The sequence below is a fragment of the Mangrovimonas sp. YM274 genome (assembly GCF_030908385.1).
In the GTDB taxonomy this organism is placed as follows: Bacteria; Bacteroidota; Bacteroidia; order Flavobacteriales; family Flavobacteriaceae; genus Mangrovimonas_A.
On record NZ_CP133091.1, the window covers coordinates 2,014,559 to 2,129,901 of the forward strand.

The window sequence follows — 115,343 nt, forward strand, 5'->3', positions numbered from 1 at the left end:
ATATGCGAATTCTAAAAATATTCTGGATTCCTATGAAAAGGACATCAAACAGCTAAAGGAAAAATTAGAAAAGGACAAAACGGAAATTGAAGCTTTGCATGATGAAAATTTGGAGTTGATGTACTTCGATATTGAAAACGATGAGGATGCACTTTCCTATTTCGAAAACAAGGGTTACGATGTAGAAGAGTTGATTCCTTTTATTAAGGATGAAATTTATAAATTGAATGTTTATGAAGGAGACGACCATCCTTTAGTACCTTATGCCTCAATGACGGATGGAAAGATGATGATCAATAAAATCAAGCTATTGAACCATAAATGGATCATTGCCGATTTTAGTGACGGGAAATATTGGGGACAAATTTTCTTGACCTATGAAATATCAGAGTCAGAGGAGCTTAAATTTAAAGTGGTGGAGTACTTTATGTATCCACCATCTTCAATCTAAATACGTCCAGATAACCATTTTCTGAATTCGTAGAAGTTCTGTGGGGCAACACCGTGCCCTACAGGAAATTCAGAATAGGCGTGTTTGATATTGTGGGCGCTTAAGAATTTTGGAATTCTGCGAGCCCACTCCACAGGGATTACTTGATCTACACTTCCATGTGATGCATAAATATCCAATGAGCTAAAATCCTTTGCCTCTAAGTTTTCGGGTAAGATTTCTTCATTGATATAACCGCTCAAAGCAATCACATTCTTTACTTTTTCAGGGTAGGTCATCGCCACAGCATAACTCAAAATACTTCCTTGGCTAAACCCTAAAAGCGTGACGTTATCTTTGTTTACAGGATAAGTATCGCAGGCTTGATCGATAAAGGTTGCAATTAAATCACGGGATTGAGCAGCCTGTACATTGTCATTCCATTTGTTCATTTCTGCATCAAAATTAATGGCGTACCAAGCATTGCCGTAAGGCTGCATAGGGTAGGGCGCTCTTACAGAAATAATGAACAGTTCCTCTGGTAATTCTGAAGCAAATGAATACAAGTCGTTTTCGTCACTGCCATAACCATGAAACATAATCAATAACGGTGCATTTTCTTTTAAAGAAGAAGGTCTGGTAATGTGGTATAAAGCTAAATTTGTCATTTTCCTATCGAAGCAAATAATTTTTGAAAGAAGGGGCCTAATACGGGAACAGAATACAATTTACCTGTAACTGCCCCCAAAATTCCGTAAAAAAATAAAATCATGAAAAAGGCCCAAAAAGATAAGGTAATCATCCAGCTGTCAAACCCACCAATGAAATAGCCGATAAGCATTTCAAGAAGCCATAACCCTAGCGCCTGTCTGATGTGAAAGGATGTAAACGGATTTTTTTTGTCATTATTAATGATAAACGCGATAAGCGTTCCAATAAGTGTTAGGTAACTCACTATAGCAAGTCCCTTTCCTTCTTTAATTGTTTGTTCTGTCATTATTTTATAACCAATTGATCATTTGCAAAAATTCCGTAAGCCTTTCCTTTTAGTTTATGGTCTAGGAAGCAGCTGTTCTTGGAAGTAGCTAAAATGTCTTCAGATGAAAATGTATAGGTTTCATCAGGATTAAATAGAGTTAGGCAAGCTGTTTCACCAATATGTATTGGATGATTTTTTATGCCAAAACGTTCTTTTCCGTTGGTAAGTAGTTCTACGGTTTTTTTGGTGGTTAAAGTTGAGTTTAAGGCGCCAAATGCACTTTCTAAACCAGTGGTTCCGTAGAGGGCGTGGTCAAACTCCACTTTTTTATGTTCTATATCCAAGGGATTGTGATCGCTGGTAACCATATCAATTGTACCGTCTTTTAAGCCTTCAATAAGGGCCGCAATATCTTCTTGCGTTCTCAAAGGTGGTAATACTTTAAAATTGGTGTCAAAACCTACGAGGTTTTCATCGGTAAACACGAGATTGTGTGCCGCAACACTACAAGTCACATTTAAGTTCTTTGCTTTCGCTTTTCTAATCAAGTCTACAGATTTGGCTGTAGAGATGGTGGGTATGTGTAATTTACCTTCTGTATATTCCAAAATGAAAAGATCACGAGCTATTTGTAATTCTTCCGCTAGGGCAGGATTTCCTTTTAAACCAAGAGAAGTACTAGTTATATGCTCATTCATTACCCCAAGACCTGTTATTTTTGATTCCTGAGGAAACGATAATACCAAACCGCCAAAGTTGCCAGCATATTGCAGCGCAATTTTAACAAGGTTAGGGTTGGAGATAGGCTTTTGGTAATCATAGAACGCAACGGCACCGGCATTTTGCATATCGTATAATTCTGCCAAATCAACACCATCACTGTTTCTTGTTAAAGCTCCTACTGGATGAAGGTTTACCGCATTTCCAAAAGATTTGGCTTTTAGGAATGAAATGTCCGTATTACAGTCTACAACAGGGTGGGTGTTGGAATTTACCGCAACGTCTGTAAAGCCTGAGAGGGCAGCGGTTTTTAATCCGTTTGCAATCGTTTCACGTTCTTCATAACCTGGCTCTCCAAAACTTACACTGCTATCAAACCATCCTTGGGAAACATGAAGGTTCTCCAGGGTTAATTCTTCGTAGTTTTTGGAGTTTGGAATGGTTTCTGAAATTTGGGATATTTTCCCCTCTTCAATGAGAATATCAACAGTTTGATTGTGAAAATCGCTTTTGGAATCAACTATTGTTGCAGATTTTATAAGTAAGGTCATTTTAGGAATTTTAAGATAAGCATTTCAATGATTAAAAAAGCTACTGCAAAAATAACAAACCATTTCCATAGCTCATTAACATTAGAGGCACTTTTTATGTCGTTAATCATAGAGGAAACGCTATTGCTGCTCGTAATTCCATCAACAGAGGATAGGTTGTAGTATGTTAATTGGCTTTCGCTTCTGTCGTAGTTGAAGCTTAACTTTTTGAGTGTCTTATCGTTATTGACAACCGAGATAATTCCAGCAGTTTCAGGAAATTCATTAGTTTTCATTTCCACCTTGTTCATGAAAGTTTGCTGCAAAGGAATTATAGACTGTTCGTCACTTTTCAAAGAAAGGATATCGTCTTGTTGGAGTCGGGTGTTGATGTCGATTGTATTTTCTTTCCCTAAGGTGTAATACAATTGCGGTAATTTCAAACTTTGCTTTCCTATGTTATATATGACCGGAACAATCAATGGTGAATTTTTAAAATTGGAATTATCATCATTCAATGGAGCAGAAAAAACGAACACATGACCATATTGCGATAAGAATGGTGAACCATCTTCAAATTTCAAAATAGCAGAAGTAGTATTCGCCGATTGTAATGTAAAGTAAGAATTGGTTTTTGGGTATTGAAAATTGCTTACTTTTTTGTCGAATACGTTTGTGAAAAGGGGGTGGTCGAAATTGATGTTTGTAATGTTCTTTTCACTTTCAATAAAGTCGCTAAATGAATCTATCTTTAGATTTGTAAATAATTGATTTAAAGTATTTAAGTTCGTTTTACCTGAAGGAATTATTAAAATATTTCCACCGTTGTCATTGTAAGCCTTTAATGCAGTAGTGAGTGACATTGGAATATCTTTCAGTTCATTAATTACAATTAAATTTTGATCCTCAATAATGTTGTAATCCAAGGACTTGAAGAGGGAAGAGGTATACTCATATTCGTCATCGGTAAATATTTTTCCTAAAAAAGCATCGTCCTCTTCGTTTATAGATAGGACTTTGATCTTATCCTGTTGGTTTAAATTGAAATAAAGTGTGTTGTCATAAAGTAGGTTAGGATCATCAATTACCAATTTAGCATCTATTTCTTGGTTAATAGGAAGTGTGAAAATAGCTGTATTACCTTCTTCAAAAGCGACAGAATTTTTAGCTAGTAAATTATCGTTGTTAAATAATGAAACTGATTGATTTGAAATGTTTTGATTGTGATTATTTAAAGCAATGGTTAATTCTATGTTTTCAACATCTCTTTTGGAAATGTAGGCGCTATCAATACTCACGTTTCTAGTATTTACCGGTTCCAATTGTACTGTATTTAGATGAAACGTGCTGTCTGCCTTTAAGTTGAAAGGAGTTCCTTTTTCTTGAAAGTCAGATATCATTACCAAATTTTTTGTGGAGCTTTTGTCGTTGGAAAAAGCTTTTTTGCCTTTTAAAACAGCTGCTTCGTAGGTGAGTTGATTGGAAGATGTTTTTAATCGAATCAATTCATTTCTTAAGGCTTTTATAGTTGTGTTAGGGTGGTAGGAGTTATTAGTAAAGAAGGTAATCGGGTCATTTTCAGGAACCGTTTCTAAAAGGTCTTGTACAGCCGTATTCAATAAGGTTCCGTTTTTCCCCTTAGCGTCCATACTAAAGGAATTATCTAAGTAAATAACGGTTTCCGTACTGCTATTAAAGTTGTTGGATTTTGTAATGAAAGGCTGTGCAAATGCAATGATAATAGCAGTTAGTAACAACAATCTAGTTATGAGTATAAGCCATTTTTTAATTTGTGAACTTTTACGGGTTTGTAGTGTTACATTCTTTAAAAACTGTACATTGGTGAAAGGCACTTTTTCAAAGCGTCTTAATTGAAACAAATGAACAATTATAGGAATGATAAGTAGGAATAGCGCGTAAAGGAGTTCCGGGTATTTAAATTGCATCCGATGTGTTTAATTGTACAAGTATCAAATATAGAAAATGATAGACGATTATACTCTTTAGCTTTTAAGAATTTTAACAAAAGAAATAGTAGTCTACCATGAGTTTCATACCTAAAGATTGTAAGTGTTGGGTGATTTTGGCTTGTTCATCTGGATTGGCCACGGTTATAATACATTGTGGTTGATTTAAGGTTCTTAGCTTTTCAAAATTGTGAAGTTCCTGACCGTAAATATGTTTTCCGATTTTCCTTTCATTATTGCAAAGCCATACAAAGGAAATTTCTTTTGCTATTAGTTTTCGGGCAACCATTTTTCCTTTATTGCCAGCTCCCCAAAGTGCTAAAGGCCTAGTGCTTCTATAATCCAATTTAAGAAAATACCGAATTTTTAAGGGAATAAAGTGGTTTTTGGAGTAATGTTCATCTGTTCTGGATGCTCTATTGGGGTAGTCCCGCCAATGATGCAACACGTTGTTGCTAGGGATGCATTTCAATTGCCCTTTATAAAAACGAAAGGCCAAATCGTAATCTTCAGGGTAACGATTAGGCTCGAAGGCTTTACAGATGGTCAAGTCAGTCCTGTAAACCATCCAGCATGGGGAGGGGATGACACATTCTTTGTAGATTTCCTTAAAATTTTTACCTGTTCCGGTAAGATTGTTGAGCCAGGTTTCGTAACGTTGAAATCCATTGCCCAAATCACCCATATCAGAAAAATAATTCACAAGCCCCAAAGCAATATGTCCTTTTCCGTGTATTTTAAGGTCAGTTGCCATAGTTTGTAATTTGTTGGGCGCCATGATATCGTCACTATCCATACGCGTAATGAATTCGCCTTGACTATTTTCAAAAGCTAAACGAAGTGCTGAGATAATTCCCGCCCCACTGTTTTTAAATAATTTAATCCGAGGGTCTTTAACGGCGTAAGAATTTACAATATCGTAACTGTTATCTGATGAGTTGTCATCCACAATTATTAGTTCCCAAAATGTATATGTTTGGCTTTGAATGGACTTGATACAGGAGGGTAAAAAATCGGCTGTATTTTTAAACGGTGTTAACACACTTATGAGGTCTTGTTGCATGGTACTAAGGTACATACAAAAATATTTTAACAAAACCTTTACTGAAAAAATGCATCCGATTGCGTAGATTTGCACCTCGTTTTAAAAAAATGAGTATATGAAGAAAGTGATAGCCCTAATAGGGTTTGGAATGATGATGATATCCTGTGGTTCCTCCCCAAGAACTTCAAATGAATTAGCAATTGCAAACCCAATTGAATCCTCCATGGACTTAACCGCTGTTGTGAATGATAAGGTACCTGTAACTATTAATCCGGGACGTTTTATCCAAGATACCGTAACCTATAGATTGCCTCGCGTAGTTCAAGGAACTTACGATATCAGTGATTTTGGTGCTTTTGTAGATGATTTTAAAGCCTTAGATTATGATGGTAAGGTGCTTCCAGTTGAAAAAGTTGACAAAAACACTTGGGTAATTCCTAACGCTACTCAATTGGATAAGTTGACGTATTGGGTAAATGATTCTTTCGATGTTGAAAGTAATCCCAATTATCCAAATTTGTTTTCTCCCGGTGGTACAAACATTGAACCTAATAACTATGTTCTAAATCTTCATGGATTTATTGGGTATTTTGACAATCTTAAAAATAGCCAGTATGCGCTAGATGTGGTATCTCCAACCAATTTTGAAAGAACTTCGGCTTTGCAAAAAGTTGCAGAAAGCGCCAGTTCTGATGGGGAAAAAATCACAACAAGTTATTTTGCACCACGTTATTTCGATATTACCGATAATCCAATGATGTATGGAAAATTGGATGTGGAGGAATTTATGGTAGGAGACATCAAGATAGTGTTGAGTGTGTATTCTCCTAATAAGAAGCATACAGCCGAAAGCCTAAAAGAAACCATGTATCAAATGATGGAAGCCCAGAAAAACTATTTGGGATCCATTAACAGTACGCCTAGATATGATATTTATTTGTATTTGTCTGATGGGAGTGCTAAAGCACCCAAGGGTTTTGGAGCTTTGGAACACCATACGTCTACGGTAGTAGTTTTAAGGGAATGGGATACAAAGGAATCGCTAGCCCAATCTATGGTGGATGTGGTCTCTCATGAGTTTTTTCATATTGTAACACCGCTTACAGTGCATTCTGAAGACATCCATTACTTCGATTACAACAATCCAACGTTCTCTAAGCATTTATGGATGTACGAAGGAGTTACGGAATATTTTGCACAACATTTTCAAGTGTATGAAGGTTTGGTGACGTCGGCGGATTTCTTCGCAACGATGGATGGTAAAATAAAACGCTCTGGATATTTTAATGACGCCTTGAGTTTTACTGAAATGAGTGAAAACATTACCGAAGAGCCATATGCCTACAATTATGTAAACGTATATCAAAAGGGAGCTTTAATAGGAATGTGTTTGGATATTTTAATGAGAGAGGAAAGTGATGGCGAAAGAAGCATGTTGTCCTTAATCAAAGAATTATCTGCAAAATATGGCAAAAACAAACCTTTTGAAGATGATAGCATTATTGATGAAATTTCAAAAATGACCTATCCTTCAGTTGCAGCCTTCTTGCAAAATCACGTCGTAGGAAGTGAGCCGATCAATTATGATGAATTTTTTGAAAAGGTAGGGTTGCATTACGAAGACACCAAAGTAGCGACTAATTATGTTCAAGCAGCCAACGGCTTGGTTATGGATAGAAATAAGGAAACACAAGAAATGTTTTTTACAGATAACGTTGAAGATAATTCCTTTTGGAGAGAGCAGGGAGTGCTGTCGGGCGATAAATTGGTTGGCATCAATGGCTTTAATATTTCTGACATGAATATAAAATTTGTAGTAAGCCAGATTTTTGCTTGGGAAACTGGTAAGCAAGTAGATGTTACACTTGAAAGGGATGGAGAGACAATCGAAATTAAAACCACTTTAACGCCTACATTTACCACTAATAGAGTGTTGGTTGAAAACCCTAATGCTACTAAAAAGCAAATTACCTTACGAAATACTTGGTTAAACCAAAGAGAGAACATGTAAGCAAATAGTTCACGATAAAAAAAGAGCCCGAAATTTAATCGGGCTCTTTTTGTTTTGAATAAAACACTTTCTAATATTTTGCAGCTTTCCCGTTAGACAGGGAGTTTTTTATGAAGATCCTAAGGTCTTCATTGGCGGTTTTTAAGTCTTCCTGTCTTAAGTACATCATATGTCCACTTCTGTAGCCTTTAAAGCTAAAGCGGTCTTTCATTTTACCACTCGGATCAATTTGCCACATGGTGTACTTGGCGTTGAAATAGGTGGTGGCGCCATCATAATATCCAGATTGAAAAAACACTTTTAAATAAGGATTTTGGGCCATGGCCATTCTTAAGCCTTCGCGAGTGTTGTCGTTTTGGCGATCCCAAGGATGTACATTGGCCAACATGTGATAAGGCACATCGGTTTCGAATTTCAATTCATTTTTAATGTACATGTTTATGGGCGGGGTGAAGGAATGTAACCAAGAGTCTAATTCTGGATTATAGCTTGGGCTATCGGCTGCATCGTCATAATCAATTCCTAAATAGCGCGAATCAAGTCTTCCTATAATCATTCCCTTATCTCTCAATAATTCTTTCCAAAAGAAGCTTGATGGCACTCTTAAATTATTTTTAAGGATGATATCTTCGCTAAGTCCTGAATAGTTTGACAATTGTTTAGCTATGGCCACTTTTTCTTCGGAAGAAATAAAGCCTCCTCTAGAAATTGCAGGTAGATAGGTGTTGATAGCAAACTTTTCGGCTTCTGGAAGAATGTCTTCAAGGTCCTTGTTCTGTAAGTGTGAAGGAAGCATTTTATGATACCATGCAGTTGCCGTGTAATACGGTACGTGAACCGCATCCGATATTGGATTCCCAGAGGTCAATACCTTATAATCTGCAGGAGATACCATGATCACACCATTTAAGTACATGCTTTGGGCATTTTGAAGCTCATAAGATAGTCCCATAACACGGGTACCTCCATAGCTTTCGCCAACAATATATTTAGGTGATTGCCATCGGTTATGTCTAGTCACAAAAGTATTCATCCAAGAAGCTAGGTACTTGATGTCTGCATTGATTCCAAAGAACAGTTTATTATCAGGTAATTTTCCTTCTTTATTGGCAATGCTTCTTGAATACCCCGTGTTTACAGGGTCTACAAATACAATGTCTGCTACATCAATGATGGAATGCGGGTTGTCTTTAACGCCGTAAGGTTGCAGCGGGTAGCCTTCCTCGTCAATATTCAACATTTTTGGCCCGGTATAAGCAATGTGCATCCAAACGGAAGCAGACCCAGGGCCACCGTTAAAAGAGAAAATTATCGGACGATTATTGTCCTTGATATTGTTGCGTTTGTAATACGTAAAGGATAAGGACGCAACCAATTCACCTTTGTCGTCCCAAACGGGCTGCATTCCAAAGGTAGCGTCATAATCAATTTTTTGCCCTTTAACTTCTACGGAATGTGTAGTTGTAATCAAGGTGTCTGCAGGAATTGTTCTGTTTTGTGCAAAACCACTAATAACTGAGAGTAAGAATAGTGTTAGTAATTTGAGTTTCATTATGAATTGTTTAATAAATGAGCTTAAAGATAGGTCTTCTTTTTAAAATTTTTCAAAAACACCCAATCCAAACAGGGCGTAGTCATATTTAACCGGATCTGTTGGATCCATTGAGCGCAAGGCATTATCCAATTCTGTTAAGGCCTTGGCGTCATTTTGTTTTCTTTTGAGTAAACCTAGTTTTCTAGCAACATTACCCGAATGTACATCCAAAGGACAGGAAAGTTGTGCGGGGGATAATGATTTCCATATGCCAAAATCTACTCCGGCATTGTCATTTCTTATCATCCAACGCAAATACATGTTAATTCGTTTCGCAGCTGAGTTTTTAAGAGGGTCACTAATGTGTTTTTGTGTGCGAGGTAGGTGGTCTATTTCGAAAAACGTGCTTTTAAATTCATGGATTGCCTTTTGCATGCTCAAAGGTGATGCGTGTTCTTGAAATAAGCGCTCTAGCCCCCCATGGGTTTTATAAATGTGTTGCAGCGCTTTGATAAACGTTATTAAATCTGTTCCGTTAAAAGTCCTGTGTACAAAAGTGTTTAATGGCTCTAAATCCTGTTCTTGATGATGCATTACAAAATCATATGGAGTGTTTCCCAGGAGCTCTATTATTTTCTTCGCATTATTGATAATACTTTTTCTGTTTCCCCAAGCTATGGTAGCGGTTAAAAAACCTGATATTTCAATGTCTTCCTTTTGAGAAAAACTGTGCGGAATTTGAATAGGATCGCTATCAATAAAATTGGGTTTGTTATATTGCAAGGTCTTTTCGTTGAGAAATTCCGTAAGTTCTTCAAAAGTAAGATGCTGCATATTGTTTGAATTTTTTGAATTTTTTTGTTGAATTTTAGGCTAAATTGCAAATACAATTATAATACATTTGTCTGTGTTTTGATAGCTAATTAAAAAAACTATCTTTATACTATCATTACTTGTATGGATACACTTTTACCTTTTACATTAACGGTTTTTACTGGCTTTTTTGCTATAATGAATCCTATAGCAAATGTTCCAATATTCTCTTCTTTGGTACAGGATGCTGATGAGGCTACCAAAAAGAAAATAAGTAAAAATGCCACCATTATAGCCTTTCTTATTGTTGTCGTCTTTGTGGTATTGGGAAAGTTTATTTTTGAACTCTTCGGGATTACCATTCCAGCTTTTAAAATTACAGGAGGTATCTTGATCTTTTTTGTGGGTTTTGAAATGCTGCAATCCAAAAAATCGAGTGTAAAGCATTTAAAGGAAAATGCAGTAATTGATGAGAATATTGCTGTTTCGCCTTTAGCTATCCCAATACTATCAGGCCCTGGTACTATCGTAACCGCAATGAACTTTGTTGCCAAAGGGGATTTTACCGAAATAGGTATTGTAATTTTAGTGTTTGGAGTTATTTGCTACATGACTTATTTAGCCTTTAACATAAGTGATTTCATTGTGAGAAAATTGGGAAATAATGTCATTACCGTTATTAGCAAACTGATGGGTTTAATCATCGCTATTATTGGAACCAGTATGATTATTCAAGGAGTAAAGGTAGCTTTTGATATCTAATAGTTAACTCACAATTTTTCCATCCACCATTGTTAACTTTCTATCGGCCATATTGGCTAATTCTTCATTATGGGTGACAATAACAAAAGTCTGCCCAAACTCGTCCCGCAGTTTAAAGAATAGTTTGTGTAAATTTTCGGCAGATTCACTATCTAGGTTTCCAGAGGGTTCATCGGCAAAGATGAGTTCGGGGTTGTTAACCAAAGCTCTTGCTACGGCCACACGTTGTTGTTCTCCACCCGAAAGTTCACTGGGTTTGTGGTCGTAACGCTTGCTAAGCCCTAGAAAATCCAACAGTTCCTTGGCGCGTTTCTCAGCTTCAGGTTTTGGTGTGTTTTTTATGAATGCAGGAAGGCATACATTTTCCAAAGCAGTAAATTCTGGAAGCAATTGGTGAAACTGAAAAATAAAACCAATATGTTCATTTCTGAATTTGGCCAGGGCCTTATCGTTTAATTTTAAAATATCAGTTCCATTGATAAGTAGGCTATTCGCATCCTTTTGAGAAGCCTTGTCCAAAGTGCCTAAAATTTGAAGCAGCGTCGTTTTTCCTGCGCCAGAAGCCCCTACAATAGACACTATTTCACTTTTTGAGATTGAAAGGTCTACACCTTTCAGTACATGTAAATCGTTATAATATTTATGGATGTTTGTAGCTTCTATCATGCTGTTGTAAAATATAGCGTGAAAATACTATTTTAAGGTGTGATGCACAATTGGAATTGGGAATAAATACATCTATTTAAGGGAAGTGAAATTAGATGAAGCAAAAGCTTTGTGTGGGAGTCGAGTAAACTCGCTTATTTTGTTTATTTTTAAGGGAGTAACTATATTTATTAGATATGCCTTACGAAAAGTTTGAGGAATTCAACATAAAAATCACCGATGATATAAAAGCTCGTTACAATGGAATTATTGAAGAGTTAGGGGAGGATGTTGCTAGGGATGGCTTGTTAAAAACACCCGAGCGCGCAGCAAAAGCCATGTTGTATCTTACTCAAGGGTATAAGCAGGACGCTTCGGAAATTTTGAAAAGTGCCATGTTTAAGGAATCCTATAATGAAATGGTTATTGTAAAGGATATTGAACTTTACTCCTTGTGTGAACATCATATTTTACCATTTTTTGGAAAGGCACATGTGGCTTATATTCCAAATGGTTATATTGTTGGTTTGAGCAAAATTCCTAGGATTGTAGATGTGTTTTCGAGGCGACTTCAAGTTCAAGAACGCCTTACTGAACAGATATTGGATTGTATAAATGACACCTTAAAACCACAGGGAGTGGCAGTGGTTATAGAGGCATCCCATATGTGTATGATGATGCGGGGTGTGCAAAAGCAAAATTCAGTAACGACCACCTCAGGTTTTAGAGGGCAATTTGAAAAAATTGAAACAAGAAATGAATTTTTGAAGCTAATAAGTGAAAAACTGTCATAATTTTGTTTTGGTATGTTTCTTGTTTATAGTTAATTAAAGTAGTAAAGCATGAAAATGAAAAACAATAGGCCTTATGGTAAATTAATTTTAAGTGTACTGTTAGATGCCATGGGGTACACTAGTTTTATTATTCCAGGAATTGGAGAGTTTTCAGATGTTGTTTGGGCGCCAATTTCGGCTTGGGTAATGACAAAAATGTATAAAGGACAACAAGGAAAGATAGCTGCAGGCATTTCCTTTGTGGAAGAAGCCTTACCTGGGCTGGACGTTATTCCAACCTTTACAATTATGTGGTTTTACACCTATGTTTTTAGCAAAAAGAAAGAAACTATCATTGAAGTAAAATAAAAAGAGCGGCTTTTTAAGCCGCTCTTTTTTGTATCGCCAACTTGTTTTATATCCTATAGCTTAATCCAAAGCTAAAATTCCTTCCCATATTATATATACCGTCACTCTTCAATCTAGACAAATGATTGATGTAGGTTGTGTTGGTTAAATTGGTTCCAGAGATACTGAAGTCAATTTCATTATTATTTCTTAGTGTCAATGTAGCGCCAAAACCTACACTTAATAAATTGTAGCCATCCGTAGCGGTTTCAAAATCACTGATGTTATTTTGCTTAAAAGTAGATTGAAGCTTTATGAATGCATAATTATTTTTTATATGAAAGCTCGGTGAATTGTTTTGTTGAGTGGTATTTGCAAATTCTATTCTTACTGTATTGTTCAATGAATTTGCAGGGATTAAAGGAAGATAGTCGCCATTGTCCTGTTTTCCTGTAACCGTTTCAAAACTACTCTCAAAATGTAACCAATCGAGCGGGTGTGGGTGTAAGTGAAATCCAAATTCACCCCCATAAAGATTGGCGTTTTCCTGAACATAATGATAAACGGGAGTATCTTCAATTACAGTGCCGTCCGGCGCTAAGTATATATAATCACTAATGGCATTATAGAAGCCGTTGGCAAAAATTTCGATATGTTCATTTTTGAACTCCAAAGCCAAATCGGTTTGAAAGTTTTGTTCATTATTTAGATTTGCATTTCCTATTTCGTATCTATTCGAGCCATGGTGTACGCCATCGGAAGTAAGTTCGGCTAAGTTTGGTGCTCTAAATCCAGATGCAAAGTTTAAACGGGCAGTGACCCTTTTAAATAGATTGGTTTTGAAGCCTAAAGCACCATTAAAACTATTAAAATCTTTGCTGAACTGATTGTTGACATCAATATTTCTGTTGTCGTATCTGGCTCCCAATTGAATATCTAAAGCTTTTAAATGTATGTGGGAAGTGGCTAGTATACCAATATCGTTGGTTGTGGCATCTGGTATTAACTCTTCTTCTCCGTAATTGGAATTTGTTTGGTGCATCCCTTGCAACCCAACAATGGTTTCGAATTTACCTAATTTTGGCAAGTGGTATTTAGCATCATAGTTAAATGTTTTTAGTTTCATATGCAATGAAGGCGCTTCCATTTCGTGTTCATCATGTTCTTCTTCATGAGGGTCTTCATCTTCATGGTCATCGTCGTGATCATCATGATGGTGTTCTTCTTCAAATTCTTTACGGTCGTTGTATATCAATCCTAGATTAAGGTCCAGTCTAGAATTTTCAAAATAAACGGTAGATTTAGAGCTTAAAATATGATTGGTTAAATCTTGGTAGGGAAGCATCGGGGCTTTATTGGTAGATTGAATACCAATTTCTTCTGGCAACCCTAATTTAGAATGATTGACATTGTAACGCAATTCAGTTTTTAGCTGGGTAGACTGGTAGCCTATACCTGCTTTAAAATCCTGCTCCCTGAATCTGGAATTGGTAACACGATACTCGTCTGTATTATAGTCGGCGTGTTCGGTTAAACTTCCTCTGAACAAAAATTTAAAATGTTCTCCTGAAGATTTGTAGCCTGCATTGGTACTGTAGCCTTGAGTGTTACTAAAATAGTTTCCGTTAAAATCTGCTGCGACCGTATTAGGTTGTGCAAATTTTTCGGGGTTCAAATACAAAACCCCTCCAATGGCATCACTTCCATATAACAAAGAGGCTGGGCCTTTTATGACTTCAACACTTTCTACACCAGCGTCGTTTAATCCAAGCCCATGTTCACCTCCAAATTGTTGATTTTCCAATCTTACACCTTGTGTATATACCAAAACACGATTGGAGCTTAGCCCGCGTATTACGGGTTTTCCAATACCTAAACCAGTGGTTACGCTGGCAACACCAGGAATGTCCTTTATTCCATCGGCCAAGGTAATTGCCCCATTTGTTTTTAATTCGGTGACTTTCTTTTGCTCCACTTTCATTACATTTTCACTTTGTAATTTGTGGAATGGCGTAGAGATGATGACTTCTTCCATTTCAATAGCCGTAGGACGTAATGCAATACTCAAATTGTTTTGGTTTGGAACTTCAACAGGTATTGAGAAAGTTTCGTACCCTACATAGGATACTACCAATTTATGGGTTCCGGCAGGAATGGCACTGAACGAAAATTTTCCGTTTTCATCCGTTGCTGTTCCTTTTTCTAAATCGGCTAGGTAAATAGTAGCATAAATAATGGGCTCTTGGGTTTGGTTGTCAATAACAATGCCAGATAAAGTGTTTTGACAAAAAGTATATGTCGTTGCCAATAATAGCAAGACATTTATAATTATTTTCATGAATTATATCTTATAGTTAATAATATGTTTAGTGAAGGTATACTTCACATTTTATAATGACTAACTATATGTAGGAGGGCCTCGGAGAGAAAAATGTAAGCGTTGGTACTCACTAACAAACTTGTATTGAGATGATAATATTTTATAATTATCTGTAGGTGAGAACAATTCAAAATGATAAAGTTCAAATGTGAAATTATGGTTGATTTTGAATTGGTAAAAACTACAATCTTGATCAAGACTATGAAGGTGGGTTTGAGTTTCGCCGTTGCAAACCTCATGATGGTGATGGGTAAAAACGTGCGTGAATTTTGTAAGGTAAGGAAGCGACAAAGCGAGTACCAAAAAAAGGGCACTGAACTTAAAAATGATATGGTGCTTCCATGAATACATATTCTAATCCACTAGTTTTCTTAATCCAAACCTGCGTAGCATTTTCTTTTCAAATTCCCAGAAAAACTGGAATTGTCCTAAGAGCCAACCAAAGCTAACTAACAGGATTTGGTAAAAAATGAGCCCAATAATAATGAATAATACCCAATACAGCACAGGGTTTAAGTTTTCTTTAGTAATTCCCATTAAGGCAATAAGGGGTCTTCCTACAAAAACGGAAGAGGATCCGGTTATGGCGAATACAATAAAAATGCGAATCATTTCCCATTTGTACGAGACCACCCATTTATGTTCCAATCGTTTAAAGATCCATAGAGTTAATTGGAGTAGCCCATAAAACACTATTAAAGTAATAGGGATGACATAAAGTAAATTAGGAGTTTCAAAAAATAGGTTTGCTAATTTATAACTACTGTAGAGTAGGGCAATAAGCCCGAAAAGAGGAAATATCAATTGCCAATTGCGCTGTATTTCCCATCTTGCTTTGAACTTTTTCATAGACAACATAATCTGGGCAAATATACTTTAAATTCTAGGAATATAGCCAGTTAATTGTTGGCGGTAGGTAAGTTGGAAATAGATAAAATAATTGTATAGTTTATAGTTTACCTCATAGCCATAATCAATATTGGATTCGTAATTTATTTGCATGGCGTAAAGATTGGGGTTATAAACTTGTGGCTGCAGAACTCTTTGATTCCAGGCAATTACATATTGGTAATTTCTGTTTTCCAAAAAATCAAGGGAGTAATAACCTTCGGGACGTGCTGTGCTACGCAGCCAAGTACTGAATCCAGGGTCAAAAATGATAATTTCATACTCCAGATCGTCATTGGCAATTCTTACCGTATCATTTTCTGTTAATTTAGTTTCTGTAGTGGAGGTTGTCATTTTTTGACTACTATGGCAACTGTAAAATAGAAATGCAATTAATATGGCAGATACAAAGGTTTTCATGGTATTGTATTTCTATTAAAGATACGAAAAATGCCTGTAACAACCTTGTTAATGGATTTGCAATAAAAAAGCCAAGAGGGTTGTCTTGGCTTTAATTAATTTAAACAAGGTGGTTAGGTGTTTCCTTTCAGAATGTCCCCAAGCATTCCACCTAAGCCTCCCTTTGTTTTGTTGTTTCCTAAAACCATTCCCGCTATATCGTCAATAGCACTGCCATCTCCATCGGCATCTAGAATTGAAGTAAGAAAATCTTGTTCTCTATGGGCGGAACTTCCTCCAAGCAGTCCACCAAGCATATCTGTAAGGTCTGAAGAACCAGAAACATTTCTTTGTCGAGATTGTTTTGCTAAATATCCCATGAGGATAGGGGCTGCCACTTTTAATATGTTAGCAATAGTACCAGCATCTATACCAGATTTTTGACCAAGAACATTTGTGACATTTTGTTGTTTACTGCCTAATACATGATCTAATATTTTTTCGCCGTCCGTCATGACATTTTGATCTACACCGCCTTTAAACAGACCTTCCAAATCGTCTAAAACACCATTGTTATGGTGATTGTTCAGGGCATTTAGCAAGCCTTCGGCACCTTGGGGGGATTGGGCGTTGTTTTTCATGGCCTGTGTCATTAATGGTAGTGCCATGGTTAGGATATCCTGTGTTTTATCAGTAGGTTGATTGGTTTGTTGGGATACTCCGTTAATGATGGATTTCCCTAATTCCGTATTAAATAAATCTAAAATTCCGTCCATTTTGAATTGCTTTTGATTGAGACCTTAATGTACGAAAAAAAGCCTGTAAAAAATTGATTTACAGGCTTTTGTTAGTAAGTTTTAAATATATAAAACCTTATCCTCTAAGCAGTTGAATGATTTGAGCTGCTAATTCAGTTCCAATTCTGTCTTGAGCTTCATTGGTGGCTGCACCAGTGTGAGGCGTAAGCGATAGAGAAGGGTTCATTAGTAATTGGATTTCTGGTTTTGGTTCACTTTCATATACATCTAAAGCTGCTCTAGCTACTTTACCGCTCTTGATGGCTTCTACTAGTGCAACTTCGTCAATAACACCACCACGCGCAGCATTAACCAAAATTACACCGTCTTTCATTTCATCAAATTCCTTTTTGCCGATAACGTACTCTTTTTGAGCTGGAACATGCAGAGTGATGAAATCTGATTGCTTTAGAACATCATCTTTTGAAATGGTATTGATTTCAAAGTTCAATTTTTGACCATCAAAAAAGTCCAATTCCAAGTTTACAGTTTCCATATAAGGGTCGAAAGCAACAACTTTCATACCTAAACCAAGTGCAACTTTAGCTGTGGCTTGTCCAATTCTCCCAAACCCAAGAATACCTATGGTTTTACCTTTTAATTCAATTCCTTTGGAATAACTTTTCTTTAAATCTTTGAAACGGGTATCCCCATCAAGTGGCATGTCACGATTAGAATTATGTAAATAGCGAGCCAACCCTAATAAATGGGCAAAAACCAATTCAGCAACAGAGTGCGAAGAAGCAGCTGGCGTATTGATGACATGAATATCTTTACTGCGGGCATAGTCCACATCAATATTATCCATACCAACGCCACCGCGACCTATGATTTTTATACTTGGACAGGCATCTATTAATTCCTGTCTTACTTTTGTAGCACTTCTAACCAATAAAACATCTACTTCATTTTCATTGATGTAATTGATTAATTGTTCCTGTGCGACAGTAGTGGTGTTTACTTCAAAACCTGCCTTTTCCAAGGCCTCGATACCACTTTTAGAAATTCCGTCGTTAGCTAATACTTTCATGTTCTTAATTTAAAATATTAAAGCTTATGTTTTATACATGCAACCAGTTATTGGTTGTCTTGTGTTTTTAATTTTTGTTAATAATTTAAGCCTTGCGCTCAAGTTCGCTCATTACTTCAACAAGCGTTGCCACGCTCTCCAACGAAAGTGCGTTGTACATAGAAGCTCTGTAGCCACCTACACTACGATGCCCATTAAGGCCGTTAATTCCGGCGTCTTTAACCATGGTATCGAAAGTTTCCTTTAAATCTTCATTTGTAAGGTTAAAGGTAGCATTCATGAAAGAGCGGTCGCTTTTAGTTGCAAAACCTTTAAATAGAGGATTTAAATCTATTTCAGAATAAATAAGTTGTGCTTTTTTCTCGTTTACCTTTTCAATTTCAGCAATACCCCCAAGGTTTTTAAGCCATTCTAAAGTGAGCATAGATGTGTATACAGCAAATACAGGAGGTGTGTTAAACATACTACTTTTGTCAATGTGCTGTTTATAGTCCATCATAGAAGGGATTTTACGGGACACTTTCCCTAAAATATCTTCTTTTACAACCACTAAGGTAGTTCCTGCAGGCCCCATATTCTTTTGAGCACCGGCATAAATTAAATCGAATTTACTGTAATCAAGAGTACGAGAAAAAATATCACTACTCATATCGCATACCATAGGGATTGGACAGTCTGGGAATTCCTTTATTTGGGTTCCGAAGATTGTATTGTTTGATGTACAGTGGAAATAATCATAATCTGTGGGGATATCGTATCCTTTTGGTATATAATTATAATTGGCATCTTTGGAGGAAGCTACTTCATAGATATCGTCATAAATCTTAGCTTCCTTGATGGCTTTATCAGCCCAAGTTCCCGTGTTAAGGTAGCCTGCTCGCTTTTCAAGTAGATTTAATGCAACCATTAAAAATTGAGTGCTGGCACCACCTTGCAAAAACAATGCTTTATAACCTTTTCCTTCAAGACCTAGGAGTTCCAGAGCTAAGGCTCTGGCATTTTCCATAATATCTACAAAGGCTTTGCTTCGGTGTGATATTTCAATAAGTGACAAGCCGTTATCAAAATCCAATAGCGCTTCTGATGCCTTTTGGATCACTTCACGAGGCAATACACATGGACCTGCACTAAAATTGTGTCTTTTCATTTGTTGAATAATATTAAAATTGTGTTGTTAGAATGTATGATCTATGGTGTAGTTTAATAAGTTGTTTGATAGAATTTTATATAAAAAACTCTATTAGTTATAATTTTGATTGTGTTGAAGGCAAAGTTGATAAATTATATTAAAAAAGGCGTTAAAAAATTAATAATTTATCAGCTAAATTTGTAACAAAAATTCAATAGTATCTACATTATCGGCATATTCCCAAAGTTGAGGGTTTTGTGTCTGTCCGAAAGGGATTTCATTGTCCATAACATTGTTTGAAACAATGCATTGAATATTTTCTGCATCCTTCACCAATTTGACTTTTAAGTCTTCCATGGCATCGTAATATTCGTAAAAAACGGTAGCGATGGGAGAGGCGTAGTTAGCATCTTCTTTAATCATTAAAAAACCATTTTCCAAAATATCAAATTCACTCATTAAATAGACCGCTTTGTTGTAATCGTAGTTATTGGCATATTTTGTTTCATTGATAATGGGATTCCAGTCGTACATAGCTTTGAAAAAAGCATCAAAATCGTAGTTTTTAGGCAAGAATAATTTAGATACATTGCGGCAGCCTAATCCATAATATCTAAAGATATCGTTGGACAATTCTTTAAGTTCATCTGCAGTTTCGTTTCCGGTAAGAACCGCTACCGAATTGCGGTTTTTTCTAATTACGGAAGGTTTGTCTTTGAAATAGTATTCAAAATAACGAGCTGTATTATCACTCCCCGTTGCAATAACGCCATCAAAATTCTCTAATTTTTCTTCAGTAAAACGTATTTTTCCTTTGAAACCAGGCTCGACAAATTCTAAATATTTCGTCAAATAGGGAAGGAGATGTTTGTCGTTACTGGATTGTTTTACAATAACATTATGACCGGCCAAGAGTACTGAAATAAAATCATGAAAACCTACCAAAGGAATGTTTCCAGCCATGATAACTGCCACATTTTTTGAAGCTGAATCATTAAAGTTATACTTTGATAGCCATTTGTTAATGTTGCTTTCTGTTAGCGAATTAGACCACCCGTTTAATGCGTATACAATATTCTCTTTAGTGAACCAGCCATTGTGTTCGTTAGCTAGACTTATTTGATGTTTGAAGCCGTCGAAGAAAAGATCATTGTGCGGGATATTTTCTTTTTTTATGAAATCATTTTGTGTAAACTGACTTAAAAAATCACCTAATTTTACGAATGCATCAATTCTTTCTGGTAAATTCATTCTGTGTTTGGTTATGAATGGTTTTGGCTTTATTTTTGTACAAAGTTAGAAAATTTAAACGCTGAAATAGAAAAAATGCTATGGCAATAATTATAACAGATGAATGCATAAATTGTGGGGCTTGCGAACCGGAATGCCCTAACACCGCTATATATGAAGGTGCTGACGACTGGAGGTACAATGATGGAACCAGTTTAAATGGAGATGTAATCTTACCAAGCGGCAAGTCTGTAAATGCAGAGGAAGCCCAAGAGCCTCTTAGCGATGAGATATATTATATAGTTCCAGATAAATGTACAGAGTGTAAAGGTTTCCATGAGGAGCCTCAGTGTGCTGCTGTGTGCCCAGTGGACTGCTGTGTACCAGATGATGATCATGTAGAATCAGATGAAGAATTATTAGGAAAACAACGCTTTATGCACCCTGAAGATTAACAGGGATACAGAATTCTATAACGCAACAAAAAATCCTGAGAACAACTCAGGATTTTTTTTGTTTCAAACATCGTATAATTGGTTAACTTTGCGCCGCATTTCCATGGTGATGCGAAGTAACTTAATGAACTAAAACTATAATATGAAAGCAGGAATTGTAGGATTGCCTAATGTAGGAAAATCAACATTATTCAATTGTTTGTCCAATGCCAAGGCACAGAGTGCAAATTTTCCATTTTGCACCATAGAGCCTAATGTGGGAGTGGTAAACGTGCCGGATCCTAGGTTGGAAAAATTAGAGGAATTGGTGAGTCCTGAGCGTGTAATACCAGCAACAGTGGAGATTGTTGACATTGCAGGTTTAGTAAAAGGAGCCAGTAAAGGTGAAGGATTAGGGAATCAATTCTTAGCAAATATCCGTGAAACAGATGCTATTCTACATGTTTTGCGTTGTTTTGAAAATGACAATATTGTTCACGTAGACGGCAGTGTAAATCCTATCAGAGATAAGGAAACTATCGATATGGAGTTGCAATTAAAGGACTTGGAGACAGTTGATAAAAAACTGGACAAAGTAAAACGCGCTGCAAAAACCGGAAATAAGGAAGCTCAAAAAGAAGAAGCCGTGTTGTTGGCAATCAAAAAAGGATTGGAATCAGGGGTTTCGGTAAGGGCTTTGGAGTTTGGAGAAGATGATTACAACGATTATGTAAAGCCTTCTCAATTCATTACAGATAAGCCGGTAATGTATGTGTGTAATGTAGACGAAGGTTCAGCGGTTTCAGGAAATGCTTATGTTGAACAAGTGCGTGAGGCTGTAAAGGATGAAAATGCTGAAGTATTAGTTTTAGCGGTCGGTACCGAGGCAGACATTAATGAACTGGATGATTACGAAGAGCGTCAGATGTTTTTGCAAGATGTAGGGTTGGATGAGCCTGGATCTTCCAAGTTAATCCGTTCGGCTTATAAATTACTGAATCTGCAAACGTATTTTACGGCAGGAGTGAAGGAAGTAAGAGCTTGGACTGTCGATATAGGAGCAACGGCTCCTCAGGCGGCTGGAGTTATTCATACTGATTTTGAAAAAGGATTTATTAGAGCGGAAGTAATTGGGTATGAAGATTACGTAAGCTTTGGTAGTGAAGCCAAAGTAAAAGAAGCAGGGAAAATGCGTGTAGAAGGGAAAAATTATATCGTGAAAGATGGTGACGTTATGCACTTCTTGTTTAACGTTTAAAACTATTTTTCTTACAAATCTAAAAGCCAATATTCTATAAAATATTGGCTTTTTTGTGTGTAATTTGTATCTGTTTATTTCGGATTTTTGCGCCGAAATATTATATTAGCATCTAACTCAAAAAATAATTGCATAGGCTTGTTATATGATTGAACAAACCAATTACACGGAAGACAATATTCGCTCACTCGATTGGAAAGAACATATCAGGATGCGTCCTGGGATGTATATCGGGAAGCTGGGGGATGGTTCTTCTCCAGATGATGGTATCTATATTCTCTTAAAGGAAGTTCTGGACAACTCCATTGATGAGTATGTCATGGGGGCAGGAAAAACCATTGAGATTTCCATTCAGGGGAATAAAGTGATTGTGCGTGACTATGGTCGCGGTATTCCTTTAGGTAAAGTGGTGGATGTGGTTTCGAAAATGAACACTGGAGGAAAGTATGATTCGCGAGCCTTTAAAAAGTCCGTTGGATTAAATGGGGTTGGTACCAAGGCAGTAAATGCCCTGTCTACGTATTTTCGTGTAGAATCCACTCGAGATGGAAAGTCGGCTTCGGCAGAGTTTCATCAAGGGAACCTGACCAACGAAGAAATGCTGGAGGATACTTCCAGACGCAAAGGAACTAAAGTGTCCTTCGTTCCGGATGATGCAATTTTCAAGAATTACAAGTTCCGAAGCGAGTACGTAGAAAAAATGCTTCGCAATTACGTCTACCTTAACCCTGGGTTGACCATAGTTTTTAATGGCGAAAAATTCTACAGTGAAAATGGACTTAAGGATTTGTTGGGCGATAACACAAATGAATCTGATTTGGCTTACCCAATCATTCATTTGAGGGGAGATGATATAGAAGTCGCACTTACCCATAGCAAAACTCAATATAGCGAAGAGTATCACTCGTTTGTTAATGGACAAAACACAACCCAAGGAGGAACACACTTAGCAGCCTTTAGAGAGGCTTTGGTAAAAACCCTTCGTGAGTTTTTCGGAAAAAACTATGATGCGTCTGATGTGCGTAAATCAGTTGTTTCCGCCATTTCCATTAAAGTTATGGAGCCGGTTTTTGAGAGTCAAACAAAAACTAAACTAGGATCTACCGATATGGGAGGCGATTTGCCTACGGTAAGAACCTACGTAAACGACTTCCTAAAAACGCATTTAGATAATTATCTGCATAAAAATCCTGAAACGGCAGATAGAATTCAAAGAAAGATCCTTCAGGCCGAACGGGAACGTAAGGAGCTCTCTGGAATTCGTAAGTTAGCCAAAGACAGGGCAAAAAAAGCCAATCTTCACAATAAGAAGTTGCGCGATTGTAGAGTTCATTTTGGAGATACAAAAAATGAACGCAATCTTGAGACTACCCTGTTTATTACAGAGGGGGATTCGGCATCTGGAAGTATCACAAAATCTCGGGATGTAAACACTCAGGCGGTATTCAGTTTAAAGGGGAAACCTTTGAATTGTTATGGTTTGACCAAAAAGATTGTTTACGAAAATGAAGAGTTCAACTTATTGCAAGCAGCTTTAAATATTGAAGAATCCTTGGAAGATTTGCGTTACAACAATATTGTAATTGCTACCGATGCCGATGTGGATGGAATGCATATTAGACTGTTGTTGATCACGTTCTTTTTGCAATTTTTTCCAGAAGTGATAAAGGAAGGCCATTTGTATATTTTACAGACGCCTTTATTTAGGGTTCGTAATAAAAAGGAAACTATTTATTGTTATTCAGAGGAAGAGCGCCTTTACGCTATTGATAAACTGAAGCCAAAACCGGAAATCACCCGATTTAAGGGGTTGGGTGAAATTTCTCCTGATGAGTTCAGGCATTTTATTGGAGAGGACATTCGTTTGGATCCTGTGATGTTGGATAAAGACAAGTCCATAGAAGAACTATTGTCATTCTACATGGGGAAAAACACACCTTCCAGACAGGAATTTATCATCAACAACCTGAAAGTAGAGTTAGACGTAGTGGAAGAAAAGTAGGGGATCTATGAGGACCAATAACGCTAAAGTAAAGAATGTTATCATTTCGGTGTATTTTATACTGATTGTTCTTGCCATACTTTTGGCTACGGTTTTTAGCGCGTTCACAGAGGTAAGTGATAATCCTTTTATGACTTTTACTATTGTTGCTACAGGATTTGTAGTGCTGTTTTTTATTGTCTATTATATTTCAAAATATTTTGAATACGATAGCGATGGAGTAAAAGTGGTTGTGATAAACCGGGGATTGCTGTTGGCAGACTATTTCAATTATAGGGAAAATAAAGTTGAATTTACCAAAGACCAATTAGTACGCTATAGAATTAACAATTTTATAGTTTATAAGTCTTTAGTGCTTTATATCAAGGATAAAAGAGGGCATGTCAATAAAGACAGGTTTAATATTACGCTGGTCTCTAGAAGAAAGCGAAAATATATTAAGCAATCCTTGAGTAAAATGATAAAACTAAATAGAAAATCTAAATAATTAATGACAGAAGATAACGACGATTTGCTCAATAATGAACGAGACGATCAACAAGAAACCATTACCCGGGTTACGGGAATGTACAAAGATTGGTTTCTGGATTATGCCTCGTATGTAATTCTTGAACGGGCTGTACCTGCCATAGAAGACGGTTTTAAACCTGTGCAGCGAAGAATCATGCACTCCATGAAAGATTTGGATGATGGTCGTTATAATAAAGTTGCCAATATTGTTGGGCATACCATGCAGTATCACCCACATGGGGATGCTAGTATTGGTGACGCTATGGTGCAAATTGGCCAAAAGGATTTGTTAATAGATACCCAAGGAAACTGGGGGAACATATTAACGGGAGATGGAGCTGCAGCGTCTCGTTATATAGAAGCGAGATTATCCAAATTTGCATTGGATGTTGTTTATAATCCAAAAATTACAGAATGGCAAGCCTCTTATGACGGAAGACGTAAAGAGCCCATAAATTTGCCGGTAATGTTTCCGTTGTTGTTGGCACAGGGAGCCGAAGGTATTGCTGTAGGATTGTCTACTAAAGTATTGCCTCATAACTTTATAGAGCTTATCGATGCATCGGTAAAGCATTTGAAAGGGAAACGTTTTACCATTCTGCCCGATTTTCCGACTGCAGGAATTGCAGATTTCACTAATTATAATGATGGTAACCGCGGTGGTCGTGTTAGGGTAAGAGCTAAGATTTCCCAATACGACAAAAATACACTGGTTATTACAGAGATACCCTTTGGCACCAATACCTCTACTTTAATTGATTCTATCTTAAAAGCAAACGATAAAGGCAAGATAAAAATCAAAAAGATCGAGGATAACACGGCTGCAGAAGTTGAAATTCTAGTGCATTTACCGTCTGGTATTTCACCTGATAAAACCATAGATGCATTATATGCTTTTACCAATTGTGAGATGTCCATTTCTCCTTTAGGATGTGTTATTGAGGATAACAAACCGCTCTTTATTGGAGTGTCTGAAATGTTGAGGCGTTCAACTGATAATACTGTTGAGTTACTGAGACAGGACCTGCAAATTAAACTTAACGAATTTGAGGAGCAATGGCACTTTGCATCTTTGGAGCGCATATTTATTGAAAACAGAATTTATCGTGATATTGAGGAAGAGGAAACCTGGGAAGGCGTTATTCAAGCAATCGATAAAGGACTTCAACCACATATAAAGCATTTAAAAAGAGCAGTAACCGAAGAGGATATTGTACGTTTAACTGAAATCAGAATCAAGCGTATTTCCAAATTCGATATTGATAAAGCACTTCAAAAAATAGAAGCTCTTGAAGGTCAAATAGCAGAAGTAAAGCATCATTTGGCCAATATTATAGACTATGCGATTGCATATTTTGAAAGGCTGAAAAAAGAATACGGACCTGGAAAAGAGCGTAAAACAGAAATTCGAGTATTTGATGATGTGGATGCTACAAAAGTAGTCATCAGAAACACCAAATTATATGTAAATAGAGAAGAAGGGTTCATAGGAACCTCGCTTAGGAAGGATGAATATGTTTGTGATTGCAGTGATATAGATGATATTATTGTTTTTACTGGGGATGGTAAAATGATGGTCACCAAAGTAGATACCAAAACCTTTATAGGCAAGGACATTATTCATGTTGCGGTGTTTAAGAAAAAAGACAAGCGTACCATTTATAATATGATTTATCGTGATGGCAAAGGTGGACCAACCTATGTAAAGCGTTTTGCTGTAACCTCTATTACTCGTGATAGGGAGTACGATCTTACTAATGGTGCTAAAGGATCTACTATGTTATATTTTTCAGCAAATCCAAATGGTGAGGCTGAAGTTGTAACCGTGTTATTACGTCAGGTAGGTAGTATAAAGAAACTAAAATGGGATTTAGATTTTGCGGAAATCCTAATAAAAGGAAGAGCGTCAAAAGGAAATCTGGTGACCAAATATTCCGTGAAGCGCATAGAGCTAAAAGAGAAAGGTGTTTCGACCTTAAAACCGAGGAAAATTTGGTTTGACGAGGCAGTTCAGCGTTTAAATGTTGATGGAAGAGGGGAATTGCTTGGAGAATTTAGAGGTGAAGATCGTATTTTGATCATTAATCAATCGGGGGTAGTTAAAACAATTATTCCAGAATTAATGGCCCACTTTGACAATGATATGATCATTATGGAGAAATGGGTTCCTAAAAAACCTATTTCGGCCATTTACTATAATGGAGAGAAAGAACTTTATTATGTGAAGCGCTTTTTTATAGAGAATGAAGGAAGAGAGGAAAGCTTTATTCCTGATCACCCGGATTCTCAATTGGAAATAGTTTCTACAGATTGGAAACCTATGGCTGAAGTTGAGTTTACAAAAGAAAGAGGAAAGGATAGAAAGGAAAATCTTTTGGTAAATCTGGAGGAATTTATCAGTGTTAAAGGAATTTCTGCTCTCGGAAACCAACTGACCAAGTTTAAAGTGAACCAGATAAGTTTGTTGGATCCGTTACCTTATGAAGCTCCTGAAGAAGTGCATGCCGATGATTTGGAAGTTGTGGATGAAACCAATGTCTCAGATAAAAAAGAGGAGTCTAACGAAGAAGATGTTTCGGACCAAAAAGATAATGTAGGAAGCGATAACGACGATCAAGGCCAAACGGCTTTGTTCTAATTTTTACAAAATTTATTTTTATAAAAAGGCTAAATCTAATTTTGATGATTTGGCCTTTTTTTTGGTTGGTATAAAACAAGGATTTTATTCATCTCCATATCTTGCGTATTCCTGGCTTGGGTAAGAAAAAAAACAAATACGCGAATTATGAGCAAGTAGGAGAATTTGGCTTTGTTGTTTTTGTGATTTTTACCTGAAAGAAATTTTTTAGTTTTTCTATAGTTTATCTTTTTCTGGAAGTTTTAAAATTTAACAATTCCACAAAAAGTGAAAATGCAATTGCAAAATATAAATACCCCTTTGGAATAGCTCCTATGGTTTGATCAAAAATAGAGGTGTGTGATAAATGAGCTGCTTCCGTAATAAGCATAAATCCAATAAGAATCAAGAATGCTAATCCTAAAACCTGCATACTAGGATGGTTGTCAATAAATTTTCTCACCGGATTAGCAAACAAAATCATTATTCCTATAGAAATTACTACAGCAATAACCATTAACATTAGTGAGTAATTATGGTTTGGATGCAGGCCATTTGTCATCCCCACAGCGGTAAGGATGGAATCTATGGAAAAAATAAAATCAATAATCAATATTTGAAACAAGGCTTGAGACAGTGATTTTATTTTTTTAGACTTAACCGATTGTTCGTCATGGGTTGGATTCTCCACCTTTTCTCGAATTTCTGAAGTGCTTTTGTAAATCAAAAATAAACCTCCAGTGAATAAAATCAAGGCTTGCCAACTAATGCTAATGTGAAGCCAATTGGTGTCTAGAACATAAAAAGGTTGATTCAGACCAATTAAAAAAGACACAAAAAACAAAAGTACAATACGCTGAACCATTGCTAATAAAAGTCCAATAGTAGTCGCTTTTGAACGTTGGTTGTCAGGCAATTTATTTGCGGCAATAGAAATGAATACTATATTGTCAATACCCAGGATTACCTCGAGAAAAGTGAGGGTAAACAGTGCCATGATAGCTTCCCCGGTTAACAAAAATTCCAACATTTACTCTATTTTTTTGGCAATGCCCTTAACAACTCGGTCGGGGCGATTACCTTCCTTTACAGCGTATTTATATTCAAAGGTGTAACTATTCTTTGAAGTGCTAATAATTTTCATGTGGATGGATCTTTTTTCTTGATTAGACTTCGGGTGCAAGTTGGTTAGGATAAACTCGCAATCGTTGATCCATCTAACGGAGGAAGAGTCTATTTTACCTTCGAAATAATCAATACTGTAAGCCTCAGTCCTTACAAATTTACCTGTTTTTTCAACCCCGTCCTCCATATAGTTGAATTGAAAGGTCCCAGTTTTATAATCGTTACAATTGCGTTCAATATTAAAACAGCTAGTAAAAATCAAACAGCTAAAAAGAGTGTAAATTATCTTCATCATTAAGGTTTGGACAAAATTACTAAAGAATTTTATTCTTTATGATATTCTTTAAAAGTTCCATCCGTGTAAAAAATAACAATACGTTCAATATCCTTGCTATTTGATTTTTCGTTGAAGGGAAGAGGTGGTTTAGGGGTTTCTTTAGGGTGGTTTTCTCGTTCAATTATGGGTAGAGAGGTTTGCCCAGAAATAGGAGCGGATTCATTAGGAAATACACCTTTGCCATTTAGGAGCCAATACAACTCTACTTCGGGGTAGGACTGTAGTATTTTTAGGACGAAGTCCAAACTAGGTTTGTTTCTTCCTGATAAAATATGGGAAATACTTGAGCGTTGTACACCTACTTTTTCGGCGAAGGAGGAGGCGCTTTCTCCATAATATTCTATTACTTTTTGCAAGCGTTTAACAAAATCATCGTTGTTTATCATTGTAAACAATTTGTTTGAGGTCTGTTTTTACAAATGTAAATAAATATTGCTTACAAAGGTAAAAAAAGTGGTTTTTAAGTGTTTTTTATTTAATTTTTAACTTTATGTGATAGCATTTAAATTACTGAAAAACAATGTTTTGGTTTTATTGTTTAGTTTTAGATGCAGTATTCGCAATCACTACTAATAAACAGCTTTTATGGTATAGTAAGAGCGTTACAATAGTATACATCTAGCAGTTGAATTATTGTTTACATTTGTAAATACCACTTTGTTTACCTTTGTAACCTAAAATTTAATGATGACTATAAATAGCCTATCGCAACAATATGATCTGATTTGCGAAAAATCACTTTACCATAGATATATTCATAATGCCTCTATTGAACCCTTATTAAAAAACCTGCCTTCTTTTTTTGAAGTAGATGTCATAGGTACATCAGTTAAAGGACAAAACATATATTCTGTAACTTTTGGTAAGGGACCAAAGAAGCTTCTGTTATGGTCTCAGATGCATGGAAATGAAAGTACAACTACTAAGGCTCTCTTTGACGTGTTTAATTTCTTTAAGCAGCCTTCGGAAATTGGCACACAATTATTAAAGAGCTGCACCTTTAAGGTGATAACCATTTTAAGTCCTGATGGAGCAAAGGCTTACACGCGTGTTAATGCTAATGAAGTAGACCTTAATAGAGATGCGCAAAACCTAACACAGCCAGAAAGCATGGTGCTTAAAAACTGTTTTGAATCTTTTAAACCTGATTATTGTTATAATTTACATGGGCAGCGTACCATATTTAGTGCAGGAGCTAATGATAATTCTGCAGTATTATCGTTTTTAGCGCCGTCTCAGGACGAAGCACGATCCTTAACACCTAATAGAAAGGTGGCTATGGAAATTATCGCAGAAATGAACAAGCATTTGCAGGCTGTAATTCCAAATCAAGTTGGGATTTATGATGATAGTTTTAATTTAAATTGTGTAGGGGATACGTTTCAGCATTTGGGAGTGCCTACAATATTATTTGAAGCAGGACATTACCCTGGGGATTATGCAAGGGAAGAAACTAGGAAGCTTATTTTTTATGCTTTAATGGTGTCGTTTCATTACATCGGTACTCAAAATTTAGACGGTTCCAATTTTGAAAATTATTTTAATATTCCAGAAAATCAAAAATTGTTCCATGATATTATTATTAGGGACGCTTTGGTGGACGGAAAAATTTGTGATGTTTGCATTCAGTACGAAGAAAGGCTGGAAGAAATAAGTGTTAAATTTACACCTAAAGTAGCGCGTCTTTCCAAGAGAGGGGAATACTATGCTCATAAAGCTTATAACGCCAATAAACAGAGGGTGTTAAGTGCTAAAAACATGGAGCTGGAAGAGGGTAGCGAAATCGATTTCGTTTTCATTGAAAATCATAAAATATCATTAATAATGTAAAAAAAATGTGATATACTGTATTATCTTCAAAGAAAATCTACTATTTTTGTTTTAAATTTAACAGAACTTAAATATGGCTAAATTCAAATTAGACGAAATCGATCACCAAATTTTGGATATGTTGATCGATAATACTAGGATTCCCTTTACAGACATCGCAAAAAAATTGGTTATTTCCGCAGGGACTGTTCACGTGAGAGTGAAAAAAATGGAGGAAGCAGGGATTATCCAAGGGTCTTCATTAACATTGGATTACAAAAAACTGGGATACTCTTTTATTGCCTACGTAGGGGTGTTTCTTCAAAATACGTCTCAAACTAAATTTGTTTTGGAACGTATAAACCAAATTCCATATGTAACTGTAGCGCATATTACCACCGGAAAATTCAATATTTTCTGTAAAATTAGAGCAAGAAATACGGACCATGCCAAAGATGTAATTTTTATGCTGGATGATATTGATGGTGTTTACAGAACAGAAACCATGATTTCTTTGGAAGAAAGTATTAATGATAAAAAACGTTTAATGCATACAATTTTTAATGAATTGTAATAAGTAATTAACGTTACGTTTTTTTCGGAAAGAGCTATTGTTAAATATTAACGGTAGCTCTTTTTTTAAATCAAAAAAAATGAAAAAGGAAGCTTTATTGCCGGGTGAATACCATGAGTATTATCAATCTTATATAGATAATTCTGGGGAACTTGAACTGTTAATAGGTTTGGAGAATAATGGGGCTAAGGTTGTAGAGTTCTTGGAACAAATTGATTTGAACAGACACTTATACCGATATTCCGAAGGAAAATGGACTATTAAAGAGATTGTCCAGCATATTATTGATACCGAACGTGTGTTTGCCTATAGAGCTCTTTGTATTTCAAGAAAGGATGCGACACCACTTCCCGGTTTTGAGCAGGATGATTATGTGGTAAACAGTAATGCTAATACCAAATCTATGGCCGATTTGATTGATGAGTACAAAAAAGTAAGAGCATCTACGTTATCTTTATTTAAAAGTTTTACGGAGGAGATGTTTTCGTTTGCGGGAAATGCTAATAACTCTAGTATTTCAGTTAGGGCAATTGGTTTTATTATTCTGGGACATGAAAATCATCATTGTAAAATAATAAGTGATCATTACTTATAGCAGGATTTATAAAATTCGAAGGCTTTTAAAATCAACTCATTATCAACCAAACAATCTATTTTAGGCTTCCCTATAGATTCAAGTAATACAAAGTTAATATTACCATGCTCGTTTTTTTTGTCGTATTTTAAAAGCTCTATAATGTCATTGTAGTCACTTTTATTAATGTGCACATATGCATATAGCTTGGTAATCGCTTCTTGGATTTCATGCAAATCACTTTTAGGTAAACCTGTTAACTCTGAAGAGATATAGCATTCTAGAATCATTCCTATGGCAACAGCTTCGCCGTGGAGAAGTTCTGACTTCTCAGGAGAGTTTAAAAAATAAGACTCAATAGCATGTCCTAAGGTATGACCAAAATTCAGGGTTTTACGAAGGTTGTTCTCATACGGGTCCTTTTCAACAATATCATTTTTAATAAGAACGGATTCGTGAATTAAAACATCTAAATCAGCGAGGGTTAAATGTTCGAGGTCACTCATTTTGTTCCAGTAGGATCTATCGTAAATTAGTCCGTGCTTGAGCATTTCTGCCAATCCTGATTTTAATTGATTTTGAGGAAGTGTATTGATAAACGAAGTGTCTACTAGCACCATTTCACCTGAGCTAATAACTCCAATTTGATTTTTTAACGCCGCTAGATCTACACCGGTTTTACCTCCAACCGAAGCATCTACCATGGCTAAAAGAGTAGTGGGAATATTAATGTATTTTATGCCTCTTTTGAAAGTACAGGCTACAAACCCTCCCAAATCTGTTATAACCCCACCACCAAGGTTTAACAGCAAACTTTTTCTATCAGCCTCAAGTTCTGATAAGGCACTCCAAACACCGGTACAGGTTTCAATGTTTTTATGCTCTTCGCCAGGTTCAATTTCTATAATTTCAATTTCAACATCCGTCTCAACTTTTGGTAAAAATTGGGACAAGCAAAGGCCATGTGTGTTAGAGTCCACCAAGACAAAAATCTTGGAGAACTTATTGCTTGATAAATAGCTGTTTAAAGCAAGGTAACCCTCTTCGTTAAAGTGTACTTTGGATGATGCAGATACTATAGAATTCATTACCGGAAAATAGTTAATAATATGCTGTGAAAATAAGTAGTTTTTGGGATAAAATTAGGGAATGAATAAATATATTTGCATTATTTTTTTCAAATGACAACAAAACAATTATTTGACAATACAAAAGTTGCTTTTGAGCTAAAAAGCGACTCTGAGCTTGAACGTGCTTATTTTTTGTTTAAAATGATTTCTCATGAACCTTTGGTGAGAATTGGGACAGCTGCTACGAACTTTGCCTTGAAGGCACATTTACCAGTGGAAGGCTTGATAAGGGCAACTGTTTTTGATCATTTTTGTGGAGGCGTCAATGAAGAAGATTGTTTGAGTGTTATAGATAATATGTATAGCAAAGGGGTTTGTTCTGTTTTGGATTTTTCTGTAGAAGGAAAAGAAACAGAAGCACATTTTGACGGTGCCATGGAAACTACTTTGAAAATCATCCGTTTTGCAGATGAACGAAAAGCCATGCCCATTGCTGTTTTCAAACCAACAGGATTTGGAAGGTTTCATTTATACCAAAAGTTAGGCCAAGGCAAATCGCTTACCGATTCTGAACAAAAGGAATGGGACCGAGTAGTGGAACGCTATGATACGGTATGCAAATTGGCAAAGGAACGAGATGTGGAAATTTTAATTGATGCCGAAGAAAGTTGGATGCAGGATGCCGCAGATGCCCTAGTTGAAGAAATGATGCGTCGTTATAATACTGAAAAACCTATTGTATATAATACCTTGCAAACCTACCGTTGGGACCGTTTAGACTACTTGAGGTCTTTGCATGAACGAGCAAAAAAAGATGGTTTTAAAATTGGGATTAAAATTGTTAGAGGCGCGTATATGGAGAAGGAGCGTGAGAGAGCTGAAGAAAAGGGATACCCGTCTCCAATTTGCGAAACAAAGGAATTGACGGATAATACATTCAACGACACCATGTCTTATTCTTTGGAGCATTTAAATGATATTGCCGTGTTTGTTGGAACTCATAACGAATACAGTTGTTATTTGGCCATGGAATTGATGGAGCAATACAAAATTGAAAAGAATGACAATAGGGTTTGGTTCGGGCAGTTATATGGGATGAGCGACCATATTAGCTTCAATCTTGCTAAAGAGGGCTATAATGTTGCGAAGTACGTGCCTTTTGGGCCTGTAAAAGACGTAATGCCTTATTTAATAAGAAGAGCTGAAGAAAACACTTCTGTTGCAGGTCAAACTACAAGAGAGTTGAACTTGCTAAAAAAGGAACGCTCCAGAAGAAAATTGGAATAAGTTTAGGAGAGCTTTTTTAAAAAGTTGTACCATTTCTTTTTGTTTGGATTTTTTCCGTAGCCATATCCATAACTGTAGCCGTAGCCATTTTTGGATAGGGTGCCATTTAGTATAACGGCCATATTAGGAAGTCTCCCCTCTTTATATAGGGTTTGAGCTATGTGCAATTGTCGTTTGTCTACATTGTTTACACTTACAACATATAGAAACATGTCCGCATATTGACTAATCAAATGAGTATCTGTTACTAGGCCAACTGCAGCAGTGTCTACAATAATGTAATCGTATATTTTTTTAACTTCATTAAATAGGTTTCCTACGCGTTCACTCATAAGTAGCTCTGCTGGGTTAGGAGGGATCGTTCCAGAGGGAATAACGAATAAATTATCATTCCCTTTCATGGCTACTGTTATATCATTGATTTTTAATTCAGGATCACTTATAAAATCTGTAAGACCTTTATGTGTTTTAATGTTAAGATAGTCATCTACTTTCGGCACCCTAATATCGGTTTCTACAATTAAGCACTTTTGTCCAGAAAAGGATATGGATGAAGCTAGATTTACACAGGTATGTGATTTGCCTTCTTGACTGGTTGTAGAGGTCACAAAAATTGTTTTACCCTTTTCTTTCTTAGTTTTAAGTAAAAAATTAATGTTTGTCCTTAATATTCTAAAAGCTTCGGCTTTTGGAGAATAGTCAATCTTTTTAATCAATTTATTTTTGGAACGAATGGACTTTGGAATATGCCCAATATACGGTGCGCTAAGTATTCGTTGTACGTCATCTTTGTCATGCACTTTATTGTCCAAGAGGTCTTTTACGTATATGAAGCCAATAGGAACAGCTAAACCTAGCAGAAATGCTGCCAGATAAATAATTTTTTTCTTTGGAGAAACAGGAGTTGATTGGGAGTAGGCCTGATCTATCACTTTAGCATTTGGCGCAGACATTCCTAATGTTATTGCAGTTTCCTCTCTTTTTTGAAGTAAGTATAGGTAGAGAGACTCCTTAATATCTTGCTGTCTTTTAATATCACGGAATTGGCGTTCTTTGGTTGGGGCAGAATATATTTGAGCATTTATTCTTGCCTCTTCGTTATTAAGGTTGTTAAGGGTGATTTTATTGGTGTTTTCTATATTTTGTAGACTCTGTTTTAAATTTTCTTTGAGCGCCGATATTTGATTGTTTAAATTGATAACAGTAGGGTTCTTTTCACTAGAATTTTTGAGAATTCTATTTCTTTGAAGTACCAATTCATTGTGGCTTTTAGTGATTTGCCCCACAGAATTATCTGAAATACCAATATCGGCTGGAAGTAGATCCGAATTGCTACTATGATCATCCAAATGGTCTTGCATATAATCGATAAGCTCTAATTGATTTGAGGTTTCGATTATTCTTGACTCTGTCTCTTTTTCACTTTGCAAATAGATGTTGGCCTGAGAGGTAAGAGCAGTTAGCTTGTTGGATTTTTGTAAGCTTTCAGCAGTAAAATCAACCTCTTCCAATTCCCTTGAAACCATATCCAATCTATTGGTAATAAAAGCAGAGGTTGCTTCTATAATTTGTTCTTTATCATTGATGACATCTTGATTGTATTTTTCAATAAGCTTATTTAAGACGACGACCGATTTTTCAGGGATTTCTTCGGTAACCGATACCTTAATGACATTGGATTCTTTGCTGCTTTCTATTTTTATTTTACCAAGATATCCTTCGATTACATTATCTAAAGGAGTAATTCTTATTTCAACGTAGGAATCTACTGCTGTTCCATAAACTCCAATATTTGGTGTAAGGATGAATTCTCCGTAATCCCAAGACACTTTGTCTCCAAAATTGTGGATTTCAGAAGGATCGTCCCCTAATTTAAATAGCTTATAGTTATCTGTATAGGAAAGCTCAAACTGCTGAGGGGAAAGGACTTTTATGAATAAAGATTTGCCAACCTTGTCTATGATGCTATCGCTTTCAAGAAAATTAATAGTAAACGGGGGTGCTGTGTAAGCTTCTCCATCCAAAATTTTACCACTCACATATTGTTTGATATTCAGTTTAAGGTCTTTTACAACTGCAGCAATAATTGTACGGGATTTAATTATCTCTATCTCATCATTTACATTGGAAAAGTTATTTGAAAACATCCCGTAATTTTGCAAAGTAGAGATTTCGGCAAGTTTGTTTGAATTTTTATCTTCTTTAATTTTTAAACTTGCAGTAGCCTGATACATAGGGGCGGTATACCTCACTTTTAAAAATGCTATAATAAATGCCACAATCAAACAAGCCACAATTAGTTTCCATCGGGACAAATAGGTCCCAACAACACTATTGACTAATTCTTTGGTATTAACATTTTGGTTTTCCATAGTTGGTTATTTTACTACAAAAATGGCTGTAATTGTAGCGAGGGTAGAAATAGCAGAAATGATTACCGCGGTGTTGGGATTATATGTAGAAGCATTTCTTCGGGCTCTATTGGGTTCAACAACTAGCACATCATTTTGCGCCATGTAATACAGTTGAGAATTGACTAAGTTGACAGAGGTGAGATCCAATCTTGCAAATCGTTTTTCTCCTCCAGATTCTCTTATTAAAAACACATTGGTTCGCTTACCATTGTTGGTTAAATCACCTGCAAGCCCCAACGCCTCACTTACAGATATTCTTTCATCTTGAATGGTGTAGGTTCCGGGCCTATTGACTTCACCTAGAACGGTAATGGTAAAATTAGCAAGTCGAATGTTGACAATTGGATCCTTGATGTATTCGGAAAGGCGCTCTTTAAGATAAGCGGTAGCTTCTGTTCGCGTTAATCCCCCTAGTTTGATGGTTCCCAACACTGGAAATTCAATGTTTCCATTAATATCGATTAGGTAGGTTTGCATTTTTAATTGTCCCTGAGCCCCAATAACTGTAGGGGAGTAGGATACTACTGGAAGATTAAATGGTCTTGAAGCTTCAGGGTCCAATGAGGACACATCAATTGTTAATAGGTCGTCGGTTCCGTAAACCAATTCCGTATTTACAAGGCTAATGTCTTCTTTTTTAACGGGCTCATCCTGGAAATAAACAAAGTCTTTTCTGCTGGCACATGAAACGGTAACCAAAGCAAGAAGAATAAGGAGTTTTACGGCGTTTTTGTGCGCATAAAATTTTCTAAACATTATGAAGTTCATAAAAACGGGACTTTTAAGGTTAGTTTTTTATATCTAAAACTTCAAACTTTGAATTATTCGACAGATATTCGGGAATGATCTCCTTGATCTGAGATACAATTTCTAAATTTTGAACTTTAGAATAAATATTACATAAGTTAATAATTTTATAGCTAATATCCTCTGTGTCTATGGGTTTTATTAAGGCAATCATTATTTTTTCATGGTAGGTGGGCTTTGTTTTTTCACCATCAGCCAGTAGCTCCTCATATATCTTTTCTCCAGGCCTTAATCCGGTTATTTTTATAGCAATGTCTTCGGGGTATCTCAAACCGGAAAGCGCAATCATATTCTTGGCTAAATCAAATATTTTAACCGAAGAGCCCATGTCGAAAACAAATATTTCCCCTCCTTGACCCATAGTTGCCGCTTCAAGCACTAATTGACAGGCTTCTGAAATAGTCATGAAAAACCTAGTAATTTCTTTGTGGGTTACTGTTAATGGACCTCCTTCTTCAATTTGCTTTTTGAACAGAGGGATTACGGACCCATTGGATCCTAAAACGTTACCAAAGCGAGTAGTTATAAATTTGGTGTGCCCTGGTCCATTTTGAAGGCAGTTTATGTAAAGTTCTGCAATCCGTTTTGTTGCTCCCATCACATTTGTTGGGTTAACAGCCTTATCGGTAGAAATGAGAATGAATTTATCTACAGAATACTTAACGGAAAGATTTGCTATGTTTTTGGTGCCGGCAATATTAACACCTACTGCTTCGTAAGGATTGTTTTCCATTAAAGGGACATGTTTGTAAGCAGCAGCATGAAATATGATTTTAGGTTTCGTCCTGTTGAAAATTTCATCCATTCTGTATTCATCCCTAACATCGGCCACTATAGCTGTAAACCGTTGGATGCCTTTCCTGATAAACTCTTGTTGAATATCATATAAAGCAGATTCGGCAATGTCTACAAGAATTAATTTTTTATATTCATATTGGGTGATTTTGCGAGCTATTTCACTGCCTATGGAGCCTGCTGCACCCGTAATCAAAATAATTTCGTCGTTATATTGTTCTTCTAATTCAGGGTTTACGATAGTAATAGGTTCTCTCCCTAATAAATCTTCAATTTTGACATCTTTAATTTGCCCTATGCTCAAATCTCCATCAATCCACTGTTGCACAGGAGGGACAATTTTGACTTTTAATTTTAACTCCAACAAATACCCTGTAATATTCATAAGTCGAGTAGGGTCTATGCTTTGTATGGAGATAATAACTTCGTCAACCTTATTTTTGGTAACGAATTCTTGATTTATCTTAATGAGACTGTATACGTAAAGGAGGTCTATTTTCTTTCCTACTTTTCTTTCGTTATCATCAATAAATCCAACAACATTATGATTGGTTTTTGGGTCATTTGTAATGGCGTCATATGTAATCATGCCAGAACTTCCTGCTCCATATATCAAGACATTGGTAATAGGTTTTAAATCTTGAATTAAACTATTGTAGATGGATTTGATAAAAAGTTTTGAACCTATCAAAAAAAGGATATTCAGCATTAAATGAATGTAGATTACTGAGCCAGAGATGTTGAATATGCTTTCGTAGTTATATTTTCTGCTAAAAAAAGTAGTAATTATTAAAATGGTGGCTAATAAATTAACACCAATGATAATGTTGATAATGTCTTTATAACCAGTATATCTAACAACTCCTTTATGTGACCCCACTGCTAAAAAACTTAGGGTTGCCGCCAAAATAACAAAAGGCAATTGTTTTAGTACCAGCAAAATTTCAAAATCAAACTTAAAATTAAACCGGATTAAATAAGCTAGGAGGAAAGTAAAAACAACCACACATAAATCAAAGATAAGCACCAACCATTTGGAGGCGTATCTTTGGGTTAGTTTATTTACAAATTCCAAATTCATACTCTAAAATACATTTTTATTGCCAATATCACTCTATTTAATTCATTTTCAGTTAAATTGGATCCGCTTGGTATACAGAGACCTCGCTTAAAAAGATCTTCGGACACTCCATTAATATATGCAGGGCATTTTTGATACACAGGTTGTAAGTGCATAGGTTTCCAAAGTGGACGTGATTCAATGTTTTGTTCTGCCAAATACATTCTTAAGCCTTCCCTTGTTGCTTCAGAATCTGTTAAAAAGCAGGTCAACCAACGATTGCTTAGGTAGCTTGTGGGTTCCTCTAGAAAACTTAACTGGTTTATACCCTTTAATGCACTGTGGTACAAATGATAATTACTTCTTCTTAGTGCGATTCGCTCTTCCAATACTTCCATTTGTCCTCTGCCAATTCCTGCAAGTACGTTAGACATTCTATAGTTGTAGCCGATTGAAGTATGGTGATATTCTGGAGTATTATCCCTAGCTTGAGTGGCTAAAAATAATGCCTTTTCATTCAAGGATGGTGTTTTGCTAATAAGTGCGCCACCGCCAGATGTTGTAATAATTTTATTGCCATTAAAAGACAGAATTGAAATGGTTCCAAAGGTACCGCACTTTTGATTTTGGTATGAACTTCCTAATGCTTCAGCACTATCTTCAATGATTGGGATCTCATAACGAGAGGCTATCCCATGAATTTCATTAACCATATAAGGCATGCCATAAAGATGCACGGTAACGATTGCCTTTGGGCGTTTTCCTTTTGCAATACGATCTTTAATGGCTTCTTCCAGAAGTTCAGGAGAGAGGTTCCATGTTTCCGTTTCACTATCCACAAAAATGGGAGATGCACCAAGATATGTGATGGGATTGGCAGAAGCTGCAAAAGTTTTACTTTGGCAAATCACTTCGTCTTCTGGGCCAACATTCAGCAACATAAGTCCTAAGTGAAGGGCAGCTGTCCCTGAACTAACCGCAGTAGCATGGCTGTTTTGTCCTAAATAGGATTCAATATCAGCTTCAAAACCAGTTACATTTGGACCTAAGGGTGCAATCCAATTAGATTTAAAAGCCTCATCAATATACCGTTGCTCATTTCCGCCCATATGAGGCGAGGAAAGCCATATTTTAGGGTTCATCCGGTTGCTTTGTTGGTTAATACAGTGTCATCTCGTTTCTTCAAATCGATTATCAAATTTACGGACTAAATGAGGGTTGAAAAACAAATACTTCGTGTTTTTTTAGTTTTCAACCTTAAATATCAATCAATCGGGTGACTCATTTGAAATAAAACCGATAAATGGATTGTTTTTTACGATTTTAATGTTAAGTAATTGTTTGTCAATGCAATGTTGTTTAAAATTTGTTATTTTAGAATAGAATTATTGATAAGCCTTTAATTTTATTGCATCATGAAAAGCCCATTTACCTCGAGTACTTTCGTCCATTTATGGTCTAAATATTTCAATCATAATAAAAAATCGGAAAACTTTGACTTTCTAACGAATGTGAGTTTTTTTAAAAGATCTTGGGAGCCGTTCTACACCAACGTTGGAAAAAATTTAACCAAAGGAATTTATTACGAGCTTAATTATAAAGCTACCGACTTTAAAAACAAGGTGTTTTTGATATATGATATTCCGGAATTTTTTAACGTACCCAATTTAGATCCATCAAAGACCGATTTGCGTTGTAAGTCAATTTATCAATACGATGGGTTTCTGTTGGATTTTGAAAATTATAAAACCTCTCAGGATTACATAAAGAGTAGGATTAGCTCAAAAAATATCCGCGGCTATAAATCTAGAAAGAGACGATTGGAAGACTGTTTTAATATTTCATACAAATTTCATTCTAACGATTTAGACCGGTCATCATTTGAAATTCTCTTTAAGCAGTTTCATGGTTTGTTAACTAAACGGTTTGCAGACAAGCAGTTTAACTATCACCATTTAAGATCTGATAAATGGGCATTCTACCGGGAGTACGTCTTTGAGATGCTTCAGAAAAAGCAGGCCACCTTATTTGTGATTTACAACGATGACATCCCCATAGCTATAACTTTAAACATTAACTCGGATACTGTGGTGTTTGTGTCTATAACAGTTTTTGATACGGATTACTATAAATTCAATATTGGGAAAATTTCAATAATAAAGATTATAGAATGGTGTTATGAAAATAATATGAAAATAGCTGATTTTTCGAAGGGCTATTTTGATTTTAAAGAAGAGTGGGGAAACGTGCAATATCATTTTGACTATCACATTCTATATGATTCAAAGTCCTTATTTGCAAAAACCATAGCATGGAAATTAGGAATGTTTTTCAAATTCAAACGCTATTTGAGAGAAAAGAACGTGAACATACTATATAGACGTTTACTTTTTCAATTAAAATCGAGGAGGGATCGTTTGTATAATTCTAAGATAAAAATTGAAACTATTGACAATTTTCAATTAGATCAAAGCTTCACTAAGATAGATTTAAACGATTATAAATCTGATTTTTATAGAAAATTCGTTTATTCATTTCTATTTGCCAACCCAGAGCCTATTGAGAATATTAAGGTTTATAAAAAAATTAATGGGGATACTCTTATTATCAATGGTGCAGAAAAATCTCAAAGGATTATTCTTAATTGATACGTAATAATCTGTCGCATTTAGAGCACATTACATCGGGTTTGTAATTTATAAATTGAGAGACATTTTTATGTCCTTGAAGCCATTCTATATACATAGCAGAAGTGTTAACTCCTGCTTCATGTGAAAAAGGGTAACCACCACCAAATCTGGGGTTTAATTCTAGCACGAAAAGTTTGTCTTTCACTTGAAAAACATCGCAATCTAAATTGCCGATATGTCCCAGTTTCTCAGAAATTTGTTTTCCACACTCCTCAAACATTGGGGCAATTATGGAGACGGCTTTATCTGTTTCGCCAGATCTCATATTCATTTTTTTTCTAACAAAAGTTCCTACATAATTGCCTTCAAAATCATTAACAATGTCCATTCCATACTCCTGTCCCGGAATTTTTTCCTGAATGATTAATTCATTAAAGGTAGATGGAATTTTAGCTTCTTTTAGGAGGTTGTTTATTTTTAGAGTTTGGAGCTTTAATATTAGCTCAAGTTCTTCCATGTTGTTGGCAAATTCTAAACCTAAAGATGCGCTTCCCCAACGAGGCTTAATGACCAATGGGAAATTTAACTCTTCGCTGTTTAAGGCATTTTTTACTGTTTCTAGAGAAGTGTAAGTGGCTGGAGAATTTAAACCTATGGATTCTATAAAATTGTGCGTTTTCATTTTGTCGTACGACAAGTCAATGACTCTTTCGCTGGAAATAATGACTTTTGTCCCCGTAGTTTCTAGCTCCAATTTGTGTTTGGCTAAAAGCGGTAGCTCTAAATCATTTAAGGATATTACTGCATATATATTGTACTTAACAATAGCCGATTTCAGTTTGGGTATATAATTGGAATCATAAATACTAGGGAAAACTATAGCTCTATCAGCCTCAACTAGGGCAGGAGCTGTAGGGCTTAAATCCCCAGCAAATACGAGGCCTTTTCCGTTTAAGGCTTCCTTAAAGTAATTTATTAGGTAGGTGCGCCTACCTGCACAAGTGAATAATATATTGAGCATAGTTTAATAGCTGTTTTCTTTTTGTAATGTGCCTGTGAAATCTGGTACGATATCATTTTCAGGAGAATAAATTCCTTCCTTTTTAAATATTTTTAAAAAGGTACCAATTAGTATTTTTAGATCTAACCAGAGTGAAATGTTACGAACATACCAAACGTCATAATTGAATTTTTCTTCCCAAGAAATGGAATTGCGTCCATTTATTTGAGCCCAACCTGTAATGCCGGGTTTTACGTCATGTCTGTGCTTTTGAAAATCATTATACAACGGTAAATATCTTACATGAAGGGGCCTTGGTCCTATAAGACTCATATCTCCCTTGATAACATTTATAAGTTGTGGGATTTCGTCTAAAGAATATTTACGAAGGAACATGCCTGTTTTTGTCAATCTTTCTATGGGAGGGAGCAGTTGGCCTTGTGCATCTGTTTTATCATTCATGGTTTTGAATTTGATGATTTTAAAAATGCGTTCATTCTTGCCCGGACGATCCTGGTAAAAGAACACCTTACCTTTGTTGCTAAACCAAAGAAGGATTAGAATAACAAAAAAGATAGGAGATAGCATTAAGACGCCAAATACAGCCAAAACCAAGTCAATTATGGTTTTGATAAACTTACTGTATAGCAATTGCGTTTTTACCATGTTAATGCACTATCTATATACACATCGTTTTACTGACTCATTGTTTTTACGATATACGGGAAAATATTGAGTTGTAATTTTTTCTTTATCAGAAACTTCAACATTATAAATGTTGCATAAATTATCATAAATCTGTTTATTCACAATTTTTCTCCCGGTATAATAGATAACATCTGTGTCATGAGGAAAAAATGATTTTTTGTATCTATACAAATTGTCATAATCTTTTCTGCCTCCGCCTAATATGTAGTATTCCATATCATTTTTTCTTGCCCAGTTAAGTACTTCTATCTTCAAAAAATCATTCGGTCTTAAACTAAAATAATCCGACAATGTGCCTCCTAAATACGAATATAGTGATGTGCCTGAAATCAATATTAATTCGGCGGAAATGGCGATGTCTTCAAAATACACAAAAGCAATTAAGCATTTACGTCGACTCAATTTAATGATGTTTTTTAGGCAATTTGTAGAGTAGAAATATTCGACTTCAGCATGTATTCTTGCCATTGTTCTAATGTAAATGGAATGAAATAATTGAATTGTCGAGTCATCGATATCTTCAAAAGCAATTTCAATTTTTAAATTGTTGTTGATTCCTCTTCTGTAATTGTTTCTGACCTTCTGTTTAAAGTTGCTCCATTGAACATGGGAATCAATTATAGCGCCCTTTACGTTAATGAGTGTAGGGATTAAGGTTCCTGAGTAAAAGTCATAATTATTGCACAGGTTGAATCTAACAAACTCCGAAACAACATTGTTGTTTCTATACCACTCATCTACCAGCTCCCAAAATAAAATGAGGTATCCTCTTGATAAATTTTGATTAAATAGAGGGCCGCTATAACCATAAGGAGAAATGACATCATAATATTGGTCCTTTTGATTAATGTATTCTATTTTTCTCAATAAAAAAGGCATTACAATGAGGTTATCCTCATCTTGGTTTTGCATGATAAAATACCTCAGGTTTCCATCTTTTAACTCATTGAGGTTTGCGTCAATAATTCTATAAAATGGATTGTTGACCTTGAAAGATTCTACAATTTTTAGATAGTTGTTGAAATCAAGTTCACTTTGTATTTTTTCTACCAATAATTTCATTTAGTATTAATTATAGTTTCTTATCTCACCTTTAACTTTATGTGTAATCTTAAACACTCAATTCGTATACTTCCTTCTTATCTGTTGTTTTGAAATCATTATTTCCTCCTTTTGCCAATAAAAAATTTCCTATTACCAAATAATCTAGTCCTGTTGAGAAAAAGCATCTAATTGCATCTTGAGGAGATTCTACAATAGGTTCTCCCTGAATGTTGAAACTTGTGTTTAGTACAACAGGTACACCTGTGCGGTCACCTAATTTTTTGATTAAATCATAATATCTTGGGTGCAACTCTTTTTGAACGGTTTGAAGCCTAGCACTGCCATCTACGTGAGTTACGGCTGGTATTATGGCCTGTTTGTCTTTAAGTACATTACATACCTTTAGCATAAATGGGGCTTCGACCTCAAGGTCGAAGAAATCATTCTTAGATTCAACAATAGCTGAGGGCGCAAATGGCCTGTAAGCTTCTCTAAATTTAACCTCACTATTTATTTTGTCTTTCATGTCAGGGAACGCAGGATTGGCGAGTATACTTCTGCTTCCAAGGGCCCTAGGGCCAATTTCCATAGCCTCTTGAAACCAGCCAATAATATATCCTTGTTCCAAAAGATCAGCTGCTGTGCTAGTAATATCTTCATGGTTTTCATAATTCAATTTAGCTCCCTTCAAGACCTTTTCGATATCCTTATTAGAGTATTTTGTGCCTACATAAGGATTTAAGTGTACAAAATTTCTAGGCTGTTTTAATATGTGATTATACAAATAGTACGCGGCGCCTATAGCAGTGCCGTTATCCCCAGCGGCTGGCATTACGTAAACATCTCTAAATTTACTTTCTCGTACTATTCGGCCATTCATGACGCTGTTTAAAGAAACGCCACCAGAAATAACAAGGTATTCTGCTTTCGTTTTTTCATAAAGGAAGTCACAAATTTCTAAGACTCTATTTTCCAACACACGCTGAAATGCCGCCGCTACATCCATATGGTGTTTTTGAAATGGTTCATCTTTCTGTCTAGGTTGGCCAAATACTTCAAAAAACTTTTCAGAGCAACGCTTCCAGCTCATATTTTGGTAGTTGAAGTAACTCAAATCAAATTCAATTTGCCCTCTAGAAGTTACCTTAACAATTTTCTCTACTTCTTTAAGAAATACATTAGGATCTCCCATAGGAGCTAATCCCATAGTTTTGCCCTCATCATAGCTTGTTCTAAAGCCACAAAATTGTGTAACAGCTTCGTAAAACGATCCTAATGAATGTGGAAAGTAAGACTGACTAAGACAGCTTATTGCATTCCCTTTTCCGTGGCCTAACCAGGTAGTTGCCCACTCACCTGAGCCGTCAATCCCCAATAGAGCTGCTTCGTTAAATGGTGAAACGTAAAAACTGCCTGCTGCGTGGCTTAAATGATGTTGAATGAAATGTACTTTTGGTCCTGACTTCTTGTGCTTCCAATGGTAATTAAACCAATTCCAAAAGCTTTTTTGTTTGTTGTATCCATGCACTAACTCATGATTAATTATTTGCTTAGCAGCTTTTAAATGAGTTAGTGTATAGCCTATTTTTTTCCCAAAATTATGAAGTGGTTTAATAGATACAGCAATGAAATCGATGTCCTTGTAGCTCATCTCTGCAATTTTCAAACATCTTTCAACAGCAAGTGCAGGAAAGCTTCTTGTGTGCTTATCCCTATTGAGTCGTTCCTCTTCAATAGCGGCTATTAATTGTCCGTTTTTGATAATACAAGCCGTTGAATCGTGGAAATAATAATTTAATCCTAGTATAATCATAAGGTTGGTGTATTTAATGATAGCCTTGCTACATGAATTACAGTATTTACTATTTAGGTTATTTTATATTTCTGGTAAACAGAAACATTTATAAATCATAAATCCGCTTTACTGATCAAAAAACAACGAATTTTGAGTTCCCATAAACTCTGGTGTTATATCGTTTTCAACGGAATAAACTCCTTCTTTTTGTAGAACTTTCTTAAAACTTAAATACAAAATTTTTACATCGAGTAATAAGGAAACATTTTCTACGTACCATAAATCATATTCAAATTTTTGCTCCCAGCTCAAGGTGTTTCTTCCATTCACTTGTGCCCAGCCGGTAAGCCCTGGCCTGATATCATGTCGATGTTTTTGTTTGTCATTATATCTGGGTAAATAGCGAGGCAGTAGGGGGCGAGGTCCAATTAAGCTCATTTCTCCTTTTATGATATTCCATAATTGAGGAAGCTCATCTAAAGAAGTTTTTCTCAAAAATTTGCCGATTGAGGTTAATCTTTGTGATTCTGGGAAAAGGTTGCCATAGTCATCTTTATCATCGGTCATGGTCTTAAATTTTATAATAGTAAAGATATGTTCATTTTTTCCTGGGCGTTTTTGATAGTAAAAAGGTTTCCCCTTGTTAACAAACCATAGTAGGACTGTAATTACAACAATAACAGGAAGTGCTATAACGGCACCTGTTATGGCTATTATTAAATCCAACATGCGCTTAAAAAATGACTTGTACATCTTTACGATTATTCTAAACTCTTGTAAAACTTCAACAATTCGTCCCAAACCAAACTCTGCTTGTATTTATCAACGATATTCTGTCTTGCTCCTTCAGACATTTTAATCCTGTTCTTAGGGTTTTCCATCATAAATTTCATCGCCTTCAGTAACGCTTTAACATCTTTAGGAGGGATAATTATTCCATTTTCTCCGTCAGATATAATTTCGTTACAACCATTGATATCGGTTACAATACATGGCAATCCCATGCAACTTGCTTGCAACACCACATTAGGAAAGCCTTCACGATAACTAGGAAAAGCCAAAACATCCGAAATGGCTACAAATGGTCGAATGTCGGATTGTGCTCCCGGTACAATTATTTGGCTATTGTTAGTTATTATGATTTCTGATTCTTGAGAAATAGGATCTAAATCATCTTCTCGAGGTCCAACAATCAAAAGCTTACTGTTTTGGAATTCTTTTGAAAGTTGATCAAATGCCGAAACCAATTCGTTGATTCCTTTGTCTTTAACTACCCTACCTAGGTAAATAAACACAACATCCTCATTTTTAATATTTAATTTATTCCGAAGGAGCTCCTTTTGTTCCTTTGAAACTTTGTTGGCATCGTAATGCAGCTCATCAATACCGTTTGAACTTCCATTGGCGATTACTTTAAGTTTTCCATTAGAGGTAAATTTCAATTTTTCAATTGTCCGCTTCAATTCGAAAGAATTAGGCAAGACATGAGTGCAACAAGCATATGTTAATTTTTCTACATTATCAAGTAACTGTCGCTTAACACCTTGGGCTTCCAATAGGGGAAGTCCCGCTATGGTATGGACTCTATGAGGTACACCTGCCATTTTTGCTGCCAACATACCCAATGTTCCAGCTTTGGGAGTATGCGTATGCACTATAAAAGGCTGCTCTTTCTTAAACAGTTTATATAACCGATAGGTAGCAATTAAGTCTTGAAAAGGAGTAATGCTTCTGGTCATTTCCACGGCATGCACCCTGGTATCTTCGTTTTTCCGAACTAGTTCCAGACTTTCTCCCTGACCTGACACTCCTATCATTTCGTAAAATTGCCCCATAAACTTCAACTGGCCTTTTAATAAATAACACAAAGAGTTTGATATGGTTGTAATACGTATTATTTTTTTCAATGCTCGTAGGTTATAACTTTTGAATTAATGATGTCGATAACGATGTCTTACTCCTTGTTCATCATAATAATGACAAACACAATCTTTGCCATATAGGCCCAAATTATGGAGTTTTCGTTTTACAAATTCATTGGCTTTCATTTTAATATTGTCAGAAAATGAAAACCCAAAATTATTGGAGCTAATGGATATTTCAAGACCATAAACACAATGCCACCATAGTTTGGGAATAAAGAGCATTTGTTTCGGCTTCAAAATAGCATAAGATATTTTTGCATGTTTTTTAAAAAGAGGGAACTTTGTTTCGTCAAAATTTCTCATATCTATTTGACTTAGTTTGGATCCCGGTTCGTACTTGTCACTAGGATACATGTACTTTGTTTGATTAGGGTGGGCGAGTAATACTAATTTACTTCCTTCAATTTGCGCCAAAATATTGTCTGCTAATCTATCGGTATGCCATCCTGTCAAGGTGCCTTTAGGTCCAATCCACAAAGACAATGAATCCCTTACTTTATAATTGGAAATTAATGAGAAGTCCACATCTTCCTGAAGCTCAGGAAAGAGATGGAGGATGGATAAGTTCATTAAATACCCGCCTTGAGAAGAATCATCAGACTGTTCAATTTTATTGATAGAATCCAAAAAATTCCCATATTCCCACTTCGTGTTTTCTTGAAAATTATTGCCTTTGGAAACAAAGGTGGTTTTATCCTTTCCTATGGTTTTAAAATAATCAAGTGACCATGTTTTTGAGGCTTCCCAATTGTCCATCATTTCCGTCATGACAACTGGCTTGTTCGGTTTCATGTAGTTTTCATAGAACTCCGAATGATTAATGCTTTTTATAGAGTTCACTTCCTCTAAGGTGTGGTCTAGGTAAGATTGTATTTTTGTTAGTAGGTCAACATTCATAAGCAAACTAGATTTCTCAATTAAACTCACTCAAAACCTAAAATTAAGCACTGGTATAATAAATTTTAAAACAAAATATCAGCACATAATGAAACTAATAAACCTCAAAAAATGTTAAAGAAATATAGAGAGCTTTTTGATGGCAATAAGGAGTTTCATAAGACAGGTTTTACACCTCTAATTTACTAAATATTAGGTAATAACCTGTTTTTATTTGAAAAAATAATACTTTAAAAAATTTTGATTTTTAAATATTAAAAACAGTGTAAAGCTTTAATTGTTGGATAAAATATTTATCATGAATTGCGAAATATCCCTTTCCTTTAAATAGACTCCAAAAAAGCGTCTATTTTCTTTGTTATCAAAATTGGATAGGCCCAACAAAATGGCAGCGGTTAAACTATTTTGATTGTTTGTTTCAGAAGTAATGATGCCAGGTATGTTTTCTATTCCTCCAGCACATTTTGTGGAAACAACATTATTGTTTTGAGACATCATTTGAAGTAAAACATTAGGAAATCCTTCCAGCCGGGATGAAACTACACAAACTCTAGCATGTCGAAAATATGGATAAACATTTTTTACAAAACCTGCAAAAACAACATCTTTGGTAACATTTAATTCCGAAACCAAAATTTTTAAGGAATCCTTTAGAGGTCCCTCTCCTAAAATAACAAGTTTCAAGTTGGGGTATTCCTTTTTTATCTCTGAAAATGACTTAATTAGGATATCGAATCCTTTTTCCTTTATGAACCTACCGGCAGAAACAATATATTCTTTAGGGAATATAAAGTCTAGTTCTGATTTTCCTAAGTGTGTTATCTTATTTAAGTCTATTGGGTTTGGTATAGTTTTGACTAAGGTTCTTTTATCAAGGTAGGGAACTTTTGATAAAAGTTGGGATTTCATTTGATTGGTTTGGCAAATCAACACATCCATATTTCTGTAGCCTAATTTGTAGGCCAACTTATAAGTTAAGAGTTTAAATCCGTGGTAGCGGGGAAATACAGATGTTGATTCTCTAGCAATAAACTTTTTAGTCTTTATAATGTTCAGGCTAATTAAACCCCCGACAATGGCATTGATATAGAGATGGGAAGAGAAAATATAATCAAAAGTAGTACGGTTATGTAATGCAAATGCTAAAAGTTTAAAACCACCGTCTCCATAACTTCTTTTTGATAAATGAACTAGTTTTATGTTATTTCTCAAATCTTCCCAGTGACCGGTATTTGAGGCTTTTAGAAAACAGACAAAGACGTTGCTATCTTTAAAATAATTCGCCACCATTTTAAGATACTGTTCTGCGCCACCCAAAGTGTCATTTGGCATTACAATGAGAATATTTGACATATTTCTATGATTTTGAAAGGCTTAAAAACAAATCTTCATATTTATTTATAATAAGATTCTTATTATATTTTTTTTCTACAGAATTCATTATTTGTTGCGGAGACCAATTGGTTTTAAATAAGCTCAGGGATAGTTTTTCTATAAATTCATTTTCATCCTCTACAATAAAACCATTAATACCATTCTCAATAATCTCCCTCGTGCCTCCAGGGGCATTAAATGCAATAACAGGTGTGCCTACTGCACAGCTTTCCAAAAGCGCATTAGGGAACCCTTCTACATAAGATCCTTGGATAAAAATATCATTCTCAAGTAAAAACTGACCAATCTCTTTTGTATGCGCAATGAATTTTATTTTGTTTAATATATCCAATTTCTTACCTAATTCCATAATACAAGGCTTTTCATGCCCTGTTCCAATTATGGTGTATTCAAAATCGAATTTAACTTTAGACAAAGCAGATAAAATGCGTTTATGCCCTTTTTCTTTACTTAATCGCCCAATAGTAATTAGTTTCTTTTTTTGACTAACATTATTCACAGTGGTTTTATGCGGTAAACCTTCTGTTATGGGATTATTAATTACATGAATTTTTCTTTCCGGCAAATTATAGTTTACTATCAAATCATTAGCCATATCCTTGGACTGACATATTATTGCATCCAAGTATTTATGGTAATTTCTAAAAAAAGGAATGTTTATTTTGCCCTTAGTGTCTGCAAACTTTCTCATGATACTTGATACACTTGCTTCACGACCAACAAGTTTAATTTTTGGTATCACATAACACAGGCTTGCCAATATTCTGTTGACATGAGATATAGAGCCAACAATAATATTTGGTCTATTTTTTAAAATGTAAGTGAACAAAAAGGGAATTCCATGTAACACCCTTCCTTTTTCCAAAAACAAAACATTTAAATTGTCAGTAGGGTATACAGAATCCTTCAAACTACCTATTACTATTAGGGTTGGGTTAAATTTGTCCTTGTTTAAATTGGATGCAATAAAACTGATAACTCTTTCGGCTCCACCAGCTTTTAATGAGGGCAAAACAAACAATATGTCAATTTTGAAATTATTCATTATTTAATAGAAATCCCTTTGCCATTATCACTTAACCATTGTTTTAAAACCAGTAGAGACCATATCATTGGGTACCTGTTCCAAGACCCATCCATATGTTGTTGGATTATTTCTTGTGTTTCCTTGATATTAAGGTTAGGAATTGCTTTCAAACCATTCTCGTTAAGCTCGTCCAAAACATAATCTTTCAAACTGTTCCTAAACCAATGAGAAAATGGCATTGTAAACCCAGATTTAGGTCTGTGAAAAATTTCTTTAGGCAAATCCTCATATAATAAATCCTTTAAAATATGTTTTTTGTTTCCATTTTTATATTTAAAAGCTACCGGAAGAGATTTGGCAAATTCAACAATTCTGTAATCAAGAAAAGGCGATCTTACTTCTAAGGAATATGCCATGGAAGCTCTATCTACTTTGGTATTAATATCCCAATTTAAATAGGTTTTAAGGTCAAAGTCTGAAATGCGCTCTAATAGTGGTTTATTTTTATTGAAAATATATTTTTCTTCTTCTATCCTAATTGGGGAGTGGTTGAATGATACAGGTAAGCTTGTTTGAGTCATTGAGTTCAAATAGGCAGTATTAACATTAGGTAGTTTTAGGTAATTAGAAAGGATTTTAAATCTATAGTTAGGAACAATGGCCAGCATATCTGCAGCGAAACGTCTAAAAAAGTAAGGGAAATGCATTGCCATTTCTCCATATTTGGCCCAGTCATACCTTTGATACCCTAAGAAACTTTCATCACCGGCATCACCTGATAAAGCTACAGTAACATTTTGTTTGGTGTATTTGGCTAATAACATAGAGGGTATGGCCGATGAATCCGCAAAGGGTTCATCATAATAATAGTTAAAATTTTGGATCATATCTTGCCCTTCATTAAAACTACATTCTATTTCGGTATGGTTTGTTCCCAAACGTTCTGCTACTTTTAGTGCATATTTGCTTTCGTCAAAACTACTTTCATTAAATTTTACTGAAAAAGTATTGATTTTTGAATCGCAAACTTTTGTAGCCAAAGTTGTTATCAAGGAAGAATCTATACCGCCGGACAGGAAAACCCCAAGGGGTACATCTGCAAATAATCTAAGTTTTACTGCATCCATTAAAAGCAACGAGAGTTGTTCTTTAGCCTCTTTATAGGAGCCAGTGAATAAATTGTTTGACTTCTGAGGAATATCCCAATATTGTTTAACCTTAAATTTGCCAGAATGTATATTGTATACAAATGAAAAACCCGCCTTAAGCTTTTTAACCTCATTAAAAATAGAGTATGGATCAGGTATATTTCCCAATCGAAAATAAAGATTTATAGACTCTAATGAAATGGATAAGTTTTTATGGAAAAGTTGGATCGAGGAAATTTGACTGGCAAATTCAAAATCCTTGCCATTATGATAATAATATAGCGGTTTTTGGCCTAATCGATCTCTCGCTCCAAATAATAATTGAGTTTTTTCATCATATATTACAAAAGCAAACATGCCATTAAAATGAGAAACACAATCTTCTCCATATTCCAAATACGCAGCGCAAATAACTTCCGTATCACTGGTTGTTTTGAATTCATATCCTTTTCGAGATAATTGTAACTTGAGAGATTGGAAATTATAGATTTCTCCATTGAAAACAATATGTAGCCGATTAAGGTAAGTGAATGGCTGATTGGATCTAGAATCCAGATCTATAATTGACAACCTATTGTGGCCTAGGGCTAGGAGAGAGCCTTCAATTTTGTATACTTCAATTCCCATTTTATCCGGTCCTCGAAATTGTGTTCTCAGTAGTTTCTGCTCAATTTGAGCTCTTGAGTAATCAATAGTTGCCCCGTATATACCACACATATTTAACTGGAATTATCTAACAGATCTATAAACATCAAAATGCTTATTATGAACACTTTCAATGCTAAAGATAGTTTTAATTTCCTTATAAAGAAGCTCAGATTTGCTTAAAGCTTCACTATAATTTTTCATAACATGAATCATGGCCTCAGAAAATGATTCCAAGTTCGAAACATATGCGTTATGCTCGTTTAAAAAGTCGGGGACGCTGCCTACAGGTGTAGCTATTACTGGGAGCTTATTTGCTGCAGCTTCTATTACGGCCATTGGCATTCCTTCCCATAGAGATGGAAGAATCAAGCTTTGTGAATGCTCTAAAAATTGTTTAACATCCTTTTGAAAACCAAATAATTTAAAATGCTCTTTCAAATTGTTTTTTGATATTTCTTCCCAAAGTTGCTCCCTTAAACTGCCTTCACCAATTACGTGTATGATAAAATTAAAAAAACCATTTTCTTTTAATTTTTTAGCAAAATAAGGTAAAGCTAAAGGGTTTTTGGGGGGGCTCAACCTCCCTAAAAATAAAAACACAAAAGGTTGGCTAGAATCATATTTTCGTTGCTTATTTAATGATAGGAGTTTAAAATCCACTCCATTCGGAATAATCTCATTGTTTTTTAAATACCACTTTTTAGAATTCTCGCTAAATATGATATCCCTTTTTCTTAGGGGTTTAGATACATATAAACATGCTCTTCTGACAAAAGATGATACTTGGTTGGTGTGCATTGTGTAAACAATTGGAATTCTTGAATACCAAATATTGTATAGCATACCAAAGAGTCCCCCATGAAATTGATGACAGTGAAACACAACATCGGGCAAACCATTCACTATATCATGTGTTTTTTTTAACCCCAGGAACAATGTACGGTTTTTGAAAGAAGTTATGTTTAAAAAATGGACTTCAATATTCTCATCATTGAATTTATGCTCTAATGTGTTGACTTCGGAAATTGAAATTACCACAGTTTTTGTAATTGCATTGCTTTGTTTCGCTAATTGGAATACCATTTGCTCAGCACCGCCACCACCTAAACTGCTTGATATGTGTACTATTGTCATGTAATATTTAGGTTTAGATTCCCTTATCTTGCATTATTTTAACGAACAATTTTATGTCGTTTTCCAAGTTATAACTTCTTTAATTTCATTTTGATTTTCAGCAATTGAAACTTCATTTAGTTTTACTAAGAGCCAAATAGAAATAAAAAGAAGAAGATAATTATTGAAATAATTGTGGATTACCATTAGAAAGGTTAACAGCGTAAGGGCGATCATAATTTTATAAACATTTGTTTTAAAACTAGAAAAACTTCTTTTTACCATGTAAATATAAATGCCTATGATAAGTAAAAACGGGATAATCCCAGACTCTCCAATAACCATTAAATACGTGTTGTGAACCCCTTGTTTTACTCCAGTAACACCTTTAAAGCTTTGGTGTCCGTTGCCAAATATGGGGTTATCAAAAATATCCCCTAAATAAGCAGACCATTGCTCAGTCCTAGAGTGTTCCGTAAATGCGGTTGTTTGAATTTTACGTTCAAATAAATTTTCTACAATTGAAAATCTTGCGGTGTTGAACTGTAATATGGATGCAACACTTATAAGAACTACCAATGAACCAAGTCCAATAAGAATACCTTGGGAATTCCTAACATTCGAAAAAATGGCAATAAGACTTGTGATTAACCACATTATAAAGAAATAGCGAGAGAAGGTAATAGCACCTGAGAACGTAAAAATAAATAACAAAATCAATTTAAGACTGTTGTTGGATAGTTGATAAGCTAAGCAATATCCAATTAAACTCACAAAACCTGCAGCATTTGGATCTAAGTAAAATCCGCTGTATCTGCCGTAGTTGTCAGTAAAAAAGATGGCATGAGCCAAAATACTGGTTGCCCCAACTAATAGAAAAGCTATTAAATCTTTTAGAGAAGTGTTTCGGGCCACTTCTGCACCGCAAACAATGAATATGACATATTTTATAAAATCATTGATAAAGGATTTTGAGTCAGGAACATCAATGGCTCCTGAAATTAAAAAATATAATATTCCAAGAAAGATAAACGGGAATATTAGTTTCCCTTTTTTGCTCAATAAATAATATAGTAGGAGTAAAACGTTAGATATGTGACTTGAAAGAGCTCCTACAGTTTCTCCAAATGCAACTAAAAGGAAGCTAGGGAGCCCCCAAACTATAAATGCTAATATTACAAATCTTAATACCTTCATATTCCCCTTTTTAAGAGTCGTTTGGGTAAAACTACAATCGAAATCAAGCCAGAAAGCAATGCTCTACTAGTACTTAGCTTATGTTTTTTATCCTTAAAAAATAGGCTTGATTTCCAATAGTTAAATGCCAAGTTTCTATAATATCCATGACTAATCATCTCTTTGAGGGATACATCTTTCAATCCAAAATAAGATCCCAAATAATAAATTGCTGCAGTTTGTTTTCTACTTTTTTTAGATGCTATTAGACCGTCATCCGAATAGTAGTAAAATCTATGCGATTTATTAACGCAGAGAAAATCGTATTTTTTGTTAATGGCATTCCAAGTATGGCTTTCCTGGACATGACAGGTTTTGGCGGTATACATTTTTTGTTTTACGAGAACAGAGGTTTTCCAGCAAGCCCATTTTTCACCTTTAATATTATGATGTAATACTCTATCTTTGAAGCCAACCTGCCAATAGTCCATTGGGAATTTATCTCCAATAATGTTTCCCTTAACATCCATAGTTAGCGTCCAAATAGAAGCAATCTTATCCTGTTCCTGTTTTGGTATCGCTTCCCAAATACCTTTAAGTTCAGAAAGAGTTTCAGGAACAAATGAGTCGTCACTATCGGCTACAATCGTATAAGGATATTTACATAATTCTAATCCGTAATTTACAGCCGATGACTTCCCTTTGTTTTCGTTTAACTTTTCATAAACAATTAGGAATTCATTTGCTGTTTTCCATTCATCAACGAGATCTTTGGTATCATCCGTACTGCAATCATCAATTATAAACCAGATAAAATCTTTGAAAGTTTGATTTTTCAAAGATTCATAAACCCTGTTAAGGGTGTGGCTTCGATTATATGTGGGAGTGATAATATTAAACATTGTGTTTGTTCAAATGTATAATGTATTTATATAAAATTATGGAATTTACTATTGACACCAAAGAAGTTGCTAGTGCTAAACCATAAACGCCCATTGTCTTTATAAGAACATAATTGAGAATTATATTGAGTCCTAAACTTATTGCCGAAGTAAATACCATAAAATTATTTTTATTGATGGCAGTCAAAAACTTTACCATAACAATTCCCATTACATATGACGGAATTTGAAGGAGATACATTTGCTGAATTTCTGATACTATTAAGCTATCTGAACTCTGAAATGCATTTCGTTCAAAAACTAATCGTACAATTGGTGTTGAAAGTAAAATTCCTAAAACCGTAATGGTAATACTTGCTAAGAGCGAATATTTTATAATTCTTTTTAAGAGATTAAAGGAGCCTTTCAAATTGTCAATAGCCTTTTTAGAAAAAAAGGGTAAAAGCACATTTCCTAGGGCTATACTTACAATTCCTATAAAGAAAGTTGGAAGCTTGATTCCATAATTGAGGGCCGAAATGGCGCCAACAAAAAGTTGTGCTGAAAAATATTGGTCAACTAAAGGATTAATTCCATTAAGAAGACTTGAAGACAGTTTAGCCGGAAGTTGTTTGTAAAGAACTTTTACACTTTCAGAATAAAATTGAGGAATCTCAAGATGAATAATCTTTCGCTTTAATGCTACAATAAGAATAAATAGAAAACTGGTAATACTCCCTATTAAGGTTCCAACAGCCATGACTAGAACTCCTAATTCTGCTTTAAAGAATATCAAACAGACTATGATAGATAAAGGTGTAAAAAATCCACTTATCGAAGTTAAACGAAATTCATTATGAATATTTAACAAGCCATTAATTAAAGAGGATCCACCCCAAAACAAAATACTTGGAGCAACGTAAAAAAATTGAATTTTCACCAAGCTATAATATCTTTCAGAATGCCCCGAAAAAAATGTTTCCAAATATACATCGGTAAATAGATAGGCTATTATTAAGATAAAAATGGTGACCGCAGAAGTAATTAAAAAACACGCAGATTGAAAGGCTCCAATATTATTCCCGTTCTTTTGCTCATTAACATAATTAGGAATAAATACACTTTTAAATGAACTTGAAAAAATGTTGTTAACCAAAGAAGGAAAAAGAATAGCAATGTAAAACGTATCCAAAACTTCTGAAAGACCGAAATTATCTGCAATAATAATTTCCTTTAGAAAACTGAGACACTTCACGAAAAGTGTAATAATACCAACTATGAGAACATTACCAAAAGTTGGGTTTCTTAAAGTCTTTTTTAAAACGTTTTTAAAGTTAGATGTTGGGATCAAAGTGTCTGTTTATCAGTTAAATTTAAATATTTTTATCCAATTTTTGATTTTAAATCAAATTTGTATTTCTAGGAATATTAGAATGCTGTACGGCTAATTGAAAATTTAATATGACTATGCTTATATTTTGTAGTTCAATACTTTAAATATCTACTTTGAAATTTCTCACATGTGTTAAACTTTGACAGAAAAACATCTTTTGATGTAAACCATTCGTAATTAAATAGATAATATTGCAAGCCTTTCTTTGGCAGAGGTAATCTGTCAAGTAGGTATTTATCTGTTTTTTCGACAAATTGTAAGAATAGACGTTCTTATTATAGCGTATTGTCGAATTAAATTTACTGTTAACCGTTTTTTTAATATAATTACATTTAATGACTGTACAATAAGTACGCCCCAAAAATTAATAGCATATGAAGACCCCAAATTTTAACTGCCATGGACATGGTACGCACAAACTTTTTGTAAATTTTTTATCTTTTTCTTTCCTATTTTTCTTTTCAATTTTTTCCTATTCTCAACAAATTGCATTTCCTTCTGCCGAAGGTTTTGGAAAATATGCCTCTGGAGGTAGAGGTGGAAGCGTTATTAAAGTAACAAACTTGAATGACAGTGGATCTGGAAGTTTAAGGGCTGCTCTTACCGCCTCAGGTACAAGAACTATTGTTTTTGAAGTAGGAGGAACGATTACCCTAAATTCCAATATTTATGTTACAAGTGGTAATTTGACTATTGCAGGGCAAACTGCTCCTGGAGGAGGAATCCTCATTAAAGGGGGAATGGTGCAGTTTGAAGCCTCAAATATCATTGTGAGACATATTCGTTTTAGATCAGGTCCTAGTGCCGGGTCAGGAACCGATTCTGTAAGTATAACGGCTTGGAGCGGAAATACTGTTGAAAATGTCATTTTTGACCATTGTTCTATTAGTTGGGGTGATGATGAAAATTTTAACATACGAGGTGTTGGTAGTGGAATTGTACGTAAAGTAACTCTTCAGAATTCCATTATTTCTGAATCTGGATATGGCGTTTTAGGAAGTGCAAACACTTACAATCTGTCGTTCTACAAAAATTTATTTGCTCACAATAGTGAAAGAAATATTAGAACAAATTACCCTGTTTCAGGAACCATGGATTTTGAAATGGTTAACAATTTGATTTATGGGTTTAGATACTCAACCATGCCAAGTTTGGGAGCTAAGTTTACGGTTCTAAATAATAAATATAAAAAGTCCAGTCAAGTTTCAATGTCCAGTGGAGCCGTAGTGGAAGGGACAAGTAGTGGGGCTGGAGTTGCTTCACAGACTTATGCCTATATCAATGGAAATATTTTAGCGCAAGGAGCTTCTCAAAATAATTCAGCATTGAATCCTTATTTGGAATCTTCTCCGTTTAGTTCTACAGGAATTGAAGCTTTAAGTGCAAGCAGTTTAGAGGGGCAAATTTTACAAACTGTAGGTGCTAATTTACCTAGTAGAGATGCTGTTGATACAAGAATTATTAATCAATACAATGCAGGGAACGGAACTTTAGCTTCCTCTGGAATTTATCCAACAATAGCCAACGGAACCGCTGCCACGGATTCAGACAACGACGGAATGCCAAACTCGTGGGAGCTTGCAAATGGTTTAAACCCTAACGATGCATCTGATAGGAACATTGTTCAGCCTGATGGCTATACAAATTTAGAGTATTACTTAAACGGGATGACCTTGGGAAACGGTAATGAAACCATTACTGCCAATGCTGGAGAAGACCAAACAATTTGTGAAGGAGAGTCTGTGACATTAACTGCTACAGGTGGTACCACTTATGAATGGAGCAATGGAGAAACTACGGCTAGTATTGAAGTGTCTCCTGAAGAAACCACAACCTACACCGTTACAGCTTTTGAGGGTTCAAGTTCTGATTCCGATGAAGTAACAGTAAATGTAAACCCACTTCCAAACGCAAATGCCGGTAACGATGTTAGCATTTGTGAAGGAAATAGTGTAACGCTTACCGCCTTTGGAGGTAGCAGTTATCTTTGGAGTACAGGAGCTACCACTCAAACTATTACAGTTAGCCCTAATGCAACAACGACATATTCTGTTGAAGTAACTTCTAACGCTTGTTCAGCTACAGATGAAGTTACGGTAAATGTAAATGAAATATCTCAAGTTAATGCAGGTAATGATGTAACCATAGGTTTTGGGGAAAGTGTAACACTAACAGCTACTGGAGCTAGTACTTATAGTTGGAATACAGGTATTAATTCACAAAGTATTACGGTTAGCCCAACTCAAACCACTACATATCAAGTAACAGGGTATAGTAATGGATGTGAAACTACAGATTCGGTCACGGTTTTTTTGGTAGATAACAGCGTTATCGCCGACGCTGGCCAAAATCAGGAAATATGTCAAGGTGAATCAATTACTTTAACCGCCACAGGAGGTAGTACTTACGAATGGAGTAATGGAGCAACAACAGCAAGTATCACTGTAACCCCTAATGAAACTACCACCTATACCGTTACTGTATATAGTAATATGGGAAGTAATTCAGATACAGACCAAGTAACTGTAACTGTAAATCAACTTCCAAATGCAAGTGCTGGAAACGATGTCAGCATTTGTGAAGGAGAATCAATAACCTTAACAGCTACGGGGGGTAACAATTACCTTTGGAATACAGGAGCAACATCTCAAAGTATTACTGTAAGTCCTAATTCTACAACAACATATTCTGTTGAAGTATCTTCTAATTCTTGTACTGCTTCAGACGACGTAACCGTAACCGTAAACGAATTACCTGTAGTGGATGCAGGAGCCAATGTAACGATAACCGAAGGTGAGAGCGTAACGCTTACAGCAACCGGAGGAAACACTTATCTATGGAATACGGGAGCTACAGCCGCTACAATTACTGTAAGCCCAGCTGTAACCACCACTTATGAAGTGACTGGATTTGTAAACGGATGTGAGGCTACCGATACGGTGACCGTAACCGTTGAAGAGGATACTACTGTTATCGTTAATGCCAATGCAGGCGAGGACCAAACCATCTGTCAGGGAAGCAATGTGACACTGACTGCTACTGGAGGTGATACTTATCTGTGGAACACAGGTGAAACCACTGCGAGTATCACTGTAAGTCCAGAAGCAACTACAACTTATTCGGTAACTGCTTATATCGGAGAAAATGAAGGAACGGACGAAGTTACCGTAACTGTAAACGAATTGCCTGTAGTGGATGCGGGAGCCAATGTAACGATCACCGAAGGGGAGAGCGTAACGCTTACCGCAACCGGAGGAAACACTTATGTATGGAATACGGGAGCTACAGCGGCTACAATCACCGTAAGCCCAGCTGTAACCACGACTTATGAAGTGACTGGATTTGTAAACGGATGTGAGGCTACCGATACGGTGACCGTAACCGTTGAAGAGGATACTACTGTTATCGTTAATGCCAATGCAGGCGAGGACCAAACCATCTGTCAGGGAAGCAATGTGACACTGACTGCTACTGGAGGTGATACTTATCTGTGGAACACAGGTGAAACCACTGCGAGTATCACTGTAAGTCCAGAAGCAACTACAACTTATTCGGTAACTGCTTATATCGGAGAAAATGAAGGAACGGACGAAGTTACCGTAACTGTAAACGAATTGCCTGTAGTGGATGCGGGAGCCAATGTAACGATCACCGAAGGGGAGAGCGTAACGCTTACCGCAACCGGAGGAAACACTTATGTATGGAATACGGGAGCTACAGCGGCTACAATCACCGTAAGCCCAGCTGTAACCACGACTTATGAAGTGACTGGATTTGTAAACGGATGTGAGGCTACCGATACGGTGACCGTAACCGTTGAAGAGGATACTACTGTTATCGTTAATGCCAATGCAGGCGAGGACCAAACCATCTGTCAGGGAAGCAATGTGACACTGACTGCAACAGGAGGTGACACTTACCTATGGAACACAGGTGAAACCACTGCGAGTATCACTGTAAGTCCAGAAGCAACTACAACTTATTCAGTAACTGCTTATATCGGAGAGAATGAAGGAACGGACGACGTAACCGTAACCGTAAACGAATTACCTGTAGTGGATGCAGGAGCCAACGTAACGATCACCGAAGGGGAGAGCGTAACACTTACCGCAACCGGAGGAAATACTTATGTATGGAACACGGGAGCTACAGCCGCTACAATTACTGTAAGTCCAGCTGTAACCACGACTTATGAAGTAACTGGATTCGTAAACGGATGTGAGGCTACAGATACGGTGACCGTAACCGTTGAAGAGGACACGACCGTTATCGTTAATGCCAATGCAGGTGAGGACCAAACTATCTGTCTGGGAAGCACAGTGACATTGACTGCAACCGGAGGTGACTCTTACTTATGGAACACAGGTGAAACTACCGCTAGTATCACTGTAAGCCCAGAAGCAACAACCACTTATTCGGTAACTGCTTATATCGGAGAAAATGAAGGAACGGACGACGTAACCGTAACCGTAAACGAATTGCCTGTAGTGGATGCAGGAACCAATGTAACCATCACCGAAGGGGAGAGCGTAACACTTACCGCAACCGGAGGAAACACTTATGTATGGAATACGGGAGCTACAGCGGCTACAATCACTGTAAGCCCAGCTGTAACCACGACTTATGAAGTGACTGGATTTGCAAACGGATGTGAGGCTACAGATACGGTGACCGTAACCGTTGAAGAGGACACTACTGTAATCGTTAATGCCAATGCAGGCGAGGACCAAACCATCTGTCAGGGAAGCAATGTGACACTGACTGCAACAGGAGGTGACACTTACCTATGGAATACAGGTGAGACTACCGCTAGTATCACTGTAAGCCCAGAAGCAACAACCACTTATTCGGTAACTGCTTATATAGGAGAAAGTGAAGGAACGGACGATGTAACCATAACCGTAAACGAATTGCCTGTAGTGGATGCAGGAGCCAATGTAATCATCACCGAAGGGGAGAGTGTGACGCTTACAGCAACCGGAGGAAATACTTATGTGTGGAATACGGGAGCTACAGCCGCTACAATTACTGTAAGTCCAGCTGTAACCACCACTTATGAAGTGACTGGATTTGCAAACGGATGTGAAGCTGCCGATACGGTGACTGTAACCGTTGAAGAGGACACAACTGTGATCGTTAATGCCAATGCAGGTGAGGACCAAACCATTTGTCAGGGAAGCACAGTGACATTGACTGCCACAGGAGGTGACACTTACCTATGGAATACAGGTGAGACTACCGCTAGCATCACCGTGAGCCCAGAAGCAACAACCACTTATTCGGTAACTGCTTATATAGGAGAAAGTGAAGGAACGGACGACGTGACCGTAACCGTAAACGAATTACCTATAGTGGATGCAGGAACCAATGTAACGATTACCGAAGGGGAGAGCGTAACGCTTACCGCAACCGGAGGAAACACTTATGTATGGAACACGGGAGCTACAGCGGCTACAATCACTGTAAGTCCAGCTGTAACCACGACTTATGAAGTGACTGGATTTGTAAACGGATGTGAGGCTACAGATACGGTGATCGTAACCGTTGAAGAGGATACAACCGTTATCGTTAATGTCAATGCAGGTGAGGACCAAACGATCTGTCAGGGAAGTACAGTGACATTGACTGCAACCGGAGGTGACTCTTACTTATGGAACACAGGTGAAACTACCGCTAGTATCACTGTAAGCCCAGAAGCAACAACCACTTATTCGGTAACTGCTTATATCGGTGAGAATGAAGGAACGGACGATGTAACCGTAACCGTAAATCCTATTCCAAATGTTAGCATCACCAATGGTGAAGTTGTCACGATTCTTTTAGGAGACTATGTAACTTTATCTGCAACTGGTGCAAACAATTATATTTGGAGCAATGGTGCAACCGAACCAAATATAGCTGTAAGTCCAGCTGTAACCACGACTTATGAAGTAACTGGCTTCGTGAATGGCTGTGAGGCTACTCAGCAAGTAATCGTGAAGGTTATTGAGCCTGTATCTGCTGAAATCACAGCAGAAACCTTAGAAGTATGTTTGGGTGAAAGTGTTGTGTTAACAGCTTCAGGAGGTGATGAATATTTATGGAGTACAGGTGAAACAACCCAAAGTATTACTGTTACCCCAGAAGAAGCTACAGAATATACCGTAACAGTTTATAATGAATTGGATGAAGACCAAGCATCAATCTCCATTAATGTGGTTGATTGTGCTGCAATTGTAGCTCCAGAGATTACAGAAGGTGAGTTTACTTTCTATTTTGATAAAATAAGTGATTTATTAACTTTAAATTTATCAGGATATCAAAGTGTTCAGAGTATCTCTATTTATGATATGCAGGGGAATCTGGTATACCAAATTGATTTAAACCAACTTTTGGAAGGGGAAGATTTCTCTTTAGAAGTTGACACATCAACTTTCAAAAACGGTGCATTTATTATCAGAGTTGTTTGCAATGGTAATGAAGTGATAACTAAGAAAACAGTATTTAATTAAAAGAATAAGCTTGTAAAAAGTGGAAACAAAAAGCGCGACATAATTGTCGCGCTTTTTGTTTGTAACTGATTTAGTTAAAGAAGTTATTTAAAATGAACCAATAGTATTTTAGCTAAGGAGTCACAATTTTCAATATCAATCACAACTTCTTTGTTTTCCAACGAGTTCTCAATCACATAAGTCTTACAATTCTCAGGTTTTGTATTGCTTTTTGAGAAATTTACATTTCCAGACCAAATTAGATTAGAAACGGTCGTGGTATCCAAATCATGCAATTGCATTGTAGCCAAGGCTTCTTTAGAATACACTTTCTTTTTTAATGCTATATTTTTTATAGTTCTTGCATTTGGACCATAATCACAAGAAGTATTTTTTCCTTTAAGAAAAAAAGCTAAAAATATTAATCCGATGGAAAAACCACCTAGGTAGTATCCAATACGTTGTATTAATTTCATATTGTATTTAAAAAATTAGAAGATTTACATCACTGTAACTCAAACCAAACCAATCTGCAACAGATTTATTGGTTAGAATTCCGTGGTAAAAATACAACCCATTTTTTAAACCTCGGTCATATCTGATGGCATCTTCAATACCTCCATCTTCACCAATTTGCAATAAATATGGAGTAAAAATGTTACTGATGGTCACCGATGCCGATCTAGAATAGCGCGCAGGAATATTTGGTACGCAATAATGGGTGACACCGTTGTACTCAAAAGTAGGCTTGTCATGATTGGTGACTTCACTAGTTTCGAAACAACCACCCATATCAATACTCACATCAATAATGACCGATCCAGATTTCATACAACTAACCATATCCTCCGTAACTATTACCGGAGCCCTATTGGAACCCCTAACAGCACCTATAGCAACGTCACAACGCTTGAGTGCTTTAATGAGGTTTTTTGGTTGAATAGTTGACGTGTATATGGTTTGCCCCAAATTGAATTGAACATTTCTAAGTTTGGTAATTGAGTTATCAAACATTTTTACATTTGCTCCAAGACCAATTGCAGATCGCGCAGCAAATTCACCAACGGTACCTGCGCCAATAATTACAACTTCAGTAGGTGGGACACCTGTAATATTGCCGAACATTAAACCATTTCCTCCATTAATATTTGACAATAATTCGGAGGCAATTAAAATGGAGGCTGTTCCTGCAATTTCACTAAGTGATCTCACCGCGGGATAGAAACCATCTTCATCCTTAATGAATTCAAAGGCCAATGCGGTAATGCGCTTAGCAGCCAAGGTTTCAAAATACTTTTTCTTTTGGGTTTTTAATTGTAATGCAGAAATTAGAAGTGTATGTGGATTGATAAGATCAATCTCATCGAGTGAAGGTGGTTCTACTTTTAAAATAATAGGATTTGAAAATACCTTTGCTGTATCCTTAGTAACCTCGGCACCAGCATCACTATAGGTTTTGTCTTTGAAATTAGCTCCTTCACCAGCACCAGACTCAATCATGACCCTATGTCCGTTAGAAACTAAAGCTGAAACGGCATCTGGTGTCAAACACACTCTTTTTTCTTGAAAGTGGGTTTCCTTTGGGATTCCTATAAATAGTTCACCTTTTTTTTTATATACTTCTAAAGTCTCTTCCTGAGGTAAAAGCTGGGCTTTTGTAAAAGGAGAAATAGGTTTGCTCATGTAAGTTGAATTAAAAACTCAAATTACAAATAAAATTTTGATATAAAAGCTGAAATTTGGACTAAAAATAATCCTTAAGCCTTCCCATGAAATTTTTTGGAGGCCCTATTTTGAATTCGTCTTCTAATTCCTGCATAGTTTTATCCTCTTCAGTAATTTTACTAAACATCCTAGCCCTTATTAAATAAATTGAAGGGATAACAATAGCCATTACAGGAAGTAGATAAATAAATTGAAATTCATCCATAAATTCACTTTCGCTATTATAAGTGGCAAATGTTTGAGAGATGTACATTGCGATGGGTACTAAAAGAGCATGATACCACCAATGACGACAAGTGAAGAACCATAGGAATAACAATAAAAGAGGGATTAATTTACTAGTGAAAACCCACATGGCATAATTAGCGTCTTTCCAAAAGTTACTATCATAGGTAAATAAAAAAGTGTTCCACACTTTGGTTTGCGGAACACCTTCATGTAACGAATATAAAAAAGGAGTGGAAGCAATAATTGTAGCAATAATGCTTCCTGTTATAACCTTTTTAGTGATTTTTTTATCCGTTTGGAATAAGTGGTCTTGGTTTCTTTTGAATTTCAGTTTTGATTTGATCATTTAGGTCGATTAAATTTGTAGCCTGAGCTGCAAACAACATTCCACCAAAAATAGCAATTGCTAATACATACTTTTTAGTTTTCATAATTTCAAGGGATTTAATTAATTAATATGATTCAAATTTATACGTAACAGCTTACAAAAACTGTTAAAGAAATGTTAAAATCCTTTTATTAAATCCTTAGAATGTTACGGTTTTTCCGTAGTCTTTAGCAACCGTGAGGTGGGGAAACACCTATTTTTTTATAAAAAATTTTGAGGCTTCATGCTGTTTTGTCCAGTTAGCTTTATGTTTTGGGTTAATTTTAGGGTTCTATGTCCGTTATTGTCCTTTACAATTTCAATAATTACGGCATCTTCGGGTAATAATGATGAGATTTTCTCTGGCCATTCCATTAAAATCCATTCATTACTATACAGGTAATCTTCCACACCAAAATTCAAGGCCTCGTCTTCATCTTCTATCCTATAGAAATCAAAATGGTATATGCATCCAGATTCTAGAAGATATTCATTAACTATAGAAAACGTAGGGCTGCTAACAGAATCATTGCTTCCTAACGCTTTAACCAGTGTTTTAATTAAAGTTGTTTTACCAACTCCCATTTCTCCATAAAAAAGAATGGTTTTTGAGTGAACTTCCTCTAAAACAGTCTTGGCAACCTGTTCTATATCATTTATTTGATACCTAATTTCCAATGTAAATATTGTAAATTGTTAATTAGTACAATAATAGGAATAAAAATATGAAATTCCTAAAAAAAGAAGCGTTTCGTCGGATATTTTTGTATTACATGGATTATTTAGGTTCTAAAACTACAAATGGAATAATCATTTCTTCCAGTGAAATCCCGCCGTGTTGATAGGTATTCCGGTAATAACTTACGTAATGATTATAATTATTTGGATATGCCAAAAATGCATCTCCCTTAGCAAAAATGAAGGAACTTGTCATATTAATGGAAGGAAGGTTTACTGACCTTGGATCCTTAATTGCGTAAACATCTTTATTTTCATACGTCAAGCTTCTGCCTGTTTTGTACCGTAAGTTTAAACTGGTGTCGCGATCTCCAATCACCTTAGAAGGGCTCTTAACGTTGATTGTTCCGTGATCTGTAGTCAAAATTAGTTTAAATCCTAAAATTTGAGCTTGTTGTATCATTTCCAAAAGCGGAGAGTTTTTAAACCAACTTTGAGTTAAGGATCTATAAGCTTTGTCATTAGACGCAAGTTCTTTTACCACTTCCATTTCAGTTTTGGAGTGGGAGAGCATATCCACAAAATTATAAACCACTACCGTGAGGTCATTGCCTTTAAGTGCTTTAAAATTGTCAACAAGTTTTTTTCCGGATTTAAGGTTGGTGATTTTATGGTATTCAAATTGCATATCTGTTAACCCCAATCGTTTTAACTGATGTTCCAAAAATTCTTCTTCATGTAGATTTTTACCGCCTTCATCGGTGTCATTTTTCCAAAGATCGGGATGTAATTTTTCCATGTCTCCAGGCATTAAACCTGAAAAGATTGCATTTCTAGCATATTGTGTGGCCGTTGGCAGAATGCTGAAATAGGGATCCTCTACAGTTTTCTTGTAATAATTGCTTACGAAGGGTTCAAACGCTTTCCATTGGTCATACCGCAAGTTATCGATTACCACCAATAATGTGGGCTGCTCCTTACTAAGTTCTGGGACTACTTTTTCTTTAAACAATCTATGAGACATGACAGGAGCGTCCTCGACATCTTTAAACCAAGAAGCGTAGTTTTTCTCCACAAATTTGCCAAATTGTAGGTTCGCCTCGTTTTTTTGTGATTCCAATATTTCTGTCATTCCCACATCTTCAATGTCCTCAAGTTGTAGTTCCCAGTAAAGAAGTTTTTGGTAAAGATCTTCCCATTCTTCAAAACTATTTACCATGGTTAAATCCATAGCAATCTTACGGAACTCCTGCTGGTAATTGGACGTCGTTTTTTCTGAAATTAATCGCGAATGGTCCAAATTCTTCTTTAAGCTCAGCAATATTTGATTCGGATTTACGGGTTTTATCAAATAATCAGCAATTTTACTACCAATCGCTTCTTCCATGATATATTCCTCTTCACTTTTAGTAATCATAACCACAGGAAGATTGGCTCGTTTTTCCTTTATTTCTGTCAAAGTTTCCAAACCTGTAAGCCCCGGCATGTTTTCATCAAGAAAAACGATGTCAAAATTTGAGTTATTGATGACCTCGAGAGCTTCTGTACCACTTTGGCAAGTGGTTACATTGTATTGCTTTTTCTCTAAAAATAGTATGTGTGGCTTAAGTAAGTCGATTTCATCATCAACCCAAAGAATATTTATTTGGTTCATGTATATTTGTTTAAATTAATGTAATAGCTCAAGTTTGGAAAATAAAGTAAACAAACTCAAAATATTTAACGACCCAATTTACGGATTTATTACTATTCCCAATTCGTTGATTTTTGATTTGATTGAACACAAATATTTTCAGCGCCTCAGAAGAATCACACAAATGGGGATGTCTTATTTAGTGTATCCCGGAGCACATCATACACGATTCCATCACGCGATTGGCTGTATGCATTTAATGCAAAAAGCCCTGAATGTACTACGTTTTAAAGGAGTTGAGATTTCTGAAGAAGAAGAAAACGCACTTTACATCGCCATTTTGCTACATGATATTGGGCATGGACCATTTTCGCATGCTATGGAGCATAGTATAGTAAACGGGGTTTCTCATGAAACCATTTCTTTGTTATTTATGGAGCGTTTGAATGAAGAATTTAACGGAAGTTTAACGCTTGCTCTAGATATCTTTAAAGGAAATTACCACCGTCAATTCATGTGCCAATTAATCTCGAGCCAATTGGATATGGATCGATCGGACTATTTGAAACGTGATAGCTTTTACACAGGGGTGGCAGAAGGTAATGTAAACAGTGAACGTTTAATTACTATGTTTAATGTAGTTAATGACCAATTGGTGGTAGAAGAGAAGGCTATTTACAGTGTTGAGAAGTTTTTAATTGCTCGTAGATTCATGTATTGGCAGGTATACCTACACAAAACTGGATTGGTGGCTGAACAATTATTGACTCGTGTACTAAAACGAGCAAAAGAACTCACCAATTCTGGAGTTTATTTGAATGCGAGCAAACCGCTTTCTTACTTTTTGAAGAGAGAGGTGACCGTTGAAAATTTTAGCACAAATGATTTAGAGTTGTTTTCAAGATTGGATGACAACGACATTATATCTGCAATGAAAGAGTGGCAATATCACGATGACTTCGTGCTGAGTAATTTAAGTAGCATGATTATCAATCGCGATTTGTTAAAGGTCAAAGTTAAAGAGGAAAGGATAAAGGAGAGTCAAGTACAAAAACGGTTAAAAAACTTAATGGAGGAGTACGGAATATCTGAGTATGAAGCTTCTTATTTTGTGTTTACAGGAGATATTTCCAATCAAGCCTATAATCATAAATATCAGCCCATTCAAATTCTCAAGAAAACGGGGAAGACAGTAAAAATAGGAAAGGCCTCGGGCCAGTTTCATATTAAAGCGCTGTCCAAACCCGTAACCAAATATTATATATGTTATCCTAAGGATAAAATGTGACACATTTTTTCTATTTTTGCCACTGATGAAATTTACAGCACTACAAATAGCAGAAGTTTTAGAGGGAGACGTCGTTGGAAATCCAGATGTAGAGGTCTATAAACTCTCTAAAATAGAGGAAGGAACAGAAGGTTCCCTTACCTTTTTGGCCAATCCAAAATACAAACCTTATATTTATTCAACTCAGGCATCTATAACCATTGTCAACCATAATTTTGTGGTGGATGAGCCTATTACAACTACCTTGATTAAGGTAGAGGATGCCTACAAATCATTTACGAAGCTTTTAGAATACTACAATCAAACAAAGCTAAGTAGAAAAAGCGGTATTGAACAACCAGCCTACATAGCGGAAACGGCCGAATATGGTGAGAGCATTTATGTAGGGGCCTTTTCTTACATTGGTGAAAATGTGAAAATTGGTGATAACGTTAAAATATACCCAAGTGCCTATATTGGAGACAATGTTACTATTGGAGACAATACTATCGTTTTTGCCGGAGCCAAAGTATATTCAGACTGTGTTATTGGAGCTAATTGTGTTATCAACTCTGGTGCTATTATTGGCGCAGATGGGTTTGGATTCGCACCTACTGAAAGTGGCGAATACAATAAGGTACCACAAATTGGAAACGTAATCATTGAAGATTTTGTAGACATAGGAGCTGCCGCAACTATAGATAGAGCCACGCTAGGATCTACAATTATTAGAAAAGGGGTGAAATTGGACAACCATATTCATATAGCCCATAACGTTGAAGTTGGAAAAAACACGGTGATTGCCGCCCAAACGGGAGTGGCAGGATCCACCAAAATAGGCCAAAATTGTCAGATTGGAGGACAGGTAGGGATTGCAGGCCATTTAAGTATAGGAAATAACGTTAAAATACAAGCGCAATCAGGGATTGGAAGAAATATTAAGGACAATGAAGTGCTTCAGGGCTCTCCAGCCCTAGGATATGGCGAATACAACAAATCCTATGTGCACTTCAAAAACCTTCCTAAGATTGTAAAAGATATAAACGAAATCGAAAAAAAGGTAAATGGCAATAATTAAAACAGACGTTAAGCAAAAGACCATCGCAAAAGAGGTGTCTTTAACAGGTGTTGGGTTGCATACGGGAAAAGATGTAACACTTACGTTTAAACCTGCTCCGGTAAACAATGGGTTTACTTTTGAAAGAGTAGATTTAGAGGGAAATCCTGTAATTGAAGCCGATGCTACGTACGTTACCAATACTCAAAGAGGGACGTGTTTAGAAAAAAATGGTGTTAAAATCCAAACCTCAGAACACGTTTTAGCAGCTTTGGTAGGATTGGATTTGGATAATATTATTATTGAATTAAATGCCTCAGAACCTCCTATTATGGATGGATCATCAAAGTTTTTTATCGAAGCTTTGGAAAAGGCTGAAATTGTAGAACAAGATGATTTCAGGGAAGAATATGTGGTAACTGAAATTATTTCCTATTCGGATGAAGAGTCGGGAAGTGAAATTATTGTAATGCCTGCAAAAGAGTATCAAATCACTACTATGGTTGATTTTGGAACGAAAGTATTGGGCACACAAAATGCGACATTGAATCATATTTCTGATTTTAAAGAAGAAATATCCGATTCCCGCACCTTTAGCTTTCTACATGAATTGGAAATGCTTTTGGATCACGGCCTTATTAAAGGGGGCGATTTAAATAATGCGATTGTTTACGTTGACAAAGAATTATCGCCTCAAACCTTGGATAAACTCAAGGTAGCTTTCAATAAAGATGACCTTACCATCAAACCTAACGGTATTTTGGATAATTTAACCCTGCACCATCCCAATGAGGCTGCTAGACACAAGCTACTTGATGTTATAGGGGATTTAGCTCTGGTAGGCACACATATCAAGGGTAAAATTATTGCCAATAAGCCTGGACATTACGTAAACACACAGTTTGCGAAAAAAATATCCAAGGTTATCAAGAACGAAAGACGCAACAATGTCCCTTCAATAGATTTAAATCAAACACCTTTAATGGATGTCAACCAAATTATGAGTATGTTACCTCATAGACAACCATTTTTGTTGATAGACAAAATATTTGAGCTTTCAGACAGCTGTGTTGTTGGGATGAAAAATGTGACCATGAACGAGCCTTTCTTTGCTGGACATTTCCCAGGTGCACCTGTGATGCCTGGTGTTCTTATAGTAGAGGCAATGGCACAAACAGGTGGTATTTTGGTGTTGAGCACGGTACCAGATCCTGAAAATTACCTTACGTACTTCATGAAAATTGACAAAGTGAAATTTAAACATAAGGTAGTACCAGGAGATACCCTTATTTTTAAATGTGACTTGATCACACCTATAAGAAGAGGAATCTGTCATATGCAAGGGTATGCCTATGCAAATGGTAAACTATGTGCCGAAGCAGAATTAATGGCGCAAATTTCAAAGATTAAATAATCTAAAATCTAAATTGAAAATTCAATTAGTAATGGATTTGATAACAATAAAAATCATAAAATGAACCAACCTTTAGCATATGTGCATCCCGGTGCCAAAATAGCCAAAAATGTGGTTATTGAGCCATTTGCAACTATCCATAACAACGTGACTATAGGAGAAGGAACCTGGATTGGAAGCAATGTTACCATTATGGAAGGTGCTAGAATTGGAAAAAACTGTAATATTTTTCCAGGAGCTGTAATTTCTGCAGTACCTCAGGACTTGAAATATAAAGATGAAGACACCCTAACCATTATTGGTGATAATGTTACGATTAGGGAATGTGTAACCATTAACAGAGGGACTTCAGACAGAATGAAAACTGTAGTTGGAAACAATTGTCTCATCATGGCTTACTGCCACATTGCCCATGACTGTATCGTGGGAGATAATTGTATTTTTTCTAACAACTCAACCTTGGCAGGACATATTACTGTGGGAGATTATGTAGTATTGGCAGGAATGACTGCTGTACACCAATTTTGTTCTATTGGTAACCATGCATTTGTAACAGGAGGTTCCTTGGTAAGAAAGGATGTGCCTCCATTTGTAAAAGCTGCTAGAGAGCCTTTATCTTATGTGGGAATTAACTCCGTTGGATTAAGGAGAAGAGGGTTTTCAACTGATAAAATCAGGGAAATACAGGACATATATAGAATCCTATATCAAAAAAATTACAATAATACTCAAGCTGCAGAAATTATCGAAGCGGAGATGGAGGCCACTCCTGAACGTGATGAGATACTTCAATTTATTAAGGATTCTCAGCGTGGAATAATGAAAGGATATTTTAAATCAAATTAATTTTATGGCAACTACATCAGATATCAGAAACGGATTATGTATCAGATATAACAACGATATATACAAAATTATCGAGTTTTTACACGTAAAACCAGGGAAAGGTCCTGCTTTTGTAAGAACCAAAATGAAAAGTGTAACTACAGGAAAAGTTTTGGACAATACATTTTCTGCAGGGCACAAAATTGAGGATGTACGTGTTGAAACACACAAATTCCAATTTTTATATAACGATGGGGAGTATTATCACTTTATGAATACAGAAGATTATACTCAAATCCAGTTAGTAGAAGGCGCTCTTGACAGACCTGATTTGATGAAAGAAGGAGAAGTGGTAACGGTAATCATTAATACTGAAGATAATATGCCGTTATCTGTAGAAATGCCTGCTAGCGTTATTTTGGAAGTTACACATACAGAGCCTGGTGTTAAGGGAAATACAGCAACTAATGCTACCAAACCAGCAACTGTGGAAACTGGAGCTGAGATCAATGTTCCTTTGTTTATCAACGAAGGAGATAAGATTAAAGTTGAAACTGACAAAGGAACTTATAAAGAGCGTATTAAAGAATAACCTTAATTGAAATTCTCAAAAACATACAAGCTTAAAGAAATCGCAGCCTTAATTGGCTGTGATTTTATTGGTCCAGAAGATTTTCCTGTTCTAGGAATGAATGAAATTCATGTAGTAGAACCAGGCGATATAGTATTTGTAGATCATCCAAAGTATTATGATAAGGCCCTTAATTCAGCAGCCACTATTGTTTTAATTAACAAAGAAGTGGAATGCCCAGAAGGTAAGGCGCTGTTGGTAAGTGATGACCCTTTTAGGGATTTCAACAAATTGACACATCACTTCAAGCCTTTTCAAGCTTCTAATGCGGCTATCGCCTCTACAGCAAAAATAGGAGAGAATACTATAATACAGCCCAATTGTTTTATTGGCAACAATGTAACCATTGGTGATAACTGTATCATTCATTCCAATGTAAGTATATACGACGATGCCGTTATTGGTAACAATGTAACCATACATGCAGGAACTGTTTTGGGGGCCAATGCCTTTTATTATAAAAAGCGCCCTGAAGGTTTTGACCAATTGTTGTCAGGAGGTAAAGTGGTGATTATGGACAATGTTGACATTGGAGCCGCTTGTACCATCGACCGCGGTGTGACTGGAGATACTATAATAGGAGAAGGCTCTAAATTGGATAATCAAATCCAGATTGGCCATGACACGGTTATAGGAAAAAAATGTTTAATAGCCTCCCAAGCAGGTATTGCTGGTTGTGTGGTTATTGAGGACGAAGTTACCATTTGGGGACAAGTAGGAAGCACCAGTGGAATAACAATAGGAGAAAAAGCTGTTATTCTGGCACAGTCTGGTGTAAGTAAATCGCTTGAAGGTCATAAAACCTATTTTGGCTATCCTGCAGAGGAATCAAGGCAAAAGCTTAAAGAGATGGCCATGATCAAACAGATACCTAAAATTTTAGACGATATCAAAAACATAAAGCAATGACAGCAAAAGAATTTGTAACAAGTTTTTATAATTCAGATTTTGGAAGTGATGCCTTCAAGCCCTCCGAATTTTTCCATGAAGACTGCCAGTTGAATTGGAATAGTAGTACCGGCTTTAAGGAATTGAATTATTCTGAAATAGAATTGTTGTTCAAAAACTTTAGCAAAGCATATTCTTCAGCAAGAAATCAAATCAGTCATATGCTACAAGATGGTAACTTCATAACCATCAGATACACCATGTATGTCCACCCAATTGAAACTCCCGATGAGGAAGAGCCGATGGCACATTTCATCACTATTTGGGAGTTAAAGGATGGCAAACTTTACAGAGGGCACGAGATAAGTCAATTAGCCGACGAAAGTCTTCCTAGTCTAAAATCCTTTTTGGAAATAAAACTTTAAAAAAACTTTTAATTAGGTGTTAAAAGTTTACTTTTGTTGGTGCATTATTAAAAATAAAAAACTAGATATAAATGAGTGTTTTAGTAAATAAAGATTCAAAAATTATAGTTCAAGGTTTTACCGGTAGTGAAGGTACTTTTCACGCTGGACAAATGATTGAATACGGAACAAATGTAGTAGGAGGTGTAACACCTGGTAAAGGTGGTCAAACACATTTGGACAAGCCTGTTTTTAACACAGTGGCAGAAGCTGTTACAGAAGTAGGTGCTGATACTACAATTATTTTTGTTCCACCTGCATTTGCAGCTGATGCCATTATGGAAGCCGCTGATGCTGGTATTAAAGTTATCATTACAATTACTGAAGGAATTCCTGTAGCTGATATGATTAAGGCTGCAGACTATATTAAAGATAAAGATTGTAGATTGATTGGACCTAACTGTCCAGGAGTTATCACACCAGGTGAAGCTAAAGTAGGTATCATGCCAGGTTTTGTTTTCAAAAAAGGAAAAGTTGGTATCGTATCTAAGTCTGGAACGTTGACTTACGAAGCAGCAGACCAAGTTGTAAAGCAAGGTTTAGGAATTACTACTGCCATTGGTATTGGAGGAGATCCAATTATTGGAACTACTACAAAAGAAGCTGTTGAGCTTTTAATTAATGATCCAGAAACTGAAGCCGTTGTAATGATTGGTGAAATTGGAGGACAATTGGAAGCTGATGCTGCAAATTGGTACAAAGCTAGTGGAAGTAAAAAACCTGTTGTAGGTTTCATTGCTGGAGAAACTGCTCCTGCTGGTCGTACTATGGGACATGCTGGGGCTATTGTTGGAGGAAGTGACGATACAGCGCAAGCTAAAAAGAAAATCATGAGTGAATGTGGTATCCATGTAGTGGATTCACCGGCAGAAATTGGTAAAAAAGTTGCCGAAGTTTTAGCATAAAAACTGTTAAAATAAATATAAAACAAACTCGTTATCATTCCGTTGGCTTATTTTAGTCAACGGAATTTTTTTTATATCACCAAAACTAATCAAATCATTAGCATGAGAAAATTTAATCTTCTTTACCTTTTGGTCTTCTTTCTGTTGGCGTTTAGCTGTAAGACAGAGAAAGGATCAGAAGTGGCTTATGCCATCGAAACTCACTACGACCCTAGCGGTCTTACTTATGAAACTGTAGCCAATGACCCAACGGGGTTACGCCTTTACACTTTGGAAAATGGCTTAAAAGTATATTTAAGTAAAAACAACGACGAGCCTAAAATCCAAACTTATATAGCAGTAAGAGCTGGCTCTAATTATGATCCCAAAGAATCTACTGGTCTAGCCCACTATTTGGAGCATATGGTGTTTAAAGGTACCGACGAGATAAGTGCCTTGGATTGGGAAAAAGAGAAAGTGTACTTAGAGCAAATTTCTGATTTATACGAAAAACATAGAGCAGAAACCGATCCTGAAAAGAAAAAGGAAATCTATAAAAAGATAGACGAAGTTTCTTTGGAAGCTTCTAACTATTGTGTTGCCAATGAATATGATAAAATGGTTAGTTCTTTGGGAGCTACAGGTACCAATGCGCATACTTGGTTTGAAGAAACGGTCTACAAAAACAAGATTCCTGCCAATGAATTGGATAAGTGGCTAGCTTTGGAAAGTGAACGTTTTAGCCAATTGGTGTTACGTTTGTTCCACACGGAATTGGAAGCTGTATTTGAAGAGTTCAACAGAGGCCAGGATAGCGACTTTAGAAAATCCTATTTTGCAATGTTGGATGGCTTATTTCCTAATCATCCTTATGGACAACAAACCACCATTGGAACGGGAGAACACTTAAAAAACCCTTCTATGGTTGATATCCATAATTATTTCAATAAATACTATGTTCCTAATAATATGGCCGTAGTGTTGGTTGGAGATTTGGATTTCGATGCTACAATTAAAAAAGTAAATGAAACTTTTGGCAAAATGGAGCGCAAGGAAGTTGTGCATCCAGAATTGCCAAAAGAAGAGCCAATTATCGCTCCTGTGGTAAAAGAGGTTTTTGGGCCTCAGTCTGAAAACATTTCAATTGCTTTCCGCTCGAAAGGAGTAAATACTGAAGAGGAAAAATTAGTGACCTTATGTGACATGATATTGGCTAACGGGAATGCAGGTCTAATCGATTTAAACTTGAACCAACAACAAGTTGTTCAATATGCAGGTTGTAGTCCTACCTTCCTAAATGATTATGGGTATCATGTTTTTAATGGAAGTCCAAAAGCAGGTCAATCTTTAGATGAAGTTAAAGATTTATTGTTAGCCCAAATTGAAAAGCTAAAAAAAGGGGAGTTTGAAGATTGGATGATCGATGCAGTTGTAAACGACCTTAAATTAAGTCAGACACAGCAATATGAGAACAGTACAGCTTTAGCGTCTATGTACTACAATGCCTTTATTCATCATGAAGATTGGAATGATAAAGTGAAATTCTTGGAGGATTTGAAAGGATACACCAAGCAACAAGTGGTAGACTTCGCCAATCAGTTTTATAAAGACAACTATGTTGTTACTTACAAGCGTCAAGGTGAAGATAGTTCTATCGTAAAGGTTGAGAACCCTGGAATTACGCCTGTAAACCTGAATAGGGATAAGAGCTCAGAGTATTTAACAAACTTCAACAAAATAGAGCCACAACCATTACAGCCATTGTTTGTTAACTATAAAGAAGCCATCAAAGAAGCTTCAACTAGCAATGGAATTGAAGTATCCTACATTGAAAATGAATTGAATGACTTATTTAATCTGAACATCATTTTCGACATGGGAAGTGATCATGATAAAAAATTAGGATTGGCTGTAGGATATTTGGAATATTTAGGAACTGATACTTACTCTGCCGAGGAGCTTAAAAAAGAATTCTACAAGTTGGGAATCAATTACTATGTGAGCACAGGTTATGATAAATCTTATGTAGGTTTGAACGGTTTAAAAGAAAACCTACCTAAAGGTTTAGAGCTTTTAGAAAACTTATGGAGCAATGCAGTTGCTGATCAAGAATCCTACGATAAATATGTAGACAAAATCCTAAAGGGAAGAGAAGATGGTAAAACCCAAAAAGGCAACATTCTTCAAAATGGATTGATGAACTATGGGAAATATGGAGAAAATTCACGTCTAAGAAACATCATGCAAGCGGAAGAATTGAAAGCTCAAGATCCTCAAGAATTAGTAGATTTAGTGAAAGACTTAAGAAACTTTGAGCAGCGTATTTTCTATTACGGAAAGGATGTTGATGCAGCTGTAGCGGCCCTAAATAATTACCACACCATTCCTTCAGAATTAAAGGCGTATCCAGAAGAAACTACATATATTGAACAAGAAACTGGAGGTAATGTTTATTTCGTTGATTTTGATATGGTACAGTCTGAAATGTTATTCCTGGCTAAAGGAAAACCTTTCAATTCAGAAAACTTGGCAGCTTCAACTTTATTCAATACTTACTTTGGGAGCGGCTTGTCATCCATAGTGTTTCAGGAAATTAGAGAATCGAAGTCTTTAGCATATTCTGCTTGGGCTAACTATAGCGATGCCTCTGAAAAGGATAAATCAAATTATGTTAGAGCCTACATAGGGACTCAAGCCAATAAAATGCCACAAGCGGTTGATGCCATGATGGAGTTAATGACCAACATGCCTGAAGCCGAAGAGCAATTTAATGCAGCTAAAGAGGCGGCATTAAAGAAAATAGCTGCAGATCGTATTACGAAAACCAGTATTTTCTGGAATTATGAGCGTTTAAAGAAAAGAGGTATCGATTACGATAACAGAGAGGAAATCTATAATGCTATCCAAACTATGACAATGGAAGATTTGCGCAATTTCTTCAACGAAAATATTAAAGGCGAAAACTATAATGTTATGGTAATTGGTAACAAAAAAGAAATCGATTTTAATGCCTTGTCCAAATTGGGAGAGGTTCAGGAAATGGATATTGATTATCTTTTCAACTACGAGAAACCAGAAGAAGTTAAGTTGTAATAACCACAGGACAACGTAAAAAAACCTCACAACAATTTGTGAGGTTTTTTTATTTCTTGCAACTTGTAATTGCTATATTTGACATTAATAAAATAGTGTAAACAATTATTGTTTATTAGAAATAATAAGCAACCAATCGTAAAAATAAAAATGAAATTACTAGAAGGAAAAACAGCCATTATTACAGGGGCTAGCCGAGGAATAGGAAAGGGAATAGCAGAAGTGTTTGCTCAGCAAGGAGCCAATGTTGCCTTTACTTATAGTTCTTCGGTAGAAGCAGCAAATGCCTTGGAAAAGGAATTGAATGATATGGGGGTTAAGGCCAAAGGATACCAAAGCAATGCTGCTGATTTCACCCAAGCCCAAGCCTTGGTGGAAGATGTGGTTAAGGAATTTGGAAGCATTGATATTTTAATTAATAATGCAGGTATTACAAAGGACAACCTTTTAATGCGTATTAGCGAAGAGGATTTTGATAAGGTTATTGAAGTAAATCTTAAATCGGTTTTCAACATGACCAAGGCGGTACAACGCACTATGTTGAAACAACGCCAAGGATCTATCATCAATATGAGTTCTGTAGTAGGAGTTAAAGGGAATGCAGGACAAACTAATTATGCTGCTTCTAAGGCAGGGATTATCGGATTCTCTAAATCTGTAGCTCTTGAATTAGGTTCTAGAAACATTAGATGTAATGTTGTAGCACCTGGTTTTATAGAAACCGAAATGACGGCAAAATTAGATGAAAATACCGTGAAAGGTTGGAGAGATGCCATTCCTTTAAAACGTGGAGGTACTCCAGAAGATATCGCCAATGTATGTGTGTTCCTAGCTAGCGATATGAGTGCCTATGTTACAGGACAGACTCTTCACGTTGATGGTGGAATGCTAACCTAAGGGTTACTCTCCAAACAACGTTAAACTACATCAATCAAAACTTATTGTTAATGAATGACATAACACTTTTATATATCATCATTGCTGGAATAATAGCGCTACTAGTAGCGCTTTTTCAGTATATATATAAATCGAAGAAACGTACCAAGACCAATATGTTATTGGCTTTTTTGAGATTTGTTACGGTATTTACAGTTTTATTGTTGCTCATTAATCCCAAGTTTGAAAAGATAAGTTATTACAATGAAAAGCCCAATTTAGTCGTTGCAGTAGATAATTCAGAATCGATAGACTATTTACAACAAAGTAACAATGTTGAGGATATTATTAGTGCTATAAAGTCTGAAGAAACTATAAATTCTAATTTTAACGTAGAATATTACACCTTTGGAAAGCAGTTGCAGGCATTGGATTCTCTAAGCTTTCGTGAAAAGCAATCGGATATGTCCAAAGCCTTTAAAAGACTTTCTGAGGTTTATAACAATACCATAGCTCCAACGATTCTTATTACGGATGGAAATCAGACCTATGGCAACGATTATGAATATGTAACTAACCGGTTATATAAACAGCCAATCTACCCAATTGTATTGGGAGACACTACCAAATATACAGACCTTAAAATACAACAGTTAAACGTCAATAAATATGCGTATTTAAAAAATAAGTTCCCTGTTGAGATAATTGCAGTATATGATGGTGATAGCCAAGTAAACACCCAGCTTAAAATAACTTCGGGCAACACCGTTATCCATTCCCAAAACCTAGAGTTTGATGAACAAAACACATCAAGAATAATTGATGTAACACTTCCAGCCAATAGGGTAGGTGTCACCAATTATAAGGCAGAATTAACACCTTTGGAAGGCGAAAAAAATAAGGTAAACAACGTTAAGAATTTTGCGGTTGAAGTAATCGACCAAAAGACCAACGTTGCAATTATATCCGATCTTATTCATCCTGATTTAGGAGCTTTAAAAAAGGCTATTGAAAGTAACGAGCAACGTTCTGCAAGTATATTAAGTATAAGAGATTTCTTAATCTCAAGCACAGATTTTCAATCAGTTATACTTTATCAACCCAACAACAGCTTTAATCTGGTTTATAATGAATTGGAAAAGCGTAAACTTAATAGTTTTGTTGTTTTAGGCCCCAAAACCAATTGGACATTTCTCAATAATATTCAGTCCTTATACCAACAAAAAATCACAAGACAAACGGAAGATTTCTTACCTGCGTTAAACCCTAATTATGCCACATTTATTGTCGATGATTTGGGCTTCCATGACTTTCCTCCATTACAATCGGAATTTGGTTCGCTTACATTTTCAATTCCCATGGATCCTATTTTGTTTAAAACTATTAATGGTACACAACTAGACGAACCTCTGCTAGCTACCTTTGAAAATGGTAATCAGAGGCAGGCTGTTTTAGTTGGTGAGGGCATATGGCGCTGGAGAGCACAATCATTTTTGGAAGCACAATCTTTTCAGGAATTCGATGACTTTATTGGCAAACTGATTCAATACCTAAGTACTAATCAACGTAAAAACCGATTAAACGTTGATTACGAATCGTTTTACAATGGAAATGACGATTTAAAGATTACAGCACAATTTTTCAACAAAAATTACGAGTTCGACAATAACGCATCAATCAATATTTCTTTAAAAAATCAGGATACTGATAATGTCCTTAGCTTTCCTTTTGTTCTAAAAAACACTAATTATGAAGTTGACCTGAGTGGCTTAACTCCAGGAAGATATCGTTTTACTGTTTCAGTAGATTCGGAAAATATTTCTACGCAAGGAGAATTACAAGTACTGGATTATAATGTTGAGCAACAATTTTTAAATGCCAATGTTGCCAAGTTAAATAATGTTGCCTCAGCAAGTAAAGGCAAGGTGTTTTTCAGAAATCAACTTCAGGATTTGGCAACACTGCTTCTAAACGATTCTAGGTATCAAACATTACAGAAAAGCACAAAAAAAATCGTACCTTTAATAGACTGGAAATATTTATTGGGACTTATCGTGCTAAGCCTGTCTCTTGAATGGTTCATTAGAAAATACAAAGGTTTAATTTAATTTTATTTATGGAAAAAATGCCAAAAATAGCCTTGCCTTTTGTGGCACTGCTAGTTGTTTTAATTATCACAATCACAAAATCAGCCATAACAATCGATTCTGGTGAAGCTGGCGTACTCTACAAAACATTTGGAGGTGGGGTAGTAACAGACAAGCCCCCATTATCAGAAGGGTTTCATGTAGTGGCCCCTTGGAACAAAGTCTTTGTCTATGAAGTTAGACAACAGGAAGTTCTTGAAAAAATGAATGTATTATCATCAAACGGGTTAGACATCAAACTTGAAGCCTCGGTTTGGTTTCAGCCTAAGTATGAAAGCTTGGGGAAATTACACCAAGAGAAAAGTGATAAGTATCGTGAACGTGTTTTGTTACCGGCCATTAGGTCTGCTGCCAGAAGTGTTGTAGGACGGTATACGCCAGAACAATTGTATTCTAGCAAACGTGATGCCATTCAGCAAGAGATTTTTGAAGAAACCAAAAAAATAGTAGATGACCAATATATTCAATTGAATGAGGTTTTGGTTAGAGATGTAACTCTTCCGCCAACTATTAAAGATGCAATTGAGCGTAAGTTGAAACAAGAACAGGAATCCTTAGAATACGAATTCCGTTTGGTAACCGCCCAAAAGGAAGCCGAACGTCAAATAATTGAAGCTCAAGGAAAGGCAGATGCCAATAAAATTTTAAGTGCTTCACTTACAGATAAAATCCTTCAAGACAAAGGAATTGAAGCCACTATAAAACTTTCTGAATCTAATAACAGTAAAGTTATTGTTATTGGTTCTGGAGATAGTGGTATGCCAATTATATTAGGAAATCAATAATCAAAAAATGAGGTGACAAGGCTTGGTTTAATTATTTTGATGCTTTCATTTATGATGTCCTGTGGGCCATCGATGACATCAAACTGGGTAAAACCAAGCATTGACACCCCTAAATATTATGGCCGTATCGCAGTAGTTGCGGTAAGTTCAGATTCTGAACTAAGAGCATCTTTGGAAAAGCATATTGGCCAGCGATTTGAAAAGCATGGAATGGACAATATTGTTTATGGTTCCAAATTATTTCATGAAAATATCACTCAAGGTAATTGGAACGAATCGCATATCACTAGCACGCTTTCAAAACACAGAATAGACGGTGCTCTAATTGTAAGTTACTTAGGCGATTTAAATCTTCCTCAATATGACAATGGTGAACTTTATGGTGCTCCTACTAATCAGCGCTTAGGACAGCATGTTAATTTAAGGTACACAGAAGTCTCCCAAGCCGATTACTACACCGCGCCTAACAAAAAATATTGGTTTGAAGCTTACCTATACGATTTAAGTGAAATCCAACCTAAGGAAGAAGCGTTAATCTGGAAAGGCCAGTCGTCCGTCCCTAGTCCTTCAAGTGTTAAGCGTGGGGCCAAGCGTTTCTCTAAAGTTTTGGTTGACCACCTTTACAACAAAGAAATTTTAAAATAGATTTTAATTTATTTGGATTTGTAAAATTAATTCGCAAATATTTGTACTTCAGTAAAGTAAAAAAAATGTCTTTTATTCAATTACATCATCATATTCATACTTGCACTCAAGCGAGATGAAGATGTATTGAATAAAACCAAATATTATCTAAAACCCGTTTGAGTAAATCAAACGGGTTTTTTGCTTTCATGCCCTAGATTTACTCAAACATAAAAACATACACAATGAGTAAATTAAAAATTGCAGTTCAAAAAGCAGGCCGGTTGCATGATGACTCCATGAAAATTCTAAATGAAGTAGGAGTATCTATAGACAATGGCAAAGATCAACTAAAAGCTTCTGCTCGTAATTTTCCCTTAGAGGTTTTTTATTTACGGAATGGGGATATTCCTCAGTATTTAAGAGACGGTGTGGTAGATGCAGCCATAATAGGTGAAAATGTTTTGATAGAAAAAGGGGGAGATGTTGCTATAGTTGAAAAATTGGGATTCTCAAAATGCAAAGTATCCGTAGCAATTCCTAAAAACACAAAATTTAAGGATGTAAAGGATTTAGAAGGAAAACGCATCGCGACATCCTATCCAAATACGGTTAACCAATACCTCGAAAAACAGAATATTAAAGCTAATCTTCATATTATTAATGGTTCAGTAGAAATTGCACCAAACATAGGTCTTGCCGATGCCATAGTTGATATAGTTTCTAGCGGCAGTACTTTATTTAAAAATAACTTAAAAGAAGTTGAAGTTATTTTGAACTCCGAAGCAGTATTGGCAGCTTCTCCGCTAATTGGAGAAGAACAAAAAAACATTTTAAATCGGCTCCAATTTAGACTGCAGTCTGTTTTAAAAGGAAGGCAGTCTAAATATGTACTGCTCAATGCCCCCAATGAAAAATTGGAAGAAATTATAAAAATCCTTCCAGGGATGAAGAGCCCAACTGTTTTGCCCTTGGCTGAAGCGGGATGGAGTTCCGTGCATTCAGTAATCAACAAACATGAATTCTGGGAGATTATCGACGAACTTAAACGAGTGGGAGCGCAAGGGATTCTTGTCTGTCCAATAGAAAATATGGTCCTGTAATATTTAAATACTGTAAAATGAATATCATTCAAAACCCAAATAGAAACCAATGGGAGTCACTTTTAAAACGTCCCTCCAAAACTTTGGAAAGTATAGAGCACACTGTAGAACAAATCTTTGAAGATGTGCAGCGCAGCGGGGATAAAGCTATACAAAAATACACCTTGTTGTTTGATGGCGTTAATTTAAACTCTAACCTGGTAACCTTACAAGAAATAGAACAAGCTAGTAAAACTGTTCCTGCCGAATTGAAGGACGCTATAAATATTGCAAAAGCAAATATAGAGACTTTTCATAGGGCACAAAAAACAGCCGAAATAGCAGTGGAAACCATGCCCGGAGTAGTTTGTTGGCAAGAAAAAAAGCCCATTGAAAAAATTGGACTTTATATCCCTGGAGGGTCTGCTCCTTTATTTTCTACAGTTCTTATGTTGGCTATTCCTGCTTTAATTGCAGGTTGCAAAGAAATGATATTATGTACACCTCCAAACAAGTCTGGTGTTATAGCTGATGAAATTCTATATACTGCCAATTTATGCGGCATCGGTAAAATAGTGAAAGTAGGAGGCATACAGGCTATTGCAGGATTAACCTTTGGTACCGATAGTATCCCTAAAGTTTATAAAATTTTTGGACCAGGAAACCAATATGTTACCGTAGCGAAACAACTATCCACAAAATATGGAATAGCCATTGATATGCCTGCTGGGCCAAGTGAATTACTTGTGGTTGCAGACAATTCGGCTGAGCCATCGTATGTTGCCTCAGATTTACTTAGCCAAGCAGAACATGGAGCCGATAGTCAAGTAATTTTAGTTTCAACTTCAAAAGAATTGATTGATAAGGTTATTTATGAAGTTAAAAAACAACTTAAGCAATTACCAAGATTGGCAATTGCTCAAGAAGCCATTACTAATTCCAAATGCTTTCTTATGGAAGACAAAGAGAAAGCTTTGTGTCTAGTAAACATGTATGCACCTGAACACTTGATCATTTGCTGTGAGGATGAGGAGTATTTTATCAATGGAATTAACAATGCCGGTTCGGTATTTATTGGAAATTACACACCTGAAAGTGCTGGGGACTATGCGTCCGGAACAAATCACACTTTGCCAACCAATGGATTTAGCAAAGCATATTCAGGAGTTAATTTAGACAGTTTTACCAAGAGTATTACCTTTCAAAAGATTACATCAAAAGGGTTGTTAGGACTTGGAGAAACCATAGAACTTATGGCAGAGGCCGAAGGTTTGCAGGCCCACAAAAACGCTGTAACAATCCGATTGAAAGACTTGTCAAACTCAACTAACAAGAAGGTATGAAGACAGCGATTGATATAACCAAATTGGCCAGACCCAATGTTTTGGCTCTAAAGCCATACTCATCGGCAAGGGATGATTTCAAAAAAAATGACGCTAATTACGTGTTTTTGGATGCCAATGAAAATCCTTTTAATAATGGATTAAATCGGTATCCAGATCCACAGCAACATGCTTTAAAGGATGTGTTGTCTCGCTTAAATGGTGTATCCAAAGAGCAAATTTTGTTGGGTAATGGTAGCGACGAAGTATTGGATTTAATATTCCGTTCATTTTGTGAACCAAACAAAGACAATATTGTAATTCTGCCTCCTACATATGGTATGTACGAAGTATTGGCCAATGTTAACGCAGTCAAAATCATTAAAGTGCCTCTTTTGGAGAATTTCCAGCCCAATGTCGAGGCTATTTTAAATACTATTGACAACGCAACTAAACTCTTGTTTTTATGTTCTCCCAACAACCCAACAGCTAATAGTTTTCAAGCCGAAGCAATCGACAAATTATTGCAATCATTTAATGGCTTGGTAGTTATTGACGAAGCTTACATAGACTTTTCTGATCAAGAAAGTTGGCTTAATAGATTGGATGATTTCCCAAATCTTGTAATAACTCAAACACTCTCCAAGGCCTATGCCTTGGCAGGTGTCAGGTTAGGAATTTGTTATGCATCAAAGGAGATAATTTCAATATTGAATAAAATCAAGCCTCCTTACAATATCAACGAATTAACCCAACAAAAGGCTATAAGTGAACTGAAAGGAACTATCGCAACACAGGAACAAATACAGACCATTCTCGATGAACGGGAACGATTGACAGTAGCCTTAAAGAGCATAGCCTACATTGAAAAAATATATCCTTCTGACACTAACTTTTTGCTGATTAAAGTGGACGATGCAAATAGACGATACCAGCAACTTGTAGAAGAGGGGGTAATTGTTCGAAATAGAACCAAGGAACCTTTGTGTGATAATTGTTTGCGCATTACAGTCGGGAATCCCAATGAAAACAAAATACTAGTACAAACTCTACAGAACCTAAAGCCATGAAAATGAAAAAAGTATTATTTATAGACCGTGACGGGACCTTAATAAAAGAACCTGAAGATGAACAAATAGATGCGTTTGAGAAATTACAGTTTTATCCAAAGGTTTTTCAGTACTTAAATAAAATTTCAAAGGAACTTGATTTTGAATTGGTAATGATAACGAATCAGGATGGCTTAGGAACTGAGGTTTTTCCTGAAAATACCTTTTGGCCTGTACACAATTTTATAATCGACACCTTTAAAAATGAAGGTATAATCTTTAGTGAACAGTTTATAGATAGAACATTTCCTCATGAAAATGCACCTACCAGAAAACCAAAAACTGGACTTTTGACCAAGTATTTTTCAAATGCATACGATCTTTCACAATCTTTTGTAATCGGTGATCGATTAACCGATATTGAATTAGCCAAAAACCTAAATTCAAAAGGCATTTACATTAATAATCATACCAATTTAGGGACCTCAGAAATCTCAACAAAAGAGAGGGACTTGCAACCATATATCGCTTTGGAAACTAATAGTTGGGAGGATATCTATAGGTTCCTAAAAACTGAGGACAGGACAGCGCAATTGAAAAGGAATACCAACGAAACCCAAATAGATATTGCTATCAATTTGGACGGAACGGGAAAGAGTGCTATTGATACAGGTATCAAATTCTTTGACCATATGTTGGATCAATTAGCTCGTCATGGGCAATTGGATTTGAACATTGAAGTTCAAGGCGACCTAGATGTAGATGAGCACCACACCATTGAAGATACTGCCATTGCATTGGGGGAAGTATTTGCAAAGGCGTTGAGTGACAAACGGGGGATGGAACGATATGGTTTTTGTTTGCCTATGGACGACTGTTTAGCACAAGTAGCCATAGATTTTGGCGGCCGCAATTGGTTGGTGTGGGATGTAGAATTTAAACGTGAAATGATAGGCCAAATGCCTACTGAAATGTTTTTCCATTTCTTTAAATCCTTTACAGATGGTGCGAAATGCAATTTAAATATCAAGGCAGAGGGCACAAACGAACATCACAAAATAGAAGCTATTTTCAAGGCTTTGGCAAAGGCAATTAAAATGGCAGTAAAACGAGATATAGAAAAAATGGTGTTGCCATCAACCAAAGGAATTTTATAAAAGAAAACATGAAAATAGTGATCATTGATTATGGGGCGGGCAATATTAAAAGTATTCAATTTGCTTTCGACCGACTTGGTATAGCAACGACATTGTCATCTAACATCGATACTATTTTGGCAGCCGATAAAATAATTTTTCCTGGAGTAGGTGAGGCCAGTTCTGCTATGAACATGTTGGTAAACCATAAATTGGATAGGGTCATCCCAAAGCTTCAACAGCCCGTTTTAGGCATTTGTCTAGGCATGCAGTTGTTGTGTACTCATACAGAGGAAGGCCATACAAACGGATTGGGAATCTTTCAAACCAAAGTAAAACGTTTTTCAACCCAAGGCCATATCAAAGTTCCTCAAATAGGTTGGAATACTATCGAAAATTTAAGGTCTCCTTTGTTTAAAGGCATATCTGAACAGTCATTTATGTATTTGGTACATAGCTATTACGCAGAAACGTGCATGGAAAGCATAGCAACCACAACATACGGCTTAACATATGCTTCCGCACTTCAGCATAAAAACTTTTATGGAGTACAGTTTCACCCGGAAAAAAGCGGCGAAATAGGCAGTAAATTATTATCTAATTTTTTAGAACTTTAAATACAACAAAATGAGAATAATACCAGCTATAGATATTATTGAGGGAAAATGTGTCCGACTTACCAAAGGTGATTATAACACCAAAAAAGTTTACAACGAAGATCCTTTGGAAGTAGCCAAAAGCTTTGAAGGTTCAGGAATACAATATTTACACTTGGTAGATTTAGATGGAGCTAAAAGCCAACATATTGTCAACTATAAAATATTGGAACAAATAGCTTCTAAAACCAACTTAAAAATCGATTTTGGAGGAGGTCTTAAATCTCATGAAGATTTACACATTGCTTTTAATTCTGGCGCATCACAAATTACAGGAGGAAGCATTGCTGTAAAAAATCCTGAAATGTTTGAGCAATGGCTTAGTAAGTATGGAAATGACAGGATTATTTTAGGGGCAGATTGTAAAGATGAAAAAATAGCAACTATAGGTTGGCAGGAACAAAGCAATCTTGATGTCCTACCTTTCATCAAGTCGTATCAAGATAAAGGTATACAATCTGTAATTTGTACAGACATCAGTAAAGATGGAATGTTGGAAGGCCCTTCTATAGGACTCTATAATGAAATTTTGGCAGAATGTAGGACACCTGGCCCCATAAAACTAATTGCCTCTGGAGGTATTAGTAGCTTAGAGGATATGGATCGCTTAGAGGAAATTGGGTGTGATGGTGCCATCATAGGAAAGGCTATTTATGAAGGAAAAATTCAATTAACCGATTTAGAAAAAAGAGTTCGCTAAATATGTTTACAAAACGAATTATTCCTTGTTTGGATATTAAAAATGGACGGACCGTCAAGGGCGTTAATTTTGTGAACTTAATAGACGCTGGAGATCCAGTGGAATTAGCTCAGCAATACGCCCAAAAAGGCGCCGATGAACTGGTGTTTCTGGACATTTCGGCAACCCAAGAAGCAAGAAATACCACATTAGATTTGGTGCTGCACGTAGCCGAACATGTCAATATCCCTTTTACTGTTGGAGGAGGCATTAGTTCTGTTCAAGATGTGGACGCGCTATTAAAATGTGGGGCAGATAAGGTGTCCATCAATTCATCGGCAGTTAAAAGGCCGGAATTAATCAATGAACTATCCGCAAAATTTGGATGTCAATGTATAGTAGTGGCTATAGACGCTAAGCAAATAGACGGCAATTGGAAGGTTCATCTAGCAGGAGGAAGCATTCCAACACAATTAGATTTATTTGAGTGGGCCAAAGAGGCCCAAGAAAGGGGAGCAGGTGAAATTCTTTTTACCTCAATGAATCACGATGGCACTAAAAATGGTTTTGCCAATGACGCATTGGCTAAATTATCCAATGAGCTACATATTCCCATTATTGCTTCTGGAGGTGCAGGGACTATGGAACATTTTTCAGATGCGTTCATCAAAGGAAAAGCCGATGCTGCTTTGGCGGCAAGTGTTTTTCATTACGGTGAAATTGACATTAAAACACTTAAACAGAATTTAAAGAAAAACGGTATAACTGTTAGGCTATAAAGGGCTTTTCTATACTTAATTATTAAATATAAAAAGGAATGCAAATTAACTTTGATAAAGATGAAAATGGCTTGGTACCAGCCATAATTCAGGATGCAGAAACAAAAAATGTCCTCATGTTGGGATATATGAATGCCGAAGCTGTACAGAAAACACAAACTTCAGGATTAGTTACTTTTTACAGCAGAAGCAAGCAGCGTTTATGGACTAAGGGAGAAGAAAGCGGCAATGTTTTGAAATTTGTCGATATAAAATTAGATTGCGATGCTGACACACTCTTGATTCAAGCTCAGCCATTAGGTCCGACCTGTCATACAGGAACGGATACCTGTTGGGGACTGTCCAACCATCCTAATTTTGGATTTTTGACCACTCTGGAGGACATTATTAAGGATAGAAAGGAAAACTTTAAACCAGAAGGTTCCTATGTAGCTTCATTATTTGATAAAGGCATTAATAAAATTGCACAAAAAGTAGGGGAGGAAGCAGTAGAAGTGGTTATTGAAGCCAAAGATGATAATAACAATCTTTTTTTAAACGAAAGTGCTGATTTATTGTTTCATTATTTAATTCTTTTACAAGCTAAGGGCTACACCTTAAAAGATGTCGTTACTGTTTTAAAAGAGCGTCATTAAATTTTGTGTTAGCCTTAAAAATAACGTACTTGCCCACATGTTTGAAAAAAGGTTTTACTACGTTTTTAAGATACAATATCTAGGCTATCGCTTTCATGGTTGGCAAAAACAGCCTAATTTAAAAACCCTTCATTTAATGATAGACCGCACCTTTAAATACATTTTGGAAGGTAAGCGGTTCAAAACCTTAGCAGCAGGAAGAACGGATGCTATGGTATCAGCCAATGAAGCGGCATTTGAACTATTTCTGTACCATGAAATTGAAAATGAAACCGAATTTTTAGAATGGTTCAACTACAATTTACCACAGGACATTAGAGCTCTGTCCATTCAAAAAGTAGACGGAAATTTCAATGTGATTCAACATTCTAAGGTGAAAGAGTACCTGTATCTTTTTACACATGGTCAAAAGTGCCATCCATTTTGCGCTCCAATTCTGTCTACAATTCTTGATCCTTTGGATATAGAACTCATGAAGCAAGGCGCCAAAATGTTTCAGGGCACTCATAATTTCAAAACCTATTGTTATAAAGCGTCTGAAAATGGTGTATATGACCGAACCATTATACAGAGTGAAATTATTGAGAACACCATGTTTACCGCTAATTTTTTTCCTGAGAAAACGTATGCCTTTAAAGTTAAGGGACAGGGGTTTGGAAGAAATCAGGTCAGAATGATGATGGGAGCATTGATTCAACTGGGTAAAGGAGATATTACAGTAAACTTTATTGAGGAATCCCTATTGCCTGGAAATACGCATAAAATAAATTTTATAGCACCTCCTTCTGGGTTGATTTTAAATTCTATTGAATTCCAAGACTAAAAAAAGGTACCAGAAACTGATACCTCTATGTGAAATGTTGTAACGATAGCTTAAGAAATCCAGTGGTTTGCAATAGCTTTTTTGGTAAACCACAAAAATAAAAGAGAGAAAACAATAATCATCCCTGTCATGATTACTGCAAAAGGACCATAAATGTCTACAGAATTAACTACAAACAGATTGTGAATCATTTGTATTACCACGCCTGCCAGTGAAATAACAAATAAGGGATAAGCCGCCTTTTTTCTTAAAACTAAGGCAATACTGGCTAACATACCTCCAAAAACAGCAATTGCAAATGCTGCAATGGCCCAAGCGGGTGTATTGGAGATAATTTCAAGTTGCTCATTGGTATATTGAGATTTAAAACTCTCTGTTTGATAGGTTTGCCCTAAGTATTGCATAACACCCATAGCATTCCAAACCAATGCAACAACACTTACAATCCAAAACCAAACTGGTGGCTTTGTTTTAAAAGTTGTGCTCATAAAATTATTATAGATTAATTGGTTAATATTCTTTGCTGATCACATATTTTAAGAAAACTGCTACAGCAATTTATGAAATTATTATTAACCTATAACTTTTATATCTAAAAATGTCAAAGAAAATGTTAGTCTTCGGCAACGTGAAAAATAGGCTCTTTATTTACCCATTTTCCGTTTTTGGATTCTCCTAAAATGATAATATCCTTGGCACGCTCGTACTCCTTAATGGTCCTTAACATTTTGGCCTTTGTATCTCTATAAAGCTTGATTCCATCTTTAGCACCTTTGTTTCTTATCTCTAAATAAAACCCATCCTTGAGTTTTGCTGGCTTTGTTGCTGGTCTGCCCATATTTCGATGTTAATAATTTAATTGCAGTTTAAAAAAATTTTTTACAATAAACAAGTGAAATGTAATATATTGTTACTTAAGGGGTTGCTTTTTATTATTAAAAGTAAAAGATAAGCTTAATAAAATTGATGGAAAACCAAGTAAAGTGTTAATTCAACTTGTAATCCTGTATAATTATTCTTATAATTTCTATATAATATAAATAGTAGGTTTTTCAAGTCCGTAAACACCTTGTCATGAACATGACCAACCGATAATTTCATTTAAATATCAAAGAGTTTCTAACAAACAAATATTAAATGTTACAATTATTGTACCTTTAAAAGGTAGGCTTAGACCTAAAACCACATTTTCTAACCTTTAAATTGAGTATTATGAAAAAAGTAATTTTGGCAATTGTTTTATTGTTTTCCTTGTCTGTAAGTTTTACAAGTTGTAGGGAAAAGAAATCTACTGGAGAAAAAATTGAAGATGCCATTGACGATGCAGGTGATGCTATAGAAGACGCAGCCGATGATGTAGAAGATGCTTTAGACGATAATTAAACCTAATCTTATAAGATCTGCTTAAAGTCCTGTTGCAAACAGGACTTTTTTGTATTTTTAATCCTTCAAAATCTAAAAAGGACATGACATCATCATTTTCACCTGAGGTATTCGATTTTTTAAAACGGTTAAAGCAAAATAATGAAAGAGAATGGTTTAATGAGCACAAAAAGGAATTTAAAACAATTGAAAAGGACGTAAAGTCAGCTTACAATACCCTATTTGAGTTACTCAAAACCCATGATGATGTGGATCATTTAAAATTGTTCAGAATTTATCGTGATGTAAGATTTTCTAAAAATAAAGCGCCATACAAAACCCATTTTGGAGGAAGCTTTCGCCGAACAAAACCAGAGCTTCGCGGAGGCTATTATCTGCACCTAGCTCCTAATAATGAATCCTTTATTGCAACTGGATTTTGGGAACCTAACAAGGAGGATTTGCTCCGTATGCGTAGGGAATTTGAAATGGATGCCAGTATGATGCGCAACATCATTTCCGAACCTAAATTTAAATCTGTTTGGGGCGAACTCCAAGGGGATGAACTGAAAAGTGCGCCACGCGACTTCAATAAGGAAGACCCTGCAATAGATCTTATTAGAAAAAAACAGTACATCTTTACTAAAACTTTCACAGATAAGGAGGTCCTTTCCAAAGACTTTTTAGAGAATGTCAATATAGCCTTTCAAGCAGTTCGCCCATATTTTGACTATATGAGCGAAGTACTTACTACAAATCTTAATGGAGAGTCAATAATCTAACCAATCCCTTTAATGGTGTACGTTGTACTGTTAAAGGTAATAGCGTCACCTATTGTTTTGTTTTTTAACAGCATTCCTATTGGAGAATTTAAGGATATAACCAAATAGGGTTTACTGTTTAGTTCTATTTTACCAATACTAACGGCTAAATAAAACGTAGCACTGTTGGTAGTTACTAAACTTCCCAATACTGCACTGTCATGTTTTAAATTGGGGTTAATTAATTTAAGGGTATCTAATGCTTTGGACGCATCAGCTAAATGTTGGCCATTCTTTTCCAAATCATCAAACAACTTTCCACTTCCGGAATCGTCATCTTCGTCACCACTTTTATCATAGGATTCTATGGCCTCTTTTATTAGTTCTATTTCATTTTTGTAACTAACAATGCGCTTGTTGACATGTTCCAAACATGCCGATAACAGTTCGTGTTTTAAATTCATAAATCAAGCCACTTTGGGCTCCAATAGCTGTATGTAATCAATTAATCGGTCCTTAACTAGCCCCATCATACGCTTGTTTAAAGCTGAAGAATTTTGGATGTAGATTTGATACTCTTCAACGGTAAACTGTCCAATGACCATACCTTTTAAGGAGTTGCGAAACTTCATATCCTTATGGATGGCATTTTCGATGTAGTCCAGTTGCTTTGTCAAAGATAATTCATAAAAAACATTTTTATGTTTATCTACATAATTTTTAAACACGGCAACAAACAATTCTCCCTGAAGCTTAATGATAGGCCTTAAGGTTTCATTTTGGAAGCGCTCATCGCGAGTCATGGTGTCATAAATTAAAGCGGAGGCGATTACAGGACGAATCTGTAACAAGTCTAAAGATCGTGACATGGCTTTTGTTTTTCTTAAAGTTATAAATTATCAAAGGGCTATTTGGATGCCTAATTAATTGTTGTTAACGAGTTTATCAACAACATTGACTTTTTATATACTTTCATTATGCTTTTAAATATGCTTTGCATAGGACAAATTTTTTTAATGCCGTATCTTTGAAATACACTACTGAAATCTAATTTTTATGAAGTTTGGAAGCGTTAGCAATCCTGAAGATATTGATTTTACCATTCCAGAAGACCATATCGATACCCTTCGTGTTTTAAGTAAAGTGAAAGATGACAATGTACCGGAAATCTATGTGGGGTGTGCCAAATGGAACAAAACTGACCTCAAAGGATTTTACCCTCGAGGAACCAAAGATGAATTGGCCTATTATTCCAGACAATTCAATGCCATAGAACTCAACGCTACCTTTTATCGAATATTTCCAGGCGAGCAATTTGCCACCTGGTATGATAAAACACCGGAAGGCTTTAAATTCTTCCCTAAGTTAAACCAAGAAATCAGTCATTGGAAGCGCCTGAATGACGTACAAACCGTTGTAGAGGATTATCTCTACAACGCAGCAAACCTAAAAGAAAAACTAGGAACCATTTTTTTGCAAATGCACAACAATTTTGGACCCAAGGATTTTAATCGGGTTATCAATTTTGTTGAAAACTGGCCAAAGGAAATACCTCTTGCCATAGAATTCAGGCATACCGATTGGTATAATGACCCAGCGGTATCCAATCAGTTATATGACTTATTGGAAAGCAACAACATTACCAATGTTCTTGTGGATACGGCTGGTAGAAGAGATTTAATGCATATGCGCTTAACAACTCCTAAAGCTTTTGTGCGCTACGTAGGAGCTAATCATCCAACAGATTATAACCGATTAGAAGATTGGGTAGCTAGGTTAAAAACATGGCAAGATCTAGGTATTAAGGAAATAGACTTTTTTGTACATCAAAATATTGAAAAGGAGTCTCCATTATTATCAGCTTATTTTATCGGAAAATTGAACTCGACACTAGATTGTGACTTAAGAGTACCAAACAAAGACAACAATATTCAACAAACTTTATTATAAAACATATGAGATTTCATACTAGAAAATGGGTAAAACCCGAAGACCTTAATCCTAACGGAACCCTTTTTGGAGGGCAATTATTGGCTTGGATCGATGAAGAAGTAGCACTGTATACGGTTATCCAACTGGAGAATTCTAAAGTGGTTACCAAATACATATCAGAAATCAATTTTACCAGTTCTGCCAAAGAAGGAGATATTATTGAAATAGGAATAGAAGTAGTTAAATTTGGTAAGAGCTCTTTAACATTGAAATGCGAAGCTAGAAATAAAATGACTCGTGAAACAATCCTGACAGTAGACAATATCGTAATGGTAAATCTGGGGCCAGATGGCAAACCAAAACCACATGGTAAAACGGAAATTGAATTTGTAAAGGATCGTTTGCAAAACTAATCTCCTTAAGGTCAACTGCTTATCATTTTTTTGTATCTTTAAGCAACTTAAACCATTAATTATGAAAGCATTGACCTTTGCACTCTTGGGGTGCCTATTTTTTTTAAGTTGTGGCTCGTCATCGTCTACGGCCGATAAAACCAACGAACGAACCCTAAAAGGGACGTGGACTGTTGAAGATATTGATTTTATTGGTGAAGAAGGCTTGTACAAAGCCTATATGTTCGACAATACTGATTCTGCATGTCTTCGCGGTAGTGAGTGGGTTTTTATACCCAATAACAATACGGGACGCTTTACTACTAACGCTAGTAACTCCACTTGCCAAGTAGCGAACAGCCGTATGATTTGGTCCTTTTACGAAACCGAAGGAGCTCGCTATTTTCAATTTAAGTATGCAGATGACAAAAACCGACCGTTGGATAAATCCAAAACAGGGTATCGCTCTAAAATTGAGAGCTTAAGCGCTTCCAATATGGTGCTTCGGGTACCATCAACCTATGAAGGAAAATCTTTTGACGTTTTATTGAAGTTTGCTAAAGTATCGGACGCCATTAACTTATAAAAACCAATTCGTTATGAAAATACAATTAAAATACACTGTTGCAATAATGCTTTCGGCACTAATGATTAGTTGTAGTGCCATTCAAAACTCAAATAAAACCCAAAGAGGAGCTGTGGCAGGAGCTGCAGGCGGTGCTTTGGTGGGAGGCTTGATAGGAGGAGACCTTAAAGGAGCCTTAATTGGAGCTGCTGTAGGGGGCGCTTCAGGGGCAATCATTGGTAATGTTATGGATAAACAAGCCAAAAAAATTGAGGAAGCAATTCCAGGTGCTGAAGTGGAACGTATAGGAGAGGGGATCCATTTATCTTTTGATGACAGAAGTGGTGTAAACTTTACCATCAATAAATCCGATTTAACGCCTGAGGCCAAAACCAATCTGGATGCCCTTTCAGAAGTGTTTATAGAGTTTCCAGATACAAACCTTTTGGTAGAAGGACATACAGACTCCTCCGGAGATGAAGGTTACAATATGACACTGTCTAAAAAGAGAGCACAATCTGTGGTAGATTATCTCGTTGCCAAAGGTGTGTCTAGAGGACGCTTTTCGGTGGAAGGGTATGGAGAAACAAAACCGCGTTTTGACAATTCAACCGAGGAAGGAAGAATCAAAAATAGACGCGTAGAAATAGGAATCGTTGCCAATCAGGAAATGATTGATGAAGCCAAGGCTAAGGCCAATTAATACACCAAATTATTATTAAGAAACCTAAACTTTAGTTCTTGCTAAGGTTTAGGTTTCCATTTATTACCTCAAATACTTCTAGACCAAAATAAGGGACAGCTGCCAGCATATGGTCAAAAATATCAGAAATGATATATTCATAATTTTCCCAGCGTTTGTCGCTTGAAAAGGCATAAATTTCTAAAGGAATACCATGAGGCGTTGCTTCTAATTGGCGCGTCATGATCATCATATCTTTGTTAATGGCCGAATGGTTTTCAATATAAGTCTGTATATACTTTCTAAACACTCCTAAATTGGTCAAGTTTCTACCGTTTATCAGTAATGACTTGTCAATATTATGAGCATTATTGTATTGGTCGATATCTTTTTGGCGCGTGTTGAGATAAGTGGTAATCAGCTGAATTTTTTTAAGGTCTTCAATACTTTGAGAATCCAAATATTTTACGGAAGACACCTTGATGATTACAGATCTTTTAATACGTCGCCCGCCAGAATTGCTCATTCCACGCCAATTCTTAAACGATTCCGAAATAAGGGCAGAAGTAGGTATGTTGGTAATGGTATTGTCAAAATTTTGAACCTGAACCGTATTCAGATTAATCTCGATAACTGTACCATCTGCACCAAATTTTTCAATAGTTACCCAATCTCCAATTCTTATGGTATCGTTTACGGCTACTTGTATACTGGCAACAAACCCCAATATGGTATCCTTAAATATCAAGAGTAATACTGCTGAAGCCGCTCCCAAACCGGTCAAGAATGAAATAATAGAGATATTCGTCAAGATAACAAAGCAAAGTATCAATCCAATTCCCCATACAAATAGCATAACTACTTGTATATAACTATCTATAGGTTTGTCCTTAAGTCTCGGTAATGTTTTAAAGTACGCCTCCAAGGTCTTTAAAACACTCCTTAAAATCCATATAAAAAGGAGCACACCATAGACCTTTATTAAAGCTTCTACAGGAGCTTCAAAATTTGGAAAATCTATAAAAACAACAGGAAATAAATTTAAAGTGATCAAAAAAGGCACCAAATGAGCCAAATTTCGAGGAGCCTTATGGGAAATTAAAAGGTCATCAAAATTGGTTTTAGACTTATGGGCAAAGCGTTCAAAAGCGCTTATTAAGATTTTCTTGGTAATTACATCCGAAATAAGAATGATAATAGCCAAAATAACCAACATGACTCCCATATTTAAATAGGTCGCGGTGGTTTCGGAAAAATCTAAAGAAATAAAATAATCGTAAAAATAATGCGAAAGTGATTCCACGTTATGCTTGTTGTTTTAATAATTTTCTATCTACCGCAAAAGTTGCAAAGGGCAGTATTGAAGCTATCAATACCTTTATTAAGGTTTTGTTGTTCCACTGTAATTTACTACCTAGGATTACCGCTAAAATAATATATGCAATGAACAATAGACCATGAGGCATACCCAATAGTTTTACATACTGCGGATCATCGCCCAAATACTTGACAGGCACAGCAATAAATAATAATAAAATATAAGAAATTCCTTCTAATAAGGCAATAATTCGAAAGGTCGTTTGAAGTGAAAGCATATGGTACTTTTATGTTAACACAAAAATACCATACGCTTTAGGATTGGTCTAATTTTTTACCACTTTTTTAACTAATACAGGTGTGTTTCGGGAATTATAAAACTTGGCCAAATACATGCCTGTAGCCAATTGCTCCAAAGACAGGGTAGCTGTTTCATGAGCCTGAAGTGTTCTGGACAATACTTGTTTTCCATCCATACTGAACAATTTCAATTGCAATGTTTCCGCATATCCATGCTGTACAGTTAACTGATCATGAAACGGCACTGGAAATAATTTAATGCTAGGAACATCGCTTACAGGATCTGTTGACAACGCTTCACCATTAAAATAGGTAAGTGCTTTGGCGAAAGCTTCTGGCCCCAATTGCTCCCCAATGATTCTCCCCCCAATATCATCGATAGGAGGGTGGATACCGCCCCAAATTCGCGATAAACTTGTTTGATCGGAAGCGTCTCTATAGGTAGCCCATTGTAACGTCATGTTTTGTGAAGGTCCTTCTTCAAACACCAAAAACTCATTTTCAATAAGATCGAAAGTCCCCATTCCTCCAGGGAAAAATTCATCACCCGTTAACAAGGTCATGGTTTCGGCAGCCCCTCTAGAGAAGGTAGAGTGGCCGGATAAATACCCTGCAAAAGGCGGTGTTACAAAGGAAGGGCGTTGGTATGGCCACCAATGGGTTCCCAAAATCCAATCCACACCTGCAATATCAGTATCTGGATTTTCAATAAAATCAGGACCTTTCCAAGCATAAACCTTTATTTTTCCAACATTTTCATCATTATCTCCTGCCAATGGGTCGCCAACTTCTATCAATTCAATTCTCCCATCAATTAAAGGTAAGCCATGTGGATCATAACTAGGTAAAGAGGCATCAGTACTCTGTCCCTTAGAGGCCATGTAACGAATGGCCGAGATCGGTCTGATATAGTCATAATAGCCTTTAATTCCCCATGTATTTATGGCACAGTCGTGTACGGTACCCCCTAAAGCCAAGTAACTTTTTACATCCCACTCCAAATCATCCAAAATTTCACCTTCACCACCCAATTTCTTTTCTAAATCTGGATGGTCGCTCACATAATTTAAAATGGTAAACCAATGTCCTGGAGGTGTTTCAGAGGCTGGTCCATCTGCCCAAAACTCGGCTAAAACCCTTGCGTAATCAGCACGCTTTACCATTTGTGGTTCGTAGGGAAGGTTAGTGGCTGGATTTAAATCATGACCGGTGCTAGCATCACCACCTTCCATAAAATCATAGAATTCTTGAAATTCAGCTAACGTCTCGGGAAAGTCGGCACTGTCAAAATTACCAATACTGGCCGGAGAAATATCAATCATAGTTTCATCGGCAGGGTCTAAATGAGAAGACCATGACGCTACCAATGAAAAACTCCATTTATAAGGGTCGTTGATTCCGTCTTCATTGGATTCTTGGATGTACCAAGGTGATCCCGGATCATTGTAAACATAACAATCGAAACCATCATTTAAAATGTCTAAATCATCACTTTTTAAGGCAAAAGGTGTTACTTGACCCCATTCTGGACCTACAAAAGTTGGCGTGGTTAAAGGAAAAACATTGCCACTTTGGTCAATATACACGTCAAAAGCCAGAGGTTGCCAATGGTTAGGGTTGATACCACTGTTATCTTCATATAAATCCAAAATCAATGGATCATTAACAGGTGCGTAAAATTCACTTGAATAGCCATCTGCCTCATTGGATCCATCTTGGAGTCCAAAGGCAATCATTTGTTCTGCCAAATAATTACCCAAAGCAGCATAAGAACCTCCACTATAATCGGTTGAAACAAATTCAGGATCATACCCCAAATCCGTGAAATGGGCTAAAAAAGCAGCTTCACTAGTACTACTGTTTGGTGCATTTTCAAAACGATGACTTAATAAGCGAAACATGGCATAACTAATGATTTCATGTCTGGCAGCAGCCACATCGGTAGGAGTAGAAACCCCATCAAAAGGGCATTCATACCCTCCAAAAGTCTTCCCTAAAAAGACGGTTTCGGCCACATCATCAAAAATAGCCCAGGCATCATACATTATTATGGAAGAGTGAAATAGGTTCCTGGCATGTACGGTTGGTCTTGCCAAATCAATACGGATTGCCGATAGGAGTTCTTCATTCCACTCACGTGCCACAGATTGCTGCGACCAGTTTGGTAAGGAAATCAAAAACAATAAAAAACAGAGCGTAATTTTTCTCATAAATGAAGATAGGTTGTTAGTTAATTAATAATTGGATGTTTCAAATGTAACAAAGTTTTCCAATTATAAAAACATATCATCATTTTAACAATAAAGCATAATTGATTAATAAAATTACATGTCTATTCTTAATAAATCACAAACAAAACAGGAGAGAAGTTGTTGTAGTCTATTTTAGTAGTTTAACAAAAAAAAGACTACTTTGAGGGAAGTAGTCTTTTAAACAGGATTAATTAAATAACAGAGGTATCGTTCAGATTTGAGGTTTATTCTTCTGCCGATATCAATGCAAAGAACTTATCCAAATTAGGAAGGATTAAAATTCGGGTTCTTCTGTTAATAGCTCTATTTTCTGCAGTATCATTATCGGTTAGAGGTTGGTAAAAACTACGTCCGGCAGCAATAAGCTTTTCTGGTGCTACATCAAATTCATTCTGTAACTTTTTCACTACAGAAGCGGCACGCAATACACTAAGTTCCCAGTTATCTGATACTTTTACCGTGCTAATAGATTGAGAATCTGTATGACCTTCAACCATTACTTCAACACTTGGTTCTGAATTGATTACATCTGCCAATTTTTTCAAAATATGGTCGGCATCATTGCTAATATTAAAGCTACCAGATCTAAACAATAGCTCATCTGCAATAGAAATCATTACCACAGTTCCTTCAATATTCATGCTAACATCTTCAGTTTCATCAATATTGGTAACATTGCTTCTTACATTATAGGAAATGGCGGCGTTCATGGAGTCCTTCAAGGTTTTGGCATCGGCCAAATAGGCAGGAGGGACGTTCTTCAACATTTCGCGCATTTGTGCTTTTTGGTCTTCTGAAATAACCACACCTTCTACAGACACCATTTTGGCATCACTTTCTTCGGATAGGGAATTGATTCTAGCATTATATTGGTCTACACGGGCTTGAATAGCGGCAAATTGCGCTTCCAATTCCTCGTTTTCAACCTTGGTTTTTGTCAATTCACTTTTTAACTCTCCGTTATCTTTTTCAAGTGCCAAATATTTCTTTTTGGACACACAAGAGGTCAATGCAATGGCTGTAAGTATTACAATAGAAAATTTTCTCATAATAGTTATTTAATTAATGTTTCGATGTCTTATTTATATCTACGGATGAAGTGGATGTATAGATTATGAAAGCTTACAGAATTTAATAAAAATAACTTATAAGGTAATATTTTTAAAATGTTTTCTTCTCAATATGAACACTTTATACTATATTTAATACACAAAACAAATTTTTATGAGAGCTTATAAAACCGTTGTATTTACTGTGTTTGCCTTGGGAAGCATCTTTTTGGGCACCGCGCAAGAAACCTTAACACCTAAGGAAAAGGAGCGTATGGATAACAAAGTTCAGGTCTTTACATCTGATGAACGAGACAATATCCAAATGTGGTTTTATGAGCAGACCAATAAATTGGGACTTGATGAAAGTACGCGAAATATGTATGCAACTATTTTAAATGATCATATTTATGATCTTGGCCGCTTAACGGATAAAGATAAGCATTATAACGAAGCGGAAATTTTATCCAAAATTGAAGAGGACAAAGTAAAGGTGAATGCCAAAATAAAACCCTTGCTTACCGAAAACCAATACCAACAACACCTTGAACATTACAACAGGGTATTGGATGTGTATATAAAACGTATTAAGGAAAATAAATAATAGAGCGTGTAATATTGAAGTAATGGGGGAATTCGGAAAAACTCTATTTTACATAATATAAATTATAGTACAAATGTATTCTGTAACAAAATCGATAGTAATTATGTAAAAGCCAATTTGTGGAATATTAATTTAAACTACATTGGATAGCTATAATGTTCTATTATGTAAAATATCCCACAATGGTTATAGATTCTAAACAATCATTCCGTTTTGGGTCATGAAACTTTCCGCATTTTAATATTCGTATAATTTGAATATTCCGCACAATCCTTCATAAATTTTCAAATACGCGATTCTCAATAAACTTCACGTTAGCTATTTGTAACTATAATTTGCCGTTATGTAAAATAGCCGCTACCAAGCGCTCGATTGTTTTATAAATACCCAGTCATTTTCATGATAACCATCCCAAAAATCAATCACCTCATATTTTTAATAGTCCATACCAATGTCCAGAAATTTTCAAATACCCGATTCTCAGCGATTGGCGTTTTAAGCCTTATGCTTCTTAATTTATAAATTTCAACCTTCATAATACGTTCCCATAAGCCGATCCCAAAAAGTAAAATACAAGCCATAATTCATCTTAGACTTAAGATGATGAAAATCGTGGGCATCGGGAGTATTCAGAATTTTAAATTGTTTCAGTTTAGGGATTGAATACCCCAAATGAATCACAACATTATAAAGCGTTAAAAATGTAATAAAAACTACTAAAGCCCATTGATGATGAGGAATGACAAACAATATTATTGGTATGAATCCCAAAGAGATTATAGCTTCCCATGGATGAAAGGCAAATGCCGCCCATGGTGTTGGACTGGTAAAACCATGGTGTACCTTATGAATATGCTTAAAAAATTTTGAATGATGAATTAATCTATGGGTCCAATAAAAATAGGTATCGTGAATAAAGACCATGATAAGAATACTTACAACAAAGTATACCAATCCAAATTCTTTTAAATCACTATAGGACTGAGTATATCCCTTTTCAACCCAAAACACAAAAAGCCAAAGACTACATCCATAAATTAGAAACGTAAGCAATGAATAGAACTGTTCGCGTTTAATTTGAGTTTTCAGAGGAAATTGCTTTTGGATTTTAAACTTAGAAAATCTCGTTTTTTTCAAGACATAAAACAGATAAAAAAAGACACCTGCAATCAGTACATAACGAAGGATGAACAAAATAGTTCCAATAATCCAAATCTCGGTATGTGAAAACCCATAAAACATATTAGTGGCACTTTAAGTTGAAGGATATGTGGGACACCCTTCAGCTTTTAAAATTTCTAAATGGTTTTCATAATTTACATCCAACACCTTACCTGTTTTCTTGTGGCAAAACGGGCAGGCATTCATATCACCATCGCTATCAATATACATTCCCTTCTGTCCGGCACTAAAACAGCCTTGTCTACGTTGGTAATATCCATGATAGCTCAAAATGGGCATGTCTTTGTGATTTGGACCAAAATTCATTTTCAAAAAGAAATCTTCCAAAATAGCAATATGCGCTTTGTCAAGACTTACCTCTTTTTGCGCATAATGCCCAACTGCTTTAGGCTCCAATAATTGAACAAAAGACACCTCAAACTCCTTTGCTAATAACATATATTCCAATAAATTAGCTTCAGAAATGAATGTTTTTGTGGCGCAAAGCGACAAAGCAGTGACCAGACCTTCAGATTTGGCATTGGCCAAAGCTTGTTCCACCCAATAATAGGCATCTTTAAAATGTCGGAATGCATTATGGGCTTCTGGCCTGTGATGATCTAAACTCACAATGACCCCTTTTAACCCAGCCTTTTTCAAGCGTTTTGCATTTACATTTGTGAGTTTAAAGCCTGAGGTGACTATCCAAAAATTGGTACGTTGTGTATTGGCAGCTGCCAACAACTTAATCATGGTCTCCATTTGAAGTAGGGGCTCCCCTCCCAACAATTGAATTTGACTTACTCCCTGCTCTTGCAATTTCCCCACAATTTTAATCAAGTCCACATCAGATAAAGTGTCCTTTTTATTCAAGTGCTCCCATTCATAACAATGCTCACATTGCAATGCACATTTTTTAGTAATCGACAAAAAGACTGTATTAAACCTATTTGCAAAACCTCTATCCAAGGGTTTAAAATCATGCAGTTGAGAGGCTATAAATTGTTTATAAATATCAGTATCCCATCCGGGAGTATACAAGCTCATAAAATACTCTCCATTTACATAAGCCATCTTTTGTAATCTGTAGTTTCCCAAAAAACGCCGTCTTAGTGCTACCAAATAACGCAGCGCCCGGAACCAATCAAAAGGATTTTTATAGCATGTCACAGCTATCTTTAGGAGGGTTAATTTCAGTTTAAAATGCACCAATTTCATTGGCCATCCTGAAATTATGGAATGCCTATAAGTTTGGGTTTTAGAAGCCTCTGTTGGCTGGGCCTGAGACTGTGCGTAGTTTTTAATTTCAGTGATCATAGGTCCTTTTATTATTCAACTACAACACTTAATTCTTTCTCATAATTCATCAATGCCTCGTATTCATATTTGGAAAAATCGGTGAAGGCTCCTGCTTCCTTAAACAGTTTTAGCTTTCGAAAATTGGGTTCTTCATTATATTGTCTTATATAATTATAGTAGCCCCTGTTTTTAAGAAAATAGGTTCTTTTTAAACTATTTGAAAAAGGTTCTATTTCAAAACTTACGGTTACTTCATCCCCTATATTAGGTTGAGTAAAATAGTTTCTATCCGCTGTAGTAAGCGCCTCCCTAACGTTCTTGCCTTCACCATCAATAGCTTGGCTAGGAAGAATATATGCGATGTCTAACTCTTCATTTTTAGAATAATCAATTCCTACATAATCCAACTCCCAAAACATAAATCCTGTTTCCAGCCTTATGGCCACTTGCTCCCCTTTCACCTCACTTAAATCTACAGAAATAGCCTGATCCCGATACGCCATTGGCCCCACAGTATGTAACCGTTCAACCAACTCCCATCCCTTTTTAGTTTTTATATATACCGACAAAGGAATATGCTGCGCTTCTATCCAATCGGTACTTTGCTTTTTGGTTGTGTTTTGTTGCTGTTTTTGAAACTCTTGATAATAGGTTCCAAATTGCTCATTAAATTTTCCAAATATATAGTCTAACCATAAGGAGTTCTTGACTCTTAAATAAAGCTTAGCTTCTGTGGTGGGCTGTATAGGTTTATCAAAAAGAAAGTCTATTTGCCGCACACTGTTATCGCTGGTCAAGTCTTGATTAAAAAGAAAAGCATGACTGTCCTTTGCTAAAACAGCTTCTAGATCCATTTGCTCTCCATCCTCAAAAACTTTTTTTGGAGCTTGAATTGAAGAAAATGTGTAGGGGTTTCCATTCTGATCCATGAGTACAGAAATATCAGGACGGTGGCTTATTTCAACTAGCTGTAAAAAGTCTGTATGCTGTACTTCCTTCAGCTCGTTAGTAACTTTTATATCTAATTTATTATTGCTTATTTCTAAATCCGGTAATTCTAAATAATCATCCTTTTGCATATTTGGTGTAATGATTCCCGGATACAACTCTCCAGCAAACTGATACTCATTCCCGTCCTTTATATAGATAAACGGACAGGAACTTTTGGTTAGCGCAACAATTATGGCTACTAGGGCAATTACACCAACAGTTCCACCAATAATATTGGCAACTTTACGCCCCGTATTTTCGTCATTAATCGAGATGGAGGTAATTTCTGAAATTGGAAACGTAACCTCATTCCCAAATCTTGGAGCTTCGGTAGAATTAATATAAAAATGAAGTTCATTTAGAGGCTCTTGCTTTTTTGTATATTGGTGAACTCGCTTACTTTCTCTAGGTTTTAATGACTTATGGGCTTCGTTCAAAGAGGTACAAATTCCAGATATTGTTTTCTCGTTTTCATTAAGCACAAATTCATCCAAATGCCATATGTGTCCCTTGGTATGAATAACCACATAGTTATACGAATCACTAAAATCTGCTATTTTACTCGAAATCGTTTCTGACGTAGTTGCTACATCCCTAACATTGTAATAAGAACAACCAATAATGAGATTTAAAAATGAGAGTGTCAAGATAACAGATAGGCTTACCTTTAATTTGATGTTCTTAGAAAAAACTTGTAAGGGCTTAAATTTTGAATTGCTTGAAAAACTCATGACACAAAAAATATTCAAGGAAGTCTTGTTTGCCAGAGATTTGAGGAGTAGAATACACCTAATAACATCCATCTAATAAAATGGAGAATTATATTAAAGATAAACTTTTTTTAATTGATAAACAATTTAGAATATTTTGATATTTCGTCATACCTCATAAATTCACCTAATTTCAAACCACAACATCGACTAAAGAAGTATCTTCGCGGCCATGTGGATGTATTTAGGATTATTGGCGGCGCTCTTTTTGGGCTTACACAACTTATGTAAAAAACACGCCGTACAGGGGAATGAAGTGTACCCTGTACTTTTTGGGACGGTATTTAGTGGATTTATCTTTATAGCAGCCTTTTATGTGCTGGCACTTATAAATCCTGAAGCGGCCTTAAACAAAGGTTTTAACTTTCAGGAAATTCCTTGGCAAACCCATGGTTTTATTTTTATCAAATCAAGCATCATGGCCAGTTCTTGGGTCTTGGCCTATCAGGCTTTAAAACATTTACCCATTACCATTGTAACCCCCATACGTTCTGCAGGACCATTTTTTACCTTTATTGGGGCTATCGTAATTTATAAAGAGAGCCCAAATATGTTTCAATGGATGGGGTTCTTCCTTATTATATTCTCGGTGATGCTCTATTCCAGGATTGGAAAAAAGGAAGGGATTCATTTCAAAAGGAACAAATGGATTTTTGCCATTATAGCCGCAACTTTTTTAGGGGCCAGCAGTGGATTGTATGATAAATTCCTCATTCAAAGTTTGGAGCTCAATCCGCAAACCCTGCAATTTTGGTTCTGCCTTTATACCCTACTCATTTTAAGCATCATCCTAGGCCTGACATGGTTTCCTTACCCCTCAAAACGTCAAGCCTTTAAATTTAGATGGTCTATTGTTGGGGTTGGTGTCCTCTTGCAGGCCGCCGATTATTTTTATTTCAAAGCTCTTCAAGATCCCGAAGCACTCATCATGTTATTGTCTGCTATCAAGCGCAGCCAGATACTCATTGCTGTGGTGGTTGGAGGCCTCATCTTCAAAGAGAAAAACAAGCGTAAAAAACTGGTACCTTTAATAGGCATCATGACGGGGGTCTTCCTGATTTTGTATTCATAAACAGTATCAAAAACTCCTTTTGAATCATTTGGGTCGTGCAGACAGGTCAATCCTTTGCCTTTGCTTGACCGATACTTTCACCAAAACGGTAGTTTACCGAAAATAAAAACTTACCCCCAACTTCATCATTCAAAAGTCCAGGGCCAGTATTGTGTTCCCTGTAGTGTTCCTTAAAAATATACATAAGGCGTACTCCCATATTTTTGGTAATCAAGGTTTCTAATGATAAATAGCTGGTTTCCAAATTCCAAATATACCCATATCGTAAACTATAATCGGGACTTAAACCAAAACTACTTCCTATACTTGATCTATGGTATATTGTAGGGTATGGAGAAGGAAACAGAAAGCCGTAATTATAATCAATATCCACATATTTTCGTGGACCAAATCGAGCATGCACCTCAGGCAAAAACACATATTCCTTTTGGGCATCTTCAATATTTGTGGCATCATAAAATTGATGTTTATTAACTCTTAAACTTCCCAATTGAAAGCCAACCCCTCCTCCTAGCCACTTGCCATCATAAGTCACAAAGGGGTTTAGTCCAAAGACAAAATCCTTTTCTGTGTTATTGTTTGTCAAATTGGTGCTTTTCACCATGCCTCCATGAACATTGGCGCCTAGCCTAAGCGTTTTGTTATTTTTTTCCTTTATATAGGAATAGCCAAGCCCTCCAACCTGATAGGTTTGTCTGTAATCCTCAGAGTCGTAGGTGGTACCACATTCCCCCTGTTGCGGGTTGTACCTAACCGTATTTGCAAAATCACCAAACGAGCCTCCTACATCCACTCGATGGTAGGTTTTAATAGCAGTTTTATGGGTTGGGATGGTTTGGGCAAAAACAAATAAAGGCATCAATAACAGCACACTTATGGCCATTCTGTAAGGTTTTAACCTGTTTTCTGTATAGAGATAATAAACTGAAAGTACGATGGCAGGGAAAAACTTCACCCAAATTACCAAAAGTTCATAAGTTGAAAACAGGTTCCTAAAACTATATAGACAAACGGAAATGAATACGATATACAAAAAATCGGCGTGCAGAAATGGCGAATTTTCCCGACCCCCTAGCCAATCGCTACCTTTGTAACGTTCGTAAAACCATAAGACGCTTCCGGCAATCATACCATAAGCCAACATACTCCATTGATAGGTTCGCAAGCCCGCATAATACAAAGTGCTGAACTGAGAGCCAGTAGGATCCCTAAAAAATTCAATCCCAAAACGCATCATAAAAAACAGGGACAGTCCAAACAACAAGGCACTTAGGGGCTTTTGCCATTTTTTATGGGTTTTCCAAACAAGATAGCCTATCAAAACCAACAAGACACTCTCATAAAGTTGCACAGGATGCACCGATAAAGACGCCAAGGCTTCTGGAGCAATCTGTCCCGCACTCCAATGGTTAAAATGGGCATGGGTTCCCTTGGCATATTGAACCGACCACATCCCATTGGACGGAATACCATAGCAACAACCATTAAAGAAACATCCCAGCTTAATAATTCCTAAAGCTATGGGGCAAATCCAGGCATATAAATTCAATATAAAACGTCCAAATCCGAAAATTCGTTGGGACACTAACAGTCCCAAAAAACCGAAAAACAGCCCTCCTATGGCCGACCGATTATTAAAATTTGAGGAATGGGAATTGATAGCTCTGATCCAATCTTCCAAAGGAATGGTAAACAGCCGAGAGCCTAAAACCGTAAACAACGAAATCGTCGTCATCATTAAAAGGACCGATCTTAAATGATACCCTCGTTTGATACTTTTATAGAGCACCACACAAAAAATGAGCAAGAATGCTAAAAAATAACATAACTGAAAAAGCACCTGGGGACTACCTACAAAATGTTCCATGATAAACACAATTAATTAAATAGGTATGGTGCGGTAAGTGGGTCAGCTATTAGATCAACATGGAAAAAAACTATATTAAATATACGCATTTTTAGCCAAAAAAGGAAGCTAAAAATAAGAATAGAAAGCCATTATGAGTGCATCAAAAGATGTTACATCGTCTCCAATTTATATCCCACCCCATGAATATTGACAAGCTGAATCCGTTCATCATCCTGTAGTTTCTTACGAAGTTTGGAAATATAGGTATCCAAACTGCGCCCCACGACCACCCCATGGTCTTCCCAAACACGTTTGCTAAGTTCATCACGGCTAATCACTTGGTTAGGGCGCTCCACAAACAGCTCCAACAGTTCGCATTCCTTTTTGGAAAGGCTTATTTCGGTGGCAGGCGTTACCAATTTGTGCTGTTCTGGATAAAACATAAAACGCCCCAAAGGCACTTCCTTGGTGGCGGCAGGCTCTGAAACCACTGAGTGTTTTCGTCCGAAGAACCACCAACCCAAAACGCCTAAAACAATTACTGGAAGTAGCCATAACCAAACCAAATTAGAGTTCGTCCTTTCTCCTTCTATAAACTTCACATGGATCCTATAACAAGATTGAGGGAGCACCCGACCTTGACACGGTACGATTCCCTGCTCCCCCTCCAGCCACATCTCATAGCTATAGGCTACTTCTGCATCTTCACACTGCAGTACTTCTACCAAATAACGATCTGAAAGTTCTGCACGTTCCAAACTGCGCTCTACAATGGCCACCAAACTATCGGGTACAATTTGTAAAGCCTGTTCAAAGGAGAGTTCATAAGTAGAAGCGTCCAAAGCTACCACAGGAAGCACTCGGGAACTGGAATCGCCAGATTGCAACAACAATTGGTGTCCTGCCTCGCGTAAGCCTACTTTTATGCGTTCAGGAGAATGTTCTTCAACAGATTCGGAACAGGCTACAAAAAGTAGACTGAGTAGCAACAATGTCACTTTATAATTGAGTTTTATCATCATTGGTATCATAAGTACTGTAAATAACCAACATTTTTAGGACTTTTTACATGTATTGACAGTTCTTTTACACTTTTTTGACACTTTTAAGAACTGTCCTCCATAGCTTTAACCTAGCAATCAAAATAACCCAAGAACTTCCGTGTTGGAGGTTCATCTAAATCAAATTCTTATGAAAACAATTAGTTACTATGTAAAGCCATTTGTCGTTATCCTTGGGATAACACTCACCCTTCTTTTCAACTGTCAAACGGACAAATACCAAGAAAAGACAGCAGAAACTTCTCAATTGGCAATGGCTACAACAGAATACCCAATGGGGCCTGTGTTGTTTCCCAGAAGGGAAGGACAAACGCACATAGATTCGCTCTATGAAACCTCTTTCTATTTGGAAGATTTAGGAAATAACGACTACAACATTATTGTATACATGGGCTTAAAAGAACAATCGTATTACGCTTCTCCAAATTCCTCACATACCTACAAGGGACGTTTTATTTTTGACGTTGAAACCGATGATAAAATTCAATTATTTGATGCACTCTCTGAAAAAACTATTTTAAAAGAAGACATAGAGCCTCACTGCAATGGATATGGTGCTAACTGGATACGACAAAACACATTCTACAAGCAGCCCTTCCATTTAAATACCTCTGAGGATTTTTATATCATGGGATTTATACAATTTACTATTGAACCCCGTTGTACCAAGGAAGTCATTCCATTTGGTATCACCAATAAAGATGGGAATCTAAAGATTGCCATCACAAAATGTTAGTCTTTTAGACATAACATAAAAAAACACCTCCAATGGAGATCTCTGGTCATTCAATTGACCAATCCCAACGGAGGTGTCTTTACTTGATTCTAAAACAGAAACTTACCAGACCTTGATTCTATCGGTTTCTGCCTTATAATTTTTATCTCCTTCTTCCACATCAAAGGCCTCATAAAACGGCGTCATGTTCATTAAAGGGCCATTCACACGCCATATCGGTGGCGAATGTGGATCGGTTGCTACATAATTGCGTAAATATTCATCACGTGTCTTCACACGCCAAATACGTGCCACCGACATAAAGAAACGCTGATCTGGAGTATAGCCATTAATCTTGGTACTGTCCTGTCCCTGAGCCGTCATTTTAAAGGCATCGTAGGCAATGGCCACACCGCCATTATCTGCTGTGTTTTCACCAACCGTCAAAGCCCCTTTTAGGTGCACACTGTCCAATACGGTAAAAGCATCATATTGTTCAATGATCTGTTCGGTTTTGGCCTTAAACTTGGCATAATCCTCTTCGGTCCACCAGTTTTTTACATTTCCTTCCTTGTCGTATTGCGCTCCTTGATCGTCAAAGGCATGGGTAAATTCATGGCCAATGACCATCCCTATACCTCCATAATTCACGGCATCATCGACATTTGGGTCAAAATAAGGAGGCTGTAAAATCCCTGCAGGAAACACAATTTCGTTCAAAGACGGATTGTAATAAGCCGTCACGGTAGATGGTGTGGTGTACCATTCATCTCTATTAGGCGCCTTGTTTAACTGGCCTAAATGATAGGCATAATTGTTTTGATTTAAGGCCAATACATTTTCAAAATAATGCGCCTTGTCAATAGCAACGTCATAGGTTCTCCATACATCTGGATACCCAATTTTTTTGGTTATGCTGTGTAGTTTTTCTTTAGCCTTTACTTTAGTGCTATCACTCATCCAATCCAATTGAGTAATGCGCTTTTCCAAAGTTTTTTGAAGATTGTTCACCAATTCCAAAGCTCTCTTTTTGGCATTTTCATCAAAATAACGCTTTACATACAATTGTCCCAAAGCAAACCCCAATTGGCGGTCTACCTGTTGCACCATGCGCTCAGCCCTAGTTTTTTGAACACTTTGCCCCGAAATCACCTTGGAATAGGCAAACTCAGCCTCTTGAAAAGGAGTATTCAAAATAGACGCAAAAGCCGTCAAGGTATTGGCCTTTAAATAGATTTTCCAATCATCTAAAGGCAGGGTGCCCAGCATTGTGTTAAGCGTTTCGAAATAGGCTGGTTGCATCACATCTACAGAATCTACCGCCATTTCTGAATGCTCTAACATGGACTTCCAACCTATGTTTGCTTGTGTTTTGTCTAGCTCTGAAACGGCCAATTTATGGTAATTTGCCTGGGTATCCCGTAATTCCACTCGGGTTTTATGGGAAGCAGCCAATTGCTTTTCTATCTTATATATCTTTTGGACATTGGCTTCTGCGTTGGAATCACCTATCAACTCAAATAACGTTGCTAAATAATTTTGATAAGCTTTTTGAATGGCTTCCGAGGAAGGATCTGTTTGGAAATAATAATCCCTGTCTGGCAAACCCAATCCTGTTTGTCCAAAATGGGCAATGTTTAAAGCGCTATTCTCTTGATCTGGATAAATAGAAGCGTTGATTAAAGAATAATTCCCAACTTTCATTTGATCAGCTACAAAAGCCATTAAATCAGCAGAATTATCTAAAGCATCAATTTGTTCCAGAATTGGTTTTACTGGTTCAAACCCACGCTGATCGATGCTCAAGGTATCCATCCCTGAGGCATAGAAATTGCCTAATTTCTGTTCAATGCTACCTTTAGGATAGTCTCCAACAGATACTTCCTCCAAAATGGTCTGCAACAATTTTTTCTGTGGAATATTTAAAAATCTATAGGAGCCCACCCCTACTTGGTCATCGGCAATTACGGCTTGGTCATACCAAGTTTTGTTAACATGGCCAAAGAAATTATCCCCCGGCTTAATTGAAGGGTCAATCCCCTCAAAAATAAGAGCAGATTCCTGCGAAGCGTCATCGCTCACAGGCTGCTTTGAATCCTCTTTACAGCCCACCAATAAAGCGGCTGCAAAAGAGATATAAAGAACTGGTTTCATAATGAATGGTTTGTGATAGTATCAAAAGTAAGTATTTTAAACCTAAATGTCATGATAAGCATTTCAGAGGCATCTAGGACTTTGGAATTGAAAAATATCTATCTCTCCCCGCTCTCTACTTCCTCCCAAAACCGTTATCTTTGGCCTCAAATATTACCTTATGTCAATAGCTATTCGGCATGTCAATGTCATGCGTTACATTACGCCTTTAAGAGAAGGCGGTTCCCTCCCAGCCATTGCTGAAGCGGATGATGGATTTAATTATGTGGTGAAGTTTAGAGGAGCCGGCCATGGCGTAAAAGGACTCATTGCCGAATATTTGGGCTGTGAAATTGCCCGAAAATTAGGGCTATTGGTTCCAGAGGTTGTCTTTGCCGAATTGGATGAAGCTTTTGGTCGTACCGAAGGGGATGAGGAAATACAAGACCTCCTTAAATGGAGCCAAGGATTAAATATCGGGTTGCACTACCTCTCCGGAGCTGTAAACTATGATCCTGTGGTATTGACGCCAGATCCGCTTTTGGCCTCCAAAATTGTGTGGTTGGATGCTTTTATCACCAATATAGATCGCACTACGCGCAACACCAACATGCTTATTTGGAACAAAAATCTATGGTTGATAGACCATGGGGCGTCTTTCTATTTTCATCATTCGTGGAAGGACATTTCTACGGCTGCTAAAACGCCCTTCAACCTTATCAAAGACCATGTGCTATTGGCTCAAGCTAGTGAATTAGAGCGGGTGCATCAAGAGTTTAAAGCCTTGTTGACTGAAGAAGTCATCAGTGACATCGTGAACAACCTTCCAGACACTTGGTTGCAATGGGAAGGCTATCCCTATACCGAACAGGACTTAAAAAATGGCTATCTTGAGTTTTTAAACACAAGATTGGCCAATTCTGAAATTTTTACAAACCAAGCCATAAATGCCAGAAAAGATCTTATATGAGTACGCCGTAATTCGTTACGTCCCTAA

The 115,343-nt window shown here is 36.3% G+C and carries 107 protein-coding genes (2 of these 107 running past the window's edge); 50 read left to right on the forward strand and 57 right to left on the reverse strand.

Annotated elements, in window-relative coordinates:
* Nucleotides 1-451, forward strand: partial view of a hydrolase gene (locus RBH95_RS08700; protein WP_307899194.1) — the 3' portion only. The gene continues 59 nt to the left of window position 1, outside the view; only the last 451 of its 510 coding nucleotides appear in the window; the start codon falls outside the window, past its left edge; its stop codon occupies nucleotides 449-451.
* Here the strand turns inward: RBH95_RS08700 and RBH95_RS08705 are convergent.
* The 5 genes from RBH95_RS08705 to RBH95_RS08725 form a co-directional block, all read right to left on the reverse strand.
* Entirely contained in the window at nucleotides 448-1,098 is a 651-nt protein-coding gene (locus tag RBH95_RS08705; protein ID WP_307899195.1) for an alpha/beta hydrolase, read from the reverse strand. The two genes, RBH95_RS08700 and RBH95_RS08705, sit on opposite strands and share 4 nt — an antisense overlap.
* A complete protein-coding gene (locus RBH95_RS08710) occupies nucleotides 1,095-1,427 on the reverse strand; it encodes a hypothetical protein (protein WP_307899196.1) in 333 nt (110 codons plus the stop codon). Before RBH95_RS08710 ends, RBH95_RS08705 begins: the two co-directional genes overlap by 4 nt.
* On the reverse strand, nucleotides 1,427-2,680 hold the full coding sequence (locus RBH95_RS08715) for a dihydroorotase family protein (RefSeq protein WP_307899197.1): 1,254 nt from the start codon (nucleotides 2,678-2,680) through the stop codon (nucleotides 1,427-1,429). Before RBH95_RS08715 ends, RBH95_RS08710 begins: the two co-directional genes overlap by 1 nt.
* On the reverse strand, nucleotides 2,677-4,605 hold the full coding sequence (locus RBH95_RS08720) for a BatA domain-containing protein (protein WP_307899198.1): 1,929 nt from the start codon (nucleotides 4,603-4,605) through the stop codon (nucleotides 2,677-2,679). Before RBH95_RS08720 ends, RBH95_RS08715 begins: the two co-directional genes overlap by 4 nt.
* A 73-nt stretch (nucleotides 4,606-4,678) precedes the next feature.
* A complete protein-coding gene (locus tag RBH95_RS08725; RefSeq protein WP_307899199.1) occupies nucleotides 4,679-5,704 on the reverse strand; it encodes a glycosyltransferase family 2 protein in 1,026 nt (341 codons plus the stop codon).
* A gap of 82 nt (nucleotides 5,705-5,786) precedes the next feature.
* Here RBH95_RS08725 and RBH95_RS08730 point away from each other — a divergent pair, with 82 nt between their 5' ends.
* On the forward strand, nucleotides 5,787-7,682 hold the full coding sequence (locus RBH95_RS08730; RefSeq protein WP_307899200.1) for a peptidase M61: 1,896 nt from the start codon (nucleotides 5,787-5,789) through the stop codon (nucleotides 7,680-7,682).
* 70 nt (nucleotides 7,683-7,752) lie between these two features.
* Here the strand turns inward: RBH95_RS08730 and RBH95_RS08735 are convergent, their stop codons facing one another.
* Nucleotides 7,753-9,234 (reverse strand): S10 family peptidase, encoded by a 1,482-nt coding sequence (locus tag RBH95_RS08735; protein WP_307899201.1) that lies wholly within the window; start codon nucleotides 9,232-9,234, stop codon nucleotides 7,753-7,755.
* A 42-nt stretch (nucleotides 9,235-9,276) separates the two neighbouring features.
* Nucleotides 9,277-10,050 (reverse strand): TIGR02757 family protein, encoded by a 774-nt coding sequence (locus RBH95_RS08740; RefSeq protein WP_307899202.1) that lies wholly within the window; start codon nucleotides 10,048-10,050, stop codon nucleotides 9,277-9,279.
* Between the two features lie 123 nt (nucleotides 10,051-10,173).
* Between RBH95_RS08740 and RBH95_RS08745 the strand changes: the two genes are divergently transcribed.
* Complete coding sequence (locus tag RBH95_RS08745) at nucleotides 10,174-10,791, forward strand: MarC family protein (protein WP_307899203.1); 618 nt, start codon at nucleotides 10,174-10,176, stop codon at nucleotides 10,789-10,791.
* Nucleotides 10,792-10,794: 3 nt separating this feature from the next.
* Here RBH95_RS08745 and RBH95_RS08750 read toward each other — a convergent pair whose 3' ends face one another.
* On the reverse strand, nucleotides 10,795-11,457 hold the full coding sequence (locus RBH95_RS08750; protein ID WP_307899204.1) for an ABC transporter ATP-binding protein: 663 nt from the start codon (nucleotides 11,455-11,457) through the stop codon (nucleotides 10,795-10,797).
* A gap of 176 nt (nucleotides 11,458-11,633) precedes the next feature.
* On the opposite strand from RBH95_RS08750, the gene folE reads away from it, so the two are divergent.
* Both folE and RBH95_RS08760 read left to right on the forward strand, forming a co-directional pair.
* Nucleotides 11,634-12,230, forward strand: a complete 597-nt coding sequence (gene folE, locus RBH95_RS08755; protein WP_307899205.1) for a GTP cyclohydrolase I FolE — start codon at nucleotides 11,634-11,636, stop codon at nucleotides 12,228-12,230.
* 54 nt (nucleotides 12,231-12,284) lie between these two features.
* Nucleotides 12,285-12,578, forward strand: a complete 294-nt coding sequence (locus tag RBH95_RS08760; RefSeq protein ID WP_374047829.1) for a hypothetical protein — start codon at nucleotides 12,285-12,287, stop codon at nucleotides 12,576-12,578.
* Nucleotides 12,579-12,624: 46 nt separating this feature from the next.
* Here the strand turns inward: RBH95_RS08760 and RBH95_RS08765 are convergent, their stop codons facing one another.
* On the reverse strand, nucleotides 12,625-14,895 hold the full coding sequence (locus RBH95_RS08765; protein ID WP_307899207.1) for a TonB-dependent receptor: 2,271 nt from the start codon (nucleotides 14,893-14,895) through the stop codon (nucleotides 12,625-12,627).
* A 174-nt stretch (nucleotides 14,896-15,069) separates the two neighbouring features.
* On the opposite strand from RBH95_RS08765, the gene RBH95_RS08770 reads away from it, so the two are divergent.
* Nucleotides 15,070-15,282, forward strand: a complete 213-nt coding sequence (locus tag RBH95_RS08770) for a hypothetical protein (protein ID WP_307899208.1) — start codon at nucleotides 15,070-15,072, stop codon at nucleotides 15,280-15,282.
* A gap of 9 nt (nucleotides 15,283-15,291) precedes the next feature.
* Here the strand turns inward: RBH95_RS08770 and RBH95_RS08775 are convergent, their stop codons facing one another.
* The 6 genes from RBH95_RS08775 to RBH95_RS08800 form a co-directional block, all read right to left on the reverse strand.
* Nucleotides 15,292-15,786 carry a DUF6787 family protein gene (locus RBH95_RS08775; RefSeq protein WP_307899209.1) on the reverse strand — a complete coding sequence of 165 codons (495 nt, stop codon included), beginning with the start codon at nucleotides 15,784-15,786 and terminating at the stop codon, nucleotides 15,292-15,294.
* Between the two features lie 27 nt (nucleotides 15,787-15,813).
* Complete coding sequence (locus tag RBH95_RS08780; RefSeq protein ID WP_307899210.1) at nucleotides 15,814-16,245, reverse strand: DUF6146 family protein; 432 nt, start codon at nucleotides 16,243-16,245, stop codon at nucleotides 15,814-15,816.
* Between the two features lie 113 nt (nucleotides 16,246-16,358).
* A complete protein-coding gene (locus RBH95_RS08785) occupies nucleotides 16,359-17,000 on the reverse strand; it encodes a DUF937 domain-containing protein (protein WP_307899211.1) in 642 nt (213 codons plus the stop codon).
* A gap of 97 nt (nucleotides 17,001-17,097) precedes the next feature.
* Nucleotides 17,098-18,051: a D-2-hydroxyacid dehydrogenase gene (locus RBH95_RS08790; RefSeq protein ID WP_307899212.1), complete on the reverse strand. Its 954-nt coding sequence runs from the start codon at nucleotides 18,049-18,051 to the stop codon at nucleotides 17,098-17,100.
* A gap of 85 nt (nucleotides 18,052-18,136) precedes the next feature.
* Entirely contained in the window at nucleotides 18,137-19,198 is a 1,062-nt protein-coding gene (gene serC / locus RBH95_RS08795) for a 3-phosphoserine/phosphohydroxythreonine transaminase (protein ID WP_307899213.1), read from the reverse strand.
* Between the two features lie 174 nt (nucleotides 19,199-19,372).
* Nucleotides 19,373-20,431 (reverse strand): acyl-CoA reductase, encoded by a 1,059-nt coding sequence (locus tag RBH95_RS08800; RefSeq protein ID WP_307899214.1) that lies wholly within the window; start codon nucleotides 20,429-20,431, stop codon nucleotides 19,373-19,375.
* 80 nt (nucleotides 20,432-20,511) lie between these two features.
* Between RBH95_RS08800 and RBH95_RS08805 the strand changes: the two genes are divergently transcribed.
* From RBH95_RS08805 to RBH95_RS08825, 5 genes are all read left to right on the forward strand, one after another.
* Nucleotides 20,512-20,865: a 4Fe-4S dicluster domain-containing protein gene (locus RBH95_RS08805; protein ID WP_307899215.1), complete on the forward strand. Its 354-nt coding sequence runs from the start codon at nucleotides 20,512-20,514 to the stop codon at nucleotides 20,863-20,865.
* A 142-nt stretch (nucleotides 20,866-21,007) separates the two neighbouring features.
* On the forward strand, nucleotides 21,008-22,102 hold the full coding sequence (gene ychF / locus RBH95_RS08810) for a redox-regulated ATPase YchF (protein ID WP_307899216.1): 1,095 nt from the start codon (nucleotides 21,008-21,010) through the stop codon (nucleotides 22,100-22,102).
* A 145-nt stretch (nucleotides 22,103-22,247) separates the two neighbouring features.
* The gene (locus RBH95_RS08815) at nucleotides 22,248-24,104 is read left to right on the forward strand and encodes a DNA topoisomerase IV subunit B (protein ID WP_307899217.1); all 1,857 of its coding nucleotides are present in this window, start codon (nucleotides 22,248-22,250) and stop codon (nucleotides 24,102-24,104) included.
* Nucleotides 24,105-24,111: 7 nt separating this feature from the next.
* Nucleotides 24,112-24,591, forward strand: a complete 480-nt coding sequence (locus RBH95_RS08820; protein ID WP_307899218.1) for a hypothetical protein — start codon at nucleotides 24,112-24,114, stop codon at nucleotides 24,589-24,591.
* A gap of 3 nt (nucleotides 24,592-24,594) precedes the next feature.
* Nucleotides 24,595-27,252, forward strand: coding sequence for a DNA gyrase/topoisomerase IV subunit A (locus RBH95_RS08825; RefSeq protein ID WP_307899219.1), 2,658 nt, complete (start codon nucleotides 24,595-24,597; stop codon nucleotides 27,250-27,252).
* Nucleotides 27,253-27,475: 223 nt separating this feature from the next.
* On the opposite strand, the gene RBH95_RS08830 is transcribed toward RBH95_RS08825, so the two are convergent.
* The 3 genes from RBH95_RS08830 to RBH95_RS08840 are packed head-to-tail and all read right to left on the reverse strand — an operon-like array spanning nucleotide 27,476 to nucleotide 29,079.
* The gene (locus tag RBH95_RS08830) at nucleotides 27,476-28,261 is read right to left on the reverse strand and encodes a TerC family protein (protein ID WP_307899220.1); all 786 of its coding nucleotides are present in this window, start codon (nucleotides 28,259-28,261) and stop codon (nucleotides 27,476-27,478) included.
* On the reverse strand, nucleotides 28,262-28,651 hold the full coding sequence (locus RBH95_RS08835) for a hypothetical protein (protein WP_307899221.1): 390 nt from the start codon (nucleotides 28,649-28,651) through the stop codon (nucleotides 28,262-28,264).
* Between the two features lie 29 nt (nucleotides 28,652-28,680).
* Nucleotides 28,681-29,079 (reverse strand): helix-turn-helix transcriptional regulator, encoded by a 399-nt coding sequence (locus RBH95_RS08840; RefSeq protein WP_307899222.1) that lies wholly within the window; start codon nucleotides 29,077-29,079, stop codon nucleotides 28,681-28,683.
* Between the two features lie 298 nt (nucleotides 29,080-29,377).
* On the opposite strand from RBH95_RS08840, the gene RBH95_RS08845 reads away from it, so the two are divergent.
* The 3 genes from RBH95_RS08845 (at nucleotide 29,378) to RBH95_RS08855 (ending at nucleotide 31,671) form a co-directional block, all read left to right on the forward strand.
* Complete coding sequence (locus tag RBH95_RS08845; protein ID WP_307899223.1) at nucleotides 29,378-30,523, forward strand: M14 family zinc carboxypeptidase; 1,146 nt, start codon at nucleotides 29,378-29,380, stop codon at nucleotides 30,521-30,523.
* A 73-nt stretch (nucleotides 30,524-30,596) separates the two neighbouring features.
* The gene (locus tag RBH95_RS08850; RefSeq protein ID WP_053992524.1) at nucleotides 30,597-31,076 is read left to right on the forward strand and encodes an Lrp/AsnC family transcriptional regulator; all 480 of its coding nucleotides are present in this window, start codon (nucleotides 30,597-30,599) and stop codon (nucleotides 31,074-31,076) included.
* Nucleotides 31,077-31,155: 79 nt separating this feature from the next.
* A complete protein-coding gene (locus RBH95_RS08855) occupies nucleotides 31,156-31,671 on the forward strand; it encodes a DinB family protein (RefSeq protein WP_307899224.1) in 516 nt (171 codons plus the stop codon).
* Here RBH95_RS08855 and aroB read toward each other — a convergent pair.
* Entirely contained in the window at nucleotides 31,662-32,738 is a 1,077-nt protein-coding gene (gene aroB, locus RBH95_RS08860) for a 3-dehydroquinate synthase (protein WP_307899225.1), read from the reverse strand. The two genes, RBH95_RS08855 and aroB, sit on opposite strands and share 10 nt — an antisense overlap.
* A gap of 93 nt (nucleotides 32,739-32,831) precedes the next feature.
* Between aroB and RBH95_RS08865 the strand changes: the two genes are divergently transcribed.
* A complete protein-coding gene (locus RBH95_RS08865; RefSeq protein ID WP_307899226.1) occupies nucleotides 32,832-34,007 on the forward strand; it encodes a proline dehydrogenase family protein in 1,176 nt (391 codons plus the stop codon).
* Between the two features lie 2 nt (nucleotides 34,008-34,009).
* Here RBH95_RS08865 and RBH95_RS08870 read toward each other — a convergent pair whose 3' ends face one another.
* The 4 genes from RBH95_RS08870 to RBH95_RS08885 are packed head-to-tail and all read right to left on the reverse strand — an operon-like array spanning nucleotide 34,010 to nucleotide 40,225.
* Nucleotides 34,010-36,379 carry a tyrosine-protein kinase gene (locus RBH95_RS08870; RefSeq protein WP_307899227.1) on the reverse strand — a complete coding sequence of 790 codons (2,370 nt, stop codon included), beginning with the start codon at nucleotides 36,377-36,379 and terminating at the stop codon, nucleotides 34,010-34,012.
* Between the two features lie 6 nt (nucleotides 36,380-36,385).
* Nucleotides 36,386-37,189 carry a polysaccharide biosynthesis/export family protein gene (locus tag RBH95_RS08875; protein ID WP_307899228.1) on the reverse strand — a complete coding sequence of 268 codons (804 nt, stop codon included), beginning with the start codon at nucleotides 37,187-37,189 and terminating at the stop codon, nucleotides 36,386-36,388.
* A 19-nt stretch (nucleotides 37,190-37,208) separates the two neighbouring features.
* On the reverse strand, nucleotides 37,209-39,104 hold the full coding sequence (locus RBH95_RS08880; protein ID WP_307899229.1) for a nucleoside-diphosphate sugar epimerase/dehydratase: 1,896 nt from the start codon (nucleotides 39,102-39,104) through the stop codon (nucleotides 37,209-37,211).
* Nucleotides 39,101-40,225: a DegT/DnrJ/EryC1/StrS aminotransferase family protein gene (locus RBH95_RS08885; RefSeq protein ID WP_307899230.1), complete on the reverse strand. Its 1,125-nt coding sequence runs from the start codon at nucleotides 40,223-40,225 to the stop codon at nucleotides 39,101-39,103. The genes RBH95_RS08880 and RBH95_RS08885 overlap by 4 nt, the downstream gene beginning before the upstream one ends.
* Before the next feature lie 273 nt (nucleotides 40,226-40,498).
* Here RBH95_RS08885 and RBH95_RS08890 point away from each other — a divergent pair, with 273 nt between their 5' ends.
* Nucleotides 40,499-41,731 carry a GNAT family N-acetyltransferase gene (locus RBH95_RS08890; protein ID WP_307899231.1) on the forward strand — a complete coding sequence of 411 codons (1,233 nt, stop codon included), beginning with the start codon at nucleotides 40,499-40,501 and terminating at the stop codon, nucleotides 41,729-41,731.
* On the opposite strand, the gene RBH95_RS08895 is transcribed toward RBH95_RS08890, so the two are convergent.
* The 14 genes from RBH95_RS08895 to murJ form a co-directional block, all read right to left on the reverse strand.
* On the reverse strand, nucleotides 41,724-42,734 hold the full coding sequence (locus tag RBH95_RS08895) for an ATP-grasp domain-containing protein (RefSeq protein ID WP_307899232.1): 1,011 nt from the start codon (nucleotides 42,732-42,734) through the stop codon (nucleotides 41,724-41,726). The two genes, RBH95_RS08890 and RBH95_RS08895, sit on opposite strands and share 8 nt — an antisense overlap.
* Before the next feature lie 3 nt (nucleotides 42,735-42,737).
* Nucleotides 42,738-43,379 carry a sugar transferase gene (locus RBH95_RS08900; protein ID WP_307899233.1) on the reverse strand — a complete coding sequence of 214 codons (642 nt, stop codon included), beginning with the start codon at nucleotides 43,377-43,379 and terminating at the stop codon, nucleotides 42,738-42,740.
* Nucleotides 43,380-43,388: 9 nt separating this feature from the next.
* A complete protein-coding gene (locus tag RBH95_RS08905) occupies nucleotides 43,389-44,483 on the reverse strand; it encodes a GNAT family N-acetyltransferase (protein WP_307899234.1) in 1,095 nt (364 codons plus the stop codon).
* A 49-nt stretch (nucleotides 44,484-44,532) separates the two neighbouring features.
* Nucleotides 44,533-46,278 carry a carbamoyltransferase C-terminal domain-containing protein gene (locus tag RBH95_RS08910; protein WP_307899235.1) on the reverse strand — a complete coding sequence of 582 codons (1,746 nt, stop codon included), beginning with the start codon at nucleotides 46,276-46,278 and terminating at the stop codon, nucleotides 44,533-44,535.
* A 108-nt stretch (nucleotides 46,279-46,386) separates the two neighbouring features.
* Nucleotides 46,387-47,013, reverse strand: a complete 627-nt coding sequence (locus tag RBH95_RS08915; RefSeq protein ID WP_307899236.1) for a sugar transferase — start codon at nucleotides 47,011-47,013, stop codon at nucleotides 46,387-46,389.
* Nucleotides 47,014-47,021: 8 nt separating this feature from the next.
* Nucleotides 47,022-48,167, reverse strand: a complete 1,146-nt coding sequence (locus RBH95_RS08920; RefSeq protein ID WP_307899237.1) for a glycosyltransferase family 4 protein — start codon at nucleotides 48,165-48,167, stop codon at nucleotides 47,022-47,024.
* A gap of 24 nt (nucleotides 48,168-48,191) precedes the next feature.
* Nucleotides 48,192-49,082 (reverse strand): cupin-like domain-containing protein, encoded by an 891-nt coding sequence (locus RBH95_RS08925; protein WP_307899238.1) that lies wholly within the window; start codon nucleotides 49,080-49,082, stop codon nucleotides 48,192-48,194.
* A gap of 273 nt (nucleotides 49,083-49,355) precedes the next feature.
* Nucleotides 49,356-50,435, reverse strand: a complete 1,080-nt coding sequence (locus RBH95_RS08930) for a glycosyltransferase (RefSeq protein ID WP_307899239.1) — start codon at nucleotides 50,433-50,435, stop codon at nucleotides 49,356-49,358.
* Between the two features lie 4 nt (nucleotides 50,436-50,439).
* Nucleotides 50,440-51,522 (reverse strand): glycosyltransferase, encoded by a 1,083-nt coding sequence (locus tag RBH95_RS08935; RefSeq protein WP_307899240.1) that lies wholly within the window; start codon nucleotides 51,520-51,522, stop codon nucleotides 50,440-50,442.
* The gene (asnB, locus tag RBH95_RS08940; protein WP_307899241.1) at nucleotides 51,522-53,369 is read right to left on the reverse strand and encodes an asparagine synthase (glutamine-hydrolyzing); all 1,848 of its coding nucleotides are present in this window, start codon (nucleotides 53,367-53,369) and stop codon (nucleotides 51,522-51,524) included. The genes RBH95_RS08935 and asnB overlap by 1 nt, the downstream gene beginning before the upstream one ends.
* A gap of 12 nt (nucleotides 53,370-53,381) precedes the next feature.
* Nucleotides 53,382-54,434: a glycosyltransferase gene (locus tag RBH95_RS08945; protein ID WP_307899242.1), complete on the reverse strand. Its 1,053-nt coding sequence runs from the start codon at nucleotides 54,432-54,434 to the stop codon at nucleotides 53,382-53,384.
* Nucleotides 54,435-54,485: 51 nt separating this feature from the next.
* A complete protein-coding gene (locus RBH95_RS08950; protein WP_307899243.1) occupies nucleotides 54,486-55,610 on the reverse strand; it encodes an O-antigen ligase in 1,125 nt (374 codons plus the stop codon).
* Nucleotides 55,607-56,491: a glycosyltransferase family 2 protein gene (locus RBH95_RS08955; RefSeq protein ID WP_307899244.1), complete on the reverse strand. Its 885-nt coding sequence runs from the start codon at nucleotides 56,489-56,491 to the stop codon at nucleotides 55,607-55,609. The genes RBH95_RS08950 and RBH95_RS08955 overlap by 4 nt, the downstream gene beginning before the upstream one ends.
* Nucleotides 56,484-57,725, reverse strand: a complete 1,242-nt coding sequence (murJ, locus tag RBH95_RS08960) for a murein biosynthesis integral membrane protein MurJ (RefSeq protein ID WP_307899245.1) — start codon at nucleotides 57,723-57,725, stop codon at nucleotides 56,484-56,486. Before murJ ends, RBH95_RS08955 begins: the two co-directional genes overlap by 8 nt.
* A 512-nt stretch (nucleotides 57,726-58,237) precedes the next feature.
* Between murJ and RBH95_RS08965 the strand changes: the two genes are divergently transcribed.
* Nucleotides 58,238-64,354 (forward strand): hypothetical protein, encoded by a 6,117-nt coding sequence (locus RBH95_RS08965; protein ID WP_307899246.1) that lies wholly within the window; start codon nucleotides 58,238-58,240, stop codon nucleotides 64,352-64,354.
* Nucleotides 64,355-64,437: 83 nt separating this feature from the next.
* On the opposite strand, the gene RBH95_RS08970 is transcribed toward RBH95_RS08965, so the two are convergent.
* The 6 genes from RBH95_RS08970 to RBH95_RS08995 all read right to left on the reverse strand — a co-directional run bounded on the left by RBH95_RS08970 (nucleotide 64,438) and on the right by RBH95_RS08995 (nucleotide 68,985).
* On the reverse strand, nucleotides 64,438-64,809 hold the full coding sequence (locus RBH95_RS08970; RefSeq protein WP_307899247.1) for a hypothetical protein: 372 nt from the start codon (nucleotides 64,807-64,809) through the stop codon (nucleotides 64,438-64,440).
* Nucleotides 64,810-64,816: 7 nt separating this feature from the next.
* Nucleotides 64,817-66,016, reverse strand: coding sequence for an alanine dehydrogenase (locus RBH95_RS08975; protein ID WP_307899248.1), 1,200 nt, complete (start codon nucleotides 66,014-66,016; stop codon nucleotides 64,817-64,819).
* Nucleotides 66,017-66,077: 61 nt separating this feature from the next.
* Nucleotides 66,078-66,632 carry a hypothetical protein gene (locus tag RBH95_RS08980; protein WP_307899249.1) on the reverse strand — a complete coding sequence of 185 codons (555 nt, stop codon included), beginning with the start codon at nucleotides 66,630-66,632 and terminating at the stop codon, nucleotides 66,078-66,080.
* Nucleotides 66,574-66,717 (reverse strand): hypothetical protein, encoded by a 144-nt coding sequence (locus RBH95_RS08985; protein ID WP_307899250.1) that lies wholly within the window; start codon nucleotides 66,715-66,717, stop codon nucleotides 66,574-66,576. The genes RBH95_RS08980 and RBH95_RS08985 overlap by 59 nt, the downstream gene beginning before the upstream one ends.
* Nucleotides 66,718-66,875: 158 nt before the next feature.
* A complete protein-coding gene (gene tsaE, locus RBH95_RS08990; protein ID WP_307899251.1) occupies nucleotides 66,876-67,331 on the reverse strand; it encodes a tRNA (adenosine(37)-N6)-threonylcarbamoyltransferase complex ATPase subunit type 1 TsaE in 456 nt (151 codons plus the stop codon).
* 100 nt (nucleotides 67,332-67,431) lie between these two features.
* Nucleotides 67,432-68,985 (reverse strand): bifunctional response regulator/alkaline phosphatase family protein, encoded by a 1,554-nt coding sequence (locus RBH95_RS08995; RefSeq protein WP_307899252.1) that lies wholly within the window; start codon nucleotides 68,983-68,985, stop codon nucleotides 67,432-67,434.
* Between the two features lie 34 nt (nucleotides 68,986-69,019).
* On the opposite strand from RBH95_RS08995, the gene RBH95_RS09000 reads away from it, so the two are divergent.
* From RBH95_RS09000 to RBH95_RS09105, 22 genes are all read left to right on the forward strand, one after another.
* Nucleotides 69,020-70,252: an HD domain-containing protein gene (locus tag RBH95_RS09000; protein WP_307899253.1), complete on the forward strand. Its 1,233-nt coding sequence runs from the start codon at nucleotides 69,020-69,022 to the stop codon at nucleotides 70,250-70,252.
* Nucleotides 70,253-70,277: 25 nt separating this feature from the next.
* A complete protein-coding gene (lpxD, locus tag RBH95_RS09005) occupies nucleotides 70,278-71,309 on the forward strand; it encodes a UDP-3-O-(3-hydroxymyristoyl)glucosamine N-acyltransferase (RefSeq protein ID WP_307899254.1) in 1,032 nt (343 codons plus the stop codon).
* Nucleotides 71,296-72,702, forward strand: a complete 1,407-nt coding sequence (locus RBH95_RS09010; protein WP_307899255.1) for a bifunctional UDP-3-O-[3-hydroxymyristoyl] N-acetylglucosamine deacetylase/3-hydroxyacyl-ACP dehydratase — start codon at nucleotides 71,296-71,298, stop codon at nucleotides 72,700-72,702. The genes lpxD and RBH95_RS09010 overlap by 14 nt, the downstream gene beginning before the upstream one ends.
* 60 nt (nucleotides 72,703-72,762) lie before the next feature.
* Complete coding sequence (lpxA, locus tag RBH95_RS09015) at nucleotides 72,763-73,548, forward strand: acyl-ACP--UDP-N-acetylglucosamine O-acyltransferase (RefSeq protein ID WP_307899256.1); 786 nt, start codon at nucleotides 72,763-72,765, stop codon at nucleotides 73,546-73,548.
* Between the two features lie 4 nt (nucleotides 73,549-73,552).
* Entirely contained in the window at nucleotides 73,553-74,119 is a 567-nt protein-coding gene (gene efp, locus RBH95_RS09020) for an elongation factor P (RefSeq protein ID WP_307899257.1), read from the forward strand.
* Between the two features lie 6 nt (nucleotides 74,120-74,125).
* On the forward strand, nucleotides 74,126-75,067 hold the full coding sequence (locus tag RBH95_RS09025) for a UDP-3-O-(3-hydroxymyristoyl)glucosamine N-acyltransferase (RefSeq protein WP_307899258.1): 942 nt from the start codon (nucleotides 74,126-74,128) through the stop codon (nucleotides 75,065-75,067).
* Nucleotides 75,064-75,471 (forward strand): nuclear transport factor 2 family protein, encoded by a 408-nt coding sequence (locus RBH95_RS09030; protein WP_307899259.1) that lies wholly within the window; start codon nucleotides 75,064-75,066, stop codon nucleotides 75,469-75,471. Before RBH95_RS09025 ends, RBH95_RS09030 begins: the two co-directional genes overlap by 4 nt.
* A 71-nt stretch (nucleotides 75,472-75,542) precedes the next feature.
* The gene (gene sucD / locus RBH95_RS09035; protein WP_307899260.1) at nucleotides 75,543-76,415 is read left to right on the forward strand and encodes a succinate--CoA ligase subunit alpha; all 873 of its coding nucleotides are present in this window, start codon (nucleotides 75,543-75,545) and stop codon (nucleotides 76,413-76,415) included.
* Between the two features lie 102 nt (nucleotides 76,416-76,517).
* Nucleotides 76,518-79,487 (forward strand): pitrilysin family protein, encoded by a 2,970-nt coding sequence (locus RBH95_RS09040; RefSeq protein ID WP_307899261.1) that lies wholly within the window; start codon nucleotides 76,518-76,520, stop codon nucleotides 79,485-79,487.
* A gap of 150 nt (nucleotides 79,488-79,637) precedes the next feature.
* Entirely contained in the window at nucleotides 79,638-80,384 is a 747-nt protein-coding gene (fabG, locus tag RBH95_RS09045; RefSeq protein WP_307899262.1) for a 3-oxoacyl-[acyl-carrier-protein] reductase, read from the forward strand.
* A 50-nt stretch (nucleotides 80,385-80,434) separates the two neighbouring features.
* Nucleotides 80,435-82,471, forward strand: a complete 2,037-nt coding sequence (locus RBH95_RS09050; protein ID WP_307899263.1) for a VWA domain-containing protein — start codon at nucleotides 80,435-80,437, stop codon at nucleotides 82,469-82,471.
* 8 nt (nucleotides 82,472-82,479) lie between these two features.
* On the forward strand, nucleotides 82,480-83,295 hold the full coding sequence (locus RBH95_RS09055; RefSeq protein WP_307899264.1) for a prohibitin family protein: 816 nt from the start codon (nucleotides 82,480-82,482) through the stop codon (nucleotides 83,293-83,295).
* A gap of 39 nt (nucleotides 83,296-83,334) precedes the next feature.
* On the forward strand, nucleotides 83,335-83,940 hold the full coding sequence (locus tag RBH95_RS09060) for a hypothetical protein (protein WP_307899265.1): 606 nt from the start codon (nucleotides 83,335-83,337) through the stop codon (nucleotides 83,938-83,940).
* Nucleotides 83,941-84,164: 224 nt separating this feature from the next.
* Complete coding sequence (hisG, locus tag RBH95_RS09065; protein ID WP_307899266.1) at nucleotides 84,165-85,022, forward strand: ATP phosphoribosyltransferase; 858 nt, start codon at nucleotides 84,165-84,167, stop codon at nucleotides 85,020-85,022.
* 17 nt (nucleotides 85,023-85,039) lie between these two features.
* Nucleotides 85,040-86,344 (forward strand): histidinol dehydrogenase, encoded by a 1,305-nt coding sequence (gene hisD, locus RBH95_RS09070; RefSeq protein ID WP_307899267.1) that lies wholly within the window; start codon nucleotides 85,040-85,042, stop codon nucleotides 86,342-86,344.
* Nucleotides 86,341-87,393 (forward strand): histidinol-phosphate transaminase, encoded by a 1,053-nt coding sequence (gene hisC / locus RBH95_RS09075; protein ID WP_307899268.1) that lies wholly within the window; start codon nucleotides 86,341-86,343, stop codon nucleotides 87,391-87,393. The genes hisD and hisC overlap by 4 nt, the downstream gene beginning before the upstream one ends.
* A 2-nt stretch (nucleotides 87,394-87,395) precedes the next feature.
* Nucleotides 87,396-88,529 (forward strand): bifunctional histidinol-phosphatase/imidazoleglycerol-phosphate dehydratase HisB, encoded by a 1,134-nt coding sequence (hisB, locus tag RBH95_RS09080; protein WP_307899269.1) that lies wholly within the window; start codon nucleotides 87,396-87,398, stop codon nucleotides 88,527-88,529.
* Nucleotides 88,530-88,537: 8 nt separating this feature from the next.
* Nucleotides 88,538-89,125 carry an imidazole glycerol phosphate synthase subunit HisH gene (hisH, locus tag RBH95_RS09085; protein ID WP_307899270.1) on the forward strand — a complete coding sequence of 196 codons (588 nt, stop codon included), beginning with the start codon at nucleotides 88,538-88,540 and terminating at the stop codon, nucleotides 89,123-89,125.
* A 10-nt stretch (nucleotides 89,126-89,135) separates the two neighbouring features.
* Nucleotides 89,136-89,864 (forward strand): 1-(5-phosphoribosyl)-5-[(5-phosphoribosylamino)methylideneamino]imidazole-4-carboxamide isomerase, encoded by a 729-nt coding sequence (gene hisA / locus RBH95_RS09090; protein WP_307899271.1) that lies wholly within the window; start codon nucleotides 89,136-89,138, stop codon nucleotides 89,862-89,864.
* A 2-nt stretch (nucleotides 89,865-89,866) separates the two neighbouring features.
* Entirely contained in the window at nucleotides 89,867-90,622 is a 756-nt protein-coding gene (gene hisF / locus RBH95_RS09095) for an imidazole glycerol phosphate synthase subunit HisF (protein ID WP_307899272.1), read from the forward strand.
* A 38-nt stretch (nucleotides 90,623-90,660) separates the two neighbouring features.
* On the forward strand, nucleotides 90,661-91,257 hold the full coding sequence (hisIE, locus tag RBH95_RS09100; protein WP_307899273.1) for a bifunctional phosphoribosyl-AMP cyclohydrolase/phosphoribosyl-ATP diphosphatase HisIE: 597 nt from the start codon (nucleotides 90,661-90,663) through the stop codon (nucleotides 91,255-91,257).
* Between the two features lie 37 nt (nucleotides 91,258-91,294).
* A complete protein-coding gene (locus tag RBH95_RS09105; RefSeq protein WP_307899274.1) occupies nucleotides 91,295-92,080 on the forward strand; it encodes a tRNA pseudouridine(38-40) synthase TruA in 786 nt (261 codons plus the stop codon).
* Nucleotides 92,081-92,130: 50 nt separating this feature from the next.
* On the opposite strand, the gene RBH95_RS09110 is transcribed toward RBH95_RS09105, so the two are convergent.
* Nucleotides 92,131-92,568 carry a hypothetical protein gene (locus tag RBH95_RS09110; protein WP_307899275.1) on the reverse strand — a complete coding sequence of 146 codons (438 nt, stop codon included), beginning with the start codon at nucleotides 92,566-92,568 and terminating at the stop codon, nucleotides 92,131-92,133.
* A gap of 125 nt (nucleotides 92,569-92,693) precedes the next feature.
* Nucleotides 92,694-92,918 carry a hypothetical protein gene (locus tag RBH95_RS09115; protein ID WP_307899276.1) on the reverse strand — a complete coding sequence of 75 codons (225 nt, stop codon included), beginning with the start codon at nucleotides 92,916-92,918 and terminating at the stop codon, nucleotides 92,694-92,696.
* A 374-nt stretch (nucleotides 92,919-93,292) separates the two neighbouring features.
* Between RBH95_RS09115 and RBH95_RS09120 the strand changes: the two genes are divergently transcribed.
* Both RBH95_RS09120 and RBH95_RS09125 read left to right on the forward strand, forming a co-directional pair.
* Complete coding sequence (locus RBH95_RS09120; protein WP_307899277.1) at nucleotides 93,293-93,463, forward strand: hypothetical protein; 171 nt, start codon at nucleotides 93,293-93,295, stop codon at nucleotides 93,461-93,463.
* Between the two features lie 83 nt (nucleotides 93,464-93,546).
* Complete coding sequence (locus tag RBH95_RS09125; RefSeq protein WP_307899278.1) at nucleotides 93,547-94,224, forward strand: DUF2461 domain-containing protein; 678 nt, start codon at nucleotides 93,547-93,549, stop codon at nucleotides 94,222-94,224.
* Here RBH95_RS09125 and RBH95_RS09130 read toward each other — a convergent pair.
* Nucleotides 94,221-94,667, reverse strand: coding sequence for a hypothetical protein (locus tag RBH95_RS09130; protein ID WP_307899279.1), 447 nt, complete (start codon nucleotides 94,665-94,667; stop codon nucleotides 94,221-94,223). The genes RBH95_RS09125 and RBH95_RS09130 overlap by 4 nt on opposite strands.
* Before the next feature lie 3 nt (nucleotides 94,668-94,670).
* Nucleotides 94,671-95,072, reverse strand: coding sequence for a glyoxalase (locus tag RBH95_RS09135; protein ID WP_307899280.1), 402 nt, complete (start codon nucleotides 95,070-95,072; stop codon nucleotides 94,671-94,673).
* A 187-nt stretch (nucleotides 95,073-95,259) separates the two neighbouring features.
* Between RBH95_RS09135 and RBH95_RS09140 the strand changes: the two genes are divergently transcribed.
* The 4 genes from RBH95_RS09140 to RBH95_RS09155 all read left to right on the forward strand — a co-directional run bounded on the left by RBH95_RS09140 (nucleotide 95,260) and on the right by RBH95_RS09155 (nucleotide 97,795).
* Nucleotides 95,260-96,153 (forward strand): DUF72 domain-containing protein, encoded by an 894-nt coding sequence (locus RBH95_RS09140; RefSeq protein ID WP_307899281.1) that lies wholly within the window; start codon nucleotides 95,260-95,262, stop codon nucleotides 96,151-96,153.
* A 5-nt stretch (nucleotides 96,154-96,158) separates the two neighbouring features.
* Nucleotides 96,159-96,548, forward strand: a complete 390-nt coding sequence (locus RBH95_RS09145; protein WP_307899282.1) for an acyl-CoA thioesterase — start codon at nucleotides 96,159-96,161, stop codon at nucleotides 96,546-96,548.
* Nucleotides 96,549-96,609: 61 nt separating this feature from the next.
* Nucleotides 96,610-97,113 (forward strand): lipocalin family protein, encoded by a 504-nt coding sequence (locus RBH95_RS09150; RefSeq protein ID WP_307899283.1) that lies wholly within the window; start codon nucleotides 96,610-96,612, stop codon nucleotides 97,111-97,113.
* A gap of 13 nt (nucleotides 97,114-97,126) precedes the next feature.
* The gene (locus tag RBH95_RS09155) at nucleotides 97,127-97,795 is read left to right on the forward strand and encodes an OmpA family protein (RefSeq protein ID WP_307899284.1); all 669 of its coding nucleotides are present in this window, start codon (nucleotides 97,127-97,129) and stop codon (nucleotides 97,793-97,795) included.
* A 31-nt stretch (nucleotides 97,796-97,826) separates the two neighbouring features.
* On the opposite strand, the gene RBH95_RS09160 is transcribed toward RBH95_RS09155, so the two are convergent.
* The 4 genes from RBH95_RS09160 to RBH95_RS09175 all read right to left on the reverse strand — a co-directional run bounded on the left by RBH95_RS09160 (nucleotide 97,827) and on the right by RBH95_RS09175 (nucleotide 102,692).
* A complete protein-coding gene (locus RBH95_RS09160; protein ID WP_307899285.1) occupies nucleotides 97,827-99,077 on the reverse strand; it encodes a mechanosensitive ion channel family protein in 1,251 nt (416 codons plus the stop codon).
* 1 nt (nucleotide 99,078) lies between these two features.
* Nucleotides 99,079-99,369, reverse strand: a complete 291-nt coding sequence (locus tag RBH95_RS09165) for a DUF3817 domain-containing protein (protein WP_307899286.1) — start codon at nucleotides 99,367-99,369, stop codon at nucleotides 99,079-99,081.
* Nucleotides 99,370-99,417: 48 nt separating this feature from the next.
* The gene (locus tag RBH95_RS09170; protein ID WP_307899287.1) at nucleotides 99,418-101,601 is read right to left on the reverse strand and encodes a T9SS type A sorting domain-containing protein; all 2,184 of its coding nucleotides are present in this window, start codon (nucleotides 101,599-101,601) and stop codon (nucleotides 99,418-99,420) included.
* Between the two features lie 266 nt (nucleotides 101,602-101,867).
* Entirely contained in the window at nucleotides 101,868-102,692 is an 825-nt protein-coding gene (locus RBH95_RS09175) for an OmpA family protein (RefSeq protein WP_307899288.1), read from the reverse strand.
* Between the two features lie 175 nt (nucleotides 102,693-102,867).
* On the opposite strand from RBH95_RS09175, the gene RBH95_RS09180 reads away from it, so the two are divergent.
* The gene (locus RBH95_RS09180; RefSeq protein ID WP_307899289.1) at nucleotides 102,868-103,296 is read left to right on the forward strand and encodes a hypothetical protein; all 429 of its coding nucleotides are present in this window, start codon (nucleotides 102,868-102,870) and stop codon (nucleotides 103,294-103,296) included.
* Between the two features lie 525 nt (nucleotides 103,297-103,821).
* On the opposite strand, the gene RBH95_RS09185 is transcribed toward RBH95_RS09180, so the two are convergent.
* Genes RBH95_RS09185 through RBH95_RS09195 form a run of 3 tightly spaced genes read right to left on the reverse strand, consistent with a single transcriptional unit; the run spans nucleotide 103,822 to nucleotide 107,477 of the window.
* On the reverse strand, nucleotides 103,822-104,538 hold the full coding sequence (locus tag RBH95_RS09185) for a sterol desaturase family protein (protein WP_307899290.1): 717 nt from the start codon (nucleotides 104,536-104,538) through the stop codon (nucleotides 103,822-103,824).
* A gap of 12 nt (nucleotides 104,539-104,550) precedes the next feature.
* Entirely contained in the window at nucleotides 104,551-105,774 is a 1,224-nt protein-coding gene (locus tag RBH95_RS09190) for a radical SAM/SPASM domain-containing protein (RefSeq protein ID WP_307899291.1), read from the reverse strand.
* 11 nt (nucleotides 105,775-105,785) lie between these two features.
* A complete protein-coding gene (locus tag RBH95_RS09195) occupies nucleotides 105,786-107,477 on the reverse strand; it encodes a hypothetical protein (RefSeq protein ID WP_307899292.1) in 1,692 nt (563 codons plus the stop codon).
* A gap of 211 nt (nucleotides 107,478-107,688) precedes the next feature.
* Between RBH95_RS09195 and RBH95_RS09200 the strand changes: the two genes are divergently transcribed.
* Nucleotides 107,689-108,588, forward strand: coding sequence for a DMT family transporter (locus tag RBH95_RS09200; RefSeq protein ID WP_307899293.1), 900 nt, complete (start codon nucleotides 107,689-107,691; stop codon nucleotides 108,586-108,588).
* A 46-nt stretch (nucleotides 108,589-108,634) separates the two neighbouring features.
* Here RBH95_RS09200 and RBH95_RS09205 read toward each other — a convergent pair whose 3' ends face one another.
* Both RBH95_RS09205 and RBH95_RS09210 read right to left on the reverse strand, forming a co-directional pair.
* Nucleotides 108,635-110,455: a prolipoprotein diacylglyceryl transferase gene (locus RBH95_RS09205; protein WP_307899294.1), complete on the reverse strand. Its 1,821-nt coding sequence runs from the start codon at nucleotides 110,453-110,455 to the stop codon at nucleotides 108,635-108,637.
* A 152-nt stretch (nucleotides 110,456-110,607) separates the two neighbouring features.
* Nucleotides 110,608-111,459, reverse strand: a complete 852-nt coding sequence (locus RBH95_RS09210) for a winged helix-turn-helix domain-containing protein (protein WP_307899295.1) — start codon at nucleotides 111,457-111,459, stop codon at nucleotides 110,608-110,610.
* Nucleotides 111,460-111,628: 169 nt separating this feature from the next.
* On the opposite strand from RBH95_RS09210, the gene RBH95_RS09215 reads away from it, so the two are divergent.
* Complete coding sequence (locus tag RBH95_RS09215; RefSeq protein WP_307899296.1) at nucleotides 111,629-112,234, forward strand: hypothetical protein; 606 nt, start codon at nucleotides 111,629-111,631, stop codon at nucleotides 112,232-112,234.
* A 102-nt stretch (nucleotides 112,235-112,336) separates the two neighbouring features.
* On the opposite strand, the gene RBH95_RS09220 is transcribed toward RBH95_RS09215, so the two are convergent.
* On the reverse strand, nucleotides 112,337-114,367 hold the full coding sequence (locus RBH95_RS09220; RefSeq protein ID WP_307899297.1) for a M13 family metallopeptidase: 2,031 nt from the start codon (nucleotides 114,365-114,367) through the stop codon (nucleotides 112,337-112,339).
* Nucleotides 114,368-114,527: 160 nt separating this feature from the next.
* Between RBH95_RS09220 and RBH95_RS09225 the strand changes: the two genes are divergently transcribed.
* Together RBH95_RS09225 and RBH95_RS09230 are read left to right on the forward strand one after the other, a co-directional pair.
* Nucleotides 114,528-115,316: a HipA family kinase gene (locus RBH95_RS09225; RefSeq protein WP_307899298.1), complete on the forward strand. Its 789-nt coding sequence runs from the start codon at nucleotides 114,528-114,530 to the stop codon at nucleotides 115,314-115,316.
* On the forward strand, nucleotides 115,294-115,343 hold the 5' portion of the coding sequence (locus RBH95_RS09230) for a DUF3037 domain-containing protein (RefSeq protein WP_307899299.1). Its footprint extends 334 nt past the window's final position; only the first 50 of its 384 coding nucleotides appear in the window; its start codon is at nucleotides 115,294-115,296; its stop codon lies beyond the right edge, outside the window. The genes RBH95_RS09225 and RBH95_RS09230 overlap by 23 nt, the downstream gene beginning before the upstream one ends.

Bases quoted from the DNA above. Each gene is read 5' to 3' on its own strand.
- RBH95_RS08890 (WP_307899231.1), top strand. From the start codon at position 40,499: ATGAAAAGCCCATTTACCTCGAGTACTTTCGTCCATTTATGGTCTAAA.
- RBH95_RS09105 (WP_307899274.1), top strand. From the start codon at position 91,295: ATGTTTGAAAAAAGGTTTTACTACGTTTTTAAGATACAATATCTAGGC.
- RBH95_RS08765 (WP_307899207.1), bottom strand. From the start codon at position 14,895: ATGAAAATAATTATAAATGTCTTGCTATTATTGGCAACGACATATACT.
- RBH95_RS08900 (WP_307899233.1), bottom strand. From the start codon at position 43,379: ATGGTAAAAACGCAATTGCTATACAGTAAGTTTATCAAAACCATAATT.
- RBH95_RS08790 (WP_307899212.1), bottom strand. From the start codon at position 18,051: ATGAAAGTATTAGCTAACGACGGAATTTCTAAAAGTGGTATCGAGGCC.
- RBH95_RS09155 (WP_307899284.1), top strand. From the start codon at position 97,127: ATGAAAATACAATTAAAATACACTGTTGCAATAATGCTTTCGGCACTA.
- RBH95_RS09220 (WP_307899297.1), bottom strand. From the start codon at position 114,367: ATGAAACCAGTTCTTTATATCTCTTTTGCAGCCGCTTTATTGGTGGGC.
- RBH95_RS08905 (WP_307899234.1), bottom strand. From the start codon at position 44,483: ATGAAATTATTGGTAGAAAAAATACAAAGTGAACTTGATTTCAACAAC.
- RBH95_RS08770 (WP_307899208.1), top strand. From the start codon at position 15,070: ATGATAAAGTTCAAATGTGAAATTATGGTTGATTTTGAATTGGTAAAA.
- RBH95_RS08910 (WP_307899235.1), bottom strand. From the start codon at position 46,278: ATGATTATACTAGGATTAAATTATTATTTCCACGATTCAACGGCTTGT.
- hisH (WP_307899270.1), top strand. From the start codon at position 88,538: ATGAAAATAGTGATCATTGATTATGGGGCGGGCAATATTAAAAGTATT.
- RBH95_RS09130 (WP_307899279.1), bottom strand. From the start codon at position 94,667: ATGAATTTAAAACACGAACTGTTATCGGCATGTTTGGAACATGTCAAC.
- RBH95_RS08975 (WP_307899248.1), bottom strand. From the start codon at position 66,016: ATGAGCAAACCTATTTCTCCTTTTACAAAAGCCCAGCTTTTACCTCAG.
- RBH95_RS08835 (WP_307899221.1), bottom strand. From the start codon at position 28,651: ATGATGAAGATAATTTACACTCTTTTTAGCTGTTTGATTTTTACTAGC.
- RBH95_RS09190 (WP_307899291.1), bottom strand. From the start codon at position 105,774: ATGATCACTGAAATTAAAAACTACGCACAGTCTCAGGCCCAGCCAACA.
- RBH95_RS09150 (WP_307899283.1), top strand. From the start codon at position 96,610: ATGAAAGCATTGACCTTTGCACTCTTGGGGTGCCTATTTTTTTTAAGT.
- RBH95_RS08825 (WP_307899219.1), top strand. From the start codon at position 24,595: ATGACAGAAGATAACGACGATTTGCTCAATAATGAACGAGACGATCAA.
- RBH95_RS09040 (WP_307899261.1), top strand. From the start codon at position 76,518: ATGAGAAAATTTAATCTTCTTTACCTTTTGGTCTTCTTTCTGTTGGCG.
- RBH95_RS08820 (WP_307899218.1), top strand. From the start codon at position 24,112: ATGAGGACCAATAACGCTAAAGTAAAGAATGTTATCATTTCGGTGTAT.
- RBH95_RS08945 (WP_307899242.1), bottom strand. From the start codon at position 54,434: ATGACAATAGTACACATATCAAGCAGTTTAGGTGGTGGCGGTGCTGAG.
- RBH95_RS09185 (WP_307899290.1), bottom strand. From the start codon at position 104,538: ATGTTTTATGGGTTTTCACATACCGAGATTTGGATTATTGGAACTATT.
- RBH95_RS09030 (WP_307899259.1), top strand. From the start codon at position 75,064: ATGACAGCAAAAGAATTTGTAACAAGTTTTTATAATTCAGATTTTGGA.
- RBH95_RS09175 (WP_307899288.1), bottom strand. From the start codon at position 102,692: ATGAGAAAATTTTCTATTGTAATACTTACAGCCATTGCATTGACCTCT.
- hisA (WP_307899271.1), top strand. From the start codon at position 89,136: ATGAGAATAATACCAGCTATAGATATTATTGAGGGAAAATGTGTCCGA.
- RBH95_RS08815 (WP_307899217.1), top strand. From the start codon at position 22,248: ATGATTGAACAAACCAATTACACGGAAGACAATATTCGCTCACTCGAT.
- RBH95_RS09210 (WP_307899295.1), bottom strand. From the start codon at position 111,459: ATGATGATAAAACTCAATTATAAAGTGACATTGTTGCTACTCAGTCTA.
- RBH95_RS08950 (WP_307899243.1), bottom strand. From the start codon at position 55,610: ATGAAGGTATTAAGATTTGTAATATTAGCATTTATAGTTTGGGGGCTC.
- RBH95_RS09135 (WP_307899280.1), bottom strand. From the start codon at position 95,072: ATGTCACGATCTTTAGACTTGTTACAGATTCGTCCTGTAATCGCCTCC.
- RBH95_RS08805 (WP_307899215.1), top strand. From the start codon at position 20,512: ATGGCAATAATTATAACAGATGAATGCATAAATTGTGGGGCTTGCGAA.
- RBH95_RS08800 (WP_307899214.1), bottom strand. From the start codon at position 20,431: ATGAATTTACCAGAAAGAATTGATGCATTCGTAAAATTAGGTGATTTT.
- RBH95_RS09145 (WP_307899282.1), top strand. From the start codon at position 96,159: ATGAGATTTCATACTAGAAAATGGGTAAAACCCGAAGACCTTAATCCT.
- lpxA (WP_307899256.1), top strand. From the start codon at position 72,763: ATGAACCAACCTTTAGCATATGTGCATCCCGGTGCCAAAATAGCCAAA.
- RBH95_RS08880 (WP_307899229.1), bottom strand. From the start codon at position 39,104: ATGAATTTGGAATTTGTAAATAAACTAACCCAAAGATACGCCTCCAAA.
- hisB (WP_307899269.1), top strand. From the start codon at position 87,396: ATGAAAAAAGTATTATTTATAGACCGTGACGGGACCTTAATAAAAGAA.
- efp (WP_307899257.1), top strand. From the start codon at position 73,553: ATGGCAACTACATCAGATATCAGAAACGGATTATGTATCAGATATAAC.
- RBH95_RS08865 (WP_307899226.1), top strand. From the start codon at position 32,832: ATGACAACAAAACAATTATTTGACAATACAAAAGTTGCTTTTGAGCTA.
- hisD (WP_307899267.1), top strand. From the start codon at position 85,040: ATGAATATCATTCAAAACCCAAATAGAAACCAATGGGAGTCACTTTTA.
- RBH95_RS08840 (WP_307899222.1), bottom strand. From the start codon at position 29,079: ATGATAAACAACGATGATTTTGTTAAACGCTTGCAAAAAGTAATAGAA.
- folE (WP_307899205.1), top strand. From the start codon at position 11,634: ATGCCTTACGAAAAGTTTGAGGAATTCAACATAAAAATCACCGATGAT.
- RBH95_RS08715 (WP_307899197.1), bottom strand. From the start codon at position 2,680: ATGACCTTACTTATAAAATCTGCAACAATAGTTGATTCCAAAAGCGAT.
- RBH95_RS08705 (WP_307899195.1), bottom strand. From the start codon at position 1,098: ATGACAAATTTAGCTTTATACCACATTACCAGACCTTCTTCTTTAAAA.
- RBH95_RS08970 (WP_307899247.1), bottom strand. From the start codon at position 64,809: ATGAAATTAATACAACGTATTGGATACTACCTAGGTGGTTTTTCCATC.
- RBH95_RS08915 (WP_307899236.1), bottom strand. From the start codon at position 47,013: ATGTACAAGTCATTTTTTAAGCGCATGTTGGATTTAATAATAGCCATA.
- RBH95_RS09215 (WP_307899296.1), top strand. From the start codon at position 111,629: ATGAAAACAATTAGTTACTATGTAAAGCCATTTGTCGTTATCCTTGGG.
- RBH95_RS09110 (WP_307899275.1), bottom strand. From the start codon at position 92,568: ATGAGCACAACTTTTAAAACAAAGCCACCAGTTTGGTTTTGGATTGTA.
- RBH95_RS08885 (WP_307899230.1), bottom strand. From the start codon at position 40,225: ATGAACCCTAAAATATGGCTTTCCTCGCCTCATATGGGCGGAAATGAG.
- serC (WP_307899213.1), bottom strand. From the start codon at position 19,198: ATGAAAAGACACAATTTTAGTGCAGGTCCATGTGTATTGCCTCGTGAA.
- RBH95_RS09225 (WP_307899298.1), top strand. From the start codon at position 114,528: ATGTCAATAGCTATTCGGCATGTCAATGTCATGCGTTACATTACGCCT.
- RBH95_RS09205 (WP_307899294.1), bottom strand. From the start codon at position 110,455: ATGGAACATTTTGTAGGTAGTCCCCAGGTGCTTTTTCAGTTATGTTAT.
- RBH95_RS08965 (WP_307899246.1), top strand. From the start codon at position 58,238: ATGAAGACCCCAAATTTTAACTGCCATGGACATGGTACGCACAAACTT.
- RBH95_RS08750 (WP_307899204.1), bottom strand. From the start codon at position 11,457: ATGATAGAAGCTACAAACATCCATAAATATTATAACGATTTACATGTA.
- RBH95_RS08720 (WP_307899198.1), bottom strand. From the start codon at position 4,605: ATGCAATTTAAATACCCGGAACTCCTTTACGCGCTATTCCTACTTATC.
- aroB (WP_307899225.1), bottom strand. From the start codon at position 32,738: ATGAATTCTATAGTATCTGCATCATCCAAAGTACACTTTAACGAAGAG.
- RBH95_RS09125 (WP_307899278.1), top strand. From the start codon at position 93,547: ATGACATCATCATTTTCACCTGAGGTATTCGATTTTTTAAAACGGTTA.
- RBH95_RS09195 (WP_307899292.1), bottom strand. From the start codon at position 107,477: ATGAGTTTTTCAAGCAATTCAAAATTTAAGCCCTTACAAGTTTTTTCT.
- RBH95_RS08710 (WP_307899196.1), bottom strand. From the start codon at position 1,427: ATGACAGAACAAACAATTAAAGAAGGAAAGGGACTTGCTATAGTGAGT.
- RBH95_RS09180 (WP_307899289.1), top strand. From the start codon at position 102,868: ATGAGAGCTTATAAAACCGTTGTATTTACTGTGTTTGCCTTGGGAAGC.
- hisG (WP_307899266.1), top strand. From the start codon at position 84,165: ATGAGTAAATTAAAAATTGCAGTTCAAAAAGCAGGCCGGTTGCATGAT.
- RBH95_RS08930 (WP_307899239.1), bottom strand. From the start codon at position 50,435: ATGTCAAATATTCTCATTGTAATGCCAAATGACACTTTGGGTGGCGCA.
- sucD (WP_307899260.1), top strand. From the start codon at position 75,543: ATGAGTGTTTTAGTAAATAAAGATTCAAAAATTATAGTTCAAGGTTTT.
- asnB (WP_307899241.1), bottom strand. From the start codon at position 53,369: ATGTGTGGTATATACGGGGCAACTATTGATTACTCAAGAGCTCAAATT.
- RBH95_RS09060 (WP_307899265.1), top strand. From the start codon at position 83,335: ATGCTTTCATTTATGATGTCCTGTGGGCCATCGATGACATCAAACTGG.
- RBH95_RS08955 (WP_307899244.1), bottom strand. From the start codon at position 56,491: ATGTTTAATATTATCACTCCCACATATAATCGAAGCCACACCCTTAAC.
- RBH95_RS08850 (WP_053992524.1), top strand. From the start codon at position 30,597: ATGGCTAAATTCAAATTAGACGAAATCGATCACCAAATTTTGGATATG.
- lpxD (WP_307899254.1), top strand. From the start codon at position 70,278: ATGAAATTTACAGCACTACAAATAGCAGAAGTTTTAGAGGGAGACGTC.
- RBH95_RS09010 (WP_307899255.1), top strand. From the start codon at position 71,296: ATGGCAATAATTAAAACAGACGTTAAGCAAAAGACCATCGCAAAAGAG.
- hisC (WP_307899268.1), top strand. From the start codon at position 86,341: ATGAAGACAGCGATTGATATAACCAAATTGGCCAGACCCAATGTTTTG.
- RBH95_RS08870 (WP_307899227.1), bottom strand. From the start codon at position 36,379: ATGGAAAACCAAAATGTTAATACCAAAGAATTAGTCAATAGTGTTGTT.
- RBH95_RS08830 (WP_307899220.1), bottom strand. From the start codon at position 28,261: ATGTTGGAATTTTTGTTAACCGGGGAAGCTATCATGGCACTGTTTACC.
- hisF (WP_307899272.1), top strand. From the start codon at position 89,867: ATGTTTACAAAACGAATTATTCCTTGTTTGGATATTAAAAATGGACGG.
- RBH95_RS09170 (WP_307899287.1), bottom strand. From the start codon at position 101,601: ATGAGAAAAATTACGCTCTGTTTTTTATTGTTTTTGATTTCCTTACCA.
- RBH95_RS08745 (WP_307899203.1), top strand. From the start codon at position 10,174: ATGGATACACTTTTACCTTTTACATTAACGGTTTTTACTGGCTTTTTT.
- RBH95_RS08740 (WP_307899202.1), bottom strand. From the start codon at position 10,050: ATGCAGCATCTTACTTTTGAAGAACTTACGGAATTTCTCAACGAAAAG.
- RBH95_RS08785 (WP_307899211.1), bottom strand. From the start codon at position 17,000: ATGGACGGAATTTTAGATTTATTTAATACGGAATTAGGGAAATCCATC.
- RBH95_RS08845 (WP_307899223.1), top strand. From the start codon at position 29,378: ATGATGACTATAAATAGCCTATCGCAACAATATGATCTGATTTGCGAA.
- RBH95_RS09140 (WP_307899281.1), top strand. From the start codon at position 95,260: ATGAAGTTTGGAAGCGTTAGCAATCCTGAAGATATTGATTTTACCATT.
- RBH95_RS08760 (WP_374047829.1), top strand. From the start codon at position 12,285: ATGAAAAACAATAGGCCTTATGGTAAATTAATTTTAAGTGTACTGTTA.
- RBH95_RS08855 (WP_307899224.1), top strand. From the start codon at position 31,156: ATGAAAAAGGAAGCTTTATTGCCGGGTGAATACCATGAGTATTATCAA.
- RBH95_RS09120 (WP_307899277.1), top strand. From the start codon at position 93,293: ATGAAAAAAGTAATTTTGGCAATTGTTTTATTGTTTTCCTTGTCTGTA.
- RBH95_RS08725 (WP_307899199.1), bottom strand. From the start codon at position 5,704: ATGTACCTTAGTACCATGCAACAAGACCTCATAAGTGTGTTAACACCG.
- fabG (WP_307899262.1), top strand. From the start codon at position 79,638: ATGAAATTACTAGAAGGAAAAACAGCCATTATTACAGGGGCTAGCCGA.
- RBH95_RS08780 (WP_307899210.1), bottom strand. From the start codon at position 16,245: ATGAAAACCTTTGTATCTGCCATATTAATTGCATTTCTATTTTACAGT.
- RBH95_RS09055 (WP_307899264.1), top strand. From the start codon at position 82,480: ATGGAAAAAATGCCAAAAATAGCCTTGCCTTTTGTGGCACTGCTAGTT.
- hisIE (WP_307899273.1), top strand. From the start codon at position 90,661: ATGCAAATTAACTTTGATAAAGATGAAAATGGCTTGGTACCAGCCATA.
- RBH95_RS08935 (WP_307899240.1), bottom strand. From the start codon at position 51,522: ATGAATAATTTCAAAATTGACATATTGTTTGTTTTGCCCTCATTAAAA.
- RBH95_RS08775 (WP_307899209.1), bottom strand. From the start codon at position 15,786: ATGAAAAAGTTCAAAGCAAGATGGGAAATACAGCGCAATTGGCAATTG.
- RBH95_RS09050 (WP_307899263.1), top strand. From the start codon at position 80,435: ATGAATGACATAACACTTTTATATATCATCATTGCTGGAATAATAGCG.
- RBH95_RS08875 (WP_307899228.1), bottom strand. From the start codon at position 37,189: ATGAACTTCATAATGTTTAGAAAATTTTATGCGCACAAAAACGCCGTA.
- RBH95_RS08925 (WP_307899238.1), bottom strand. From the start codon at position 49,082: ATGAATGTTGACCTACTAACAAAAATACAATCTTACCTAGACCACACC.
- RBH95_RS08895 (WP_307899232.1), bottom strand. From the start codon at position 42,734: ATGCTCAATATATTATTCACTTGTGCAGGTAGGCGCACCTACCTAATA.
- RBH95_RS09200 (WP_307899293.1), top strand. From the start codon at position 107,689: ATGTGGATGTATTTAGGATTATTGGCGGCGCTCTTTTTGGGCTTACAC.
- RBH95_RS08985 (WP_307899250.1), bottom strand. From the start codon at position 66,717: ATGAAAACTAAAAAGTATGTATTAGCAATTGCTATTTTTGGTGGAATG.
- ychF (WP_307899216.1), top strand. From the start codon at position 21,008: ATGAAAGCAGGAATTGTAGGATTGCCTAATGTAGGAAAATCAACATTA.
- RBH95_RS08735 (WP_307899201.1), bottom strand. From the start codon at position 9,234: ATGAAACTCAAATTACTAACACTATTCTTACTCTCAGTTATTAGTGGT.
- RBH95_RS09165 (WP_307899286.1), bottom strand. From the start codon at position 99,369: ATGCTTTCACTTCAAACGACCTTTCGAATTATTGCCTTATTAGAAGGA.
- RBH95_RS08995 (WP_307899252.1), bottom strand. From the start codon at position 68,985: ATGAACCAAATAAATATTCTTTGGGTTGATGATGAAATCGACTTACTT.
- RBH95_RS09115 (WP_307899276.1), bottom strand. From the start codon at position 92,918: ATGGGCAGACCAGCAACAAAGCCAGCAAAACTCAAGGATGGGTTTTAT.
- RBH95_RS08730 (WP_307899200.1), top strand. From the start codon at position 5,787: ATGAAGAAAGTGATAGCCCTAATAGGGTTTGGAATGATGATGATATCC.
- RBH95_RS08980 (WP_307899249.1), bottom strand. From the start codon at position 66,632: ATGATCAAATCAAAACTGAAATTCAAAAGAAACCAAGACCACTTATTC.